At 66.4% G+C, this 109972-nt stretch carries 114 protein-coding genes, 1 tRNA gene and 2 pseudogenes; 59 read left to right on the top strand and 58 right to left on the bottom strand.

Annotated elements, in window-relative coordinates; genetic code table 11:
* Nucleotides 1-356: 356 nt before the first annotated feature.
* Complete coding sequence (locus AC0QC4_RS15965) at nt 357-1871, top strand: fumarate hydratase (protein ID WP_483661077.1); 1515 nt, start codon at nt 357-359, stop codon at nt 1869-1871.
* A complete protein-coding gene (locus AC0QC4_RS15960) occupies nt 1868-2575 on the top strand; it encodes a hypothetical protein (protein ID WP_483661075.1) in 708 nt (235 codons plus the stop codon). Before AC0QC4_RS15965 ends, AC0QC4_RS15960 begins: the two co-directional genes overlap by 4 nt.
* Before the next feature lie 197 nt (nt 2576-2772).
* On the opposite strand, the gene AC0QC4_RS15955 is transcribed toward AC0QC4_RS15960, so the two are convergent.
* Together AC0QC4_RS15955 and AC0QC4_RS15950 are read right to left on the bottom strand one after the other, a co-directional pair.
* Nucleotides 2773-3225: a PIN domain-containing protein gene (locus tag AC0QC4_RS15955; RefSeq protein WP_483661073.1), complete on the bottom strand. Its 453-nt coding sequence runs from the start codon at nt 3223-3225 to the stop codon at nt 2773-2775.
* Nucleotides 3222-3467 carry a type II toxin-antitoxin system Phd/YefM family antitoxin gene (locus AC0QC4_RS15950; protein ID WP_483661069.1) on the bottom strand — a complete coding sequence of 82 codons (246 nt, stop codon included), beginning with the start codon at nt 3465-3467 and terminating at the stop codon, nt 3222-3224. Before AC0QC4_RS15950 ends, AC0QC4_RS15955 begins: the two co-directional genes overlap by 4 nt.
* Before the next feature lie 142 nt (nt 3468-3609).
* Between AC0QC4_RS15950 and AC0QC4_RS15945 the strand changes: the two genes are divergently transcribed.
* Both AC0QC4_RS15945 and AC0QC4_RS15940 read left to right on the top strand, forming a co-directional pair.
* Nucleotides 3610-4512, top strand: a complete 903-nt coding sequence (locus tag AC0QC4_RS15945) for a hypothetical protein (protein ID WP_483661065.1) — start codon at nt 3610-3612, stop codon at nt 4510-4512.
* Nucleotides 4509-4991, top strand: coding sequence for an SAM-dependent methyltransferase (locus tag AC0QC4_RS15940; RefSeq protein ID WP_483661064.1), 483 nt, complete (start codon nt 4509-4511; stop codon nt 4989-4991). Before AC0QC4_RS15945 ends, AC0QC4_RS15940 begins: the two co-directional genes overlap by 4 nt.
* Before the next feature lie 44 nt (nt 4992-5035).
* Here the strand turns inward: AC0QC4_RS15940 and AC0QC4_RS15935 are convergent, their stop codons facing one another.
* From AC0QC4_RS15935 to uvrB, 4 genes are all read right to left on the bottom strand, one after another.
* Entirely contained in the window at nt 5036-5353 is a 318-nt protein-coding gene (locus tag AC0QC4_RS15935) for a HigA family addiction module antitoxin (protein WP_483661061.1), read from the bottom strand.
* A complete protein-coding gene (locus AC0QC4_RS15930; RefSeq protein WP_483661058.1) occupies nt 5328-5615 on the bottom strand; it encodes a type II toxin-antitoxin system RelE/ParE family toxin in 288 nt (95 codons plus the stop codon). The genes AC0QC4_RS15935 and AC0QC4_RS15930 overlap by 26 nt, the downstream gene beginning before the upstream one ends.
* Nucleotides 5612-6049 carry a hypothetical protein gene (locus AC0QC4_RS15925; protein ID WP_483661056.1) on the bottom strand — a complete coding sequence of 146 codons (438 nt, stop codon included), beginning with the start codon at nt 6047-6049 and terminating at the stop codon, nt 5612-5614. The genes AC0QC4_RS15930 and AC0QC4_RS15925 overlap by 4 nt, the downstream gene beginning before the upstream one ends.
* Nucleotides 6050-6117: 68 nt before the next feature.
* Nucleotides 6118-8307 (bottom strand): excinuclease ABC subunit UvrB, encoded by a 2190-nt coding sequence (uvrB, locus tag AC0QC4_RS15920; RefSeq protein WP_483661054.1) that lies wholly within the window; start codon nt 8305-8307, stop codon nt 6118-6120.
* A 126-nt stretch (nt 8308-8433) separates the two neighbouring features.
* On the opposite strand from uvrB, the gene AC0QC4_RS15915 reads away from it, so the two are divergent.
* The 5 genes from AC0QC4_RS15915 to AC0QC4_RS15895 all read left to right on the top strand — a co-directional run bounded on the left by AC0QC4_RS15915 (nt 8434) and on the right by AC0QC4_RS15895 (nt 11400).
* Entirely contained in the window at nt 8434-9027 is a 594-nt protein-coding gene (locus tag AC0QC4_RS15915; protein ID WP_483661052.1) for a DUF3617 domain-containing protein, read from the top strand.
* 74 nt (nt 9028-9101) lie between these two features.
* On the top strand, nt 9102-9629 hold the full coding sequence (locus AC0QC4_RS15910) for a DUF3617 family protein (protein ID WP_483661050.1): 528 nt from the start codon (nt 9102-9104) through the stop codon (nt 9627-9629).
* 110 nt (nt 9630-9739) lie between these two features.
* Complete coding sequence (locus AC0QC4_RS15905; protein ID WP_483661048.1) at nt 9740-10138, top strand: VOC family protein; 399 nt, start codon at nt 9740-9742, stop codon at nt 10136-10138.
* Nucleotides 10139-10141: 3 nt separating this feature from the next.
* Nucleotides 10142-11092, top strand: a complete 951-nt coding sequence (locus tag AC0QC4_RS15900; RefSeq protein ID WP_483661046.1) for a sodium-dependent bicarbonate transport family permease — start codon at nt 10142-10144, stop codon at nt 11090-11092.
* Nucleotides 11089-11400 (top strand): P-II family nitrogen regulator, encoded by a 312-nt coding sequence (locus tag AC0QC4_RS15895; RefSeq protein WP_483661045.1) that lies wholly within the window; start codon nt 11089-11091, stop codon nt 11398-11400. Before AC0QC4_RS15900 ends, AC0QC4_RS15895 begins: the two co-directional genes overlap by 4 nt.
* A gap of 58 nt (nt 11401-11458) precedes the next feature.
* On the opposite strand, the gene AC0QC4_RS15890 is transcribed toward AC0QC4_RS15895, so the two are convergent.
* The 3 genes from AC0QC4_RS15890 to AC0QC4_RS15880 form a co-directional block, all read right to left on the bottom strand.
* Nucleotides 11459-11950 carry an SgcJ/EcaC family oxidoreductase gene (locus AC0QC4_RS15890; protein ID WP_483661043.1) on the bottom strand — a complete coding sequence of 164 codons (492 nt, stop codon included), beginning with the start codon at nt 11948-11950 and terminating at the stop codon, nt 11459-11461.
* Between the two features lie 24 nt (nt 11951-11974).
* Complete coding sequence (locus AC0QC4_RS15885; RefSeq protein WP_483661042.1) at nt 11975-13003, bottom strand: TerC family protein; 1029 nt, start codon at nt 13001-13003, stop codon at nt 11975-11977.
* Nucleotides 13004-13098: 95 nt separating this feature from the next.
* Nucleotides 13099-13284 carry a DUF465 domain-containing protein gene (locus AC0QC4_RS15880; protein ID WP_483661040.1) on the bottom strand — a complete coding sequence of 62 codons (186 nt, stop codon included), beginning with the start codon at nt 13282-13284 and terminating at the stop codon, nt 13099-13101.
* A gap of 297 nt (nt 13285-13581) precedes the next feature.
* Between AC0QC4_RS15880 and AC0QC4_RS15875 the strand changes: the two genes are divergently transcribed.
* Nucleotides 13582-14805 carry a serine hydrolase domain-containing protein gene (locus AC0QC4_RS15875; RefSeq protein ID WP_483661038.1) on the top strand — a complete coding sequence of 408 codons (1224 nt, stop codon included), beginning with the start codon at nt 13582-13584 and terminating at the stop codon, nt 14803-14805.
* 425 nt (nt 14806-15230) lie between these two features.
* On the opposite strand, the gene AC0QC4_RS15870 is transcribed toward AC0QC4_RS15875, so the two are convergent.
* Nucleotides 15231-15509, bottom strand: coding sequence for a hypothetical protein (locus AC0QC4_RS15870; protein WP_483661037.1), 279 nt, complete (start codon nt 15507-15509; stop codon nt 15231-15233).
* A 416-nt stretch (nt 15510-15925) separates the two neighbouring features.
* Between AC0QC4_RS15870 and AC0QC4_RS15865 the strand changes: the two genes are divergently transcribed.
* The 4 genes from AC0QC4_RS15865 to AC0QC4_RS15850 are packed head-to-tail and all read left to right on the top strand — an operon-like array spanning nt 15926 to nt 20254.
* Nucleotides 15926-16849, top strand: coding sequence for a DUF459 domain-containing protein (locus AC0QC4_RS15865; protein WP_483661035.1), 924 nt, complete (start codon nt 15926-15928; stop codon nt 16847-16849).
* Nucleotides 16846-18057, top strand: coding sequence for a GDSL-type esterase/lipase family protein (locus tag AC0QC4_RS15860; protein ID WP_483661033.1), 1212 nt, complete (start codon nt 16846-16848; stop codon nt 18055-18057). Before AC0QC4_RS15865 ends, AC0QC4_RS15860 begins: the two co-directional genes overlap by 4 nt.
* A 12-nt stretch (nt 18058-18069) precedes the next feature.
* On the top strand, nt 18070-19479 hold the full coding sequence (locus AC0QC4_RS15855) for an MBOAT family O-acyltransferase (protein WP_483661031.1): 1410 nt from the start codon (nt 18070-18072) through the stop codon (nt 19477-19479).
* A 10-nt stretch (nt 19480-19489) separates the two neighbouring features.
* Nucleotides 19490-20254, top strand: coding sequence for a hypothetical protein (locus AC0QC4_RS15850; RefSeq protein WP_483661029.1), 765 nt, complete (start codon nt 19490-19492; stop codon nt 20252-20254).
* Nucleotides 20255-20314: 60 nt separating this feature from the next.
* On the opposite strand, the gene AC0QC4_RS15845 is transcribed toward AC0QC4_RS15850, so the two are convergent.
* Nucleotides 20315-20920, bottom strand: coding sequence for a cell wall hydrolase (locus tag AC0QC4_RS15845; protein ID WP_483661028.1), 606 nt, complete (start codon nt 20918-20920; stop codon nt 20315-20317).
* Nucleotides 20921-21286: 366 nt separating this feature from the next.
* On the opposite strand from AC0QC4_RS15845, the gene AC0QC4_RS15840 reads away from it, so the two are divergent.
* Entirely contained in the window at nt 21287-22429 is a 1143-nt protein-coding gene (locus AC0QC4_RS15840) for a CapA family protein (protein WP_483661026.1), read from the top strand.
* On the opposite strand, the gene AC0QC4_RS15835 is transcribed toward AC0QC4_RS15840, so the two are convergent.
* From AC0QC4_RS15835 to AC0QC4_RS15750, 18 genes are all read right to left on the bottom strand, one after another.
* On the bottom strand, nt 22413-23171 hold the full coding sequence (locus AC0QC4_RS15835; protein ID WP_483661086.1) for a prepilin peptidase: 759 nt from the start codon (nt 23169-23171) through the stop codon (nt 22413-22415). The two genes, AC0QC4_RS15840 and AC0QC4_RS15835, sit on opposite strands and share 17 nt — an antisense overlap.
* A 127-nt stretch (nt 23172-23298) precedes the next feature.
* Nucleotides 23299-24018 (bottom strand): type II secretion system protein N, encoded by a 720-nt coding sequence (gene gspN / locus AC0QC4_RS15830; RefSeq protein ID WP_483661024.1) that lies wholly within the window; start codon nt 24016-24018, stop codon nt 23299-23301.
* Complete coding sequence (gspM, locus tag AC0QC4_RS15825; protein WP_483661023.1) at nt 24015-24506, bottom strand: type II secretion system protein GspM; 492 nt, start codon at nt 24504-24506, stop codon at nt 24015-24017. Before gspM ends, gspN begins: the two co-directional genes overlap by 4 nt.
* Nucleotides 24503-25642: a type II secretion system protein GspL gene (gene gspL, locus AC0QC4_RS15820; protein WP_483661021.1), complete on the bottom strand. Its 1140-nt coding sequence runs from the start codon at nt 25640-25642 to the stop codon at nt 24503-24505. Before gspL ends, gspM begins: the two co-directional genes overlap by 4 nt.
* Nucleotides 25643-25772: 130 nt before the next feature.
* Nucleotides 25773-26771, bottom strand: a complete 999-nt coding sequence (gspK, locus tag AC0QC4_RS15815) for a type II secretion system minor pseudopilin GspK (protein ID WP_483661019.1) — start codon at nt 26769-26771, stop codon at nt 25773-25775.
* A 74-nt stretch (nt 26772-26845) separates the two neighbouring features.
* Nucleotides 26846-27460, bottom strand: coding sequence for a type II secretion system protein GspJ (locus tag AC0QC4_RS15810; RefSeq protein ID WP_483661017.1), 615 nt, complete (start codon nt 27458-27460; stop codon nt 26846-26848).
* Nucleotides 27461-27486: 26 nt separating this feature from the next.
* Complete coding sequence (gene gspI, locus AC0QC4_RS15805) at nt 27487-27906, bottom strand: type II secretion system minor pseudopilin GspI (protein WP_483661016.1); 420 nt, start codon at nt 27904-27906, stop codon at nt 27487-27489.
* Nucleotides 27903-28433, bottom strand: a complete 531-nt coding sequence (locus tag AC0QC4_RS15800; RefSeq protein ID WP_483661014.1) for a prepilin-type N-terminal cleavage/methylation domain-containing protein — start codon at nt 28431-28433, stop codon at nt 27903-27905. The genes gspI and AC0QC4_RS15800 overlap by 4 nt, the downstream gene beginning before the upstream one ends.
* A gap of 6 nt (nt 28434-28439) precedes the next feature.
* Entirely contained in the window at nt 28440-28934 is a 495-nt protein-coding gene (gene gspG, locus AC0QC4_RS15795; protein WP_483661012.1) for a type II secretion system major pseudopilin GspG, read from the bottom strand.
* Nucleotides 28935-28938: 4 nt separating this feature from the next.
* Nucleotides 28939-30153, bottom strand: a complete 1215-nt coding sequence (gene gspF, locus AC0QC4_RS15790) for a type II secretion system inner membrane protein GspF (protein ID WP_483661011.1) — start codon at nt 30151-30153, stop codon at nt 28939-28941.
* Between the two features lie 153 nt (nt 30154-30306).
* Nucleotides 30307-31821, bottom strand: a complete 1515-nt coding sequence (gene gspE / locus AC0QC4_RS15785) for a type II secretion system ATPase GspE (RefSeq protein ID WP_483661009.1) — start codon at nt 31819-31821, stop codon at nt 30307-30309.
* Between the two features lie 5 nt (nt 31822-31826).
* Complete coding sequence (gene gspD, locus AC0QC4_RS15780) at nt 31827-34049, bottom strand: type II secretion system secretin GspD (protein ID WP_483661007.1); 2223 nt, start codon at nt 34047-34049, stop codon at nt 31827-31829.
* Entirely contained in the window at nt 34046-34903 is an 858-nt protein-coding gene (locus AC0QC4_RS15775; protein ID WP_483661005.1) for a type II secretion system protein N, read from the bottom strand. Before AC0QC4_RS15775 ends, gspD begins: the two co-directional genes overlap by 4 nt.
* 173 nt (nt 34904-35076) lie before the next feature.
* Entirely contained in the window at nt 35077-37779 is a 2703-nt protein-coding gene (locus AC0QC4_RS15770; RefSeq protein WP_483661003.1) for a TonB-dependent receptor domain-containing protein, read from the bottom strand.
* A gap of 97 nt (nt 37780-37876) precedes the next feature.
* A complete protein-coding gene (locus AC0QC4_RS15765; protein WP_483661002.1) occupies nt 37877-39454 on the bottom strand; it encodes a hypothetical protein in 1578 nt (525 codons plus the stop codon).
* Nucleotides 39455-39773: 319 nt separating this feature from the next.
* On the bottom strand, nt 39774-40157 hold the full coding sequence (locus tag AC0QC4_RS15760; RefSeq protein WP_483661000.1) for a tetratricopeptide repeat protein: 384 nt from the start codon (nt 40155-40157) through the stop codon (nt 39774-39776).
* Nucleotides 40158-40257: 100 nt separating this feature from the next.
* A complete protein-coding gene (locus AC0QC4_RS15755; protein WP_483660998.1) occupies nt 40258-41901 on the bottom strand; it encodes an alkaline phosphatase D family protein in 1644 nt (547 codons plus the stop codon).
* A gap of 61 nt (nt 41902-41962) precedes the next feature.
* Nucleotides 41963-43048 carry a DUF3667 domain-containing protein gene (locus AC0QC4_RS15750; RefSeq protein ID WP_483660997.1) on the bottom strand — a complete coding sequence of 362 codons (1086 nt, stop codon included), beginning with the start codon at nt 43046-43048 and terminating at the stop codon, nt 41963-41965.
* A 67-nt stretch (nt 43049-43115) separates the two neighbouring features.
* Between AC0QC4_RS15750 and AC0QC4_RS15745 the strand changes: the two genes are divergently transcribed.
* From AC0QC4_RS15745 to AC0QC4_RS15715, 7 genes are all read left to right on the top strand, one after another.
* On the top strand, nt 43116-44399 hold the full coding sequence (locus AC0QC4_RS15745; RefSeq protein WP_483660995.1) for a glutamate-5-semialdehyde dehydrogenase: 1284 nt from the start codon (nt 43116-43118) through the stop codon (nt 44397-44399).
* A 41-nt stretch (nt 44400-44440) separates the two neighbouring features.
* Complete coding sequence (locus AC0QC4_RS15740) at nt 44441-44722, top strand: CopG family ribbon-helix-helix protein (protein ID WP_483660992.1); 282 nt, start codon at nt 44441-44443, stop codon at nt 44720-44722.
* Nucleotides 44719-45000 carry a type II toxin-antitoxin system RelE/ParE family toxin gene (locus tag AC0QC4_RS15735; protein ID WP_483660989.1) on the top strand — a complete coding sequence of 94 codons (282 nt, stop codon included), beginning with the start codon at nt 44719-44721 and terminating at the stop codon, nt 44998-45000. The genes AC0QC4_RS15740 and AC0QC4_RS15735 overlap by 4 nt, the downstream gene beginning before the upstream one ends.
* On the top strand, nt 44997-45638 hold the full coding sequence (locus AC0QC4_RS15730) for a nicotinate-nucleotide adenylyltransferase (RefSeq protein WP_483660985.1): 642 nt from the start codon (nt 44997-44999) through the stop codon (nt 45636-45638). The genes AC0QC4_RS15735 and AC0QC4_RS15730 overlap by 4 nt, the downstream gene beginning before the upstream one ends.
* Before the next feature lie 89 nt (nt 45639-45727).
* Nucleotides 45728-46051, top strand: a complete 324-nt coding sequence (gene rsfS, locus AC0QC4_RS15725) for a ribosome silencing factor (protein ID WP_483661083.1) — start codon at nt 45728-45730, stop codon at nt 46049-46051.
* Between the two features lie 16 nt (nt 46052-46067).
* The gene (locus AC0QC4_RS15720; protein WP_483660984.1) at nt 46068-46493 is read left to right on the top strand and encodes a 23S rRNA (pseudouridine(1915)-N(3))-methyltransferase RlmH; all 426 of its coding nucleotides are present in this window, start codon (nt 46068-46070) and stop codon (nt 46491-46493) included.
* Complete coding sequence (locus tag AC0QC4_RS15715; protein ID WP_483660980.1) at nt 46490-47716, top strand: murein hydrolase activator EnvC family protein; 1227 nt, start codon at nt 46490-46492, stop codon at nt 47714-47716. Before AC0QC4_RS15720 ends, AC0QC4_RS15715 begins: the two co-directional genes overlap by 4 nt.
* On the opposite strand, the gene AC0QC4_RS15710 is transcribed toward AC0QC4_RS15715, so the two are convergent.
* Nucleotides 47713-49065 carry a PQQ-dependent sugar dehydrogenase gene (locus AC0QC4_RS15710; RefSeq protein ID WP_483661080.1) on the bottom strand — a complete coding sequence of 451 codons (1353 nt, stop codon included), beginning with the start codon at nt 49063-49065 and terminating at the stop codon, nt 47713-47715. The two genes, AC0QC4_RS15715 and AC0QC4_RS15710, sit on opposite strands and share 4 nt — an antisense overlap.
* 129 nt (nt 49066-49194) lie before the next feature.
* Between AC0QC4_RS15710 and AC0QC4_RS15705 the strand changes: the two genes are divergently transcribed.
* Nucleotides 49195-49449 carry a hypothetical protein gene (locus AC0QC4_RS15705; RefSeq protein WP_483660977.1) on the top strand — a complete coding sequence of 85 codons (255 nt, stop codon included), beginning with the start codon at nt 49195-49197 and terminating at the stop codon, nt 49447-49449.
* Between the two features lie 44 nt (nt 49450-49493).
* Here the strand turns inward: AC0QC4_RS15705 and AC0QC4_RS15700 are convergent, their stop codons facing one another.
* On the bottom strand, nt 49494-50240 hold the full coding sequence (locus AC0QC4_RS15700; protein ID WP_483660975.1) for a hypothetical protein: 747 nt from the start codon (nt 50238-50240) through the stop codon (nt 49494-49496).
* A gap of 197 nt (nt 50241-50437) precedes the next feature.
* Between AC0QC4_RS15700 and AC0QC4_RS15695 the strand changes: the two genes are divergently transcribed.
* From AC0QC4_RS15695 to AC0QC4_RS15685, 3 genes are read left to right on the top strand one after another with little or no spacing between them, the layout of a single operon-like run.
* Entirely contained in the window at nt 50438-50659 is a 222-nt protein-coding gene (locus AC0QC4_RS15695; protein WP_483660974.1) for a hypothetical protein, read from the top strand.
* A 38-nt stretch (nt 50660-50697) separates the two neighbouring features.
* Complete coding sequence (rarD, locus tag AC0QC4_RS15690) at nt 50698-51594, top strand: EamA family transporter RarD (protein ID WP_483660972.1); 897 nt, start codon at nt 50698-50700, stop codon at nt 51592-51594.
* 37 nt (nt 51595-51631) lie between these two features.
* Nucleotides 51632-52150, top strand: coding sequence for a hypothetical protein (locus AC0QC4_RS15685; protein ID WP_483660970.1), 519 nt, complete (start codon nt 51632-51634; stop codon nt 52148-52150).
* On the opposite strand, the gene pyrC is transcribed toward AC0QC4_RS15685, so the two are convergent.
* Nucleotides 52147-53202, bottom strand: a complete 1056-nt coding sequence (gene pyrC, locus AC0QC4_RS15680) for a dihydroorotase (RefSeq protein WP_483660968.1) — start codon at nt 53200-53202, stop codon at nt 52147-52149. The two genes, AC0QC4_RS15685 and pyrC, sit on opposite strands and share 4 nt — an antisense overlap.
* A gap of 22 nt (nt 53203-53224) precedes the next feature.
* Here pyrC and ygfZ point away from each other — a divergent pair, with 22 nt between their 5' ends.
* The 4 genes from ygfZ (at nt 53225) to AC0QC4_RS15660 (ending at nt 56378) form a co-directional block, all read left to right on the top strand.
* Nucleotides 53225-54016, top strand: a complete 792-nt coding sequence (gene ygfZ / locus AC0QC4_RS15675) for a CAF17-like 4Fe-4S cluster assembly/insertion protein YgfZ (protein WP_483660966.1) — start codon at nt 53225-53227, stop codon at nt 54014-54016.
* A gap of 65 nt (nt 54017-54081) precedes the next feature.
* Nucleotides 54082-55080: a hypothetical protein gene (locus tag AC0QC4_RS15670; protein ID WP_483660964.1), complete on the top strand. Its 999-nt coding sequence runs from the start codon at nt 54082-54084 to the stop codon at nt 55078-55080.
* 43 nt (nt 55081-55123) lie between these two features.
* Nucleotides 55124-55648 (top strand): retropepsin-like aspartic protease family protein, encoded by a 525-nt coding sequence (locus AC0QC4_RS15665; protein WP_483660962.1) that lies wholly within the window; start codon nt 55124-55126, stop codon nt 55646-55648.
* Between the two features lie 64 nt (nt 55649-55712).
* Nucleotides 55713-56378 (top strand): MBL fold metallo-hydrolase, encoded by a 666-nt coding sequence (locus tag AC0QC4_RS15660; protein WP_483660960.1) that lies wholly within the window; start codon nt 55713-55715, stop codon nt 56376-56378.
* A 10-nt stretch (nt 56379-56388) separates the two neighbouring features.
* Here the strand turns inward: AC0QC4_RS15660 and AC0QC4_RS15655 are convergent, their stop codons facing one another.
* Entirely contained in the window at nt 56389-56820 is a 432-nt protein-coding gene (locus tag AC0QC4_RS15655) for an MAPEG family protein (protein ID WP_483660958.1), read from the bottom strand.
* 260 nt (nt 56821-57080) lie between these two features.
* Here AC0QC4_RS15655 and rpmF point away from each other — a divergent pair, with 260 nt between their 5' ends.
* The 5 genes from rpmF (at nt 57081) to AC0QC4_RS15630 (ending at nt 60083) form a co-directional block, all read left to right on the top strand.
* Entirely contained in the window at nt 57081-57260 is a 180-nt protein-coding gene (gene rpmF, locus AC0QC4_RS15650; RefSeq protein WP_483660956.1) for a 50S ribosomal protein L32, read from the top strand.
* A 32-nt stretch (nt 57261-57292) separates the two neighbouring features.
* The gene (gene plsX / locus AC0QC4_RS15645; protein WP_483660953.1) at nt 57293-58348 is read left to right on the top strand and encodes a phosphate acyltransferase PlsX; all 1056 of its coding nucleotides are present in this window, start codon (nt 57293-57295) and stop codon (nt 58346-58348) included.
* Complete coding sequence (locus AC0QC4_RS15640; protein ID WP_483660951.1) at nt 58345-59310, top strand: beta-ketoacyl-ACP synthase III; 966 nt, start codon at nt 58345-58347, stop codon at nt 59308-59310. Before plsX ends, AC0QC4_RS15640 begins: the two co-directional genes overlap by 4 nt.
* A gap of 108 nt (nt 59311-59418) precedes the next feature.
* A complete protein-coding gene (locus AC0QC4_RS15635; protein WP_483660949.1) occupies nt 59419-59715 on the top strand; it encodes an integration host factor subunit alpha in 297 nt (98 codons plus the stop codon).
* A 5-nt stretch (nt 59716-59720) separates the two neighbouring features.
* A complete protein-coding gene (locus AC0QC4_RS15630; protein ID WP_483660947.1) occupies nt 59721-60083 on the top strand; it encodes a MerR family transcriptional regulator in 363 nt (120 codons plus the stop codon).
* A gap of 27 nt (nt 60084-60110) precedes the next feature.
* Here AC0QC4_RS15630 and AC0QC4_RS15625 read toward each other — a convergent pair whose 3' ends face one another.
* Nucleotides 60111-60659 carry a SixA phosphatase family protein gene (locus AC0QC4_RS15625; RefSeq protein WP_483660944.1) on the bottom strand — a complete coding sequence of 183 codons (549 nt, stop codon included), beginning with the start codon at nt 60657-60659 and terminating at the stop codon, nt 60111-60113.
* A gap of 78 nt (nt 60660-60737) precedes the next feature.
* Entirely contained in the window at nt 60738-63503 is a 2766-nt protein-coding gene (locus tag AC0QC4_RS15620) for an ATP-dependent DNA helicase (protein ID WP_483660941.1), read from the bottom strand.
* Nucleotides 63504-63622: 119 nt separating this feature from the next.
* Between AC0QC4_RS15620 and AC0QC4_RS15615 the strand changes: the two genes are divergently transcribed.
* The 7 genes from AC0QC4_RS15615 to AC0QC4_RS15585 all read left to right on the top strand — a co-directional run bounded on the left by AC0QC4_RS15615 (nt 63623) and on the right by AC0QC4_RS15585 (nt 71215).
* On the top strand, nt 63623-64927 hold the full coding sequence (locus AC0QC4_RS15615; protein WP_483660939.1) for an NAD(P)/FAD-dependent oxidoreductase: 1305 nt from the start codon (nt 63623-63625) through the stop codon (nt 64925-64927).
* A 58-nt stretch (nt 64928-64985) separates the two neighbouring features.
* Nucleotides 64986-65339, top strand: coding sequence for a hypothetical protein (locus AC0QC4_RS15610; RefSeq protein WP_483660937.1), 354 nt, complete (start codon nt 64986-64988; stop codon nt 65337-65339).
* 168 nt (nt 65340-65507) lie between these two features.
* Entirely contained in the window at nt 65508-67148 is a 1641-nt protein-coding gene (locus tag AC0QC4_RS15605; protein WP_483660935.1) for a lysine--tRNA ligase, read from the top strand.
* 27 nt (nt 67149-67175) lie between these two features.
* A complete protein-coding gene (locus AC0QC4_RS15600) occupies nt 67176-67934 on the top strand; it encodes a hypothetical protein (protein ID WP_483660933.1) in 759 nt (252 codons plus the stop codon).
* A gap of 21 nt (nt 67935-67955) precedes the next feature.
* Entirely contained in the window at nt 67956-68450 is a 495-nt protein-coding gene (locus tag AC0QC4_RS15595) for a DUF3291 domain-containing protein (RefSeq protein ID WP_483660931.1), read from the top strand.
* A 163-nt stretch (nt 68451-68613) separates the two neighbouring features.
* Nucleotides 68614-70479, top strand: coding sequence for a DUF885 domain-containing protein (locus AC0QC4_RS15590; RefSeq protein ID WP_483660929.1), 1866 nt, complete (start codon nt 68614-68616; stop codon nt 70477-70479).
* A 79-nt stretch (nt 70480-70558) separates the two neighbouring features.
* Nucleotides 70559-71215, top strand: a complete 657-nt coding sequence (locus AC0QC4_RS15585) for a Crp/Fnr family transcriptional regulator (RefSeq protein ID WP_483660927.1) — start codon at nt 70559-70561, stop codon at nt 71213-71215.
* 9 nt (nt 71216-71224) lie between these two features.
* Here the strand turns inward: AC0QC4_RS15585 and AC0QC4_RS15580 are convergent, their stop codons facing one another.
* Genes AC0QC4_RS15580 through AC0QC4_RS15570 form a run of 3 tightly spaced genes read right to left on the bottom strand, consistent with a single transcriptional unit; the run spans nt 71225 to nt 74752 of the window.
* Nucleotides 71225-72592 (bottom strand): tetratricopeptide repeat-containing protein, encoded by a 1368-nt coding sequence (locus AC0QC4_RS15580; RefSeq protein ID WP_483660925.1) that lies wholly within the window; start codon nt 72590-72592, stop codon nt 71225-71227.
* 30 nt (nt 72593-72622) lie between these two features.
* Nucleotides 72623-73156, bottom strand: a complete 534-nt coding sequence (locus AC0QC4_RS15575) for a hypothetical protein (RefSeq protein WP_483660923.1) — start codon at nt 73154-73156, stop codon at nt 72623-72625.
* A 27-nt stretch (nt 73157-73183) separates the two neighbouring features.
* Entirely contained in the window at nt 73184-74752 is a 1569-nt protein-coding gene (locus AC0QC4_RS15570; protein WP_483660920.1) for a toll/interleukin-1 receptor domain-containing protein, read from the bottom strand.
* 131 nt (nt 74753-74883) lie between these two features.
* On the opposite strand from AC0QC4_RS15570, the gene AC0QC4_RS15565 reads away from it, so the two are divergent.
* Nucleotides 74884-75918: a fatty acid desaturase family protein gene (locus AC0QC4_RS15565; RefSeq protein ID WP_483660918.1), complete on the top strand. Its 1035-nt coding sequence runs from the start codon at nt 74884-74886 to the stop codon at nt 75916-75918.
* A gap of 4 nt (nt 75919-75922) precedes the next feature.
* Here AC0QC4_RS15565 and AC0QC4_RS15560 read toward each other — a convergent pair whose 3' ends face one another.
* The 6 genes from AC0QC4_RS15560 to AC0QC4_RS15535 form a co-directional block, all read right to left on the bottom strand.
* Entirely contained in the window at nt 75923-77257 is a 1335-nt protein-coding gene (locus AC0QC4_RS15560) for a metal-dependent hydrolase family protein (RefSeq protein ID WP_483660915.1), read from the bottom strand.
* A 137-nt stretch (nt 77258-77394) separates the two neighbouring features.
* Entirely contained in the window at nt 77395-78528 is a 1134-nt protein-coding gene (locus tag AC0QC4_RS15555) for an RcnB family protein (RefSeq protein ID WP_483660913.1), read from the bottom strand.
* A 147-nt stretch (nt 78529-78675) separates the two neighbouring features.
* Nucleotides 78676-79608 carry an N-acetyl-gamma-glutamyl-phosphate reductase gene (argC, locus tag AC0QC4_RS15550; protein ID WP_483660910.1) on the bottom strand — a complete coding sequence of 311 codons (933 nt, stop codon included), beginning with the start codon at nt 79606-79608 and terminating at the stop codon, nt 78676-78678.
* Entirely contained in the window at nt 79608-79982 is a 375-nt protein-coding gene (locus AC0QC4_RS15545) for a hypothetical protein (RefSeq protein ID WP_483660908.1), read from the bottom strand. Before AC0QC4_RS15545 ends, argC begins: the two co-directional genes overlap by 1 nt.
* The gene (locus AC0QC4_RS15540) at nt 79927-80256 is read right to left on the bottom strand and encodes a MarR family transcriptional regulator (protein ID WP_483660906.1); all 330 of its coding nucleotides are present in this window, start codon (nt 80254-80256) and stop codon (nt 79927-79929) included. The genes AC0QC4_RS15545 and AC0QC4_RS15540 overlap by 56 nt, the downstream gene beginning before the upstream one ends.
* A 146-nt stretch (nt 80257-80402) precedes the next feature.
* The gene (locus AC0QC4_RS15535; protein ID WP_483660903.1) at nt 80403-81794 is read right to left on the bottom strand and encodes a leucyl aminopeptidase family protein; all 1392 of its coding nucleotides are present in this window, start codon (nt 81792-81794) and stop codon (nt 80403-80405) included.
* Between the two features lie 111 nt (nt 81795-81905).
* Between AC0QC4_RS15535 and AC0QC4_RS15530 the strand changes: the two genes are divergently transcribed.
* Nucleotides 81906-82859, top strand: coding sequence for an SDR family oxidoreductase (locus AC0QC4_RS15530; protein WP_483660902.1), 954 nt, complete (start codon nt 81906-81908; stop codon nt 82857-82859).
* Nucleotides 82860-82862: 3 nt separating this feature from the next.
* On the opposite strand, the gene AC0QC4_RS15525 is transcribed toward AC0QC4_RS15530, so the two are convergent.
* The 3 genes from AC0QC4_RS15525 to AC0QC4_RS15515 all read right to left on the bottom strand — a co-directional run bounded on the left by AC0QC4_RS15525 (nt 82863) and on the right by AC0QC4_RS15515 (nt 86441).
* Complete coding sequence (locus AC0QC4_RS15525) at nt 82863-84434, bottom strand: flavin-containing monooxygenase (RefSeq protein ID WP_483660900.1); 1572 nt, start codon at nt 84432-84434, stop codon at nt 82863-82865.
* A gap of 62 nt (nt 84435-84496) precedes the next feature.
* Nucleotides 84497-85378, bottom strand: coding sequence for an ABC transporter six-transmembrane domain-containing protein (locus tag AC0QC4_RS15520; RefSeq protein WP_483660898.1), 882 nt, complete (start codon nt 85376-85378; stop codon nt 84497-84499).
* Between the two features lie 145 nt (nt 85379-85523).
* Entirely contained in the window at nt 85524-86441 is a 918-nt protein-coding gene (locus AC0QC4_RS15515; RefSeq protein ID WP_483660896.1) for a LysR family transcriptional regulator, read from the bottom strand.
* Between the two features lie 114 nt (nt 86442-86555).
* Here AC0QC4_RS15515 and AC0QC4_RS15510 point away from each other — a divergent pair, with 114 nt between their 5' ends.
* Both AC0QC4_RS15510 and AC0QC4_RS15505 read left to right on the top strand, forming a co-directional pair.
* Nucleotides 86556-87107 (top strand): carboxymuconolactone decarboxylase family protein, encoded by a 552-nt coding sequence (locus tag AC0QC4_RS15510; RefSeq protein ID WP_483660894.1) that lies wholly within the window; start codon nt 86556-86558, stop codon nt 87105-87107.
* Between the two features lie 96 nt (nt 87108-87203).
* Nucleotides 87204-88055, top strand: a complete 852-nt coding sequence (locus tag AC0QC4_RS15505; RefSeq protein WP_483660892.1) for an alpha/beta fold hydrolase — start codon at nt 87204-87206, stop codon at nt 88053-88055.
* 65 nt (nt 88056-88120) lie between these two features.
* Here AC0QC4_RS15505 and AC0QC4_RS15500 read toward each other — a convergent pair whose 3' ends face one another.
* On the bottom strand, nt 88121-89674 hold the full coding sequence (locus AC0QC4_RS15500; protein ID WP_483660890.1) for a hypothetical protein: 1554 nt from the start codon (nt 89672-89674) through the stop codon (nt 88121-88123).
* 127 nt (nt 89675-89801) lie between these two features.
* Nucleotides 89802-91190, bottom strand: a complete 1389-nt coding sequence (gene rimO, locus AC0QC4_RS15495) for a 30S ribosomal protein S12 methylthiotransferase RimO (RefSeq protein WP_483660888.1) — start codon at nt 91188-91190, stop codon at nt 89802-89804.
* A 98-nt stretch (nt 91191-91288) separates the two neighbouring features.
* Between rimO and AC0QC4_RS15490 the strand changes: the two genes are divergently transcribed.
* Nucleotides 91289-92104, top strand: a complete 816-nt coding sequence (locus AC0QC4_RS15490; RefSeq protein WP_483660886.1) for a GDSL-type esterase/lipase family protein — start codon at nt 91289-91291, stop codon at nt 92102-92104.
* Between the two features lie 9 nt (nt 92105-92113).
* Here the strand turns inward: AC0QC4_RS15490 and AC0QC4_RS15485 are convergent, their stop codons facing one another.
* Nucleotides 92114-93139, bottom strand: a complete 1026-nt coding sequence (locus AC0QC4_RS15485; RefSeq protein WP_483660884.1) for a potassium channel family protein — start codon at nt 93137-93139, stop codon at nt 92114-92116.
* A 115-nt stretch (nt 93140-93254) separates the two neighbouring features.
* Here AC0QC4_RS15485 and AC0QC4_RS15480 point away from each other — a divergent pair.
* The 3 genes from AC0QC4_RS15480 (at nt 93255) to AC0QC4_RS15470 (ending at nt 95659) form a co-directional block, all read left to right on the top strand.
* A tRNA-Ser gene (locus AC0QC4_RS15480) sits at nt 93255-93346 on the top strand.
* A 139-nt stretch (nt 93347-93485) separates the two neighbouring features.
* Nucleotides 93486-94637 carry a tyrosine-type recombinase/integrase gene (locus tag AC0QC4_RS15475; RefSeq protein ID WP_483660883.1) on the top strand — a complete coding sequence of 384 codons (1152 nt, stop codon included), beginning with the start codon at nt 93486-93488 and terminating at the stop codon, nt 94635-94637.
* 29 nt (nt 94638-94666) lie between these two features.
* Nucleotides 94667-95659, top strand: a complete 993-nt coding sequence (locus AC0QC4_RS15470; protein ID WP_483660881.1) for a hypothetical protein — start codon at nt 94667-94669, stop codon at nt 95657-95659.
* A gap of 1 nt (nt 95660) precedes the next feature.
* Here the strand turns inward: AC0QC4_RS15470 and AC0QC4_RS15465 are convergent, their stop codons facing one another.
* Together AC0QC4_RS15465 and parS are read right to left on the bottom strand one after the other, a co-directional pair.
* A complete protein-coding gene (locus AC0QC4_RS15465; RefSeq protein ID WP_483660878.1) occupies nt 95661-96146 on the bottom strand; it encodes an RES family NAD+ phosphorylase in 486 nt (161 codons plus the stop codon).
* Nucleotides 96143-96664 carry a type II RES/Xre toxin-antitoxin system antitoxin gene (parS, locus tag AC0QC4_RS15460; protein WP_483660875.1) on the bottom strand — a complete coding sequence of 174 codons (522 nt, stop codon included), beginning with the start codon at nt 96662-96664 and terminating at the stop codon, nt 96143-96145. Before parS ends, AC0QC4_RS15465 begins: the two co-directional genes overlap by 4 nt.
* A 185-nt stretch (nt 96665-96849) precedes the next feature.
* Here parS and AC0QC4_RS15455 point away from each other — a divergent pair, with 185 nt between their 5' ends.
* The 8 genes from AC0QC4_RS15455 (at nt 96850) to AC0QC4_RS15420 (ending at nt 103299) form a co-directional block, all read left to right on the top strand.
* Nucleotides 96850-97089 (top strand): helix-turn-helix transcriptional regulator, encoded by a 240-nt coding sequence (locus AC0QC4_RS15455; RefSeq protein ID WP_483660874.1) that lies wholly within the window; start codon nt 96850-96852, stop codon nt 97087-97089.
* Nucleotides 97089-97355 (top strand): hypothetical protein, encoded by a 267-nt coding sequence (locus tag AC0QC4_RS15450; RefSeq protein ID WP_483660872.1) that lies wholly within the window; start codon nt 97089-97091, stop codon nt 97353-97355. Before AC0QC4_RS15455 ends, AC0QC4_RS15450 begins: the two co-directional genes overlap by 1 nt.
* A gap of 343 nt (nt 97356-97698) precedes the next feature.
* Nucleotides 97699-98463, top strand: a complete 765-nt coding sequence (locus tag AC0QC4_RS15445; RefSeq protein ID WP_483660870.1) for a hypothetical protein — start codon at nt 97699-97701, stop codon at nt 98461-98463.
* Nucleotides 98460-101477 (top strand): MobF family relaxase, encoded by a 3018-nt coding sequence (gene mobF / locus AC0QC4_RS15440; RefSeq protein WP_483660868.1) that lies wholly within the window; start codon nt 98460-98462, stop codon nt 101475-101477. The genes AC0QC4_RS15445 and mobF overlap by 4 nt, the downstream gene beginning before the upstream one ends.
* A 124-nt stretch (nt 101478-101601) precedes the next feature.
* The gene (locus tag AC0QC4_RS15435) at nt 101602-101835 is read left to right on the top strand and encodes a type II toxin-antitoxin system Phd/YefM family antitoxin (RefSeq protein WP_483660865.1); all 234 of its coding nucleotides are present in this window, start codon (nt 101602-101604) and stop codon (nt 101833-101835) included.
* Nucleotides 101832-102218 (top strand): type II toxin-antitoxin system VapC family toxin, encoded by a 387-nt coding sequence (locus tag AC0QC4_RS15430; protein WP_483660863.1) that lies wholly within the window; start codon nt 101832-101834, stop codon nt 102216-102218. Before AC0QC4_RS15435 ends, AC0QC4_RS15430 begins: the two co-directional genes overlap by 4 nt.
* Before the next feature lie 131 nt (nt 102219-102349).
* Nucleotides 102350-102700, top strand: a complete 351-nt coding sequence (locus AC0QC4_RS15425; RefSeq protein ID WP_483660860.1) for a hypothetical protein — start codon at nt 102350-102352, stop codon at nt 102698-102700.
* A gap of 389 nt (nt 102701-103089) precedes the next feature.
* A complete protein-coding gene (locus AC0QC4_RS15420; protein WP_483660858.1) occupies nt 103090-103299 on the top strand; it encodes a hypothetical protein in 210 nt (69 codons plus the stop codon).
* Between the two features lie 153 nt (nt 103300-103452).
* On the opposite strand, the pseudogene AC0QC4_RS15415 reads toward AC0QC4_RS15420, so the two are convergent.
* Nucleotides 103453-103749 (bottom strand): annotated as a pseudogene (locus AC0QC4_RS15415) (transposase domain-containing protein); the annotation flags it as partial.
* A 45-nt stretch (nt 103750-103794) separates the two neighbouring features.
* The gene (locus AC0QC4_RS15410) at nt 103795-104178 is read right to left on the bottom strand and encodes a hypothetical protein (RefSeq protein ID WP_292632805.1); all 384 of its coding nucleotides are present in this window, start codon (nt 104176-104178) and stop codon (nt 103795-103797) included.
* 46 nt (nt 104179-104224) lie between these two features.
* Between AC0QC4_RS15410 and AC0QC4_RS15405 the strand changes: the two genes are divergently transcribed.
* A complete protein-coding gene (locus tag AC0QC4_RS15405; protein ID WP_483660856.1) occupies nt 104225-104716 on the top strand; it encodes an NADAR family protein in 492 nt (163 codons plus the stop codon).
* Here the strand turns inward: AC0QC4_RS15405 and AC0QC4_RS15400 are convergent.
* The 4 genes and pseudogenes from AC0QC4_RS15400 to AC0QC4_RS15385 form a co-directional block, all read right to left on the bottom strand.
* Nucleotides 104695-105660 carry a PfkB family carbohydrate kinase gene (locus AC0QC4_RS15400; RefSeq protein ID WP_483660854.1) on the bottom strand — a complete coding sequence of 322 codons (966 nt, stop codon included), beginning with the start codon at nt 105658-105660 and terminating at the stop codon, nt 104695-104697. The genes AC0QC4_RS15405 and AC0QC4_RS15400 overlap by 22 nt on opposite strands.
* A 25-nt stretch (nt 105661-105685) precedes the next feature.
* Nucleotides 105686-107623, bottom strand: a complete 1938-nt coding sequence (locus AC0QC4_RS15395; protein WP_483660851.1) for a hypothetical protein — start codon at nt 107621-107623, stop codon at nt 105686-105688.
* Nucleotides 107620-108720 carry a hypothetical protein gene (locus tag AC0QC4_RS15390; protein WP_483660850.1) on the bottom strand — a complete coding sequence of 367 codons (1101 nt, stop codon included), beginning with the start codon at nt 108718-108720 and terminating at the stop codon, nt 107620-107622. The genes AC0QC4_RS15395 and AC0QC4_RS15390 overlap by 4 nt, the downstream gene beginning before the upstream one ends.
* Nucleotides 108713-109972: pseudogene (locus tag AC0QC4_RS15385) on the bottom strand (hypothetical protein); the annotation flags it as partial. The gene AC0QC4_RS15390 and the pseudogene AC0QC4_RS15385, both read right to left, overlap by 8 nt.

The following is a 109972-nucleotide window of genomic DNA, read 5'->3' as shown; positions in this document are numbered from 1 at the left end:
GGAGGCGCGGAGAAGAGAAAGAATAGGGTTCGCGCAGAGGCGCAGAGGGCGCAGAGGGCGCAGAGGATTTGCGCTGAGCCGCAAAGCGGCTTGATTTTGCCTTGTCGGATTGGACTGCGAGGTTGCGGGATTGAGGCGGCTTCGCCGAATGGCTTCTCTGCGATCTCTGCGCCTCTGCGTGAACTATCTCTGCCCTATCGATTCGGGCGCAGAACGTGGGCCAAGTTTGGGCGTTGTCTTGTTTGCGCCGGCGCCTTCGGGGCCACGCTTCATCTTGGATGGGAGGGAGTTGGCGACTCACCCCTGCTGCGCTACCCCCTTGCGCAAATCCACGCCGCTGAGGGGACCGCCAAGCCATGACCGTGACCATCCGTGAGGACGATCTGATCGAGAGTGTGGCGGATGCGCTGCAGTTCATCTCCTACTTCCACCCGATGGATTATATCCGCGCGCTGGGGAAAGCATATGAACAGGAGCAGGGGCCGGCGGCGAAGGATGCCATCGCGCAGATACTGACCAACAGCCGCATGTGCGCGGAGGGGCATCGCCCGATCTGTCAGGATACCGGGATTGTCACGGTGTTCGTCCAGTGGGGGCAGGAGTGCCGGCTGGACTCGCCCCGGTCGCTGCAGCAGGTGATCGATGAAGGCGTGCGGCGCGCCTATCTGCATCCCGAAAACAAGCTGCGCGCCTCGATTTTGGCCGATCCTGCATTCAGCCGCGTCAACACCCGGGACAACACGCCCTCCGTCCTGCATGTCGAGATGGTGCCGGGCGCCAAGGTGCATATCGATGTCGCGGCCAAGGGCGGCGGCAGCGAGAACAAGTCCAAGTTCAAGATGATGAACCCGTCGGATTCCATCGTCGACTGGGTGCTGGAGATGGTGCCGCAGATGGGCGCGGGCTGGTGCCCGCCGGGGATGCTGGGCATCGGCATCGGCGGCACCGCGGAGAAAGCGATGCTGCTCGCCAAGCAGAGCCTGATGGGCAGCATCGATATGGCCGAGCTGAAGGCGCGCGGGCCGCAGAGCCCCATTGAAGAGCTGCGCATCGAGATCTTCGACAAGGTCAATGCGCTGGGCATCGGCGCGCAGGGGCTGGGCGGGCTGGCGACGATCCTCGACGTCAAGATCGCCGACTGGCCGACCCACGCAGCGTCGAAGCCGGTGGCGATGATCCCCAATTGCGCGGCGACGCGGCATGCGCATTTCACGCTCGACGGCAGCGGGCCGAGCTTCCTCGAGGCGCCGAAGCTGGACGAATGGCCTAAGGTGAACTGGACGCCGGACAAGGCGGCGATTCGCGTCGATCTCGATGCGCTGACGCCTGAGATGGTACGCGGCTGGAAGCAGGGCGACCGGCTGCTGCTCAACGGCAAGATGCTGACCGGGCGCGACGCGGCGCACAAGCGCATCGCCGACATGCTGGCCAAGGGCGAAGAGCTGCCGGTCAGCTTCCGCAATCGGGTGATCTATTATGTCGGGCCGGTCGATCCGGTGGGCGAGGAGATCGTCGGACCTGCCGGCCCCACCACGGCAACGCGCATGGACAAGTTCATGGACATGATGCTCGAGCAGGGTCTGCTCGCCTGCGTCGGCAAGGCCGAGCGCGGGCCGGCGGCGACACAGGCGATCGCCAAGCACCAGTCGGCCTATCTGATGGCGGTGGGTGGGGCGGCCTATCTGGTCGCCCGTGCCATCAAGGGCAGCAAGGTGGTCGGCTTTGCCGATCTGGGGATGGAGGCGATCTACGAGTTCGAGGTCAGCGATTTTCCGGTGACGGTGGCGGTGGATTCGAGCGGGGCCAATGTCCACAGCCTCGCCCCGCTGGTCTGGCAGAAGAAGATCGCCGAGGAGGGGTTGCTGGTATGAGCGCGGCGCCGCCGGCCGGGCGGACGCGGCATCGGCGCCTGCTGCGCATCGCCAACTGGACGTTCGGCCTGATCGGCCTGCTGCTCGGCAGCGTGGTCGCCGCGCCGCAACTGCTCGCCTTTCCGCACGTCGCCACCGTCGGGTCGACGCGGGTCTATGCCGAGACGCCGATCGATCGTGCGGCAGTGGCGCAGGTGCTGGCGCGCGCCGATGCGCGGCTGGCGACGTCCCCGCTGTATCGCGAGCCGGTCGGCACGCGCGTCTTTCTGACCGATGGCGGCTGGCGCTGGCGGCTGGTGGCGCTGACCAGCGGCGCGTCGCTGGGCTTCACGCGGCCGCTGTCCGATCTGGTCAGCGGCGCGGTGGTGCTCAACCGCAGCGATGTGGCGCGGGACCGGATCGCGACGCCGTTCGGCGGCCGCAGCCTCTCGGGCGTGATCGCGCATGAGCGCACCCACATCATGGTGCGCCGCCATCTGGGGCCGCTGGCCGGTATCGCCCTGCCAAGCTGGATCAGCGAAGGCTATGCCGATCATGTTGCGGGCGAGAGCACGCTCGATGCGGCAAAGGTGGCGGCATTGCGGGCGGCCGGGCGCGACCATCCGGCGATCTTCTATTTCGAGGCGCGCCGCCGGGTGGAAGCGGCGCTTGCGGCCAATGGCGGCGATGTCGACGCGGTGCTGCGCGGCGACGTGGCCGGATGATGTGAACCGCAGCCTGTCGGCTGCGGGCATGCGGGGGAGGAAACAGGCGATCCGCGCCGTATATTCAAGAAATTGATCGCCGTTCGGCTGTGCGAATATTTCCGCGCTCCATCGATGGAGCGTCCCAATGCCCGATACCCCGAACGACCCCGAATGGCTCCGCCGCCCTCCCCCTGAGGGCGAGGAGGCGCAATGGTTCAAGGAGCGGAGCCAAGCAAATCGGCGAGCAAGGTTTCGTTTGCGGCGTTGAACGGGTTGACGATGGTCAGGCCGTCGATCTGTTGGCCGTCCTGCATGTCCTCGCTCAGCAGCGCCGTTGCTCCGGCGCGGCGCGCTACAGCGATCAGGGTGGCATCGAAGAATTGCAGTTGGTACCGGGCAGCCAGGTCCGCTCCGACAAGCAGATCGTCGAGGCTGGTCGGGTATTCGCCAAAGGTGGCCGCGTAGAGCGATGCCTTTGCGGCGGCCTGGTCTAACGCAAGCATCTTCCTTTTGCGGCAGACATTGAGGAATTCGCCCAGGACCTGCAGCGAGACGATGGCTCCGACGACGGCCAGTCTGTCCATCAGGGCCATCGCGTCGTCGTGCCGACCATCGGTATCGTCACCATCCTCGGCATAAATGAGGATGTTGGTATCGAGCGCGATCAACGCCCGGTCCGTTCCTCATAGCTGGCACGTCCGCCCAGACCGGGAATGCCGGTTTTCATGCCCTCGCGCAGTTGTTCCCAGGCAGCGCGAACCTTCGGATCGTCGAGGCGGCTCGCGCGCTTCGGCCTGATTTCAGCGATTACCTTGCCGTTCTTGGTGACTTCTATCGTCTCGCCCGCCTCCACCTTGGCGAAGGCGGCGGAGGTGTTCGCGTTGAATTCGCGGATCGACATGACACCCATGGCGCGGCTCCAGTGTTGCAACTGTTGCAACATATTCTAGACTGGTGGCGTCAGCAAGATGGCACTGCAGGCCAAGCCCCACCGGCTTTCGGGCGCGATGCCGTCATCGGAGGCAATAACCATGTTTCGATCCCGGACAGCAATGATCCTGGCTGCCATCGGACTGCTGACCGCGTTGGCGGTGTTCCTGTTCATGCCGTTTTCGGACGGCACGGGGGCGGGCGCGAAGCTGTTTTTCTCGGTCGTGCTGGGCGGGTTTGCGGCTTTCGGGGCGTGGAGCCTTGCCGGCATTCCCGCGCTTGTCCGCGATCTCTTCGGGTGGGTTCAGGGGCAGGGCCGGGCGCGCGCGGGGTCTAGCCTGCACCATCTGGGTCCGCTGCCCGAACTTTCCGCGCACCGGCAGCGCGAGCTGCGGCGGCAGCTGCGGGTGATGGCGGCGCAGGGCCTGTTCGTGCCCGAGGTGCCGGATGCGGCGCTGCTGTTCGCCGGGGTGGCAGAGCGCGACGCGCCGGTGAAGCCGGATGTCATCCTCGATGCCATCGGCGAGGTGGACTATTATCACCCCGCTGCGGATGCGCGCCGCTGGCTGGGCAATCTCGTCATGCATGACAGCAAGGCCGAGCAGGACGAGGAAGCGCAGATCGCCGATATCGTGCGGCTGGCGGGCGGTGCGCTCGACGTACGCGATGTCACGGTGGGCTATAGCGCGGTGGCGGGCCATCCGCGCGTCCGCCAGGTCGATATCGCCATGACCGTGGAAGGCGCGGCGGTCACGCTGGGCTATGTCGGGCATGGCAAATATCTCTCCACCCACATCCACCATGCGCTGGCGGTGCGGCTGCGGGATGGCGGCAGCGGCAAGCGGCTGGCGGCGCTGTGGGTGGCCGATCAGGGGGTGTGGCTGAGCGTGCTCGCCGATGGCGCGGTGGCGGCGCTCAATGCCGAGCTCAAGCTGGGCGCACGCTCCGATCTGGCGTGGAGCTGGGTGGACGAGAGCGCGCCGTTTGCGGCGGGCGAGGATTTCATCAGGAGCGGGCTGGCATGAGCTATTCGATCGAGCCGATCGGGCATGTCGTGGGCGGGCGCGCCGCGGCGGACGATGATGGCTGGGGCGCGGAACGGGCAGCGGTGCTGATCGATGGCGCCGCGTTCGGGCCGGAGGCGCTGGCGGGACTCGACGGGTTCAGCCATGCCGAGATCATCTTCCTGTTCGACCGCGTGGGCGAGGACCAGATCGAACGCGGCAGCCGGCACCCGCGCGGGCGGACCGACTGGCCCAGGATCGGCATCTTTGCACAGCGCGGCAAGAACCGCCCCAACCGGCTGGGGGTGACGGTGGTGCGGATCGTCGCGGTCGATGGCCTGAGGCTCGAGGTCGAGGGGCTGGACGCGATCGCCGGCACGCCGGTGATCGACATCAAGCCGGTGATGGCCGGCTTCCTGCCGCGTGGGCAGGTGCGCGAGCCAGCTTGGGCGGCGGAGATTATGGCGGGTTATTGGGACGGGCCGGTGCAGGCGGGGTAGGGCGAGCGCTGCGCCATCACGCAGCTACCCCCATAGCGTGCGGTCTATGCGGCGCGTGGCAGAATGCGGTCGAGCTCGCCATTCAGCGCGCGCTTGGCTTCGAGCAGCTCATAATCGATCTGAAGGCCCAGGAAAAAGCCTTCGGACATGCGGAAATAGCGGGCGAGCCGCAGATCGAGTTCGCCATCCAGCCGCGCTTCGCCCGCGACTACCGCGTGGATGCGGCCCGCATCCACGGCTAACGCATCGGCTAATGCGGCTTCGCTCAGGCCCAGCGGATCCATGAATTCCGAACGCAGGATTTCACCCGCATGGCTATTGTGAATCCATTCCGGATCAGTGGTAATCTGTGATCTCGACATCGTAGGCGTTTCCGTCTTCCCAGCGGAAGCATATACGCCATTGGCTGTTAATGGAAATGGCATGTTGTCCGGCGCGCTCGCGCTTCAACTCATGCAAACGGTTGCTTGGTGGGTTGCGCAAATCGTCGAGGCTTCTTGCTCGATTGAGCAGCCTGAGCTTGTCCAACGCCCGCCGCTGCACATCGTCCGGCAATCGCGGGCTGCGCTGGCCGCTCCAGACACGCTCGGTCTTGACGGGGGTTTTGGCGAAGGAGCGAATCACTTCTTCAACTCATCCATCCGCCGCCATCGTGCTTCGTTAGGCAGCTGCACGTACCAGAATCTCCAGCCGTTTACATTTGTACCGGTGATTGCACTGGCTGCTGCTGACGGGCTGCTACGAACGACCCCATCCTCGCCAACCCATTGGCGGTCCCGTATCTCAGCAAAGTATGTTCGCCCCTTGTAGGTTGCTCGAAATTTCGTGCCGGGAGGGAAGTTTACGTTCTCAAACCATGCTCCAAAAATCGCCGAAGCGACAGCACCGATGGGTCGATGGGCATAGGCAGCACCGATGCCGAGAGCAGGCTCGACCGCGTCCGTGCCTTGGTCAGGAAGTTCCAAGAGGCGTCTAACCACCGAATTGTACGAATCTGCCTCGCTCTCGCGCAGTGCTGTAAGCGCCTTAAAAACCTCAAAATCTATCTCAATTTGCATTGCCGCGCCCTCCAAAGACGCAACTAAACTATCTTAGTAACTATCGATGTCAATCGGCATCTTTGGCCTCACCGCCCCCACTTCGTCTTGCTCGCCTTGCCGAACCGCCCCTTGCGCGTGCCCGGTTTGCCTTCGTTGCTGCGGCCCACCCGCGGGGCGGCGCTGGGGGCGGTGCCGATGCCGAGTTCGTCGGCTTCGAGGCGGCGGATTTCGTCGCGCAGGCGCCCGGCTTCCTCGAATTCGAGGTCGCCTGCCGCCTTGCGCATCCTGGCCTCCAGTTCCTGGATGTAGGCGCGCAGATTGTGGCCGACCATGTTGGTGCGGCCGCCCTCCAGGTCGAGATCGACCTGCACGCCGTCCTTCTGGCTGACATGCGCCATCACGTCGCTGATCTGGCGCTTGATGGTGGTGGGCGTGATGCCGTGCGCCTCGTTATAGGCGACCTGCTTGGCCCGCCTCCGGTCGGTCTCGGCGATGGCGCGTTCCATGCTGCCGGTGATGCGGTCGGCATAGAGGATGACGCGGCCATCGACGTTGCGCGCGGCGCGGCCGATGGTCTGGATCAGCGAGGTTTCCGAGCGCAGGAAGCCTTCCTTGTCAGCATCGAGGATCGCCACCAGCCCGCATTCTGGAATGTCGAGCCCTTCGCGCAGCAGGTTGATGCCGACGAGCACGTCATAGACGCCCATCCTGAGGTCGCGGATCAGCTCGATGCGCTCCAGCGTTTCGACGTCCGAGTGCATGTAGCGGACCTTGAGGCCGGCCTCGTGCAGATATTCGGTCAGATCCTCGGCCATGCGCTTGGTCAGCGTGGTCACCAGCGTGCGATAGCCCGCGGCCGCCGTCGCCTTGGCCTCGGCGATCAGATCGTCGACCTGCTCTTCGATCGGGCGAATGATCACCGGCGGGTCGATGAGGCCGGTCGGGCGGATGACCTGTTCGGCGAACACGCCCTGCGTCGCCTCCATCTCCCAGTTGCCGGGGGTGGCGGAGACGAAGGTGGTTTGCGGGCGCATCGCGTCCCACTCGTTGAAGCGCAACGGACGGTTGTCGATGCAGCTCGGCAGGCGGAAGCCATATTCGGCGAGCGTGATCTTGCGGCGGTGGTCGCCCTTGGCCATCGCGCCGATCTGCGGCACCGTCTGGTGGCTTTCGTCGACGAACAGCAGCGCGTTCTCCGGCAGATATTCGAACAGGGTCGGCGGCGGCTCACCGGGCAGGCGGCCGGTGAGGAAGCGGCTGTAATTTTCGATTCCCGCGCAGGAGCCGGTCGCCGCGATCATCTCCAGATCGAAATTGGTGCGCTGTTCCAGCCGCTGCGCCTCCAGCAGCTTGCCCTCGGCCTGCAGCTCCTTCAGCCGCTCGGCCAGTTCGTGGCGGATCGCCTCGCCGGCCTGTTTCAGCGTCGGCCCCGGCGTCACATAGTGCGAATTGGCATAGACGCGCACGCTGTTAAGACTGGCGGACTTCTTGCCGGTCAGCGGGTCGAACTCGGTGATCTCCTCCACCTCGTCGCCGAAGAAGGCGATGCGCCAGGCGCTGTCCTCATAGTGCGAGGGGAAGATTTCGAGGCTGTCGCCGCGCACGCGGAAATTGCCGCGCGCAAAGGCGGCATCGTTGCGCTTGTACTGCAGCGCCACCAGCTTGCGGACAATCTCCTGCCGGTCGGCGGTCTGGCCCTTCTTGAGATCGAAGATCATCGCCGAATAGGTTTCGACCGAGCCGATGCCATAGAGGCAGGAGACCGAGGCGACGATGATCACGTCATCGCGTTCGAGCAGCGAGCGGGTGGCGCTGTGCCGCATCCGGTCGATCGCCTCGTTCACGCTCGACTCTTTCTCGATGTAGGTGTCGCTGCGCGGCACATAGGCCTCGGGCTGGTAATAGTCGTAATAGCTGACGAAATATTCGACCGCATTGTCGGGGAAGAAGCTCTTGAACTCGCCATAGAGCTGGGCGGCGAGGATCTTGTTGGGCGCGAGGATCAGCGCCGGGCGCTGCATCGTCTCGATCACCTTGGCCATGGTGAAGGTCTTGCCCGATCCGGTGACGCCGAGCAGCACCTGGTCCCGCTCGCCCGCCTGCGCTGCGGCGACCAGTTCGGCAATGGCGGTCGGCTGATCGCCCGCCGGCGCGTAATCGGACGCGAGCACGAACTTCCTGCCGCCTTCCACCTTGTCCGGCCGGGCCGGGCGATGCGGAATGAAGGTCTCGCCGGTTTCGGGTTCGTCGAGCGTGGTGCGGATCTGGATGGCCATGCCGACAATATGGGGAACAAAACGGGGGCAGGCAATGACCCATCTGTTTGCGCGGCCAGTCCTTTGTGCTTGATTGCGCGCCCGCAAGCGCCGATGCAGAGGCCCGGTCATCAGGGAGGTTCGACGATGCGTTTTGCCATTTCAGCCGTCGCCATCGGCGCCTTCGCGCTTGCCGCCTGCTCGGGCGGGGATGCCGGCAGCAAGGGCGTGAGCGAGGACGATGTGCGCAGCGAGCTTGCCAGCGCAACCCAGCTCAACCCCGGCCAATATGCGGCCAACTTCGAGATCGTGCGCTTCGACGTGCCGGGCATGCCCGCCGATCAGCAGCGCATGATCCGCGAGATGATGGCCGGGGCGGCACAGGTGCAGAACAGCTATTGCCTGACCGACGAGCAGGCGCGGCGCGGCGGCCAAGACATGTTCCGCGAACTGGCCAATGGCAGCGGCGATTGCCGGTTCGACAGCTTCGAGGTCGACGGCACCAACGTATCGGGCGTGCTGTCCTGCACCCCGCAGGGCAGCGGCCGCGCGGTGATGCGCATGTCCGGCACCATGGCCAGCACCCGCACCGATCTGACGCTGACCACCGACATTACCGACAGCAGCCTGCCGCAGGGCCGGGCACAGATGGAAATGCGGGTTGCCAGTCGCCGCACCGGCGATTGCACGGCTGAATCGCGTGCGGCGGCAGAAGCGGCAAACAAAAGCGCTGCCGAATAGGCCGGACCGGTAATTAACCTTGCAGTAAAAATTGCCGATTAGCCTCCCCGTGTCTTTCGAGGGGGAGAATAGCTGTGCAGATAGGACTCAAGCCCGTCACGGCATTTCTGCTGATGCCGGTGGCCGTGGTGCTGGCAGGCTGCGGGCCGAAGGTCGACGATCCGGGCAATCCCGCGCTGCTCGGCAGCTGGACGGTCGAAACGCGGGTGACGTCGATCGGGCTCAACAACATGAACTTCAGCCGTGAGGGCTTCGTCGCCAATGGCGGGGAGGACATGTTGGAGACGATCGAGTCGAGCCGGGTCAGGGCCTGCTTCGAACCCGCGATCAAGCGCGATGCCGATGTCATCGACAGCGCCGAAAACTGGTTCGGGGACTGCGCGATCGTCGACAGCAGCGGCGATGCCGCCAGACGCCATGCCACCCTGACCTGCGAACGGGGCGGCAAGACGGTGGCGATGACCGTCGACGGCACGATGGGCGACCAGTCGGGACAGGCCAATTTTTCGGTGCGCCAGAGCGAGGTCAAGCCGACTGGCGCGACCGAATCGCTGTCGCTGCGCATCGCCCAGACCTGGACGCGCACCGGCGACTGCGCCTGACCGTTCCGGCCCCGATTCAAGCCTCTTGCACCCTCGCGGTTACGGTCTACTAGCCGAGCAATAGCGTCGGCGACATGGTCTGCGCCGGCCGGACAGGGGAGCAAATCGGCATGATCGGCTACGTCACTTTGGGCAGCGATGATCTGGAGCGCGCCCGCGGCTTTTTCGATGCGCTGCTGGCGCCGCTCGGCGCCAAGCGGATGATGCAGATGGGCGAGGAAGACGGCGGCTTCACCCTGTGGGGCATGGGCTTCGACAAGCCCGGCATCGCGGTGACCCGGCCCTATGACAAGAGCGCCGCCCATTGCGGCAATGGCAACATGGTCGCACTGGTGCTCGACGCCAGGGACAAGGTCGATGCGCTGCACGCCAGCGCGCTCGCGCTTGGCGGCAGCGACGAAGGCGCGCCCGGTTATCGCGGCAGCCCGGCGATGGGCTTTTACGCCGCCTATTTCCGCGATCCGGACGGGCACAAGTTCGCCGCCTACTGCCTCTCGCCGCAAGGCTGAGCCATGGACACGCTGCTGTCGCCGGTGATCCTCTTCTTTCTGTTGGGGGCGCTGGCTGCGCTGGCCCGGTCCGACCTCGCGGTGCCGGAGGCGATCGCCAAGGGCATGTCGCTCTATCTGATGGCGGCGATCGGCCTGAAAGGCGGCAAGGAAGTTGCCGCCGCCGGCTTCACCGCCGACATGGCCAGTGCGGCCGCAGCGGGGGTGGCGTTGAGCTTCCTGCTGCCGGTCCCGGCCTTCTGGCTGCTGCGCCGGATCGGCAGGCTATCGCCGACCGATGCCGCCGCTGCCGCCGCCCATTACGGATCGGTCAGCGTCGTCACCTTCGTCACCGGGGTGGAAGTGCTGACCCAGTCGGGCATGCCCCCGGCCGGCTATATGGTCGCGGTGCTGGCGCTGATGGAAACCCCCGGCATCCTGACCGGCCTGTTTCTCGCGCGCCGCAGCGGTGCCTCCACGTCCGGCAATGCCGGCAATCTGTGGCATGAGACATTGCTCAACGGATCGGTGGTGCTGCTGGTCGGCAGTTTCTGCATCGGCCTGATCGCGCCCAAGGATGCGCTGGCGCAGGTGACGCCCTTCTTCGACACGCTGTTCCGCGGCGTGCTGTGCCTGTTCCTGCTCGACATGGGGCTGATCGCAGCGCGGCGGTTCCGCGAGGCGCGGGCGCTGACGCTGCCGGTCGCAGCGCTGGCGATCGTCCTGCCGCTGGCCAATGGCACTCTTGGCGTGCTGCTCGGCGCAGCGCTCGGCCTTGATGTCGGGACAGCCGCGGCGCTCGGCATCCTTGCCGGCAGCGCTTCCTACATCGCTGCACCGGCGGTGATCCGCATGGCGCTGCCGCAGGCGGATCCGGGCCTGTATCTCGGCATGTCGCTGGCGGTGACCTTTCCCTTCAACATCCTCGCCGGCATTTCCATCTATGCCGCGCTTGCGCAGAGGCTGGTACCATGACCGAGACGATCCGCCGCCGCCGCATCGAGGTGCTGGTCGATGCCCCGCTCGCCCGCCGCGTGGTGGAGGCGGCGCGTGCTGCGGACATCGCCGGCTGGACGATGCTGCCGACGCTCGAGGGCGAGGGGCGCGGCGGTCACTGGAGCGACGATCAGCTCAGCGGGGCGCAGGCCAAGCGCCTGTTCCTCAGCGTCACCTCCGCGGAAAAGGCCGATGCCTTTACCGACGCGATCGCGCCGCTGCTCGACAGCCACGGCCTGGTGCTGCTGCTCAGCGATGTCGACGTGGTGCGCGGCGCACGCTTCTGAAACGCAAAAGGGGGCCGCATCGCTGCGACCCCCTTCCTTCCGGTGCGACCCGAAGCAGTTAGCCAGCCGGACGTACCGAGCTGTGCAGATGGGCGATCTTCCACGCGCCATCCTCATAGGTGTAGATGAAGGTGAACCGGGCAGCGACATCGCTGGTGACGCCGGTGGTCGGGTTGGTCAGACGCACCGTCCAGTTGCCGACGCGGGTCGCCATGTTGCAGCCCAGCACGGTTTCCGATTCGGTGACGGTGCCGAACGGCGCGTTGGGCAGGAAGTCGACGAAATAGGCGCGGATGCCGGCGGCATCGGTGCGCATCGTGCCCGACACGGTCGGCAGCAGCGTCGCGTTTTCGCTGAACAGCGGCAGCATCGCGTCGGGGTTGCGGGTCTGGAAGCCGGCGTTGAAGGCGGCGAACAGGCCGTTGACCTGATCCTCGGTCACCGCGACGCAGCGCTCGCGCTGGGCGTCCCGCGCCTCCGCCGCGCTGGCGCTGGTGGCGACGCCGATCGCGGCGGCAACGGTGAGCAGCTTGATGTTCAACTTGGTCATGTGGGTGGTCCCTTTTGTTGAGAATTAAGCGGGTTTGGTGGGGATGCCGATGTCCTGGCCGGACTGGCCGCGTGTCTTCCACAGCGACCAGCCGATACCGCCCAGGATCAGGCCGAAGGTGACGGCAAGGCTGAGCACCGGCGGGAACTTGTCGCCATCCAGCAGGAAGTCGGAGACGAAGATCTTCGAGCCGATGAACACCAGCACCAGCGCCAGCGCATATTTGAGATAGTGGAAGCGGTGGACCATCGCCGCGAGCGCGAAATAGAGCGCGCGCAGACCCAGGATCGCCATGATGTTGGAGGTGTAGACGATGAAGGTGTCGGTGGTGATCGCAAAGATCGCCGGCACCGAATCGACCGCGAACACCAGGTCGACGACGTTGATGACGACCAGCGCCAGGAACAGCGGGGTCGCCGCCAGCACCAGCTTGCCGGTCTTGCTGTCCGGCACCTTCACGAAGAAGCGCTGGTCATGCAGGTCGGGCGTGACGCGCATGATGCGGCTGATGAACTTGACCGCCGGGTTGTTCGCGACATCCATCGGCTTTTCGCTGGCGAACAGCATCTTCACGCCGGTCGCGATCAGGAACAGCGCGAAGAAGTAGAGGATCCAGTAGAACTGCTCGACCAGCGCCGCACCCAGCGCGATCATGATGCCGCGCAGCACGATGACACCGATGATGCCCCACAGCAGCGCGCGATACTGGTATTTCGGCGGGATCGAGAAAGTGGTGAAGATCAGGCCGATGACGAAGATATTGTCGATCGACAGCGCCTTCTCGATGAAGAAGCCGGTGTAATATTTCATCGTCAGGTCGAGGCCGGCGACGGCGCCATAAGAGGCGGTCTTCTCGAAATAGACGAACACCCCGAACAGCAGCGCGATCGAGATGTAGAAGGCGGAAAGCTTGAGCGATTCACCGATGCCCATTTCCCGGTCTTCCTTGTGCAGGATGCCGAGATCGAAGGCCGTCAGCGCGACGACGAGACCGAGAAAGCTGAGCCAGAACCAGATCGGCGTTCCCAGCCAGTCGATGAACAGAAAATCCACTTTGTCATTCCCTGGAATATGGTCCGCCCGGCCAGGCCTTCAGCGGACCTGTACCGGGCGGTGTCGGATGGGTTGGGGGAGAGCGGGGGGGGGCGTCAGCCGCGCTGCAGGGCTCCGACCCGGCCGGCGGTAAGCCGGTGGATCAGATCCTTGATGCGCAGCTTCAATTTCTTGAGTTCGACGACACGCTGCCAGTCGGCGGCACGGCGCGATTGTTCGTGGCGCAGAGCCTCATCGACGCGGGCATGCGTTTCGATCATGCGGTACAGACGGGGGTTCACCGATGCACTCCTCTAGAACAAAGTTCATCGGGTGCACCGGACCTGCCGGCTGCTGAGACCTCTAGACTGCGGAGTTCGCCAGTGGCGCGCGGCCCGCAAGTACCGGTGTCACCCGATACGATCCGACATCACGCGCATGGCTTTGGAGGGGGGGATGGTGCCATACGCGCCAGAGGGGCCCGGCTCGCACAACCAGAATAGGAAGCGCGAAAACCCCCTTCAAGGGGTAGCATGAAATTTTTTTGGGTTGGCCGGTGCGGCAATTGCTTTGCCGTGCCCACCCCCTACCATCGGGGCATGTTTGCCGCCCTGCTCCTGTCCGCCGCTGCGCAAACCGCGCCGGTCGATCCATCCGACATCGTCGTCACCGCATCGCCGTTGCAGCCTGCCGCAGTGCTGATGACCTTCGATCGCACCGGCGCCCAGCAGACGCGGGTGGTGCGGGGCGTCGCCAACCGCGCCACGCGGCGGCCGCTGACGGCCGACGATCCGGTTCGGGTCGCCTCGATTTCCAAGCTGGTGGTGGCACTGGGGGTGATGCGCCTCGTCGACCAGCGCCGGATCGATCTCGATGCCGATGTCTCGCGCTATCTGGGCTGGCGGCTGCGGCATCCCGCCTATCCCGGCCGGCCGATCACGCTGGCGATGCTGCTGTCGCACCGCTCGGGCCTGGCCGACGGTATCGACTATGTGCTGCCGCTCGACGCCGATCTGGAAAGCGCGCTCGCCGATCCGGCGGCATGGGACCGGTCCCGGCGGCCCGGCGGCGGCTTTGCCTATGCCAACATCAACTTCCCGGTGATCGCCGCGGCGATGGAAGGCGCGACCGGCGAGCGGTTCGACCGGCTGATGCGGCGGCTGGTGTTCGAGCCGCTGAGGATCGACGCCTGCTACAACTGGACGATGTGCAGCGATACCGCGGTGGCCAATGCCGTCACCCTCTATCGCCCCAACGGCGATGTCGCGCGCGACGATCTTGGCGGACAGCGCCCGGCCTGTCCGGTGGTGCCGGCGCGCGATGGCAGTTGCGATCTTTCGACCTACCGGCTCGCCCGCCATGGCGCCGCGTTCAGCCCGCAGGGCGGACTGCGCATATCGGCCCGCGGGCTTGCCACCATCGGCGAGATGCTGCTGCGCGATGGCGAGCGCTTCCTGAGCCAGCGCAGCTTCCGCCGCCTGATGCAGGTGCAATCGGTCGATGCCTTGCCGACCGCGTCGGTCGGCGAGGGCGGCGAGGGCAGTTTCTTCTGCCGCTATGGCCTGGCGATGCACCAGCTCGCCACCCGGCGCGCCGGATGCCGGGACGATCCGTTCGGCGACGGTCGTCCGCGCATCGGCCATTCGGGCGATGCCTATTCGCTGCGCTCGGGCCTGTTCGTGGATCGCGAGCGCGGCACCGGGGTGGTCTGGTTCGTCACCGAAAGCCCGGAGTTCAACGCGCCGCGCGGCAGCCGGTCGGATTTCACGGCAGCGGAGGAGGCGTTGATCGACGCAGCGGGCATGGGCCCGGGCCCGCGCTGACCCCGGGCCTTAGAGCCTGTCCTGGTCGGGTTGAATCGGAACCGTAGCCTGCGAGCTTGTCGAAGGGCGTTTATCGGCGAGGCGTGCTTCGACAAGCTCAGCACTACGGTTCAAACAAAACAGGACAACCTCTAGGTCGTAAACTCATAAAATGCGCGTTCGAGGTTCGAGGCCATTTTGTTCAGGGCGAGGCGGCAAGGCGCAGGAATAGTGGTTCTATTTCCAGCCTTGCCAACGCTGCCATGAACAAAATGGGTCGAACCCCTGCGGGGCGGTGAAATGGCTTCGATCTCGGCTCCACGCGGTCTTGCCAGTAGAACCACTATTGGCGGCGACCGCCTGAACCCGATATCTTCGCCATTTCACCGCCTCGAACGCGCATTTTATGAGTTTACGACCTAGTCGGGCGGCCATGCCAGCGACCGTCACTCCATATTGTGGCCCATCAGCCAGCCGACCGTGGCGGCGTTCATCATCGTATAGACGCCATACAGGCACATGGCGATGAACCAGCTGCTGTCGGCAAGCCACAGCGCACCAAGCAACAGCGCGAATTCCAGCACATAGGTGGAATGGCGCCCGAGCGTCCGCCGCATCGGGCCGGTCGCGGCCTCGACGAGCGGGTGCCCGCTTTCCAGCATCCAGCGATGCATGGCGAAATTGCCGGAGCCGGCGAGGAGGATGGCGATCAACGCGAACGTCATGCCTGACGCTATGCCGCGAAGCGTGCGTGCGGTCCATCCACCATCGCGCACGCGCGGGCGCGGCGGCCCCGAACGCCGGATTGACAGCCGGTGTGGCTGTGGCAATGCGACTGAAACGATTTCCCACCCATCGAGACTAGGTCGTAAACCCATAAAATGCGCGTTCGAGGCGGTGAAATGGCGAAGATATCGGGTTCAGGCGGCCGCCGCGGGTGGTGGTTCCACCTGCAAGGCCGCGTGGGCCCGAGATCGAAGCCATTTCACCGCCCCGCAGGGGTTCGACCCATTTTGTCCAGGGCCGCGTCGGCAAGTCTTGAAATATCGACATATTCCTTCGCCTTGCCTCCTCGCCCTGAACAAAATGGCCTCGAACCTCGAACGTGCATTTTATGAGTTTACGACCTGGACCTCGCCCCATGAAGCTCGCCAAACTGGCCGACCGTACGGCCGTCCTGTTCATCGGTATCGCGGTCGGCGCGGCGATCAGCCAGGCCTTTGCCAATGGCGGGCCGGTGTTCGGTGCGACGCAGAATGTCGCGGCGGCCTCCACACCGCTGCCGCCGATTGCGGACGTGCCGCGCAATTGTCCCAAGCGACTGGCGATCACCCCTGAACTGGCCGCCGCCATCCGCCGTGGCGATACCATCGATGTCGGCGTGTTCGGCGACAGTTTCGGCGACGGGCTGTGGGCGGCGGTGCATCAGCGGTTGCGCGGCAACGCGCGCTTTGCCGACCACCGCTTTGCCAAGAATTCGACCGGCTTCACCCGCTACCGCAGCCTCAACATCTATGACGATATCCGGGCCAAGCTCGACAGCCAGCCGGTCGATATCGCCATCATCTCGTTCGGGGCGAACGACACGCAGGGCCTGTGGGAAAATGGCCGGGCGGTCTCCTACATGTCGGATCCTTGGAAGGGCCGGACCAGCGAAAAGATCGACGCGGTTGTGGAACTGCTGCGGGATCGCGGCGCGACCATCGTCTGGGTCGGCCTGCCGGTGATGCGCGAGCCCAATTTCCAGGCGGAAATCGAACAGATGAACGCGTTCAACGCGCATCTGATGTGCAGCCTCAATGTCCCGTTCATCGACACCGTGCCACTGAGTGTCGATGCCGATGGCAAATACACCTCGCACATCACCCGGGCGGGCAGCAGCGAGCCGGTGCGGTTCCGCGCCGGTGACGGGGTGCACATGACCATGCAGGGCTATGGCGTGCTGATCGACGATCTGCTCGACGATATCCTGGCGCTTGCACCGGAGCCGGTGCCCGCGCCTGCTGCAGCCGCTGCCGCCCCAGCCGCGTCAAGCGCCGCAGCCCCAGGCGGGGCAGCGCGATGAGCCTGCTGCTCGCCGCCGCGCTCTCCATGCAGGGGACGATGGTCCGCGCCGAGTGCGGTGACCGGCTGTGCAATGCGCAGGCGATGGCGAGCTTTTTCGACAAGCTGGAGCGCGCCGACCGGGAGCCGGTGCGGGTGCTGCAGATCGGCGACAGCCACACCGCCGGCGATGCCATCACCCAGGGCTGGCGGGAAGCGTGGCAGGGCCGCTACCGCTATGGCGGCCGTGGCGTGCTGCCTGCGGGTCGACCCTATAACGGGTTTCTGAGCTGGGGCGTGACCAACGCCCAGAGCAGCGGCTGGACGGTCAACGGCATCTTCGGGCGGGTGTGGAACGCCAGCGGCCCGGCGGTGGGTCTGGCCGGCTTCACCCAGACGGCGCGGATGTCCGGCGCCAGCGTCGGCGTGACCGCGGACAGCGAGAGCCAGAATTTCGACATGGTCATCGTCTGCGGACTGACCGAGCCGGATCAGGGCGCGGTGCGCATCGACCTCGGCTATTCCACCGCCACCGTCACCTTCGCGTCGGACCGGACCGGCGCGCGCTGCGAAACGCTTGAGAGCCCGTCGCTGGTCGGATCGGCGAGCGTGACGACGCTGACCGACCAGCCGGTAAGCATCACGTCGCTCGGCACCTTCCGCAAGGCGGGCGGCATCTCCATTTCCAACCTCGGCGTGTCAGGCTCGCAGTGGCAGCATCAGTTGCGCAGCAGCGATGCGGTGATCGAGGCGGAACTGCGCGCCTATCGGCCCGATCTGGTGGTGATCGCCTTTGGCACCAACGAAGGTTTTTCGCCGTCGTTCGACATGCAGTTCCATGAGCGGAACGCGCGCAACCAGGTGGAGCGCATCCGCCGGCTGGCCGGGTGGAATGTACCGATCCTGCTGATCGGCGCGCCCGATGCCGCGACCCGCTCGATGGCGGTGGCCAGCAACGGCCTGTCGCCGCCGGTGCCGTGCGATGGCGGCTGGGCGACGCCCGGTCTGCTGGCCGACGTACGCGAACAGCAGCGGCGGCTGGCGTTCCAGCTCGGGCTGGGCTTCTGGGACTGGAATGCGGCGATGGGCGGGGCGTGCACCATCGGCACATGGCAGCAGAACGGCCTGGCGCGCGGAGACCGTGTCCATTTCACCCGCGCAGGGGGCGCGCAAATCGGAGGACGTCTTGCCGACGACCTGACGACGGCAGCCCGCACCGCGCGTCGCTGACGCCGCTGCGCGATGCTGTTTCCGACCTTCACGTTTCACCTCTTCTTCCTGTGCGTCTTCGCAGGCGTGTGGGCGGTGCGGCGTGACAATGAGTGGCGCAAGCTCATCATCCTCGTCGCCAGCTGGTTCTTCTACGGCTGGTGGGACTGGCGCTTCGTCGCGCTGCTGATCGCGTCCGGTTTCCTCAACTGGGGCGCAGCGCAGCTCATCCTGCGCAGCGAGGGCGATGATCGCGCGCGCAAGGGCTGGCTGTGGGTCGGCGTGATCGCCAACCTCGCCATCCTCGCCTTCTTCAAATATTTCGGCTTCTTTGCCGAGCAGCTGGCGACGCTGCTGAATTCGCTCGGCTGGGGTCGCGACATGACGATCCTCGAGATCATCCTGCCGGTCGGCGTGTCCTTCTTCACCTTTCAGGGGATGAGCTATCTCATCGACATCTACCGGCGCGAGACCGACCGGGCATCGCTGCTCGACCTGACGTTGCTGATGAGCTTCTTTCCGCATCTGGTGGCGGGGCCGATCGTGCGCGCCAGCCATCTGGTGCCGCAGTTCCAGAAGATACCGTCGCTGACCCGTTCGATGGTGGCAGGCGGCATCGCGCTGATCCTGTGGGGTCTGGTCAAGAAGACGCTGATCGCCTCCGAACTGGCGATCACCTATGTCGATCCGATCTTCCTCGATCCCGCCGCCCATTCCAGCCTCGATCTGCTGATCGGCGCCTATGCCTATGGCGTGCAGATCTATTGCGATTTTTCCGCCTACAGCGACATGGCGGTGGGGCTTGCCGCACTGCTGGGCTATCGCTTTCCGTGGAACTTCAACCAGCCCTATCGCGCCGCATCGTTGCAGGATTTCTGGCGGCGCTGGCACATCAGCCTGTCGAGCTGGCTGCGCGACTATCTCTACATTTCGCTCGGCGGCTCGCGCCACGGCATCGTGCGGCTGTGCTTCGCGCTGATGACGACGATGCTGCTCGGCGGGCTGTGGCACGGGGCGAGCTGGAATTTCGTGATCTGGGGCGCGATCCATGGCGTCGTGCTGGCGGCCGAGCGGCTGTGGCGCGAGTATCGCCCCAAGGGCACGCCGACCCTGCCCGCATGGGCGGGGGTACTGATCACCTTCCACATCGTCACCGCCGCGTGGATATTCTTCCGCAGCGCCAGCTTCGACGATTCGATCGCCTATCTCGGCGGTATCTTCTCGTTCACCGGCACCGCGCTGACCGCGACGCCGCTGGCGTTGGTGCTGATCGCCATCGGCCTGTCACTGCATGCCTTCCCGCGTGACGGGGTGCAGCGGGTGGCGGTGGCGGTGCGCGATCTGAGCGCATGGAAGGTGGCGGGGCTGGGCGTGGTGGCGCTGCTGCTGCTCGAGATCGTGCGGCCGGACGGCGTCGCACCCTTCATCTACTATCAGTTCTAAAGGGGCGAGGATGAGCGACGACACGCCGGCCGAACCACCCAAGCCCGCACCGCCCAAGCGTGCGCCGCGTCGGCGCACCACACCCGCCAAGGCCGCGGCCGCCCCCAAGCGGGCACGTACGCGCAAGCCGGTCGATGGCGACACCGCCGGCGCCGCTTCCGAAGCGACGTCACCGGCGCAGGCGGCCGCCGCACCCGCCACCCGGCGGCGCAAGGCGGCCGCCCCCAAAGCCAAGGCGGCGGTGCCCAAGCGGGCAGCCGCACCCAAGTCGGCAACAGTGGCGGCTGCGCCGGCGGATGGCACCAGGCCACGCCGGGCGCGGGCCAAGCCCGCAACCCCGGCGGTCGCGCCACCTGATCCGGTAGCGGCCGAGCCACAGGTCGAAGATGTTGCTGCCGAGACGCCGCCCGTCGAGCCGCCCGTCGCGCCGACGCCTGCGCCACCCGCCGCCGACGCTGCGCGCCACGCGGCGCATGCCGACGGCCTGGCGTTCGGGGAATCGCCGGTCGACCTGCCGGGCGCGGCGCATGACGAGGGCAGCGGGCTGCGCTGGGCGAGCGGCATCCTTGCCATCGCCTCTCCCCTGCTGCTGCTGTTCAATTCGCACGCCATCGACAATTGGGCGCGGCAATTGCCGGTCAACGGCTGGACCGGACCGGTGATCGATGCCGCCACCCAGTGGCACGCGACGATGCAGCGCATCGGCTTTGCCGCACCGGTCGACGCCGGGCGCGCCGGGTGGAAGCGGCTGAAGGGCCAGCAGGACGACCGCTGATTGGAGCCTGTCATTGCTTCGCTACGCTCGCAATGACGACGGGATATGTTGGCGGCAGTCTCAGCGGTAGAAGACGTGGTGCCCGATCTGCGTGACGCGCGTGCGCGAACGGTGGAAGCTCGGGCTGGCGTGTGCGGCGTGGAAGAACAGCGCCTCGCCCACCACCGGCGGGCTGACGCCGTTGCGCGCATCAAGCGCGACTTCGACCGCGCGGTCCCAGCGGCTGTCCTGCCGCGGATTATAGGCGTGGACGTTGAAGAACTGGCCGGGCTGCATCGCAATCGCGCAGATCGAGCGCGGGAAGCGCGGCGAGGCGAGGCGGTTCATCACCACCTGCGCGACAGCGAGCTGACCCTCGCGCGGCTGGTTGGCCGACTCATGGTGCACGATCTTGGCGAGGCAGATGGTTTCCTCGTCCATGCCATAGCGCATTTCCGGCGTTGCTGCGTCTTCCGGCGCTTCCGGGGTTTCAGCCTCAACGGCTTCGGCGATGACGGGTGCGGAAACCGCTGCGACCGGGGCCGCGGCGGTGACCGCTTCGGCAGCCGGGGCATCGGTGCCGGTCAGCGCGGCAAAGGCCGCGTCCGGGCGCGGCTGCATGACAACCAGGCCGACGGCGCCGGCTACGGCGACCATCCTGGCAATTGCCACGGGTGAAACAGACATGAAAACTCCAGTGTCCTGCGTCGGGGGCCGCTCTCTTGGGGCTCTCCCGAATGCGCCAAATGCGGCGCGAAACGTGCACGTATCTCCATCGGCACAGTCGTGACGCTGCCGGTACAGCCTGGCCCGTGCGATGCAAGCAGGATGGGACCAACGGTTCGACTGGCACGATGAAATGCAACTGGATCGGTAGTAAATTCCGCATCGAAAATGCGGCATATTATCCGCCCGAGCGACGAAAAGCCGCCGGTTCCCGTCCGTTCGACGACGATTGCGGGCGAGGATGGTTGGCCGCTATAGCCGCGGGGGACGACCCGCCCTCCAGCCATGCGCATCTGGCCGATTCGGCGCGTCGACGGGAGAATGCCAGTGCGATCCTCGACCCTTCTTTCCTCCGGACCGCTGTTCGCGATGCTTGCCGCCATCGTCTCGGTCGGCTGCACCGAACGGGTGGCGGCGGAGGCGAGCAATGCCCAGACGGAAAGCAGCGTCGCGCCGAGCCAGCCGGCACCCGCCACCTATCGCATCATCGGCGTCGGCGACACGATGATGGGCAGCGACTGGCCGACGCCGATCATGGACCCGCGCGTCACCCCGGACGGCGACCCGGCGGCGGTGATCGGCGCGGACATGAAGGCGCTGTTCGCGCAAGGCGACGTGGTGTTCGCCAATTTCGAAGGGACAATCCACGAAAGCAGCGAAGGGGCCAAGCAATGCGCCAACCCGGCGGTCTGCTTTGTCTTCCGCAGCCCGCCGTGGCACGCCGCCTATCTGCGCAGCGCCGGCTTCACCATGCTGTCCAACGCCAACAACCATGCCCGCGATTTCGGCGAGCCGGGGCGGACGCGCACCATCGAGGCGCTGACCGCCGCCGGCTTCGTGCTTTCGGCCAGCGATCAGGACGGACGGCGATTCGGCATCCAGACGCTGGCGGATGGCACGCGTGTGGCGCTGGTCGCCTTCGGCCATAATCCGGGGCTGATGTCGGTGCAGAATCTGCCGCGCGTTGCCGAGCTGGTGCGCGAGGCGCAGGGGCAGGCGGACATGGTGATCGTCTCCTGCCACATCGGTGCGGAAGGGCGCGCTGCCGACCGCATCACCCGCGATACCGAGATGTTCCTGGGCGAAAACCGGGGCAATCCCTATGCCTTCGCCCGCACCGCGGTGGATGCCGGTGCGGATGTGGTGTTCTGCCACGGGCCGCACATCCCGCGTGCGGTGGAGGTCTATCAGGGGCGGTTCATCGCCTACAGCCTCGGCAATTTCTGGACCTATGGCCGTTTCAACCTCAGCGATGCGGCGGGCCTGTCGCCGATTGCCGATCTGCAGGTGGCGCGCGACGGATCGCTGGTTTCGGCGCGCATCGTCTCGGCGCGGCAGGACCGGCCGGGCGGACCCTATCTCGACCCGGCGGGTGGCGCGGCACGGCAGATCGCGATGCTGACCGCACGCGACATGGCCGATACCGGCACCACCGTGGCGGAGGATGGCACGGTCAACTGGCCGCGCTGAGCATCCACAGGGCCGGCGGCACGGCCAGCGCGAGCAGGGTGCCGAGCGGCAGGCGCAGCGGCCCGGCGGTGTCACGCCGCCCGGCCAGCCGCACCGCAGCGACGGCGAGCCCGGCGAGGCTGGCGAGCAGCAGAATGAAGGGCAGCGCCATCCAGCCGGTCCACAGGCCGATGCCTGCGAGCATCGGCGCATCGCCGCCGCCCAGCCCGTCGCGCCGGCGAAGGAGGCGATAGGCCGCGCCGACCAGCCACAGCCCGCCGCCGCCCGCGAGGCCGCCGATCAGCCGATCGGTGAGCGGGACATCGAGCCCCAGTGCGGCCATCGCGATACCGCCGAGCGCGAGGCCGGTAGCGCCGAGGATCAGGCTGAGGATATGCGGCAGCCAGTAGTGGCGCGCATCGAGCAGGCCCAGCGTCAGCAACTGCCAGCCGAGCAGCGCGAGCGCGAAGCCGGCCGGTGCCGGTGTCATCGCCAGCGCCAGCGCCACGCCGCCGATGACCGCGCAGCCGACCTCCACCGCCGGGTGCAGCAGGCCGATGCGCGCGCCGCAGTGGAGGCATTTGCCGCGCAGCATCAGCCAGCTCAGCACCGGCACCAGCTCCAGCGGCCCGAGCGGGGTGTGGCAGGTATCGCAGGCCGAGCGTCCGCTGGCGATGCTCCGCCCTTGCGGCCAGCGCAGGATCAGCGTGGCGAGGAAGCTGCCGAGGATCAGGCCGGCAAGCGTGCCCACCGCGATCCACAGCCAGTTGCCTTCCGATCCGTAGCCCTGAGCTTGTCGAAGGGCGTCTGGCAGCGATGCGAAGCGCCCTTCGACAAGCTCTGGGCTACGGATCGATGCGAACTTGATCAGCGCGAGCAGAAGGCCCAACTCACAACCGCCCCCGGGCCGTGCGCACATAGCCTTCCGCGGTCGGGCCGAAGCCGGCGGTGGTCAGCGCCGCGCCCAGCACCGGATCGGTCGACTGCACCAGCAGCCGTGCAACATAATTGCCCTGCGGATCGATGGTGAGGCGCAGCCGCTCGAGCCCGGATTGGCCGACCAGCGTCGTCACCAGATCGCGCCCTTCGCAATTGAGGCCGCCGGTCATGCCGTTGCGCAATTGCAGCCCGGCGATGGAGAGGCCGACGGTCAAGGTCACCCGCCCCGATGCCTCGACGCAGCGGCCGTCGGCAAAGACGATGGTCGCGGAATCGAACGCGATGCTCTCGATCGGCAGGCTGCCGATATCGCCGCCGCTGATCGTGCCGCTCAACCCCTCGACCGCGCGGCGGCCGATGCCGAGCGAGGCGGTGCCTGCAAGCGGCGGCGCGCCATCGGCAACCGGCCGTTCTATGGCCATGCTGGCGCGGCCGAGCAGCAGCGGCAGCGGTTTCAGGCCGACGTCGAGCGTGCCGAGGTCGAAGCCGCCAAGCCGCGCCTGTTCGAGCCGGCCGCTCCACACCGTGCCCCCGGCGCTGCGTGCGCTGAGGCCGACATCGCCGAACCCGATCAGCCCGGCGGCGAGGCGCAAGGGCAGGAACAGGATTAGTGCTGCGAGCAGGGCAAAGGCGACGAGGAGGCGGGCGCGTGTGGTGGAGAACATGGTCATGACGGTCTGCGCAGCGTGGCGGTGAGCGCGACGGTGCCGTCGGCGTTGGGGCGCAGCGACAGGTCGGCGGCGAGCACATGCGCTTCCTCGAGCGCAGTGAGCCAGGCGAGCGCGTCCGGCGCGCGGACATTGGAGATGGCAATATTGGTCGACGCAGCCCCTTGCGGGTCGTTGCGCGCCAGCGTGAGGCCGCGCTCGGCGGCCGATTGCGCGACATAGAGATCGAGCGTTGCCGCGCTGGCGGTGGCCCCGGAGGCGTCACGGCTGCCCGCGGCCTCCAGCGCCTTGATCGCATCGACGCGCGCGTCGATTGCCGCTGCGCGGTCCACCGCCGCGCCATGCGCAGCCCGCGCGTCGCTGAGCGCTGCCCACACGCCGAAAGTGCCCAGCCACAGCAGCACCCCTGCGGCCAGCGCGGCGGCGATGCCGACCAACACGCGCTCGCGGTCGGACAGCCCTGTCCACCAGTTGCGGATCGCCGTCATCATCGTCCCGCCCTCAAGGTGATGTCCGCCAGCGCCCGCCCATCGGTTCCGGCGCGCGGCTGGGCGGTGATGGTATAGCCCTGCGTCTGCAACGTCAGCAGCACCGGGTTGATCGCCTCATTGCTGGGCGCGCCCAGCGTGACGCGCAGCAGCCCGTCCCCGCTCCACGCCACGCTGTCGAGCCCGACGGTGGTCGCCGGTTCCATCGCCGCGACCAGCGCAGCCATAGGTGTCGTCACCCGCGCCGGGCCACCGCCGAGTGCGCCGAGCCGGGCGTCGAGCTGCGCCACCGCCTGGTCGAGCGGCGGGGGGGAGGCCAGGGCCTCGGCAACCCGTGCCTCTGCGGCGGCATCGATGCTGGCGATTTCAGCATAGAGCCGCCCAATACGGGCGACCGCGATCGACAGGCTGACGATGAGGATGGCGCCGACCAGCATCGCGACCCGCCGGGCCAGCGCAAGGTCGAACCAGCCGGCCGGCTTGCGCGCAAACCGCCCGCTGCGCAGATCGACGGCGGCGGCATCGCAGGCGGCGATCAGCTCCGCCTCCACCGTCTCGGGCGCGGCATCGACGATGCGCGCCTCACCGCCGGCGATGTGGGTGACCAGCACCGGATCGGCGATGAAGGCGCTGGCCTCCGTGCGCAGCAGCTCCTCCCCGCCGATGCGGGCGCGGACCAGCGTATCGGGATCGGACGAGGGCGCAATCAGCAGGCCGGCGGGGACAACCGCCGTCAGATCCAGCCCGTGCACCTGCCCGAAGGCGAGCCAGCGCGCCATGGTTCCGGCGTCCACCGCCGCAATGTCCCGCGTGCCATCGGCATCGGGCGCGCCGATGGCGACGTGCAGGCTGTCCGCACCGGTCAGGCTCTGTTCGGCAACCAGCAGTTTGGCGGCGGCCTCTGCCTGCTTGGTGGTGAGGCCGGTGAAGCTGGCGCGGTGCAGCACGACATCGGCGGCGGGGGCGATGGCGAGCACATGGGTCTCTGCGGCCAGCGGGCCTTCGGCGGACGGGTGCAGCCAGTCGAGCGCATCCCCCGCCTGAGTGATCTGGCCGTCGATGACGCGCCACCATGGGGCACGGTCCGCATCCGCGCCGCCAGCCGGCAGGGCGATGATCAGGGCGTCGCGGCCGCTCATGCGGCGTGCCTTGCCAGACGGCACATGATTGCACAGCCCTGAGCCTGCCGAAGGGCGTTTCTCGTCACTGAGAAACGCCCTTCGACACGCTCAGGGCCAGGGGTGTGCGGCGTGGGCAACGTATCGAAACTCAAAACTCCGGTCCCCATTTGCGCCGCACCACCCGGGCCGGCGGCTCTCCGGCATCGATCAGCGATTCGCTCGCCAGCGTGACGTCGCCCAGCCTTACCGTGGTGCGCAATCGAAACCAGCGCGTCGTCAGCTTGACCTGGCTCGCGGCATCGCCGGACGGGACCAGCCCGCCGAGCGTGGGCGCGCTCCAGAAGCGATTGACGCTGCCATAGCCGCCCGCCGGACGCGCGGCCAGATGCGCACGTGCCTGTGCGGGCGAGAGCTGGGCAGGGACCAGCATCTGCAGCAGCGGTGCCTGTTCGGGCAGCAGCGTGTTGACGTTGATCGGCGACAGATCGTTGACCGGCAGCGCGCACACCCAGGGTTTCAGCCGCTGCGCCAGCGCGGGCGTGACGCCGGCGACCGCGGCAAGTTCGCTGGCGTCGACCATCGCGCGGTTGGCGCTGCGATAGGCCGTGGGCCCGCGCGCATAGGTCGAATCTTCCGCGCCGAGCGGCGATTCGATCTGGTCGGCATCGATCCAGTCGCCGCTCGCCGCCGCGATGCGGTCTGCCGTGCCGCGCTCGATGCCGAGCGCCTGCATCAGCGCGACATATTGCTCGATGGCCAGCGGGCGGATGGTGTTGCCGCCAACCGTCGCCTCGGCCACCAGGCTGTTGAGGTTGAAGCAGTTGGCGCCGTCGCCGACCGTCATCGTCGCGCTGCCACCGGGCAGCGGCAGGGTGAAGGGCTTGTCGATCCAGCCGCCGTCCGCCGTCACCTGCCCGTTGGCGCGGGCGAGCTGGCTTTCGATGCGGCGCAGTGCCAGCGCTTCCGCCGCCAGCGTGAAATGACGCGCCTGCTCGACCGCGGCGGCACTGCCGGCCAGCCGGGTGGCAAGGGTGAGGCGCTCGACTGCTGCTGCGGAAATGACGGCCATCACCGCGACGAGGAGCAGCACGGTGAGCAGGGCCGCGCCTTGTTCGTTCCTGTCGTCATTGCGAGCGGAGCGAAGCAATCCAGGGCGGTTTGCGCGGCACTGGATTGCTTCGCGTCGCTCGCAATGACGACTGGCTTTGTACGGAGGGGCGTTCACGGCGCATCCCCTTGCGGTTCCTGGCCCGGCGGTGGCAGGCCGTCGGGACCGACCAGGAAACGCAGCACCAGCGGTGCGGCGCCGCGGCGCTCAAGCGTCAGTTCGACAGCGCGGGGCAGGCGGGCGGGATCATCGGGCTGCCAGGCCTCGCTCCAGCCGCCGTCGAGGCTGCGGAACCGCCAGCGTGCGGCGGTGACCTCGCGGACCAGCGGTGCCGGGTCGCCGGGGTTGGCACCATCGACTTGCGGGCTGGCCTGGCGGATCAGCGCGCCGCCTTCGAGCGCATAGCGCGACCGCCCGAGCGCACCTTCCACCCCGCCACTGTCTGCCGCATGGACGAAAGCGATGCTGCCGCTTTCGCCGACGAAGGCCGGCAGCGGATTGCCGCTCTGGTCCCGCACCGGGCGAGGCTGCGCGCTGGCCAGTTCGCTGCCGATGATGGCGCGCAACCGGTTGACGCCGCCGCCTTCGGACAGGCGCTTGGAGACCGCCATCTGCGTATCGATGCTCGAGCGCAGCAGCATCACGCCGGCGGCAGAGACCATCGCGAAGATGGTCAGCGCGACCAGCAGTTCGACGAGGGTGAAGCCGCGCTCTTTGCAGAGCTGCATCCCCGACGGAAGGGCGAGCGCTTGCCTCATCCTGCGGGCCTGATGATGGTCAGGTTGGCACGGCCACCGTTGCCGGTGACCGCGATGTCGATGCGCAGCAGGCTGGGGTCGGCGGTGGCGGCGATGCGGCTGGTGATGCGCCAGCTCTGCCCGCCGTTGCTGACCACGTCCTGCGCGACCCCGATGGTCGGCGCGGCGGGATCGGTGGCGAAATCGACCGCCTTGTTGCTCGCGACAATCTGCGCAGCGGTGCTGGCCGAAAGATCGGCGGTGGAGCGCAGCGTGAAGGCATCGAGCCGCACCAGCGCCAACGCCGCGATGCTGAGCACCGAGATGGCGACGAGCATTTCGAGCAGGGTGAAGCCGGATTGGTTCCCGACGTCGCGCCCGCTTCTCTTTCCCTCGGGATACTCGGGCTTGGGGATAGGGAGGCGTGCGAATCTCATCGCACCGCCACCTCTCCGGCGGCGTCGATGACCACGGCCGCCGCGGTCTCTCCGCTGCGGAAGTCGACCCGCATCGGCCGGTCGGGCAGGCCGACGCGGCTGAAACTCAACCGGCCCTGCGCGCTGCCGTCGACGGTGATGGCGGTGCCGTTGCGCCAGTCGGCGCGGGACAGGCGGCCGTCGTCGAGCGGCTGCCAGGCATCCGCGGTGCGGCGCTCGAAGCCATAGCCCGATGCGGTCACCCACAGCCCGTGCGTGCGCCCTTCGATCACCGAGCGGTCGCGCAGCGCGGCGACGCGGGCGGCAAAGCGCGTCGCCTCATCGCGCGCGTTGCCGCCGGCGGGCGGCAAGGTCAGGATGACCGCAGCGGCTGCAAGGCCGATCAGGGCCAGCACCACCATCAGTTCGACCAAAGTGAAGCCAGCCTCTTTGCCCTCATTGCGAGCGCGGCGAAGCAATCCGGTGTGGCGTAGAGCCGCTCTGGATGGCTTCGCTGCGCTCGCAAAGACGAGCTGGGGGGCAAGCATCCGACCCTACCCCTCGCCACCATAGATATCGGCATTCTCCTCGGTGCCCCCCGGCGCGCCATCGGCGCCGAGCGAGTAGATGTCGAACGGCGCGCCGTTCCGGCCGGGCACGCCCAACTGATAGGGCCGACCCCACGGATCGCTGGGCAGGTTGCGGATGTAACCGCCCGGCCGATAACGGCTCGGGTCGGCAAGGCTGGCGGGGGCGGCGCGCAGCGCGTTGAGGCCGTCGCCCGCCGACGGATAGGTCAGATTGTCGAGCCGATACTGTTCCATGGCATTTTCGAGCGTGCTGATGTCGGCGCGCGCCTTGGTCACCATCGCCCGGTCCTGGCTGGGCAGCACATTGATCAGCACGACGGTGGCGAGCAGCCCGATGATGAAAATCACGACCATCAGTTCGGTGAGCGTGAAGCCGCGTTCGTAGCGTTTGCGGCGCGCGGGTGTCGCGTCGCGATTGCGGCTGAAATCGGCGAACAGGGCGAGGAAGAGCAGGCGCATGACTTTAGGGACCCGTCAGTTGCTGGAGCTGCAGGATGGGCAGCAGGATGGAAAGGATGATGAGCGCGACGATCACGCCCATGACGACGATGATCAGCGGTTCGAGCAGCGCCATCGCGGTGGAGGTGAAGCGGTCGAACTCCTTTTCGAGATAGTCGGCGGCTTTCTCCAGCATCACCTCGAGCCGGCCTGACGCCTCGCCGCTGGCGGCCAGATAGACGAGCAGCGGCGGGAAGACCGCGGCGCTGCGCATCGCGGCGGACAGCGATCCACCGCCGCGCACCGCCTCGACGATGCTCTCGGTCGCGGCGCGCAGCACGCGGTTGCGGATGGTGGGAATGGTCAGGCGCAGCCCTTCGACCAGCGGCAGGCGGCTTGAGACCATCGTGCCGAGCGTGCGGGCAAAGCGGGCCGCATGCAGGTCGCGCAGCAGCCGGCCGAGCAAGGGCAGCCGCAGCAGCCAGCCATCGAAGGCCAGCCGCGGTCCGGGCTGGCGCAGGATCGATGCCGCCCCGGCGACGATCACGCCGATGACGAGCAGGATCGCCCACCACCAGCCCGCCATCGCATCGGACACGCCGATGACGATGCGGGTCAGCAGCGGCAACTGCTGGCCGACGGTATCGAACTGCTCGACCACGCGCGGCACCACCCAGATCATCAAGGCGGCGATGACGCACAGCGCGACGATGGTGAGCACGATGGGATAGGCGAGCGTCGCCATCAGCTTGCCGCGCACCTCCGCCTGTCGTTCGAGCAGGACCGAAAGCCGGTCGAGGATGGTCGGAAGCGAGCCCGAGGATTCGCCGGCGGAGACCATCGCGCGATAGAGCGGCGGAAAGCTTTTGGGCTCGCGCGCCATGGCGTCGGCGAGGCGGCGGCCTTCGGTGATGCCGGCATGGACGGTACCGACGATGCGGCGGACATGCTCCGCCTCAGACTGGCGCGCGGCGGTGCGCAGCGCTTCCTCGAGCGGGCTGACCTGGGTCAGCGTCGCCACCTGGCGGGTGAACAGCGATAGTTCGCGCTGGCTGAGCTTGCCGCGATCGAGCTTGAGCAGCGGCGCGCGCGCCTCTGGCGGGGGGCCGGGGGCGCATTCGACGACATAGAGTTTGGACCGGGCCAGCGCCGCGCGGGCGGCTGCGTCATCGGGCGCGGCGATATGGCCGCGCTTTTCGCGCCCGGCGGGGTCGATTGCGAGGTAGCGGAAGTCAGCCACAACCGGTCCTCCCCGGCACGGGGAGGGGGACCATCCGGAGGATGGTGGAGGGGCGGTTCATTGGGCAAGGGGGGTTGCGGCGCGACCGCCTGCCCCTCCACCAGCTTCGCTGGTCCCCCTCCCCGTGCCGGGGAGGACCTGACAGCGCCACCCTCACGCCTCGCTCACCGCAACCGGCGCAGCCTCCGGCTCCGCCTCGCGCCGCGAAATGCGGATCGCTTCCTCGGGCGTGGTTTCGCCGGCGCGGACCAGCGCCCGGGCGGCGGAGCCGAGTGTCGGTGCGTGGAGGAAGGCATGGCGGGCGATGATCGCCTCATCGCCGCCGTCGTTGATCAGGCGGCGGATGGAATCGTCGACCGCCAGCGCCTCGAACACGCCGATGCGGCCCTTGTAGCCGCTGCCGTTGCAGGCCGGGCAGCCGGTGGCGCGATAGACGACCGTGCCAGGATCGAAACCGAGCAGGCTGGCGACGCTGCCTTCGGCCTGTACCGGGGTGCGGCATTCGGGGCACAGCCGCCGCACCAGCCGCTGCGCCACGACCGCGCGCAGCGAGGATGCGATCAGGAACGGCTCGATCTTCATGTCGCGCAGGCGGGTGATCGCGCCGATGGCGTCGTTGGTGTGGACGGTCGAGAGCACGAGATGCCCGGTCAGCGAGGCCTGGACGGCGATGTCCGCCGTTTCCCGGTCACGGATTTCGCCGACCATCACCACGTCGGGGTCCTGGCGCAGGATGGCGCGCAGGCCGGCGGCAAAGGTCAGCCCGACCTTGGGATTGACCTGGGTCTGGCCGACGCCGTCGACCGCATATTCGACCGGGTCCTCGACGGTCAGGATATTGCGGCTGCCGTCGTTGAGCTGGCGCAGTGCGGCATAGAGGGTGGTCGTCTTGCCCGATCCGGTCGGCCCGGTGACGAGGATGATGCCATTGGGTTCGGCGAGCGCCGCGCGCAGGATGCGGTCGGCCTCGCCCGACAGGCCGAGCAGATCGAAGTCGATCCCGGCATTGTCCTTGTCGAGCAGACGCAGCACCACCCGCTCCCCGGCGCGGCTGGGCAGGGTGGAGACGCGCACGTCGAGGCTCTTGCCGCCGAGCGTCAGGCCGATGCGTCCGTCCTGCGGCACGCGCCGCTCGGCGATGTCGAGCCGCGCCATCACCTTGATGCGGCTGACGACGACAGGCGCGACATGCGGCGGCATCTTCAGCACCTCGCGCAGCACGCCGTCGATGCGCATGCGCACGACGAGGCCGCTCTCATAGGGTTCGATATGGATGTCGCTGACCCCCTGCCGCACTGCATCGGCGATGATCCCGTTGATCAGGCGGATGGCGGGGGCGTCGTCTGCGCTGTCGAGCAGGTCGTCGGCGGTGGGCAGGTCGGTGGCGAGAATGTCGAGACTGTCCTGCCCGACCGCAATCGCGCCGGCCATGGCGGCCTGCGAATCCATGGCGTAATGATCGGACAGCAGTTCGTCGAAGCGGGTCGAGGAGACGAACTCCACGTCGAAGCCGCGGGCCAGGTAGCGCCGCACCTCGATGAGAATGCGGGGGTCTGCACCTTCGCGCAAGCTGACCTTGGGCGCGGCGTCGGCCGGTTGCTCCAGCACCACGCCATGCTTGCGCGCGAAGGCGTAGGGGATGTCGACGGGGAGGCGGTCGATGTCCATCGCGGTCAGCCTTGCGGGGGAGGGGGCGGGGCGGCGCTGCTGGGAGGGATGTCGGCGTCTTCGACCGGCGCATCGGGCGCGCGCAGATCGCTGATCGGCGCGGCGGAAATGATGACATCGTCGCCGCGCGGGGCGATGCCCGGCGGGGTGGTGCCCAGATAGTCGCGGACCAGCAGGTCGATTTCCGGCTCGGCTTCGGGGTTTCGGGCCAGCTGTTCGGCGCGCAGATAGCCGAAGCGGCGCGCGGTCAGCTCGGCATTGTCGGCGCGGTCGCGCAGGATGGTGGGGCGGATGAACACCATCAGGTTGGTCTTGGAGCGAGAGCGGCTGCGGCTGCGGAACAGCTCGCCGATCAGCGGGATGTCCGACAGCAGCGGGATGCGTTCGATGGTGCGGCGCTCGTCATCGTTGAGCAGGCCGCCGATGGCGAGGATTTCGCCGTCATCGACGGTCAGCACGGTCTCGAACAGGCGCTTGTTGAGGATGAGATCGCTCGAGCGGCTGGAGACGGGTCCGGCCACGCTCGATACTTCCTGCGCGATGTAGAGCTTGACCTCTCCCGAGGCATTGATCTGCGGCGTGACCGTCAGCTTGATGCCGACTTCCTCGCGCTGGACGGTGCGGAAGGCATTGTCGAAATTGTCGGACAGCGCCTCGCCGGTGGTGATCGGCACTTCCTGACCGACCAGGAAACGCGCCTCGCTGTTGTCGAGCGTGACGATGTGCGGGGTGGCGAGCAGGTTGGATTCGGTGTCGGACTGCACGGCATTGATGATTGCGCCGAACACGGTGTTGCGGCCGATGTCGCCGGCGAAACCGGCAAAGCCCCCGGTCGCGCCGAGCAGTTGCGCGGCGGCGGCTTCGGTCACCGACGAGCCGAGCGGGTTGTTCGAGCTGGTGGTGACGACATTGCCGTCGATCGTCGTCGTCTCGCGCGACAGCTCATAGCCGGCATAGGCCGCACCCAGGGTCAGGATATTGGGATTGGCGTTGGAATAGTTGGTGGCGAGGAAGGGGACATTCTCTCCGCCGAGCAGGAACTGCGCGCCGAGCTGGCGTGCTGCATTGTCACCGATCTCGACGATGATCGCTTCGACCAGCACCTGCTGGCGGCGCGAATCGAGCTGGCGGATCAGCTCACCGATCATGCGCTGCACATCGGGATTGGCGGCCACGATAATCGCGTTGACGCCCTCGTAGCGGGTGATGATCGCCGGGCCGCGGGTGGCGATGCTGTTGCCGTTGCCCGAAACCGAGGTGGGCGCAGCGGCCGGAGCAGGGGCCGCGCCCCCGCCATTGCCGCCGCCGCTGCCGTTGCCGCCGCTGCTGCCGCCATCGGTGCGCGGCGTCGCGCTGGGCAGGGTCGGGTCGCTGCCGCCGCCGACCAGTTGCTGCAGTGTCGGCAGCAGCCGCGCCGCATCGGCGTGCTGCAGCGTATAGACCCGGATTTCCGCGGCCGAGGCAGCGCGTTCGTCGAGCTCGTTGGCGAGCGCGGCAAAACGCTCGACCTGCGCCGCGTCACCGCGGATGGCGATGCTGTTCGACGAATCGAACGCGGCGACCGTCACCCCGCCGGTGGCAGGTGCGCCGTTGGCTCCGCCCTGGCCGGCGCCGAGTTGCTGCAGCGACGCGGCAATCTCCCGCGCTCCGGCGTTGCGCAGGTGGACGAGGCGGGTGGCGCTGGCGTCCCGGTCGATCGACTGGATCAGCGCGCGGACACGGCGGACATTGTCGGCGAAATCGACGACCACCAGGCTATTGGCGTTGCGGTTGGCGGTGACCGATCCCTGCGGGCTGACCAGCGGGCGCAGCGTCTCGATCGCCTGGGTGGCGTCGACATAGCGCAGCCGGATCACTTCGGTGACATATTGGTTGGCGCTGGCGCCGCCGGTGCCGAGGCGGCTGGGCTGGCTGGCGGCATTGTCGGTCGGCTGGATGCGGTAGCTGCCGTTGGGCAGCGGAATGGCGATCAGCCCGTTGGCGCGCAGCGTCGACAGGAAAATCTCGAAATATTCGGCGCGGTTGAGCGGCCGTTCGGTGACCACGGTGACCTTGCCCTGCACGCGCCCGTCGACGACGAAGGTGCGGCCCGTCACCCGCGCCGCATCGGCGATGAAGGCGCGGATGTCAGCATCGCGCACGTTGAGCACATGCTGCGCCAGCACCGGCTGGGCATAGGCGATCAACGCGGCAGGCGCGATGAGGAGCGAGGCGAAGCGAGCGTTCATGGGTTTCCGTTCGGGATGATGATGGCGATGGGCACGGTGCCGGCACCGCGTTCGACTTCGAGAGACAGGCGCGCGCCAGGCTGGACTTGGCTGAGCAGGCTGGCGGCATCGCCGGCGGCGTTGACCGGGCGGCCATTGATGCTGCGGATCACGTCGCCGTTGCGAAAGCCGGCGGCCTGAAAGGCGCTGCCGTCCCCCTGCTGGCCGACGGCGATGCCGGTGACCCGCCCGCCTTCGCTGCGCGGCGAGAAGGAGATGCCGGCGCGGATCGACATCGGGCTGATCGGGATGGTGCCGCTGATCTCTGCATTGGGCTGCATCGGCGCGCTCAGCGTCGGGCCCGGCGCGGTACCGGCGGCGACCGCCGCGCCCTGCGCCTGATCGAGGTAGAGCAGCTCGCGCTTGCCGGCATTGTCGATCTCGACATGGTCGAACCGCACCGCGACCAGCTTGACGCCGGGCTGGATGTCCTCGCCCACGCCGATGCTGTTCTGGATGCCGTCGGCGCCGGCGATGATCGCCGAGCCGAGGTCGGTGCCATAGTTCATGCGGATGCCGAACAGCTGGATCTGCAGGCCGGTGACCTGGCTGGTCGATTCCGAGGCGGTCTGCATGCTGCGATAGAAGGGATCGACGCGGCCGAACAATTCGGCGCGAGCGGCCGGTGCCATGTCCTGCGGCATCTTTGGCTGCCAGTCGCCGAGCGGCGTGGCCGGGCTGATCAGCGCGAACAGGAGGCGCACGAGCTGCACGACCAGGATCAGCACCAGCGCGCCCAGCAGCAACCGGCGCGGCCAATCGACCGGCAGGGCCTTGAAGCGTCGGCGCAGGCGCGGATCGATGGTCAGGTTCATGACAGGCGGCGGAGTCCCCGAAGTCCGATGACGGCGCTAGTTACTGCGCATGACTCTGAAGTGACAGTCAAGCGACGAGTTTGTGACAGCCGCTACCGGCTGAGTGCCAAAACGAAACCCCTCCCCGCCGAGCGGGCGGAGAGGGGTCGGTTTTTTTGGCATGCTGACCCGGTTCAGAACTTCAGGCTGGCGCCAAGCGAGAAGGTCGTGCCGACGTCGTAACGGTTGAAGAAGATGCGGTTCTGGCCGTTCGATTCGACTTCGGTGTAGCGACGATTGGTGATGTTGCGCGCCTCGAACTTCACTTCCAGCGTCTGCCCGAAGACCTGCACGCCCTGACGCGCGACGAAGTCGAGCGTGAAGCCGGGGCGCTCCTCGAGGTCAGGCAGGCCTGACGGGCCGCGCTGGGTGACGCGCGGGCTTGCATAGTTGAGCAGGAAGGTCTGCTGCGACAGTGAGTCGGTGTCTTCGAGGCCGAGCTGCAGGTTGGCGAGATGGTCCGACTGTCCGGTCAGCGGCACGCCGTCGAAGAACAGGTCGGACGCCGGGGTGGAGACCCCGTCGACCAGCGTCGTATCGTTGGCACCCACCGAGATTTCGGAATTGGTGTAGGTGTAGTTGGCGATGACGACGAAGCGGCGGTTGGCCCAGAAGGCGCCATCCCATGTGTCGGTGTAGAAATATTTCTGCAGTTCGAGCTCGACCCCCCACAGCGTCGCCGACGGCGCGTTGGCGAAGCGGGTGTTGATGTCATTGTCCGAGAAGGCGGTGTAGGCCTCGATCGGATTGTCGATCTTCTTGTAGAAGACCGCAGCCGTGGCCCGCTGTTCGCGCGCGAAATACCATTCGTAGCGCAGCTCGGCGTTGGTCAGCTGGCTGTCGACCAGCGACGGGTTGCCGCGATAGTTGCGGTTGGTTTCGGGATCGAGATAGATTTGCGCGACCAGCTCGCGGAACTGCGGGCGGGCGATGGTGCGCGACAGGTTGGCCCGCACCTGCATGTCTGCGGCGGGTTCCCAGGTCACGGTGATCGCGGGCAGCCAGTAGCTGTTCTCGAGATCGGTCTGCACGATCGCGTTCGACCCGGTGTTGAACAGGTCGACCGGAACCACCGTCTGGGTGGCGTCTTCATAACGCACGCCGGCGTTGACGCTGACGCCTTCGATGATGTTTGCCTTGACCTGGGCATAGCCGGCGTGGGTTTCGAGCGCGGCATCGAAGGCGGCGGTGCCGTCCTGCGCGGAGGTTTCCTGCAGGATGATGTCGTAGAGCTGGATGGTCGCATCCGACACCAGGAAGTCGGGGCGCAACTGCTGCACGGCGAGCGGCAGGTTGTTGGCGCGATAGACGAAGGCGCGCCGCACCGAGGTGCGCTCGGTATCGCTATAGGCGTAGCCGACGGTCAGATCGATGTCGGAGGTGACTTCGTAGGAGAGGTCGGCGCCGCCCGAATAGAGATCCTCGTTGAGGTCAGAGAAGGCGATCGAGGCCTCACCTCGGTTGCCGCCGAGGTCGTTGACGAACTCGTTGCCGACCGGGTCCTGCGTCAGCGGCAGGTTGGAGCGGATGTAGGTGAAGCTGCGCTCATAGGGCGCCTCGCGCTGCGAATTGGAGTAGCCGACGCGGAAATCGAGATCGATGGTGTCGAAATCGAACTCGCCGACCAGATGGGTGTCGAACAGCTGCCGTTCATACCAGGCGGTGTCCTGCTCCATGATGTCGCGGCCCTGCTGGTTGGTATCGGTACCGAGGCCGAGCCGCGCCTGCTTGAGCGAGTCGCGGATGTAGAGGTTGGTCCAGCGCAGCTGATGCTCGCCGAACTCGTAGCCGAGGCCGAGCAGGCCGTTGACGACGATGCGGTTGTCGGTGATTACCCGCTGGAAATCGGTCTGCGCCTGCGACAGGTCGGCGGTGCCGGGGGTTTGCTGCAGCACGTCGCGCACGCGCCACGAGTTGCTGATGCCGGCGGTGGCGATGATGCCGAGCCGGTCCGAACCGACGTCGATGGCGGTGCCGCCGACGAAATTGGCCGACCAGTTGATCGGAATATCGTCATTGCGCTGCAGCACCGTGGTGCGCGCGTTGCTGAGCGAACTGGCGATCAGGCCGAGGTCGCGGCGGCTGTAGTCCGCGCCTTCGAGGATCGGGTTGCCGCTGGCGAGCGCTGCCGCGAGCGGGCCGGGGATGTCGCGCTCGCCGTTGTCGAAGCCGGTGAAATCGGTCGGGCTGCCGAAATAGGTATAGCCCAGCTGGAAGGTCGATTCGGTATCGCCGGAGATGCTGCCGCCGATTTCGAAAAAGGTTTCGCTGGGGATGGCGCGGGTGGTGAGGTTGACGACGCCGCCGCCGAATTCGCCAGGGAAATTGACCGAAAAGCTCTTCTGCACCAGCGTCGAGGAAATGACGTTGGTGGGGAACAGGTCGAGCGGGACGACGCGGCGCAGCGGTTCCGGGCTGGGCAGCGGCGAGCCGTTGAGCAGGGCGAGCGAATAGCGGTCGCCAAGGCCGCGAACATAGACGAAGCCGTTGCCGACGACGCTGAGGCCGGTGACGCGGGTCAGCGCGCCGGCGATGTCGCCTTCACCGGTACGGGCGATGTCGGCCGCCGACAGCACCGAGACCACTTCCGGGGTCGCGCGGATCGGGTTGGGAGTGAAGCGGCCGCGAACGATGATGTCCTCGCCCGTGTCGCCACCGCCGCCGGGGATCGAGATATCCACCTGTTCCTCGGCAGGCTGCTCGCCCGCATCGGTGGTTTCCGCCGCGACCGGCGGCTCGGCCGCGTCCTGGCTCGGCGCGGTTTGCGCATAGGCGGCTGGCGATACCAGCGCTGTCGACAACAGAAGCAGGCGCAGCACGGATTGCGGCTTCATCATTCGTCCCCTTGAAGGCTTAGGCCCTTGAAGCATTAGGCAAATGGGGCGGAGCGCGGACTTGCCGACACTCCGCCCCGTCAATCGGTCACTGATCGGCTCAGGTGGTCGGGATCGCCGTGCACGCGCCGCTGGTCGAACCGAAGCTCGCCGTCGCCGAGTTGCAGGTCCAGCCAGCGTACCAGGTGTCCGCCGCATCACGCACCGCGCCGACGAAGTTCAGGTTCGTGAAGAAACTGCCCAGGGTCGACGCGTTGAAGGCGGTGACCGCGGTCTCGTTGGCACCGTTGATGAAGAGGCTGGTGAGCGACGGCGTGAAGGCCGAGTTGTTGTTGTTGGTGCCGGTGCCGAAGATGGAGGCAACGGCCGCCTCGGTCACGCTGTTCGCGCCCTGGAAGGCCGGCGTGCCGCACTGCATCACCACCGAACGGAACACCGGCGCGCCGGCTTCGTCGATGGTGGCATCGGCGGTGGTCGATGCGGTCTGCGCACGGCTGATGCGCAGGCAGGGGAGGTTGGGGCTGACGACGACGCCATTGACCATGGTGTAGTCGGTGCCGCCGCGCAGCAGCATGGCGACCGCATTGCCACCGGCCGAGGTGCGCTGCACGAAGGTGAAGTTGGCGAGGCGGGTGTTCTGACGCGGGGTCTGGCCGTCGAGCGCGTTGTCGGAGTCGGCTTCGATCATCGAGTCGCCGACAGCACCGCCGGCACGCTGCACCGCGATCACGCGCTGGATGAAGCCCTTGTAGCCGACATCGGTGTCGAGATTGTCGTCCTCGTTGCCGGTCAGCACCAGGTTGCGCATGTTGACGCGGCCGCCGAACACCTCGATGCCGTCGTCAGAGCTGTTGTGGATCTGGATATTGTCGAGCTGGGTGCCCGAACCGGTGCCAGACGGGGTCAGGCCCTGCAGTTCGCTGTTCGCCGACAGGATGAAGCCCGAATAGCGGATCTGGACGAAGCTCATGCGGCCCGAATTGTCGGCGGGCTGGGCGCCCCCGTACAGCGCATTGGAGGTGCCTTCGGTATCGCGCTCGCACGCGGCGGTGCCGGGGGTGGCGGCGGTGGCAAGGCAGTCGGTGATCGGCGCGCGGCCGAGCAGGACGACGCCGCCCCACAGCTGGCTGGTCTGGTCATCGGCGGAGCCGACGACATTGCCGCGGCCGGTGAAGACGATCGGCTGGGTGGCGGTGCCGACCGCATCGATGCGGTTGCCACGGTTGACCGCGAGGAAGGAGACGCCGGTGGCGCCGAAAATGGTCACGCCCGGGTCGATGGTCAGCGTCACGTCATTGTTGGTGCTGGTCGCACCCTGATCGGTGCCGACATCGACACGGCCGGGCAGCGAGTAGATGACGCCGGCAACGCGCGGAATGGCGGTGGTGGCGGTGAAACGGGCCGGGAAGCCGCAGTTGCGCCAGGTGCCCTGCGGGCCGGAGATGGTGCCGAGGTCGGACAGCTGGTTCGGACCGGCAATGGTCGGGCAGGCAGCGGCCGGAGTCACCGTGGTCGGCGTGGGGGTCGGGGTCGGCGTGGGCGTCGGCGCCGGGGTCGGGGCCGGCAGGACGATCACGCCTTCGCCGGGCGAAGCAATGTCGTCAGCGCCGCAAGCGGCCAGGGTCAGCGAAGCCACACCGGCGAGCAGGGCCGTGCGGAGGTGGGCGGAAGGTGCCATGGAATCGATGCTCCGGGGTTAAGGACAAATGCTGCGCGCACGCCCCGGAGACTGCTGAATGCGACCGTTCCCCGGGCGACCGCCGAGGGGGTCACTAGGCCGCGTTGATGACTCGATGATGCCAGTTCAGTGACGCTTCGATTGCGATACTGTGACGGCCAAAAGGCTTATCGGTGACGATAATGTTACACGGCCAGGCAGGGCGTGCGCGGACTTCAACGGCAAAGCCCGGAGTACAGGGCCGCTCGGCGCGCGCGGTGCTGGGCCGCCAGCAAAGCAGCGGCCCGGCATCGTTCCTGAAATACTGCCGAAGTCCGGTTCAGCGACCGGCGAGAATGGGGGCGAGGCGCGCGAGGGCGCGCCGGGCGACATCGCGCGACGACATCGCTTCGCCATTGGCCAGTTCCAGCATCACCGGCTGGCGGCTGTCGCGCGCGGCCTCGAACAGGCGCTGCGCGGTCTGGATGCGGCCGGTGCGCATGTGGATGTAACCCAGATTGATGAGGCGGGCCGGATCGGCGGCATCGACGCCCTGGGCCGATTCGATCTGCAATTCCGCGGTGCGCAGGTCGCCCGCACGCAGCGCGTCATAGCCAAGCGCGCCCTGTGCATAACCGATTTCGCCTGCCGGCTGCTCCTGGGCGACAGCAGCGCTGCCGACGAGGCCTGCCGACAGGGCAAGAACAAGGTGGATACGGGTCATTGTCTCTCTCCTGAACGGGGTCAGGAGCGAAAGGTGACACTAATGTGACATCACTGCAATAGAAATGTCACGTATCTGTCATTTTCTTGAAACTAGAATGTCATGGAACGAGGCGATTGGTGTCGTGAATGGCAGAAAGGCTAGACTCCGCGTCGTGGCGGGTGCCCGAACTGCGCACCGAATCCCACATGCGCCACGTGGAAGTGGCACGCTCCGGAGTCAGTTCCACGGCCATATAGCCGCGCCGTGCGGTATCGGCCCATCGCAGGCCGGGATTGGCGCGCAGCAGCGCGGTGGCGACATCGGCCGGGGGCGCAGGGACATAGGCTTCGAAGCCGGCGGAGGTGACGCTCATCCCGCCGAATTCTATTCCGGCCGGTCGGCCGTCATGATCGTGATCGAACGCCCAGCCGTTGTGGCTGTCCCCCGACAATACCACCAGATTGGCCCCGGCCGATTGCGCCGCGCCAAGCAGGCGGGCGCGCGCCGCCGGATAGCCGTCCCATGCGTCGAGATTGAGCGGCAGTCCGGCCGCCGCTGCCGCCTGGCCCACCGCGAAGCGGGCGCGGACATAGTCGGGCGCGCCGGCCGGCACCCAGCGCGCCGCCTCGGGCGGCGAGCGGAGTGTGCCCATCACCAGCTGCTGCGCCAGCACCTGCCATTTCGTGCCGCGCCGGACCGACTGGCCGAGCAGCGCGGTCAGCCATGCCTCCTGCTGCGCACCCATCAACGTCCGCGCGCTGTCCTGCCAGGCGCCGTCACGGAAGGCGGCGAGGCGTGCGGAGACGTCGGCACCACCCCGCGCACCGTCGACGATCTCGGCATAGTCGAACTGCTTCATCCGGCCCGAAATGCGGGTTTCGGGGAGCGCGATGGTCGCCAGATCGCCGATCTCATAGCTGCGCCAGTTGGTATCGCTGACCGGCATCCATTCGCGATAGACACGCAGCGCAATCGCCTTGCGCATCGCCCAGTCGCCTTCGCTGTCCGGTTGATGGTTCTGCGCGCCGTCCATCCAGGCATCGTTGGCCAGCTCGTGATCGTCCCACTGCGAGATCATCGGCACCACTTGATGCAGACGCTGCAACGCCGCGTCGGCGCGGTAGCTGGCGTAGCGCAGGCGATAGTCGGCGAGCGCCACTATTTCCCGCGTCGGCAGAAAGTCACGCCCGGCGATGGTCGCATTGCGGGCGGGATATTCGCCCGGTGCATATTCGTAGATATAGTCGCCGAGGTGGACGGCGAGGTCGATGTCGCCGCGTTCGGCCGCATCGGCATAGGCATTGAACCAGCCGAAACCCATGTTGGAGCAGGAAAAGACCGCGAGCTTGAACCGCGGCGTCGGCCCTTCGGGCAGGGTGCGGGTGCGGCCGGTGCAGCTGCGCGCGCCATCGGGCGCGACGAAGCGGTAGAAATACCAGCGACCTGCGGCGAGCCCGTCGACCGTGTATTTGGCGGTGCCGTCGCGCTCCGCGCTCGCCGTCGCCGTGCCACCGGCAACGATCCGGGCAAAGTCCGCGCTGTCCGATACCTCCACCGTCAACCGCGTCTCTGCGCTGCTGCCGACATAGCGCGTCCACAGCAGGACGCTGCTCGCCGACGGCTCGCCGCTGGCGACGCCATGGGTGAAACCGCGCGCGCCGATCGTCTGTGCCGCGCCGGGCAGCGACAAGGCGCCGACCCCCAATGTGCCAAGGCGCAGCAACAGGCGGCGGTCGGGGCACCAGGCGGTGGTCATGCGCATCGGATCGTCCCTCCAGTTTCGCTCCACCCATGCCATCCGTCGATGACAGGCCGGTGTCGGCTCAGCCCAGCGCCCCCAGCGCCAGCAGTCCGGCGAGGAACAGGGTGAGCACGACAAGCGTGAAATTGATCAGCAGGAACGTGCGCAGCAGCGCGCCCAACCGCGACCCGCGATAGGTGCCGCGGAGCTGCTTGTACATGTGCAGCGGCGGATAGAAGACGAAGATGAAGCCGATCCAGCCACCCCCGATCCCCGCCGCGCCGGCCAGCCGCAGCAGGATGGCGAGCAGCAGCATGAAGCTGATCGAGTAGGTCACGAACACCAGATGGTCGTAGATCGCGAAGCGGCGGCTGAAGGGGTAGAGCAGCCACAGGAAGGGGGCGGAGAGCGGGATCAGCGCCCAGGCGAACTTATAGGCATTGCCCTGGATCTTGTAGAGCATCAGCGCCGGATTATTGTTGGCCTTGTCGATCAGATGGTCGATCGCCGCGTTACCTGTCTTGAAGCCGAAAAAGCTGAAGTTGCGTGCCATCTCGCCCGTCTCGGTCCGCTCGATGCCGATCACCCGCTCGGCCGCATCGCGGGTGCTGCGCTGGGCGGCAAGCTCGCGTTCGAGCTCGGCCACCGGCGCGCCGCTGGCGCGCGCCGCAGCAATGCGGCGTTCGGTCTGGGCGATGGCGGCGCCGAATTGCTGGTCGATTTGGAATGCCGCGGTCTGCCGGTCGGCGGCCTCGCCGGGTTTGAAATCGCCCGGTTCGAGCCCCGTGCCCATCACGCTGAACACGGCAAAGGTCAGGAACACCGCGAACAGGAACAGCGCGAGCGGGGAGAAGAAGCGCGCGCGTTCCCCGTTGATGTAGCGCCGGGTCAGTTCGCCGGGGCGGGTGAACAGCATGGGCAGCGTGCGCCACGCCTTGCCTTCGAAGTGCAGCACGCTGTGCAGGATGTCGTGGCCGAAGGCACCGATCGAGCGATGGACATGCGCAGTCTGTCCGCAGCGGTCGCAATAGGGGCCGGTCAGGAAATGCCCGCAGTTGAGGCAGCGGCCATGCGCGGTGCCATGGCCCTCGCCATGGCCCGGCTCAAGCGCCCGGGCCGTAAGACCGCCGGTCATCAACTCGCCGATGGCTTCGATTTCGCCGCTCACAAAATCCCCCCTGTGATCGCGCCCAGTGATACCAGCGCGGCCAAGCGCGGCAAGCGCTTTGCGGCAGATGCGTTGCGATGCTAACGGCGGGACCGCAATGACCGACACTATCGCCCTGATTACCGGCATGGCGCACGCCGCCCGCGCTGCGGCGCGGACGTTGGCGCGCACCTCGACCGCGGCCAAGGCCGCTGCGCTCGACGCTGCGGCCGCGCAATTGCGCGCCGACGCGCCGGCCATCCTCGCCGCCAACGCAATCGACATGGCGGCGGGCGCCGAGCGTGGCCTGTCGTCTGCGATGCTCGACCGGCTGCGGCTGGATGAGGCGCGGCTGGAGGGTGTCGCGGCGGCGGTCGAGGCGGTGGCGCGCCTTCCCGATCCGGTCGGCGCCGTGATCGACACCCTCAGGCCGCCCAACGGGCTGGCGCTGAGCCGGGTCCGCGTGCCGCTCGGCGTCATCGGCATCGTCTATGAAAGCCGACCCAATGTGACGGCCGATGCTGCGGCGCTGGCGCTGATGGCTGGGAATGCCGTTATCCTGCGCGGCGGCAGCGAGGCGGTGAACAGCAATCGCGCGATTCACGCCGCGCTGGTCGCCGGCATCTCCGCCTCCGGTCTGCCGGTCGATGCGGTGCAACTGGTGCCGACGCAGGATCGCGCCGCCGTTGGCGCCATGCTCGCCGCGCAGGGGCTGATCGACATCATCATCCCGCGCGGTGGCAAGAGCCTGGTCGAGCGCGTCCAGAACGACGCCCGCGTGCCTGTGCTCGCGCATCTCGACGGTATCGTCCACGTCTATATCGACCGCGCCGCCGATCCGGCGATGGCCGAGGCGATCGCGGTCAACGCCAAGCTGCGCCGCACCGGCATCTGCGGCGCGGCGGAGACGATATTGATCGACCGCGGCTTTGCCGAGCCGGGGCGCATCGTCGGTGCTCTGCTCGACGCGGGCTGCGAGGTGCGCGGCGACGCGGCCATCGCTGCGCTCGACCCGCGTGTCGCGGCCGCCAGCGACGCCGATTGGGGCACCGAATATCTCGACGCGATCGTCTCCATCGCGCGGGTCGACGGCGTCGACGCCGCGCTCGACCATATCGCTACCCACGGCAGCGGCCATACCGAGGCGATCATCACGGCGGACGCCGCCACTGCCGAGCATTTCCTGTCAGCCTGCGACAGCGCCATCACCCTGTGGAACGCCTCCACCCAGTTCGCCGACGGCGGCGAATTCGGCCTCGGCGCAGAAATCGGCATCTCGACCGGGCGCCTGCACGCGCGCGGCCCGGTCGCGCTGGAAGGGCTGACGACCTACAAATGGGTGGGGCGGGGGACGGGGCAAGTGCGTCCGTGAATCGCTTTGCACCATTTGTATACAAGTGATACATTGCGCGCATGAGCAAGCCTGTCGTCATCTCCGCCCGCATCGATGCGGAAACCGCCGCCCTTCTCGACAAGGTCGCCGCCGCCCGCCAGCGCAGCCGCGCCTGGCTGGTCGCCGATGCGGTGAAACGGATGGCGCAGGAGGAGGCGGAGTATCTGGAGTTCATCCAGGAGGGCGTCGATGCTGCTGATCGTGGCGATGTCATCTCGCACGCCGAGATGATGGACTGGCTGCATGACCGCTACGCCGATGCAATTGCGCGCGTCAGTGAACAAGGCCGCGAGGCTGCGTGAGGCAAGTCATCTGGGCGACGCCATCAAAGGCCGATTTGGCCGCGCTGTTCGACCCGTATGTCACTGCGCGCCCCGAGTTTATCTTTAACGCGTTGACCAAAATCGCGCATATCGAACGGCTGCTGGCCGACAATCCCGCACTCGGCGCACCTCTCGAGAACAGTGCGTGGCGCAAGATACGCGTCGGTCGAACTCCGCTCAATCTGGTCTATCGCTACGATGACCAGTCGGTGACCATATTGCGCGTCCACCACGCCGCTAGCGACTGGCGCAAATGATCCCCACCGGCCTCCTCGGCGGCAGCTTCAATCCGGCGCATGGCGGGCATCGCTCGATCAGCCTGCTGGCGATGCAGGCATTGGGGCTGGACGAGCTGTGGTGGCTGGTTTCGCCGGGCAATCCGCTGAAGCTGCGCGAGGGGATGGCGCCGCTGCCGGCGCGGCTGGCCTCGGCGCAGCGTATGGCGCGGGGCACCCGCATCCGTGCGACGGCGATCGAGCGCACGTTGGGCACGCGCTATACCGTCGATACGCTGACCAAGATCGTCCGCCGATACCCCGACCGGCGGTTTGTGTGGCTGATGGGGGCGGATAATCTCGCCCAGTTGCACCGGTGGCGCGAGTGGCGGAGGATTGCGCGGTTGATGCCGATTGCGGTGATCGCCAGACCCGGCTATGATGGTGCGGCCCGTAGCGCTCCCGCGATGGGCTGGCTGCGGGCTTTCGTCCGACCGCCGAGCCAGAGATTGCAGTGGACGAGCTGGAGTCCGCCGGCCCTCGTGTTCTTGCGCTTTCCGCCAGATCCGCGATCCGCGACCCGCCTGCGCGCAGCAGACCCCGACTGGTTCCGTTCGATCGGCACGCGTGGATTGCGCGATGCCGTTACCCGTCAGCTTTTGCCAGAGGATATCGCTTGACCCCCCAACCTACCGCCGTTCCGGCCCGTCCCACCGATCATGTCGCCGCGCCGACCGCGCCAGAGAGCGACGCGATCCACGCCTTGATCATGCACCAGCTCGATGAGGATCAGGCCGCAGAGACGGTCTCGATCCCGCTTGCCGGCGTGTCGAGCATTGCCGACCATATGGTCATCGCCTCGGGCCGCTCGTCGCGCCACGTGGCGGCGATGGCGGACAAGATCGCCCAGCGGGTCAAGACCGAGCTGCATCGCACCGTGCGCATCGAAGGCCTGCCGACCGCCGACTGGGTGCTGATCGATGCAGGCGACGTCATCGTCCACCTGTTCCGCCCCGAAGTGCGCAGCTTCTACAATCTCGAGCGGATGTGGGGCGGGGATACGCTGTCGACCGCGACGCCCGCGCAGCACTGATCTTCCGCCTGCCGTCATGCGCATCCGCATTTTCGCGCGCGGGCGCATCGGGCGCGACCCTGAGGGCGAGATCGTCCAGCGCTATCTCAAGCGGGTGCCGTGGGATGTCGACATCGTCGAATGGCCGGACCGGGGCGGGCCCGGCCTGCCGCCCGCTGATGGCGCCACCCGCACCATATTGCTCGACGAGCGCGGCAAGGACCTCGACAGCGCCGCCTTTGCCGCGCGCATCGGCAACTGGCGCGACGATGGCGTGCGCGAACTGCGTTTCTGCATCGGTGCCGCCGACGGCTTCGACGATGCCGATCGCGCCGCCGCCGATCTGTTGATCTGCTTTGGCCGCATGACCTGGCCGCACATGTTGGCGCGGGCGATGCTCGCCGAGCAATTGTGGCGGGCGCATAGCATTTTGAGCGGCCATCCCTATCATCGCGCCGGATGACGCCGTCTCGCCTCGCCTTGTTGTCCGGTCCGGTGGCGCTCGCTTTTGCGACGACCGCCAGCCTGTCCGCTGCACCGTCGCGCGCGCCCGTCAGCGATGCGCTGGCGATGGAGGCGCGCGAGGAACGCGCTGCGCTGGTCGAGGCGCGGCGTGCGGCGCAGGAGGCGGCGCAGCGGTCCCGCGCGATGCGCGCGCAGGCGGCCACGCTGACCGACCGCGCCGACCGGGACCGCGCCGAGCGCGCCGCGCTGGGGCTGGCGGTGCAGGCGGCGGAGGCCGAACTGGCGGCATTGCAGGCGCAATCGGCGTTGATCGGCACCGCACAGGCGCGGCAGCGGGCACGGCTGGCGGCACAGCAACAGCCGGTCGCCGAACTGCTCGCGTCCCTGCAGATGCTCTCCCGCCGCCCAGCGGTGGCGATGCTGTTCGAGCCGGGGTCGGCCCGGCGCATGGTCCACAACCGCGCGATGATCGAGGCCGTACTGCCGGTCATCCGCCAGCGCACGGCGGCGCTGCGCAGCGAGCTCGATCGCAACGAGCGGCTGGCGGCAGCGCAGGCTGCGGCACAGCGCGCGGCGCGCGCGGGTGCCGAGCGGCTGGCCAACCGGCGTGCCGAGCTGGCGCGCAGCGAAGCCGCACGCCGCGCCGAGGCCACCCGCATCGCCAGCGGCGCGGCGCTGGAGAATGACCGGGCGGCGGTGCTCGCCGAAGATGCCGACAGCATCGGCGGGCTGATCGAGCGGCTGGAGGATGACGGGGTGCGGCGCGACCGTCTGGCCCGTCTGGCCGGGCCGGTGGCGCGGCCGGGCAGCGTCGGCAATGATGGCGTGCGCAGCCTGTGGCGGGATCTGGGCGGCCGCCAGCCGGCCTATCGCCTGCCGGTGGTTGGCCGTGTCGTCACCGGCTTCGGCGAAGCGGCGCCCGATGGCATCCGCTCGCGCGGCCTGACCATCGCGGCGCCCGGGGGCGCGCAGGTGCTGGCGCCGGCGGCTGGGCGGATTGCCTATGCCGCCACCTTCCGCAGCTATGGCCGCATCGTCATCATCGACCATGGCGGCGGCTGGACCAGCCTGATCACCGGCTTAATCACCGTGTCGGTGCGGCCGGGTGACCGGGTCGAGCAGGGCAGCCCGCTCGGGCGCGTCGGCCCGGCATCGCCGCGTGTCGGGGTGGAGCTGCGTCGCGCCGGACAGCCGGTCGATCTGGCCGCTCTCGCCGGTTAGCGGGCGGGTGCAGCGGCGGCGGCCGGTGCGGCCCGCGATACCCGCCAGATGATGTTGCCGACATCGTCCGCCACCAGCAGTGCGCCGTCGCGGCCCTGCCGTGCGTCGGCCGGACGGCCCCACGCCTTGCCGTCGGGGCTGACGAAGTTCGACAGGACGTCGAGCGGCAGCGTGTCGGTCGGCTTGCCATCGGCATCGAAGGCGACGAACACCACCTTGTAGCCGGCCGCGGGCGAGCGGTTCCATGAGCCATGCAGCGCAATGAAGGCGCCGGCGCCCCACGGCGATCCGAGCGCCGGATCGGTGACGAAGCTGAAGCCGAGCGGGGCGACGTGCACACCCAGCGCATAGTCCGGGCGGCGGACATATTGCGCGCGGTTGAGTTCCTCCGGCGGCACGCGCGTGTCGACGAAGCCACCCCAATAATACCAGGGCCAGCCATAGAAGCTGCCTGCCGACACCTGGGTCAGATAGTCGGGCACCATGTCCGAGCCGAGCATGTCGCGCTCATTGACCGTGGCCCACAATTCCCCGGTGACAGGATGGATGGCCAGCCCCGCCGGGTTGCGCAGGCCGTTGGCGAAGGAACGCTTGTAGCCGCTGTCCGGACGCACTTCGAGGATTAGCGCCCGGCCGCGCTCCCATTCGAGGCCACCATCGGCGATATTGCTGTTCGAGCCGACGCCGACATAGAGAAAGCCGTTGGGCCCGGCGACAAGGCTCTTGGTCCAGTGCGAGTTGCTGCCATAGGCGGGCAGATCGACGATCTTGCGACCGGCGGCGGTGATCCGGGTCGCGGCGGGATCATAATCGAAGGCGAGCAGCGCGTCGGTGTTGGCGACGTAAAGGGTCGAGCCGATCAGCGCCATGCCATAGGGCGAGTTGAGCCCGGTTATGTAGGGCGTCTTCACCTCGGCCACGCCGTCGCCATTGGCGTCGCGCAGCAGGGTGATGCGGTTGGCGCTGGGCACGCCGGCACCGGCGCGGCCCATGATCTGGCGGGCCGCCCAGCCTTCGATCCCGCCGCCCTCGCGCGGCGGCGAATTGCTCTCTGCCACCAGCACATCGCCATTGGGCAGCACCAGCATCTGGCGGGGATGGTCCAGCCCCTCGGCAAAGCGGTTGACCGCCAGCCCCGGCGCGGCGGTGGGTGCGGCGCCAGCGCTCCAGCCCACGGCATCCGCCACCCGCACCGTCGGAATGCTCTGCTCGCGCACGGCGGACAATACCGGCACGCGCCCGGTGAGTTCCGCGTTGGACAGGCGGGCCGGGTCCGGCTGCATGGCGAACCACAAGGCAGCGGCACCGATGACGATCAGGGCCAGCAGGCCGAGCAGGATCTTTTTCAGCATGACCCCAAATTACGCGGGAGCGCTGGCCGGTGCAAGCGATGCCGGCAGGGGTGGCCAACAGGGTAAACCGGCTGTTGACCCAATCCGGTGCGGGTTCGCTCAACTGCGTCTGCTATCCGGCACAGCATGTTCTCCGATCTTCTGATTCCCGCTGCTGTGCGAGCCGCAGCAGAGCCGCCCTTTCTTGCCGGAAATGGCGCGGTGGACGATGCGCTGGCGCTGGTCAGCGAATTCGGCAGCGAAGCGGCGCTGGCGGCGCAACTGCGCGCCGCTGCGGCCCGGGCGCGGGACAATGCCGCCCATTTCTGCCGCTGGCGCGAAGTGGAACGGCTGATCGGCTGGATGGATAAGGAGTCGGGGCGCGTCGGCACCCGGCACTGAGCGGCTCGCGGCAAGCCCTGCGACCGGGCTGTGGCGCAGGCGGATCAGCGCCCGCCGCTGGCGATCAGGTCGACGTCGACGAGGCCGCCGGCCATCGGGCGCAGCATCACGACATAGGCAAGGTCGCCGCGCGTGCCGCCGAGCAGATGTTCTTCGCCGCGCACGACATGTTCGGCATCATAACCGGCGCGGCGGGCCTGGGTGTAATAGAAGTCGAGCACCGCCTGCATGCCGGCGCGGCTGCGGAAGTTGACGACGCGGACGTTGCACCGCCCGTTCATCACCCCGGCAGCCTCGACCAGCTCGGCGCGGGGATAGACCGGGAAGGCGGCCGGCAGGCGCTGCGCCCAGCCCGCACCATATTGGATATCGGCAGCACAGGCTTCTCCGCCCTGCTGGCGGGCAAGGCCGCCCAGCGTCGCCGGGCGGGTGACTTCGCAATTGGAATCGCAGGTATCGGACCACGCCACGGCCTCGGGCGCGCGCATCAGAGTGCCGCCGGCAATGCGGCGGGCATCGCCCGTCGCCTCGGTGACCGTGCCGCCGCCCTGTACCGTGGGCACCCCGCCTTCGACCGGGCGCGCGCCGCTGGTCGCGGCATTGGCATTGGATTGGCCGGCAAGATCGCGATCGACCATGATCGGCGTGCCGAGCGCGCCGTTGACAGCGGGGTCGCTGCCGGTGGCGGCGTCCCCTTCGGCAGCCACTTCGGCCTGGCGCCCCTGACAGGCGGCAAGCGACAGGCTCATGCAGACGGCGGCTCCGGCGAGCATCAGGCTGCGGGCGGACATGGCGGCATTCTCCATCGACGACAGGTGCGGCTGCCCGCACTTTCTATGGCGGCACCATGCGGGCGATGGCGGTTAATCGCAAGTTAGCAACAAGGTTAAGCCGTGCCGCGGCTGTGCGCATATGGGACGACCCGACGCCAAGTGTATTATTTTGATGGCACACTTGCGTGCAGGGGTGCGGGGCCTATCTATCGTCCATGCTCAACATCCTTTCCCTGCTCATTGGCGTCGTGGCCCTGTTTCTGGGGATCTTCGCTTTCTTTCCCTTCCTTGGCTGGGCGTACTGGCTGATCGTGCCGCTGGCGCTGGTCGGTCTGGCGTTCGGGCAGCTGTCGAGCAGCCGCAGCGGGCGCAACCTCAACCTGGTGGTGATCATCATCGGCATCGTGCGCCTGTCACTGGGTGGCGGCATCATCTGAGGCTTGCGGCGGTCGTGCGCGGCGCGTAGCGCGCCGCTGTGACCTCTCCCCCATCCACCGCCCGCACCGGGCTGCTGCAGGCGCTCGGCGCGGCCTTCGTCTGGGGCATCATTCCGCTCTACTTCAAGGCGCTGGCGTCGGTCGACGCGGGGGAGGTGGTCGCGCACCGCATTCTCTGGTCGCTGCCGCTGCTGCTGGCGATCCTGTGGTGGCGCAGCGAGCTGCCCGCCATCCGTGCCGCGCTGGCGGTGCCGCGCACCCGGCTGCTGCTGTTTCTCACCAGCCTGTTTATCGCCGGCAACTGGATCGTCTATGTGCTGGCGGTCAATGGCGGGCATGTGCTGGCGGCCAGCCTCGGCTACTTCATCAGCCCGCTGCTGACAGTGATGCTCGGCGCGCTGGTGCTGGGGGAACGGCTGCAACGCCTGCAATGGATTGCCGTTGCCGTCGCGGCGGCGGGCGTTGCGGTGCTCGGCGCCGGGGCATGGCAGACATTGTGGATCAGCCTGGCGCTGGCCGGGCTGTGGGCGCTGTACAGCCTTGCCCGGCGGGTCGCGGTGGTCGACGCCATCCCCGGCCTTGCCATAGAGACGGGGCTGCTGCTGCCGGTGGCGCTCGGCTGGATCGCCTGGCAGGCGGCGCAGGGGCAGGCGCATGGCCTGGGCAGCGATGGCTGGACGGATGTGTTGCTGGTCGGTGCGGGCGCGGTCACCGCCCTGCCGCTGCTGCTGTTCAATCTGGCGGTGAAGAAGATCAGCTTCGCGACCATCGGGCTCATTCAATATGTCGCCCCCTCGATCCAGTTCGTGCTGGCGGTCTTCCTGTTCCGCGAACCGCTGACCATGGCGCACCTCATCGCCTTCCCGCTGATCTGGACCGGGCTTGCGCTCTATAGTTGGTCGGCGTGGAGAACCTTTTCGCAAGTCGCGCGTTGAGGGCGGTTGGCTGACGTCCAGCGAGCGGGAGAATGACATGGCAAGCAGGCACGAAGCGGTAGCGATTCCCTTTGGCATGCGCGGGCAGCGGATGCATGCCTTCCTGGTTGCAGCCGCGCTATTCTGGCTGTTCGCCTATGCCGTGCTGACCGTGAACGCGACTTTGGACCCCACCAGCAGCGGGCGATTGTTCAGCGAGGCGCGGCTGATCGCGACAGCGGCGGGCACGGCCCTGCTGCTCGGCGTGCTGCTGTTCTGGGAATGGACCGGTGCGCTCGACCTGATGGTCCGGCTGCGGATGGCGGCGCTGGCCATCGGCGCGGCATGCACGGCGATGTATGCGGTGCGCCTGTTCGTTGCGCACGAGTTCGGCAACTACGGCGCGACCGAGCTTGCCGATGGCGGACGCTGGGTCATCGCCTGGGCGGGCTATTTCCTCGCCACCGTCAGCATCTGGGTGGCGTGGCGCGCGATGCGCGAAGCGGACGCCCTGCGCGCGCAGCTTGGCAGGGCAGGCCGCTATGAATGCGCCGACGACCCGTTCGGGCTCGGCTAGGTCGTAAACTCTTCAATCAGGCGCCACGCCAGCGTCTCGCCGGCGTGGAACGGAACCACCTGTGTCCCGGCCGCATCGAGTGCCTGCGGCACGGCGTGGGCGGTGCGTTCGAGCGTCACCATGGTCTGGTTGAGCGGCAGGCGGTAGAAGGCGGGACCATTTTCCGAGGCAAAGGCCTCCAGCCGGTCGAGCGCGCCTTCTTCCTCGAACACGGCGGCATAGCTTTCGATGGCGAAGGGGGCGTTGAAGATGCCGGCGCAGCCGCAGGCCGCTTCCTTGGCGCCGATCGCGTGCGGTGCGCTGTCTGTCCCCAGAAAATATTTGGCGGAGCCTGACGTGGCCGCGCGGCGCAGCGCCAGCCGATGCTTCTCGCGCTTGGCAACCGGCAGGCAATAGGCATGCGGGCGGATGCCGCCGGCGAACATGGCGTTGCGGTTGATGTGCAGATGCTGCGGAGTGATGGTCGCCGCGATCTGTGGCCCGCTCGCATCGACGAAATCGACCGCTTCGGCGGTGGTGATATGTTCGAAGACGATGCGCAGACCCGGGAAATCGCGGACGATGCCCGACAGGGTACGCTCGATGAAGACAGCCTCCCGGTCGAAGATGTCGACGTGCGAGTCAGTCACTTCGCCATGGATCAGCAGCGGCATGTCGATCGCCTGCATCCGCTCGAGCACGCCATGGATGTGCCGCACATCGGTAACGCCATGCGCGCTGCCGGTGGTGGCATGGGCCGGGTAGAGCTTGGCGGCGGTGAAGACACCCTCGGCATGGCCGCGCGCGATCTCGTCGGGGTCGAGCCCGTCGGTCAGGTAACAGGTGATCAGCGGGGTGAAATCATGCCCTGCCGTGGCGGCAAGGATGCGGTCCCTGTAGGCGGCTCCGCTCTCGACCGTGGTCACCGGCGGCGAGAGGTTCGGCATCACGATGGCGCGGGCGAACTGGCGCGCGGTGTAGGGCGCGACGCTCGCGAGCATGGCGCCGTCGCGCAGATGGACATGCCAGTCGTCGGGGCGGCGGATGGTGATGCGGTCGGGTGACATTTGCATGGCCCGCTCCTACCTAAGCCCCATGCCCGCAACAACCCTCACCGACCGTGCCCTGATCCGTCTTTCGGGAGAGGATGTGCGCGGATTCCTGCAAGGGCTGGTGACCAACGACGTCGCCGGCACGCTGCCGGTGTGGGCGGCGCTGCTGACGCCGCAGGGCAAGTGCCTGTTCGATTTCCTGGTGTGGGCAGATGGCGACGACCTGCTGATCGATTGCGAGCGTGCTGCGGCGGGCGATCTTGCCAAGCGGCTGACGCTGTATCGCCTGCGCCGCAAGATCAGCATCGAACGTGAGCCAGAACTGTGCGTCCATTGGTGTCCCCCTGCGAAGGCAGGGGCCCATCACCGGGACGCGCCGGAAACACCAGCGTCGGAGGAAAGCGCAACCTCCGGTGATGGACCCCTGCCTTCGCAGGGGAGCACCATGATTGACCCCCGCCTTCCCGCCTTGGGCGACCGCTGGTTGGCCCCGGCGACCGAGGACGCTGCAGACGATGCCTGGCGCGCGCACCGCCTGTCGCTCGGTGTGACCGAAGGGCAGGCTGAATTGGGCAGCGGCGAGACATTGTGGCTCGAATGCAATGCGGCAGAGCTCAATGGCGTCAGCTTCACCAAGGGCTGCTATGTCGGCCAGGAAAATACCGCGCGGATGAACTGGCGCTCGACGGTCAACCGGCGGATGGCGGTGGTGCCGCTGGCCGATGCCAAGCGCCAGCGCATCGCCTATCCCGCGCTGGGCCTGTCGGTCGAGCATCGCCGGGTCGAGGACATGGCGGGACAAGGCTGGCGCGACTGGATGGGGGAGCGCGGCTGAACCGCAGCCAGTCCCGCCGGGCTCGTTCATCGACGCGCCAGCGTCCCGCGCCTAGGCTGGCGCACATGATAGTGCGATTCGCCCTTGCCGCCCTCGCTTTCGCCGCGACCGCTGCCCCTGTTGCTGCGCAGGAATGCCAGCGCTCGCGTGCGCCCGACATCGACTTTGCCGAGGCGACCAGCGGGCGGCCGAGCCTGCCCTGCGTGTCGATGACCGGCATTGTCGTCGGGCGACTGTTCGTCGAGGACGAGCGCGCGCGCTATCGGCAGGAGCAGCGCGAAAACGATCCTTCGAGCAGCGGTGCGGTGCTGGGGTTCTACGCGAGCGAGACGTTCGACCGGCCGACCCGTGTCCGGGTGATCGGGCGGCTCAGCGATTGTGACGCGCTGCGCACCGATGCCGAAGCCGCAGCCCGCGAGGGAAGTGGCCAGGACGCGATCGTGATGATGACCGGTTTCTGCCATTATTTCTCCGGTCGGGTGATGCGTGCGGTGCATGTCGATGTGCTGGGCGAGGCGGTGCCGACCCGCCTGACCCGTGCCGAAGCGGGGCCCGATCTCGGCAATCTTGCGCCGCTGGCGGCGGGGGACACCCGCACCCGCATGCTGGCGGCGGCGGCGCGCTTTGCCGATGCGGTGCGCGCCGGCGATCGGACGGTGCTGGCCGCGATGCACGGAGGCGGCCCGGGCGCCCGGCGCAGCCCGCGCGAGATCGACGAGGTGCTGGCGCTGCTGACCGGCGACGCTGCGACCACGCCCTTTGCCTGGTTGCGCAGCGGCGCACCCGTCAGCATCGAAATCTTCGGCTGGAAGCCGCCCTTGTGGGCCGATGAAGCCTGGCAACGCAATGCGCGGGCGAGCGGCGCGGAAGAAGCCATCGCCTGCTTTGCGGGCGAAGGGGACGCTGCAGCGCAGCTATGGCCGATCGACAGCAAGGATGCGGACAATCTGGCGCAGCGCCCCTATGCCTGTACCCGCATCCGTCTGACCGGGCAGGGTGTCGATGCTCCCGCGCAGTTCGACACGATGCAGGCGCGCACCGGCGTTGCCGAACCGGCGCGCTGAGCATTCACCGCGTTTAAACCTGCTGCCGCTAAGCCCTGTCCCCATGCAATGGCGCACCCTGTCCGTCGTGTTTCTGGTCGCCTTCGCGCTGGCCTTGGCCACGCTGCAGTTCGACCGGATCGCTGGCGACGATGCGCCGCGGGCGACGGCGGTCGAATCAACCCGGACAGGGCCGGAAGCGCTGCCGCCGCCACGCTATGGCGCGACGGTGGAGTTGCAGCGGGACATGGACGGCCATTTCCGCGCGGACGTGCTGCTCAACGGTCGGCGGGTGCGGATGCTGGTCGATTCGGGCGCAAGTTTCATCGTCATCGACGAGGCGCTGGCGCAACAGCTGGGCATTGCGCCGCCGGACAACGCCTACACCGGTCGGGCATTGACCGCGAACGGCGAGGTCGAGTTCGCACCGGTGCGGCTGGCGAGCGTGCGGATCGGCGATGTCGAGCGCGTCGACATTCCCGCCGGGGTGATGCGCGGCAGTGCATTGTCCACCCCGCTGCTTGGCCAATCCTTTCTGGGCACCCTGTCCGAGGTGACGATCAGCGGCGACACGATGAAGCTGAAGTGACGGCGATACTCACGGTCGCGACCCCAGGTTGCAACGCCGCGTTCCCCGCGCCATCTTGGGCGCCATGACCGATCAGACCCTGCCGCCGCTGCGTGCGGCCATCATTCCCGTCACCCCGCTGCAGCAGAATTGCACGCTGCTGTGGTGCACCGCCACCAACAAGGCGGCGTTCGTCGATCCGGGCGGCGACCTGCCCAAGCTGCGCGCGGCGCTGGCGCAGACCGGGCTGACGCTAGAAAAAATCCTGATCACCCACGGCCATATCGACCATTGCGGAGAGGCGGGTACGTTCGCCAGGGAATTGGGCGTGCCGATCGAAGGGCCGCACGAGGACGACCGCTTCTGGATCAGCCGACTCGACGAGGACGGCCGCAAATATGGCGTCAACGGCGCCGTGTTCGAGCCCGATCGCTGGCTGGAGCATGGCGATACCGTGACTGTCGGCAACTGCACGCTCGACGTCATCCACTGCCCCGGCCATACGCCGGGCCATGTGGTCTTCCATCATGCGCCGTCCAAGATCGCGATTGTCGGCGACGTGCTGTTCAAGGGGTCGATCGGCCGCACCGATTTCCCGATGGGCAATCATGCCGATCTGATCGAGGCGATTACCACCCGGCTGTGGCCGCTTGGCGGGGAGACCATCTTCGTCCCCGGCCATGGCCCCACCAGCAGTTTTGCGCATGAGCGCAAGACCAACGCCTATGTCAGCGACTATATCCTGAGCTGAGCCGTCGCGGTCAGGCGTCGGCGCCGATGCTGGACGGCACCGGCGGCATCGACAGCGCCGCATAGCCCCACCACACGGCGAGGCCGGCCAGCGTCAATGTCACCAGCATGGTCAGCAGCACGCCGGCCATCCGGGCCTTGCTGTCGCTTTCCGCGTCCATGCCCACCGCATGCGCGATCCGCGCGACAATATAGACGGGGGCGATGATCGCCAGCCACAGCCGGTCGATACCGCCGAGCTCGAGCGCGAGGAACAGCACCAGGATCACCGGCGTGTTTTCGGCGAAGTTGAGCTGCGCGCGCATCCGCCGCGCGAGCAGGGGATTGCCGCCGTCGCCATGGCTGATCTTGGCGCTGGCGCGCACCCGGCCGCAGCGGATGGACAGCCACAGATTGACCAGTGCGGCGGCTGCGGCGAAGATCAGCGTCACTGCCGGTGTCATGATTTTTCCCCCGATATTGCTCCCATGCGCGGTGTAGTGGGGCAGGCACGCAAGACATTCAACCGGCAATGCTTGCCTTTTGACGGCATTTCGCTATGGCCCGCCAACGATCGGCTAGTGCGATTCCCTCTCTCTGCGCCCGTTGCCCTGGTGCCGCATGCTTGTCTGCGTGGCGGTGCAGGGGCGATTTGCCAATGGCAGGGGGAAAGCGTAAGGGCCGCCCGAACAGACAATGACATCAGAATCGAACAGGTAGTCCCATGGCCGTCCCCAAGCGAAAGACCTCTCCGTCGAAGCGCGGCATGCGCCGCAGCCATGACGCGCTGAGCGTCGAAGCATTCCAGGAATGCTCGAACTGCGGTGAGCTGAAGCGCCCGCATCACATCTGCAATGCCTGCGGCCACTACAACGGCCGCGAAGTGGTGGCAGTCGGCGCCTGAGCCGCAAGCTGGTCGGCGAGAGGATGAGCCTGGTGGGACCAAAGCCGCGGATCGCGATCGATGCGATGGGCGGCGATACCGGTCCCGAGGTCATGCTTGCCGGCGCTGCCCTTGCGCTGGAGCGCCATCCCGATCTCAGCTTCCTGCTGGTCGGCGACGCAACGCGGATAGAGGCGACGCTGGTCGCCCATCCGTCCCTGCGCGCTTGCTCCACGGTCGTGCATACCGATCAGGTCGTGTCCGGCGATGACAAGCCCGGCCAGGCGCTGCGCAAGGCGCGCGGCTCCTCGATGGGCCTCGCCATCGATGCAGTGAAGCAGGGCACGGCCGGTGGCGCGGTTTCGGCCGGCAATACCGGCGCGCTGATGGCGATGGCCAAAGTCGCGTTGCGGACCATGCCGGGCATCGACCGGCCCGCGCTTGCCGCGCTGCTGCCGACGCTCGGCGACAATGACGTGGTGATGCTCGATCTGGGCGCCAACACCGAATGCGACGCCAACAATCTCGTCGAATTCGCGCTGATGGGCGCCGCCTATTCGCGCACTGCGCTCGGCGTCGAGCGGCCGCGCGTGGCCCTGCTCAACATCGGCACCGAAGAACTGAAGGGCATCGATTCGGTGCGAGAGGCAGCAGCGACGTTGCGCGCGGCCGAGGGGCTGGGTTTCGAATTCTGTGGCTATGTCGAAGGTGACAAGCTGTCGCGCGGCAATGTCGATGTGGTGGTGCACGACGGATTTTCCGGCAACATCGCCCTCAAGACCATCGAGGGCACGGCGCGGTTCGTGACCGATCTGCTGCGTCGGGCCTTCACCAGCTCGCTGCGCTCCAAGCTCGGTTTCCTCATCTCCCGCCCGGCCACCGAACTGCTGCGGCACCACCTCGACCCCAACAATCATAATGGTGCGGTCTTCCTCGGCCTCAACGGCGTGGTGCTGAAAAGCCACGGCAGCGCCAACGACAAGGGCGTGGCCAATGCCATCCATGTCTGCGCCGAGCTGCTCGCCAAGGATATCGTCGGACAGGTGCAGACCGACCTTGCCGGGCTGAAAGCGTCGGGACAGCCCGCGCGAGCTACAGCGGCGCAATGATCCGGCGCAGCCTCATTGCCGGAACGGGCAGCGCCCTGCCGGTTCGCTGCGTTACCAATGCCGAACTTGCCGAGAAGGTCGATACCACCGACGCATGGATCGTCGAGCGCACCGGCATCCGCCAGCGCCATATAGCCGGGCAGGGCGAGACAACCGCGACGCTGGCTACCGCGGCGGCGCGGCAGGCACTGGCGGCCGCAGGCCTTCCGACCAGCGCCATCGGCATGATCGTGCTGGCGACGACGACTCCCGACAGCACGTTTCCGGCAACCGCCACCAAGGTGCAGGCCTCGCTGGGCATCGACGATTGCGTCGCCTTCGATGTGCAGGCGGTCTGCTCGGGGTTCCTCTATGCGCTCAGCGTGGCTGACGCGATGCTGCAAGCGGGTGCTGCCGAGCATGCGCTGGTGATCGGCGCCGAGACGATGAGCCGCATTCTCGACTGGGAAGACCGCGCCACCTGCGTATTGTTCGGGGACGGGGCCGGCGCGGTCGTGCTGAGCCGCAGCGATGATGCGGGGGATCGCGGCATTCTGGCGAGCCGGTTGCACGCCGACGGGCGGCATGGCCCGATGCTCTATGTCGACGGCGGGCCATCGACGACGCAGACCGTCGGGCATCTCAGGATGCAGGGGCGCGAGGTGTTCCGCCATGCGGTGACCAACCTGGCATCGGTGCTGGGCGAGGTGCTGGCGGCTGGCGGGCATCGGCCCGAGGACGTCGACTGGGTGGTGCCGCATCAGGCCAATGCCCGGATAATCGACGCGACGGCGAAAAAGCTGGGGCTCGATCCCGAACGGGTGGTGCGCACCGTCGATCGTCACGCCAATACCTCTGCCGCCTCAGTGCCGCTGGCGCTGGATGAGGCGGTGCGCGATGGCCGCATCAGGCCGGGCCAACTGGTCGTGCTGGAGGCAATGGGCGGCGGCTTTACTTGGGGTGCCAGCCTGCTGCGGATGTAGTGCCGCAGCGCTCCGGAATCGTCATGCAAGTGTAATCAGCTTGCGCCTGTCCAGTCATCGCGCTACCTTTCTCAAGCGCTAGATTTTCGGATGGGGAGCCGGCAGCGTATGACTGTTTCTACTTTGACCCGAGCCGACATTGCCGAGGCCATCTACACGAAATTCGGGCTGTTACGGGCGGAGAGCGCTCGGATGGTCGAAGCGGTACTGACCCGCATCGTCGCCAGTCTGGAGCGCGGCGAGGAAGTGAAGCTGAGCGGCTTTGGCACCTTCACGCTGTCGGACAAGCGCGAGCGGGTCGGTCGCAATCCCAAGACCGGAATCGAAGCCCGCATCACGCCGCGCCGAGTGGTCGGATTTCGGCCAAGTCAGGCGCTGCGCGGCCGCGTTTCGAATAGCGGCTGAACAATATGGCCAAATCCGACGATGCGTTGAAGACCATCGGAGAGTTGGCAGCCGAGACCGGAATTGCCCCGCACATCCTGCGCTATTGGGAGCGCAATGTTGCAGCCTTGAGGCCCCTGCGCCGCGCCGGCGGGCGCCGCTACTATCGCACCGGGGACATCGCCATCGTGCGCCAGTTGCACCGCTTGGTCACCGAGCAGGGCTATACGCTGGAAGGCGCGGCGCGCGCGGTCGGCGTTGGCGGAGCGGCGCAATCGCCCTCGGCCGAAGCACCCGCCCCACCCGCGCGCGATGACCGGGGTGGCGGCATCTCGCTGGCCCGGCTGACCCTGCTGCGGGATCGGTTGCAGGCCGCGCTGGACCGCTGATCCCTTCGTCTTTCGCCGTTGCGGCGGTCAATCGTCGTCCGGGCCAAGCGACGCATCAAGGTCACGCGGGCGCTTGAAATGGGTCAGCGCGGCCGTGCGCACATCGGCGTCCGCCCAGCTGTCGATCGCCAGGTCGAGCATCGCCAGCGCCGCTGTCGGATATTTTTCCTCGATCTGGTCGCGCAGCGGCGAGCTGCCGTCGTCGGGCACCAGTTCGAGAATCAAATCCTCCATGCCGGGATTATGGCCGGACATCAGCACATGCTGCACATCGTCGGGCAGATCGCGCAGACAGTCGAACAGCGTCGCCGAGGACGCCAGGTAGATGCGCCGGTCCCAATGCGGTTCGATATCGTCCAGCCCGGCGGCGGGCAGGAACAGGTCGAGCGTTTCGGTCACCCGGACCGCTGGAGAGGCGATGATGTAATCGATGTCGAGCAACCCCTCACGGCGGGCATAGTTGCCGATCGCTTCGGCCCCGCTGCGCCCGCGCGGGTTGAGCGGCCGGTCGAAATCGCGGGCGACCGGATCGTCCCAGCCCGACTTGGCATGGCGCAACATGCTCAGCTTCTTCATGCCCGCACTCTCCCCGGCGTGATGGCGATTCTCGTGTTCGGCACCCTAGTCGGAGCCGACCGCAGGTAAAGCCTTTCGTCATCCCCGCGACGGCAGGGATCCGGCTGGCAGGGCATCGATTGGACCCCCGCGCCCGTGGGCATGACGAGTTTGCCGATGCGGTGCTCCTGCCGCTGCGACGCGCACGATCGCCTCTTCCAGGCTCACCCGTCGCACCGGCGTCGCCGCTGGAAAGGCACTGAGCAGGCGGGACGGCACCGCGCCCGACAACAGCACGAACTGCCCGCGGTCGCCGGCGCGGCGGATCAGCCGGCCGAAGGCCTGCGCCAGCCGGGTGCGGATGATCTCGTCGTCATAGGCGCTGCCACCATTCGCCATCCGTCGCGCGGCGTGCAGCACCGACGGTTTGACCCATGGCACCCCCTCCATCACCACCAGCCTCAGGGATTCGCCGGGCACGTCGACGCCGTCGCGCAGCGCATCGGTGCCGAGCAGCGAGGCGCGCGGGTCATCGCGGAAAATGTCGATCAGCGTGCCGGTGTCGATCGGGTCGACATGCTGGGCGTAGACGGGCAGGCCGCTGCGCGCGAGATGATCGGCGATGCGCGCATGCACGCTGCGCAACCGGCGGATGGCGGTGAACAGGCCGAGCGTGCCGCCGCCCGCCGCTGCGATGAGCCGGGCATAGGCATTGGCCAGCGCCGGCATGTCGCCGCGCTTGATGTCGGTGACGATCAGCACCTCGCTGGCTTGCCCATAATCGAACGGGCTTTCAGCGGCGAAATGCAGCGGCGGCTTGGCCAGATGCAGCGCGCCGGAGCGGCGGTCGGCGCGGTCCCAGTCGCCCAGCGCCAGCGTCGCCGAGGTCACCAGCACGCCATGCGCGGGCGCCAAAACTGTCTCTGCAAGCGGTCTGGTCGGGTCGAGCCAGCGGCGGTGCAGCCCGATGTCGATCTCTCGCCCGTCGATGCGGTCGACCGCCAGCCAGTCGACGAAACCCGGGTCGGCCGGGCCGCCGATCCGCGCCACCAGCCCGGCCCAGGCCCGCAGGGTATCGCGACGCCAGCCCAGTGCCGACAGCGCCCCGTCGATGCGCGCGCGTGCCTGCCCGTCCATCCAGTCGGGCGGTTCCTCCAGAAGTGCCTCCAGCCGCTGGCCGAGCAGGGTCAGCGGGCGCAGCAGCGCATCGAGCGCCAGCATCGCCTCTCCGGCCATTGCCACGGTGGTGCCGTCGGGCTCGGCCAGTTCGGCCTCCAGCCCATAGCCGGCGTCGCCCTCGCGCCGTTCGCCCTGCGCGTCGCGGGCATAGACCAGCGCGCGCACTGCCGCGAGCAGTTGCTCGATCGGGCCATCAGGGAAACCTTCGTTGATGCGCGTCAGCCAGCCGTCGCCGGGCAGTGCCAGCGCGGCGAGGCGCGCGGCCTCGATGGCTTCTCCCCCGGCATCGTCATAGCTGGCGACGTCGGCGAGGCGCGCGGCGAGACCGCGCCGGCGCCCCCGGCTCTTGCCCTCGGGGCCGATCACCCAGCGGCGCAATTCTATGGCTTCCTGCCCGGTCAGCGCGGCCGCGAAAATCGAGTCCGCCGCATCGAACAGATGATGGCCTTCGTCGAAGATCATCCGTGTCGGCGGGCTTTCCCCTTCCCGCCCGCGCGCGGCGTTGACCATCATCAGCGCATGGTTGGCGATGACGATGTCCGCGTCCCGCGCCGCGCGCGCCGAACGTTCGATGAAGCATTTGCGCCAGTGCGGGCAGCCGGCATAGATGCACTCGCCGCGCCGGTCGGTCAGCGCGGTGGCGCCAGCGCGGCGGAACAGGGTCGGCAACCAGCCGGGCAGATCGCCGCCGACCATGTCACCATCGCGGGTATAGGCTGCCCAGCGCGCCGCGAGTTGCGCGAAGATCGCTGCCCGCCCGGAAAAGCCGCCCTGCAGCGCATCTTCCAGATTGAGCAGGCAGAGATAATTTTCCCGCCCCTTGCGCACCGCCACCTTGGCCCGGTGGGTGACCTCGTCGGGGTAGAGCCGACGCGTTTCGCGCGCCAATTGCCGTTGCAGGTTCTTGGTGAAGGTGGAGATATGGACGGTGCCGCCGGACGCGGCGCTCCATTCGCTGGCCGGGGCGAGATAGGCGAGCGTCTTGCCGATGCCGGTGCCGGCCTCCGCCAGCAGCATCACCGGCCCGCCCTTGCGGTCGCGCGGTGCGAACATTCCCGCCGTCGCCTCGGCCATGGCGCGCTGGCCGGCGCGCTGCTCGGCACCATGACCGGTCAGTTCGGCCAGCCTGAGCGCGGCGGCCTCGGGCGGGACGGAAACGGGGCGCGGCTGCGGGCGCGGGTTGCTCTCTTCCCATTCGGGCAGGCGCGCGAACAGGCTGGGCTCGCCCTTGGCGGGGGTCTTGAGCCGCGGGGTGACCGCCGGGGCCCAGGGCCAGCGTGCTCTGGCGAGGCCTTGCGCCATGTCCCACGCTCCTTCGCGCTCGGCCCAGTCCCTGGCCTCCAGCGTGGCGAGCAGCTTGCCCGCGCAGGCGAGCAGCAGGCGTGGCACGTCGGGGTCAGCCGCATCCGCGCCGCCGATGCCCAGCGCACTTGCCAGGCCCTTAGGTGTCGGCACGGCAAAGCGGGCCGGATGGACGAAGGCGAACAGTTCGAGCAGGTCGAGCCCCGACAGGTCGGGATAGCCCAGCCGCTGTCCCACAATCGGCGCGCCGAGCAGGATGACCGGCGTGTCAGCCGCGATCCGCACCGCCTCCCCGCGCCCCAGCGCCCGCGTCTCGCCGGTCGGCGCGGCCAGCCAGATACCGGCGTGACTGGCATGCAGCGCAGGGAAGGGCAGGGGGGGCATGCCCCAGCATTAGAGGGTGAGGAACAGAAGTGAAACACAAAAGCCGATTGCGCTTTCGCGTAACCTGTTTTGCTGCATGTGCGAAACAAGGCTATGAAAACGCGTTCGGAGGGGATCGCATGACGGAGAACAACCGGCCCAAGGTGGTCATCATTGGCGGCGGATTCGGCGGCCTTGCCGCAGCGCGCGGGCTGGCCCATGCCGCCGTCGATGTCACGTTGATCGACAAGCGCAACCACCACCTGTTCCAGCCCCTGCTCTATCAGGTAGCGACCGCCGGGCTCTCGCCCGCCGACATCTCTGGCTCGATCCGCTCGATCTTCGCCCGCCAGGCCAATTGCCGCGTGATCCTCGACCGGGTCTACGGCATCGATCGCGCGCGCCGCCTTGTCATCTGCGGCGAGAATGCGCCGATTCCCTATGATCATCTGGTCATCGCCACCGGCGCGCGGCACAGCTATTTCGGCCGTGACGAGTGGGAACCGTTTGCGCCGGGCATCAAGACCATCGAGGATGCGACCGCGGTGCGCCGCAACATCCTGCTCGCGCTCGAACGCGCCGAGACCGAAACCGACGAGGAGCGGCGCAAGGCGCTGCTGACCTTCGTGGTCATCGGCGGCGGGCCGACCGGTGTCGAGATGGCCGGCGCGATTGCCGAACTGTCGCGTCAATCGGTGTCGATGGATTTCCGCCACATCACCCCGCATTGCTCCAAAATCTATCTGGTGCAGCGCCCCAACCGGCTGCTCCCTGCCTTTCCCGAGGAACTGTCGGCCAAGGCAAAGGCCGCGATCGAGTCGCTGGGGGTTGAGGTGCTGTGCGGTACCGGTGTCGATGCGGTCGATGCGACAGGCGTGCACGCCGGCGGCATGTTCATCCCCGCGCACACGGTCATCTGGGCCGCCGGCGTCACCGCCTCGCGCGCTGCCGAATGGCTCGAGTGCGATCGCGACAGTTCGGGCCGGGTGAAAGTCGACGCGATGCTCAACGCCTGCGGCGACGCATCCGTCTATGTCATCGGCGATACCGCCGCCTGCACCGACGCCAGCGGGCGGATGCTGCCGGGCGTCGCGCCGGTCGCCAAGCAGCAGGGCAAATATGTGGCGCGCGCCATCCGGGCGGCGCTGCACGGGCGGACGGTCGAGCCGTTCCGCTACCGCGACTATGGCAATCTCGCGACCATCGGCCGCAGCCGCGCGGTCGCCGATTTCGGGCGGGTGCGATTGTCGGGCTTCAGCGCCTGGCTGACATGGAGCATCGCCCACATCCTGTTCCTCAGCAGCTACCGCAACCGCGTGGTGGTCGCGCTGAGCTGGGTGTGGAGCTACATCACCTTCGACCGCAGCGCGCGGCTGATAACGGGAGACGTCGCGCCGGATTTGCCGGCGACGCGGGTGGCGGAGCCGGTGCTGCGGGGGCGGTAGGGGGGAAGCGCGGGACGGCTGGAATGGGTTGGAAAATGGACATAGACACTGACGAGCTATGCAGGCAAAAGTCAGAGTCATGGAGTGGCTTGAGCCGTGGGTGGCAATCGCAGATTTGGACTGGCCTGAACAGAAAAAGGCCGAATATCGGGCTGGTTGGGAGCGCCAGCTTGTTCGTGAAGTCGGTCCCAAGCACATCTTAAAAGGCTTGGCTGGTGAGCTTATAGCTCGGCGTTTTGACAGCGATGATGCGCTTTTCATATTGCAAGACGGCAGAGTAGCGGAGGTCCATCTGACTTGGGCACGTGGCGAAGAGGCCGATCCGGCGTGGCCCGCAACTGGCCTGTTCAGTTCGCTTCACGAATGGGCAAGGGAAAGCATGATCGAGCAGCATAAGGAGTGGATTGCCTAACTGGCATTTTTCAGAGGGAGGTCCACAAGTGGGCGCTTTCCGCCACAGGACTGACGGCGACATTGGGGTCGTTAGCCGACGGGCAAGTTTCTCTTTCGACCGCCCCCCTACAATCGCCCCCATCCCCCGCTTGCCTCTCGCCGCACAAAGCCGCAATGGGCGCAGGCTATGATCGAACTCACCGTTGACATGCTGCAGGAGGCAGCGACCCGTTCCAAGGCCTGGCCGTTCGAGGAGGCGCGGCGGATCGTCAAGCGCTGGCCGCAGGGCAAGCCGGCGGCATTGGGGCCGGTGCTGTTCGAGACCGGCTACGGGCCGTCCGGGCTGCCGCACATCGGTACCTTCCAGGAAGTGCTGCGCACGACGATGGTGCGCCGCGCCTATGAGGCGCTGGTGCCTGGCGCGGCGACGCGGCTGGTGGCGTTCAGTGACGATATGGACGGCTTGCGCAAGGTGCCGGACAATGTCCCCAATGCGGACATGCTGCGCGAGCATCTCGGCAAGCCGCTGACGGTGGTGCCCAATCCCTTCGGCACCGGGCATGACAGTTTTGCCGCGCACAACAATGCCATGCTGCGCGCCTTCCTCGATCGCTTCGGCTTCGATTACGAGTTCGTCAGCTCGACCGAGCAATATCGTTCGGGCGCGTTCGACGAGGCGCTGCGCAACGTGCTGCGCAACTATGACGCGATCATGGGCGTGATGCTGCCGACGCTGCGCGCCGAGCGCGCCGCGACCTATTCCCCCGTGCTGCCGGTCAGCCCCACCACCGGCCATGTGCTGCAGGTGCCGATCACTGTCGTCGATGCCGAAGCCGGGCTGGTGCGGTTCGAGGAGGACGGCCGCACCATCGAGCACTGCATCCTGTCCGGCGGCTCCAAGCTGCAGTGGAAGCCCGACTGGGGCATGCGCTGGGCGGCGCTGGGCGTCGATTACGAGATGTGCGGCAAGGACCTGACGGACAGCGTCACGCTGGGCGGCAAGATCGCGCAGATCCTCGGCGGACGGAAGCCCGAGGGCATGATCTACGAGCTGTTCCTCGACGAAAATGGCGAGAAGATTTCCAAGTCCAAGGGCAATGGCCTGACCATCGAACAGTGGCTGACCTATGGCACCGAGGAGAGTCTGGCCTTCTATCTCTATCGCGAGCCCAAGTCCGCCAAGTCGCTGCACCCCGGCGTCATCCCCCGCGCTGTCGATGAATATGAGCAGTTCCGGGCGAGCTATGCCGCGCAGGATGTGGACAAGCGGCTGGGCAATCCGGTGCATCATATCCATGGCGGAGCGGTGCCTGCGGATGGCCCGCCGGTGACCTTCGGCCTGCTGCTCAATCTGGTCGGTGTGCTCGGTCCCTCTGCAACGGAGCTTAATGTCACACAGTATCTAAAGAAATACCTTGGCGTTGCTGGGGTCATTGACCGACCTTCAGGTAACATGGTGGAAGCATACAAAAGGCGCGATCCAGACGAGGATTTCTCCAAATTTGTGGGTGCTGCACTGGCGTACAACCGCGATTTCGTCGCGCCGACGCTGGCGCGGCGCAAGCCGACTGCGAGCGAGGCGGGTGCGCTGGCGGCGCTCGATGCGGCGCTCGACACGCTGGGCGAAAGCGCCAGCGCCGAGGATATCCAGACCGCCGTCTACGAGATCGGCAAGGACGAAGCGCATGGCTTCGCGTCCTTACGCGACTGGTTCAAGGCGCTCTACGAAATCCTGCTGGGCAGCGAGCAGGGCCCGCGCATGGGCAGCTTCATCGCGCTCTATGGCGTCGCCAACACCCGCGCACTGATTGCGGAGGCGCTGGCCTGAATGGCGCGCGACCGGCGCCGGTGCCGGATGGCGGGTGTCGCTGCGGTCGCGGCGTTGCTGCTGGTCGGGGCAGCTCCGCCGCCGGCGAACGGCATCGGACCGGTCCCCGACGCGGTCCGGGCCGAATTCGGCATCGCCAGCCGCTGGTATGCCAAATATCTGGACGCCGACGGGATTCCTGTCCTGGGCTCGGCCGGGGTATCGGATGCCGCGCTGTACAAGGCGCAACGGCAGGCGATGCTGCTGATGCGCACCATGCCGCGCTCGGTTGCGGCACAGCTGAGAACGCAGCGCAACCGCATTGTCATTCTGGCCGCCGATGAGGGCGTTGGCGACATCCCGGAATTTGCCGCCGCCTTTCCCGACCGGTCGATCGACCAGCGCTTCTGGGCCGGGTTCGGCGCCACGCTTACGCTGCCGATCACCGCGGGCACGGAGGACAATCTGCTCCGCAACAGCAATCAGGAGAATATATTCGTCCATGAGCTTGCGCACACCATTGGCGAGCTTGGCCTGGCCAGCATCGACCTGGCGTTCGTAGAGCAACTGCAGCAGGCCTATGCGGCGGCGCAGGCGGCAGGTTTATGGAACAACAGCTATGCCGGCAGCAGCCTGAACGAATATTGGGCAGAAGGCGTACAGACCTATTTCGACGTCAATCGTGAGGGCGTTGCCGGCGGGGATGGCGTGCATAATCACGTCAACACCCGGGCCGAGCTGGCCGATCATGACCGGCTGCTGTTTGCCTTGCTCAGACGGGTCTATGGCGATGCCGAACTTCGGTGAGCTGGCGGACGGAGCGCAGTCATGAGTCCCTTTCACATTGCCCAGATCAACATCGCGCGCTTCGCGCTGCCCAAGGACGATCCGGCCAACGCGCCCTTCATGACCGCGCTGGACCCGGTCAACGCCGAAGCGGATGGGGCGCCCGGCTTTGTCTGGCGGCTGGTGGGGGAAGGCAATGATGCGATCGATATCGATGCCGTGCCCGATGATCCGCGGCTGGCGGTCAACATGTCGGTGTGGACCGGCATCGATGCGCTTGCCGACTTCGTCTACCGCAACGCCAGCCATCTTGCCATCATGCGGCGGCGGCGCGAGTGGCTGGAGCATATCGCCGTCTATCAGGCGCTGTGGTGGGTGCCCGCCGGGCATATCCCCAGCGTTGCCGAGGGCCTCGCCAAAATCGCACATCTCGCCGAGCACGGCCCGACCAGCGAAGCCTTTACCTTCGCCCGGGCTTTCCCCGCGCCAGACGGCACGACCGCGGCGCCGGTGGCGGATCGCTGCGACGCCGTGTGACGTGGCGCGGTCCGGCGACCCAGCGGCGCAGTTCAGGTCATGCGCCTTTGCCCTTGCCTTGCTTTTGTCGCTTGGCGCTGGTGGCAATTAAGCACCTCGCCGCTTGCCAGCGCCTGCCCATCCTGTATTGATACGGCAATACACATAGTCAGAGGATCGTTCGATGTCCCGCCTTCGCATAGCCTTGCTCGCCAGTCTGTCCCTGCCTTTCGCCAGCGTTGCCATGGCAGCGGAGAGCGCGCCGGAAACGGTTGTTGCCTCGGCCGCGGCGGCCGCCACCGTGCAGGCCGAAGGCGCCAGCAGCGCACAGAGCGCGGCGCATGAGGCGCTGTGGCAGCTGTTCCGTGACAGCGATGAAGACCAGTTGCGGCGCAACCCCCTGTTCGCGCTGTTCCGTGGCGACAATCGCTATGCCGACCAGCTCGGCGACGGCATCACCGATGCCTATTTCGCGGCCGAGCGGGCGGCCAATGAATCCGAGCTGGCGCGATTGAGCGCCATCGACCGGGCAGCGCTCAACCCGACCGACCAGCTCGCCTATGACGTCTTTGCCTATCAGCTGCGGGACAATTTGCGCGGACTGACGCCGGAAATCCTGGCACTGACCACGGTGCGGCCGATCAACCATTTCTTCGGCGTGCACACTTTCTATCCCAATTTCGCCAGCGGGCAGGGCGGTGCGCCGTTCCGCACGATCGAGGATTATGAGAATAATCTGAAGCGCCACACCCAGTTCGCGACGCTGATCGACCGGTCGATCGGCCGCTTCCGCGAGGGCATGGCGTCGGGCGTCGTCGAAACGCAGCTGACCATCCGCAACGTCATCGCCCAGCTCGACACGCAATTGGCCCAGCCGCTCGAGGAATCGCCCTACTACGGGCCGGCGACGCGCTTTCCGGAAGGCTTTACCGATGCGCAGAAGGCCGAACAGACCGCCAAGCTGCGCGCATCGCTGACCGGAGAGGTGTTCCCGGCACTGACCCGGCTGCGCGACTTCCTGCGCGATGAATATCTGCCGGTGGCGCGCGAAGGCGTCGGCCTGCTGCACATGCGCGGCGGCCCCGAGCTCTATCGCCAGCTGGTCGAGCAGACCACCACCCTGCCGCTCGATCCCGAAGAGATCCACAATCTCGGCCTGTCGGAGGTGGCGCGCATTCGTGGCGAGATGGAAGCTATCAAGACGCAGGTCGGCTTTACCGGCAGCCTGACCGATTTCTTCAACTTCATCCGCACCGATCCGCAATTCAAGGAAGCGACGCGGGAGTCGCTGACCCAGCGTTATTATGCGGTCGGCCGTCAGGTCGACCAGGTGATCGGGCGCTTCTTCTCCACCATCCCGCGCGCGCCGCTGGAAATCCGCCCCTATGAGGAGTTCCGCGAGCGGTTCGAAGCGGGCGGCAGCTATCAGCAGGGCACGCCGGACGGCTCGCGCCCAGGCATCTTCTATTTCAACGCCTATGATCTGCCGAGCCGCACGACGCCGGGCATCACCACCCTCTATCTGCACGAGGGCGCGCCGGGGCACCATTTCCAGATCAGCCTCGCGCAGGAAAATGATGCGCTGCCCCCGTTCATGCGCTTTGGCGGCAATACCGCCTATGTCGAGGGCTGGGCGCTCTATGCGGAGACGCTGGGCACCGAAATGGGGCTGTACGACGATCCTTATCAGCGCTTCGGCACGCTCTCCGACGAGATGCTGCGCGCGATGCGTCTGGTGGTCGATACCGGCATCCACGCCAAGGGTTGGACCCGCGACCAGGCGATCGACTATATGCTCGCCAACAGCGACATGGGTCGCACCGACGCCACCGCCGAGGTCGAGCGATACATCGCCATCCCGAGCCAGGCGCTGGCCTACAAGATCGGCGCGCTGACCATCCAGCGGCTGCGTGCCAAGGCACAGAGCGAGCTCGGCGACCGCTTCGACATCCGCGATTTCCACGCGCAGATCCTGATGACCGGCGCACTGCCGCTGCCGATCCTCGAACAGAAGATCGACGCCTGGATCGCCCGGGTGAAAGCAGGGTAAAGGCTTGATTGACAGTGCAGGCTTGCAACTTGCCGCGGATGCCCGATAGCATGGCGGCGAGCGGAACAGGGCTGCACCAGTGGATCATCAGGACGACATCGCGGCAATCGCTGCGGCGCTGGGCTGCGATGCCGAGGCCGCGATGGAATTGCTTGCCTCGAGTCGCCTGACCGACCTGCCCGGCGGCACCTATCTGGTCCATCAGAGCGAGTCGGCGCCCCTTACCTGGCTGGTGCTGGACGGGACCTTGCGCTGCGAAGTCCTGTCCAGCGACGGCCGGATGACGGTGGCGGCTACCCACCCGCCTGGCGACATCGTCGGCGAATTCGGGATGGGCGGCGCGCCCATGGCGGGGGCGCTGGTGACGGTGGGGAGGGTGAGCCTGCTGGCCTGCACCGCGCAGGCGATCGAACGGTTGGCGCTGGCGCGCCCCGGATTCGCGCTCGCGCTCGCGCGCGCCTATGCCCGGCAGGCCGGCACCATGACCCAGCGGCTGGCGACTCGCATCAGCCTGACTGCAGCGGGCCGCATCTATGCACGCCTCCTCGAACTCGCCGGGCCGGACAATGTCATCGCCCCGCCGCCGGTGGTGTCGGCGCTGGCGGTCAGCGTTCAGACCACGCGCGAGACGACGTCGCGCACCATTTCCGCGCTGGAGAGACGCGGCATCATTGCCCGTGACGACAAGCGGCTGATCATCCAGTCGCCGCGCATGCTCGAAGACATGATCGTCTGACGGGCTGGCTTAGCGCCCGTCGAAATCATAGACTTCCAGCGGCCCTGTCGGCCCGTCGATGACACCGGCCAGTGTCGGTCGCGCGCCTTCGCACTGCGCGATCACCAGCAAAGCTGCAGGGCGGGACAGCAGGATGTGATCGGGATCCGCCACCTGCCGCAGCCCGGTCAGGCGCGGGCTGATGCTGTCGGGTTCGGTCGCGACATGGATGTCGACCACGTCGCCGGGGCTCACCCGGCCCGGCAAGCCGGAGATGGCCGACAACGCAATGTGTTCATGGTCCGATTCGCCGCAATGATCGACAGTGCAACAGGGCGCCTCCGGCCCCGAAAGCGGTGCGGCCCGGGCATCGCTGCGCTGGTCCAGCGCCACGGTAAGCAGCCGGTGCGGTGCGGCGAGCAGCGGCACGTCGTCGGCACCCGACCAGCGCGCCCGCAGCATGACAGGTTCGCTGTCGCAGGCGATGGCCTCGGCGACGGCGAGACCCATCGCCATGTCATCGGCAAGGCGGACCGCGGCAGGGGTCAGCCCCCCTTCTTCTTCAAGGATCTCCAGCCCGTCGGCACGCTCCAGCAGCCGGTCGAACCGGGCCGCCCAGTCGCCACCCAGCGGCTCGACGGAGCCGGCGCGAAAGCTCTCGGTATCGCTCGGCAACACCACATGCAGTTCTGCGCCGCCCGCTACCGCTGCTTCTGCCGCAACGATGTCGGTCCCCGCGGCCAGCGCGCCATAGGCCATGGCCGGCCCGATTTTCTGTACAGCCTCGACGATCGCCTGTTCGGCCGCATCGCCGACAATGCCCATCGGGCCCCGGAAGTGCATGACCGGCGGTAGCGCGAAATCGGCCAGCCAGCTGCTGTCGGCATCACCGTGGCTGAGGATGCGGCGGAACTGGCGCAATGTCGCTGCGCGGTCCTCCCGCGCCTTCGGGGCCAGCGCCACCGCCTGGGCCAGCGCCTCGCGCGCGTCGGCGATACGCCCCATCAGCAGCAGTGCTTCGGCGCGGGTTGCCCCGCGCCAATAGGGTGTCTCAGCCCCATGCCGTCCCTGGTCGAGCAGTTCCAGCAGGTCGGCTGCCAGCCGCGCGGCGGTCGGGCGGTCGCCGCGCAGATAAACCAGCGTCGCCGCGTTGATGCGCGGATAGCTGTCCTCGGTAAGAACCGACGCTGCCGAATAGGCTTCGGCGGCACGGCGCAACAGCGCGATGCGCTCGTCTCCCGACGCGCGCATCGCCAGATCCTTGAGCAATCGTCCCTTGAGCGTCAGCAAGCCCGCGTTGGCACCGGCCGTGTCGAAGCCTGCGGCGCAAAAGGCTTCCCATGCCCGTGTTGCTGATCCCGACCGGGCCAGTCTTCTGATAATGGCTCGCTCGGTCATCGTGCTGGTGCGTTGGTTCCCGCCATGGTCTCAAGGTTCTCCGCCATCCGGAATGCGCGTATCTGGATCGAGGATGATCGGCGTGACATAGCTTACACCATCCGCGAAAGTGCCCGTGGCCACAAGATGGATGTTGAACGGGTAGCAGCAGCCGCCTTTGGGAAACTGCGAACCGCGCACCATCATGTAGGCGCGGCGCTCGTCGACACGGGTCACTTCGAAATAGGCGGTGGCTGCTTCGGCGCTGCCACCGCTGAACGGCACAGCAGCAAATTCGACGTCCATGCTCTTGGCCAGGATGAAGCCAAGATACAGGTCTTGATCGACCCTTAAGCTTAGCGCAGTTGGCGTCGGATTCGTGTTGGGTGCCTTGCGGAAGCTGGTTTTTCCGCCCGGATTGATGGCCAGCAGGGCCGGCATGTCGATCTTGCCGGTATAGGTAGCGGCGGCAACATAGCGCACGTTCAATGCCTTGCCTGCTGTCTCGCCAATCTTGAGCACCCATGCCAGTTCCGGCGTCGCGGCTGGCCATTGGCCACCCATGGGAAATCTGTTCTCACTCATTGCACCAACCCCTCTGTTGTACCGGGCCTATTGCGACCGGATTTCGTCAAGTTGCCGTGCCATGCGCCGCCAGCGATCGTTCGTCGGATCGACCGCCTGCAACTCGGCAACGATCGACGCGGCTTCGGTCAGCGGTGGCTCTGCTTCGGCACGCAGTCCTGCCCGAACCAGAAACTTGCCGCGACCATAGAGGACGGCAAACAGAAGATCCTGCGTGTCCTTGTTGGCGCTGTCGCGTTGCAGCAGCGACCGCACCATCGCCTCGGCTTCGGCAGAATGCTGGAGCGCACTGCGGATGTCCCCAGTGCGCGCTTCGGCATCTGCCAGCCAGCTCAGGCGGTTGGCGACGTCGACGCTGGCATTGCGGTCGCCCGGCAGCATTGCCAGCACGCGGCGCTGGGCGGTGAGCGCCAGCTGGCAATGGCGCACCGCCTCGTTGAGACGGGCATCGTCGCTCAACGTCAGGCTGCACAAATTGCCCTCGGCATAGCCTGTTTCGCGCAGCGCCCGCAGGCCGGGTTCCACTGCGGACAAGCGAGCGGCAAGTGCGGCATAGGCCCGCATGCCGCGCTCGTGCGCGGCATCATCGTCGCGCACGCGCGCCGCTTCGGCCAACCAGAACTCGCTCTGGGCATGCGCGAAAATCCGGTCGGGGTTCTCGGGCTGCCGTTGCAGGGCGGCATTGGTGCTGGCGTATGCGCTGGCAAAAAGCCGCGCCGCCTGTTCGGCATTGGCGCGTTTGAACTCGTCCTCGCCCATCGCCAGCAGTACCCGCGCCCGCTGTTCCAGACTTTCGTCCGGCAGATCGGCGACGCTGCCCTGATTCTCGTAATAGGCATAGGCCCGGTCATTGACCGCGCTCATCAAATCGATCCGCCCCACCCCGCGCAAACCGTCGCGCAGATCGGTCAGCATATATTCGATCAAGCCCTCGGCCTCAGCCCGCTGGCGTTCGGCTTCACGCTGGGCTGAAAAGGCAAAGGCGGTCATCGCCGCCATGGCTATCACCAGCACAAAAGCGAAAGCCGTGATCGCCGTCACGCGCCACAGCCGCCGTTGCGCGTCGCGCTGGATCAGCGAGTCGAGCGGGACCTCAGCCAGCGCCGCAACAATCTTGAGGAAACCGAGCTTTCCGCCATCGCCGTCCTTGCGGAAATCGGCGGCGAGCGGCTCGCGGCCGTCCTCGATAAGCGCTGCCGGCATGACCTGCGCCGGGTCGCCCCGCAGGATGATGGGCAGGATCGGCGCATCGGGATGCAGCGACTGGAACAGCCGGATTTCCTGATCGACCCAATGCGATGCGCGCGATTCCGGTGAACATAGCACCAGCAGCGCAGCAGACTGCTCCAAGGCGGAGCGGATTGCATCCGAGAGGCTCGAGGCGGCCGCCAGTTCGGCGCGGTCACGGAAGATCGTCCCCAGCCGCGCGCCGGCCGTCCCCTGCCGGACGTGGGCCGGCAGGCGATAGCTTTCCAGCCGCCGGTGCAACTTGCCAGCGGTTGCCTCATCGGCATGCGAATAGCTCAAGAAGGCCGTGTAGCGGCGGGCTGCCGCATTGAGCGCAGCATCCGGTGCCGGATCGGTATTATTGGTCATGCGCCCGCCCTGGTGCCGGTGCTGGGTCGGGGGGCACCGGCTGTGGCCCATCGATGCCACAGTCGGCGCATTCGCAAAAGCATGCATTCCAACCGGCTTGCACCGGTGCCTCAGCCTGCTAGCCTTGGCGCGTGCCCGCCGTAGCCGCCTTGCGCCCGTCCGATGTGTTCGCGCCCGATGAATGGCAGCGGCTAACGGGTGTGTCGCGCTGGCGCGGCATCGCGCTGGTCTCGCATGCGTGGGCGATGGTCGGCCTGATCATCGCCGGCGCATTGTGGATCGATCATTGGCTGGCGTGGGTGCCGGCGGTGATGCTGCTCGGCGGCCGTCAGCTCGGCCTCGCCATCCTGATGCACGATGCGGCACACGGCTTGCTCCATCCCAACCGGCGGCTCAACAACTGGCTAGGGGAATGGGCCACCGGCGCAGCCGTGGGCAGCGACCTCAAGGGCTATCGCACTTACCACCTCACCCATCACCGCTTCACCCAGCAGGCCGAAGACCCCGACCTCGGCCTCTCCAAACCATTTCCGACCAGCCGCGCCAGCCTGGTGCGCAAGATGGTGCGGGACATGACCGGGCAGACATTCTTCAAGCAGCGTCTGTCGCAATTCACGCTGGCGTGGCGCGGCGTGAAGGCCTTGCTGGCAGGACGGAATGGTGCCGCCGATGCCCAGGCGGCGACCGCGGCCGGCACTCCGTTCAACCGGCAGGGCGCGGCTGGCATCAATGGTCCGGCTGCGGACGGCGAGGCAGGTACGATCGCGGTGGCCCGGACGGTCGGCAGGTTCCTGACCGTGCAGGCCATACTGCTCGCGCTATCCTTGCTGCTCCATGGCTGGACGCCGTTCCTGCTCTGGCTGGTCGCGCTCGCGACATCGTTCCAACTGGCGCTGCGCATCCGCAACATCGCCGAACATGCCTGCACCGCGACAGGGCCCGGCGATCCGTTCAGCCACGCCCGCACCACCAGCGCCAGCCTGATCGAGCGTGCGCTGCTTGCGCCTTACTGGGTCAATTTCCACGCCGAACATCATCTGTTCATGGGCGTGCCCTGCTATCGGCTGGAAACGGTGCACCGCCTGTTGATCGCACGCGGCTTTGGTCCGCGCATGACGCTGGCGGACGGCTATGCCAGCGTCATGCGTCAGGTAACGGCGCGCTGACGGGTCACTCGACCACGCGGCCGCGCGCCATCACCCAGCGGACTGCCTCCAGCGTGCGCACGTCGCTCAGCGGATCGCCATCGACTGCGATTATGTCCGCCGAGTAGCCGACCGCGATCCGGCCGATCTCATTGTCCATGCCCAGTGCGCGCGCCGCAACGGTGGTGGCGCTGGCCACCGCGTCGCGCGGGGACATGCCGGCGTCGATCAGTAGCTGGAACTCCTCGGCATTGCGGCCGTGGGCGAACACGCCGGCATCGGTGCCGAAGGCCACCGGAATGTTGAAGCGGCGCGCCAGCCGGACATTGTTGCCCAGCACGTTCAGCGTTTCACGGATCTTGGCTTCGACCACCGGCGTGTAGATGCCGCGCCCCAGCCCGTCGCGCACGCCGGTCAGCGCCCGCAGCGTGGGGACCAGATAGGTGCCGCGCTCGGCCATCACCCGCGCGGCTGCCTCGTCCATGAAGGTGCCATGGTCGATGGTGTCGATGCCTGCGCGCGCCGCCGCCTCGATGCCGCGCGCGCCATGCGCATGCGCCATGACCTCAAGGCCCAGGCTGTGCGCCGTATTGGCGATGCTGGTCATCTCTTCGGCCGTGAAATGCGCTTCCAGGCCGCGCCCCTGCTGGGACAGTACGCCGCCGGTTGCGGTAATCTTGATGACATTGCTGCCCGCCGCCGATGCCTGACGCACCCGCAGGGCGCATTCGACCGGGCCGGTGCAGGTGAAGCCGGTCGGCAGCGCGTCGATCACCTCGCGGCGGAAGCCGCTGATGTCGCCATGCCCGCCGACGATCGACAGCGCCGGGCCGGCGGCAATGATCCGCGGACCCTGGATGATGCCCTCGTCGGTGCCGCGCCGCAGCACGAACGCCGTCTGCCGCGCGGATCCGGCCTCGCGCACCGTGGTGAAGCCGGCGCGCACCGTCGTCTCGGCGTTCCTGACGCCGATGATCACCCCCCATTCCTCGGGGTCGACCGCTTCGCGCCAGAAATCGCCGCCGGGGTCGCTGGTCAGGTGGACATGCATGTCGATCAGGCCCGGCATTACCGTGCGGGTCGACAGGTCGATCAGCGTCGCGCCCTCTGGCGCAGGCTGCAGGCCTTGCGCAATGGCCGTTATGCGGCCGTCGGTGACGGTGATCGTGGCAGGACCGCCGATGCCGTCCGACGCCTGGGTGATCAGCCGCCCCGCGTGAATCACCTGCACGGCCGGGGTGGCAGCGGCGACAGGTTGCTGCGCCGCGGCCATGCCGAACATGTCGTCATGCGCCGATGCGGCAGCAGGAGTCAGCGCGATGGCTGCGGCAAGGACAAGCGAGCGGACGACTGGACGCATGAATTTTCTCTCCCCGGTTGGACCGGGGCGATGGTGCGCCGAGCTTGACCGGCGTGCAAGTCCATGTTGGACGATCCATTAAAAAGGGCGGGTCCCCCCGAACCCGCCCTTTCGCAACCCTGATTATTGCCCTGTTGTCACCAGAAGACGTCGTAGATCACATCGACCACTTCGCCCGTCTCGACATCGACCAGCAGCGCGTCGTCATAATAGCGGACCCAGCGATAGGGCCCATAGACGTCGGGCAGGCGATAGCTCCACGGATCGTTGATCCAATATTGATTGGAATAGAACAGCGGCCACAGCGAGAAGCCGATGCTCAGGCGACGGTAGTTCCAGTTGCGGTAGGGCGAATAATAGCGCCCCAGCCGGTAGTGGCTGCCATAGCGGGCCCGGTGGCCGCGCCAGTCATAGCGCCGGTCGTCGCGCCAGCGCTGGTCCCAGCGCCGATGGCCGTAGCGATTGTCGTAGCGGTCGTTTCGATCATAGCGTCCGTCCCGATCCCGATCGTACCTCCGATCGAGCCGCCCATCGCGATTTCCGTCCCACCGCCGGTCGAGCCGGCCATTGTCGTTGCGGTCCCAGCGCCGGTCGAGGTCGCCGTCGCGATTCCGATCCCACTGGCGGTCGGTCCGGCCATTGCCATTGCGATCCCAGCGCCGGTCGACGCGGCCATCGCCATTTCGGTCGAAATCGCCGGCCGTGCGGCCATCGGTCCGGCCCTGCCAGCCACCGCGGCCCTCGCCGCGCCGTTCGGCCGCACGCTGGGCTTCGCGAATCTGTTCGCTGGCGACCCCGCCACCGCGTCGCGCCTGCCACTGGCCGCGTTCACCGCCGCGCTGGCGCTCGTCGCCCTGCCAGCGCTGCTCGCCTTCACCGCGACCCTGCCAGCGCTGCTGGCCATCGCCACGGCCCTGCCAGCGGGTACCATCGCCGCCGCCGCGCCGGCCTTCGACCGGGGCGGGGGCCGGAGCGGGCGCGGCCGTCTGTCCGCCGCCACGACGACCCTGCCAGCCGCCGCCGTTACCGTCGCCACGCTGGCGGGCGCCATCGTCCCCGCCGCGCCGTTGGCCGCCATCGCCACCGCGACGACCTTCGCCGCGCTGATATTGCGCACGTTGCGGTGCTGGAGCGTTCGATTGCTGCGCGTCGCCGCCGCGTTGCGCGTCACGGATTATGCGGCTTGCGAAACCGCCATCCTGAGCGGATGCGGCGATCGGGGTAAGGGCTGTGGCGGCTATCAACAGCGCGCCGATCCAGGTTCGGGTCATGGTCTGCTTCCTCCGCACCGGGCATCTGGCGGCACTGCCAGCGGTCCCGGGCTTTGTCGCAGAATTATGACAGCCAAGCTGAGTGCAGGGTGAATGGTGTTGACAGCTTTGGTGCAGCGCAACGCTGCACCGGGGCCCGACGGGCGCCTAGATCCTGAGGCCCGCGGTCTCGGGCAGCCCGGCCATAATGTTCAGATTCTGCACGCAGGCGCCGCCCGCGCCCTTGCCGAGATTGTCGAGCGCCGCGACGAGTCGCAGCTGGCTGCCATCGGCGGACGCGAACAGATCGAGCGTCAGCCGGTCGCTGGCCGCCGCGCCGTCGCGCAGCAGCAGTTCGCCATCCTGTTCGAGCCCGCCGACCGTGACCAGCGGCGATCCGGCAAAATGGGCCTGCCATGCTGCGCGCATCTCGTCAGCCGGCGCGATTCGTGCGTCGGTGGCGCGCTGCAACGGCACCTCCACCACCATGCCGCGATAGGCTGGGACTACGGCAGGGGAAAACAGCGGTGCGTGCGCAAGGCCTGCATGGGCCTGCATCTCCGGCACATGCTTGTGCCCCAGCGACAGGCCATAACCGCGCCACGCAATGCTGCGGTCATCCTCGAACCGGGCAATGAGCGCCTTGCCGCCACCCGAATAGCCGGAGACGGCATGGACGACATAACCATGGTCCCGCGGCAGCAGGCCAGCGGCGATCAGCGGAGCGACCAGCGCCAGAAAGCCGGTGGGATAGCAGCCGGGATTGCTGACCAGCCGGGCCGCAGCAATCGCTTCGCGCTGGCCTTTTGCCAGTTCGGCAAAGCCGTATGTCCAGCCCGGTGCCGTGCGGTGCGCGGTCGAGGCGTCGATGATGCGCACCTTGCTGTCTGCAGCCAGTGCCACGGCTTCCTTGGCCGCGTCGTCGGGCAGGCAGAGGATGGCGATGTCTGCTTCGTGGAGTGCTTCAGCGCGCGCGGCCGCATCCTTGCGCCGGTCCTCGGGCAGGGTCAGCAGCGCGACGTCAGCGCGCGCGGAGAGCCGCTCGGCGATGTCGAGGCCGGTGGTGCCGACCCCGCCGTCGATGAACACCTGCGTCGGCATCAGGCGAGATCGAGACACTCGCGGCGGACATATCCGACCACATGTCCAGCCTCTGCATAGCCCCACGCCCACCCACCGCTGAGATCGAGCAGCGCATAGCCGGCGCCCGGCTGCAGTTCGATCAGCGGGACAGAAGCATCGTCTGCCGCCTCGCGAACCGCGACGGTCCGGTTGGCGATGCAGGCGACGGGTGCCGCATAATGCGGCGCGAAATGATGCGCGGCTTCGGCGATGTCGGCGAGGTCGGCACGGATCGCCTGGTGCCGCTCATCGAACGGCCGGGACGGTCCCGTCAGTGTGAAACGGACCGGTGCAGCGTCATCCGGTCTTGCTGGTGCTGCCTGCCTCGCTGAGGAGCTTGTTGAACCGTTCAAGAAAATTAGCCCCTGCGCCCGTCATTTCGATAAAGATGTTGCGGCCGTCGTTCCGGTCGCGCTTTCGCGCCAGATAGCCGAGCGCGGTGAGTTTGTTAAGGGCGCGTGTCACGACCGGTTTGGACACGTCCAGTCGCTCGGCCAGACCGCGGACAGTGTGGGGCCCGGGTGCCAGCGCCACGGTGAGCATGATGCCCATCTGGCGGTTGGTCAGGTCCGGCATGTCAGAGCGGATGATGTCGATGAGGCAGGTCATCCAGGCGGCGCTGTTCATTATGCTTCTTTCCGTCGCAGACATGGTTGGGCGCGGTGGAGGCAATCCTCCAATCGTGACCGTCAACGCACGCAGGCGAAACGGGTTGCACGGCAATTGTCACATCACAGAAATTTTCTTGTGCCCGCGCATCGGCGCGCCGGGGCTCAGCCGCGATAGCGTTCCCGCAGCATACCCCAGGCGGCGCGCAGGCCCAGCGCTGCGCCGCCCTTGGCGCGACCCGGCTTGGCGACGGGGCGCCATGCGAATGTGTCGAGATGCGCCCAGGGCAGATCTGCGGCAACGAACCGGCGCAGGAACAGCGCCGCGGTAATCGAGCCGGCAAATCCGCCGGACGGCGAATTGGTGATGTCGGCGCTGTCGCCCTTCAGCATCTCGTCATAGCCATCCCACAGCGGCAGGCGCCACAGCGGATCGTCGCGCTCGCGCCCATGTGCCAGCAGCGCGTCGGCCAACGCATCGTCATTGGCGAACAGCGCCGGCAGGTCCGGGCCCAGCGCAACCCGGGCCGCGCCGGTCAGGGTCGCGAAATCGAGCATCAGTTCGGGCCGTTCCTCGGCAGCGCGGGTCAGCGCGTCGGCCAGGATCAGGCGGCCTTCCGCGTCGGTATTGTCGACCTCCACGCTCAGCCCCTTGCGGCTGGTCAATATGTCGCCGGGGCGCATCGCGCTGCCCGAGATGCTGTTTTCCACCGCGGGGATCAGCAGGTGCAGCCGCACCGGCAGCGCATCCTCCATCACCAGCCTTGCCAGCGCCAGCGCGTGGGCTGCGCCGCCCATATCCTTCTTCATCAGCGCCATCCCGCTCGCCGGCTTGATGTCCAGCCCGCCCGAATCGAAGGTCACGCCCTTACCGATGATGGCGATGCGCGGATGATCGGCATGGCCCCAGACCAGTTCGATCAGGCGCGGCTCACGATCGCGGCTGGCCGCCCGGCCGACCGCGGCGATCATCGGATAGCCCTGTTCGAGCGCGTCGCCGCGCGTGACGGTGAGGGTCGCCTTGTGCGCCTTGGCCAGCGCGGCAGCGGCGGCCTCGAGATCCGCCGGGCCCATGTCGCTGGCCGGGGTGTTGACCAGATCGCGGACCATGCACACCGCCGTTGCCTCGGCAACCGCGGCGGCGATCCGGCCAGGCTCGCCCGACAGCAGCACCCGCGCGGCGTCCGCATCGGGCTTCTGCTTGTAGCGGGTGAAGCTGTGCTGCGCGGTCAGCCAGCCGACCATTGCCGGGCCGGGCTCGCCCTCGGCCAGCCGATAGGTGCCAGGAGGCAGGGTAGTGGCAAGCTTGGCGAGGCACCAGCTCGACAGGCTGGCGACGTTCGCGACCACCGTCACCACCGACCATTCGTCCGCCGCATCGCCGGGCAGGATGGCGTGGGCATAGCCTTCCGGCTTCAGCCGCTGCGCCGCTACCGCCGTGCGCGCCCGTTCGGGCTGGGCATTCAGCCATGCGTCGAACCCGGCCTTGTCGACAATGTGGATGGCGTGTGCGGGCTGGCCCTTGTCGGGATGCAGCATGGAGGAGAAGTCGGTCATCCCCCCGATGTAGGCACGCCCGCCCGAAATCGCCAGCGTAACGGCGGAACCCGCAGGATGATCGTGCGCTTGAAGCCCCGAAACCCCATCGACCCGCGACAGGATGACGCCATGCCTCCCCACGATCATGATAGCCGCACCATCGACCCCGTTGCCGGAAAGGTCGGCGAAAACGAAGCCGAGCGTCAGGGCAAGCAGCGTGCCGCCGACCAGCTTGAAGCCGACGGCGAAACCAGCGGGCTAGCCAGCGGACGCGGCCCTGAAAGCGCGCTCGACCGCGCGCCGCGCTGGCAGCCGCGCTATCCCGGTTCGGGCCGGCTGGCAGGCAAGGTGGCGCTGGTGACCGGGGGCGACAGCGGCATCGGCCGCGCCGTCGCCGCGCTGTTCGCCCGCGAAGGCGCGGATGTCGCCATCTTCTACAACAGTTCCGACGACGATGCGCATGAAACAGTGCGCATCGTCGAAGCCGAGGGCCGCAACGGCATGGCGATCAAGGGCGACGTCGGCGTCAAGGCCGACTGCGACGACTGCATTACGCAGATCGTCGAAGAGCTCGGCGGGGTGGACATCGTCATCAACAATGCCGGCGAGCAACACCCCGCCGAGGACATTGTCGACATCAGCGAAGAGCAGCTGCAGCGCACCTTCCAGACCAACATCTTCGGCATGTTCTATATGGTGCAGGCCGCGCTGCCGCACCTCAGCGCCGGATCGGCGATCGTCAACTGCACCAGCGTCACCATGTATCAGGGCGCCGGGCAATTGCTCGATTACAGCGCGACCAAGGGGGCGATCACCGCCTTCACCCGCAGCCTCAGCGAAAGCTTGGTCGAAAAGGGCATCAGGGTGAACGGTGTCGCGCCTGGCCCGATCTGGACCCCGCTCAACCCGCTGGGCGGCGCAGATCCGGACAAGGTGCGCAGCTTCGGCGAATCGACACCGATGAAGCGGCCGGGCGAGCCGAACGAGGTGGCGCCCGCCTTCCTGTTCCTCGCTTGCGAGGATTCAAGCTACATGTCGGGGCAGGTGCTGCACCCCAATGGCGGGACCATCGTCAACGGCTGACGCTCACTCGGCTGCGTCGAGCAGAGGTTCCAGCCTGGCCGTCCCGGCGCCCTTGCTGCGGAAAGCCAGCACACCATCGGCGATCGGGCCATCGCGCATGTCCTTGCGGTCGGCGAGATAATCCTGGTTGAGCCGCCATGGCATCGCCTTGGCGTTGCGCGGCATCATGTGCAGCGCGCGCTGGATATAGCCTGACGAGAAATCGAAGACATTATCTTCTTCGAGGCGCGCCGGATCGTCTAGCACCGGCACGGCGATGTCGCTGCCGGTCGCGGCCATGTGGTTGAGGACTCGGCAGACATAATCGGAGACGATGTCGGCTCGCAGCGTCCAGCTGGCATTGAGATAGCCGAACACCGCCGCATAGTTGGGCACGTTCGAGAACATGCATGCCTTGTAGTAGAAATGCTCGTTCCACTGCACGGGCGCGCCGTCGACGCTGACCGCGACCTTGCCGGCGAGGGCGAGATTGAGGCCGGTCGCCGTGACGATGATGTCGGCATCGAGATGCTTGCCGGACTTGAGCAGGATGCCGGTCTCGTCGAACCGCTCGATATGGTCGGTGACAACATCGGCCTTGCCGGCGACAATCGCGTTGAAGAAATCGCCGTCGGGCACCAGGCACAGCCGCTGGTCCCACGGGTCATAGGGAGGCGTGAAGGCGGCCGCGTCATATCGGTCGCCCAGCGCCTCCCGGATCTTGGTGGTCAGCGCTTCCTTGACCTTCTCGGGCTTGTTGCGCGCCATCTTGAATGCGAAATTCTGCAGACGGACATTCTTGAAGCGGGTGATGGCATAGGCCCAGCTTTCCGGCAGCAGCTTGCGCAGCGTGTTGGCAAAGCCATCCTTGGCCGGGCGGATGAAATACCAGGTCGGCGTTCGCTGCAGCATGGTGACATGCGCGGCTGCACCGGGATCGCCAGGCCTGACCATCGACGGGGTGATGGTGACAGCGGTGGCACCGGAGCCGACCACGACGACGCGCTTGCCCGCGAAGTCGAAATTCTCCGGCCAGAATTGCGGGTGGACGATCTGGCCCTTGAACGTCTCGCGCCCCGGGAACTGGGCATCATAGGGCTGATCATAGTCATAATAGCCCGAGCCCTGATAGAGGAAGCGCGCGCGCATCGTGCCGCGGCTGCCGTCAGCGGCTTCGGTGGTCACCGTCCACAGCGCTGTCGCGCTGTCCCAGTCGGCGCTAACAACCTTGTTGTCGAAGCGGATGCGGTCGCGGATGCCGCGCTCATCGACGATGCGGTTGAGATAGTCGAGGATCGAGGGCCCGTCGGCGATCGATTTCTCATGCTTCCAAGGCTCGAAGACGAAACCGAGCGTGTGCATGTCGCTGTCCGACCGGATGCCGGGATAGCGGAACAGATCCCATGTGCCGCCCAGATTGGCGCGCCGTTCGACCAGCGCAAAGCTGCGGTCCGGGCATTGCTGCTGCAGGTGCACTGCCATGCCGATGCCGGAGATGCCCGCGCCCACGATGAGCACGTCGACGTCTGCATGATGCTGCTCCGCCCCGGCCGCTCGACCCGCGTCAGGCCGCGCTATCTGACTGACAGCATTCATTTGCCGACTCTCCCTTACTGTATCGGGGGAAAGCCTAATGACACAGTTGTAAATTGCAACCTTTACCCCGCCTGCATCCGGCGGCGGATGTCGAGCAGGCGCCCGATCTGCTGCACCGCTTCCGGCACATGGTCGAGCGCGTCGATCACCTGCAGCAGATAGGCGACCCCGGCAAAGATGCCGCCAGCGCTGGCATCCGGCAGGCCGGCAAGCCGCCATAGCACCAGCAGCACCGCGCCCAGCGTGATCGTCTCGGCCAGCGACCAGCTCGCGGCATCGGCATTGGACAGGCGGATGCGCCAGCGCGCGATGCGGCCGAAATGGCGCTTGAGCGGGCGCGCGGCTGCGTGCGCGATGACATCGACCTGCTGTTCCTGCTGGTCGTTGATCGCGCGGTTGAGCCTTAGCGCGCGCCGCGCCAGCCACAGGTTGATCGCCGCCACCGGTAGCAGCAGCGCGGCGACGATGCCGCCCGAGACCCAATCGACATGGGTAATCAGCACCACGCCGCCGATCAGGCTGATGGCAACCGCGCCGAGCCGGGGCACATCGCTTTCGAAGAATTGCACATAGTCGCGCGCCATCTCTACCCGCGCCGCGACTTCCCCTGTCGGCTGCCCGGCCCCGCGCTGCGCGTGCGCCATGTCGACCGCGAGCCCGGCATACAGCGGTGCGAACAGCCGCGTGTCATAGAGTTGACGGGCCGCCGCGAGCAGGATGTGGCCGAACCACAGCGCGGCCAGAGCCAGCAGATCGGTCGGGCGGTCTGCAAGCAGGCCATTGATGCCGAAGCCGATCGCCAGCGGGTAGAGCAGCTCGAGGATATTCTCGGCTGCGGTCAGCGCATAGGTGAAGCCGATGCGCCAGCGCGCGCAGCCGATGTGCGCGGTGGCGAAATTGCTGCTATCCTCCAGACAGGCGGCGCGCGCAGGGGCGGTTGCCATGGGTGGTCTCGGGTTGCGTTGCTGTCGCGGCGGCACTGATTGCGGGAGGCCACCTGCCCGACCTTGCATGGACGGGTTCGGCCGCGAGGGGAGGGCGGTTACAACAGATAGTCACTGTCCGTCAGCAGCGGGAGCAAGCGCTACGCTACGCGCTGACGGTGTGTTCGATTGTCCCGAGTGCCTGCATCAGGCGTGGGGCGACGAAATCGAGAAATGCGCGGCGCTTGAGAGGTTGAATGGCCTGCGGCTGGTGCACCAACGAGACAGTGACCGGATCAGAGTCCCACGCCCGCAGCAACGGTTTCAATCTGCCGTCGGCGATAGCGTCGGCTGCCTGGTAGGACATCAGCCGCGCCAGCCCCACTCCAGCCGATGCAGCCTCTACCGCCGCGTCGGCCGTATTGACCGAAAAGCGCGGACGGATGAGTATGGCTTGACCGTTGGCCGCGCTCCCGATCGGCCAGCTGCGATATGGTTGCAGGCCTTCAAAAGCGATGCAGTGATGATCGGCCAGGTCGGCCGGTTCCGCAGGCGAACCATGATGGCGCAGATAATCGGGGCTGGCGCAGATAAGCCAACGCACCGTACCGACCTGCTTGGCGATCAGTTGGCTATCCGGCAGTCGCCCGATCCTCACCGCGACATCGACATGCGCTTCGACCAGGTCGATCACGCCGTCGGACAGCACCAGACGAACCGAAACCTTGGGGTATGCGGCGAGGAAGGCGTGCACGATCGGCGCAACGTGTAGCTTACCAAACATGATCGGCGCGGTGACGATCAATTCGCCGCGCGGTTCGCGATATTCGCCGCTCGCGGCGCGCTCCGCATCGTGCAGATCGTCAAGCAGGCGGCGCGCGACAGCGATATAGGCCTCACCCACTTCGGTCAGCACCAGCCGGCGACTGGTCCGCACCAGAAGCTGCGCGCCGAGATGCGCCTCCAGATCGGAAATCCGGCGGCTGACCGTCGGCAAGGGCATGGTCAGCGCCCGTGATGCCGCCGACAGGCTGCCGCCATCGACCGCCGCCAGCAATGTCCGCATCGCCTCGAACCGGTCCATGTATCATTCCACATTATGGAAGGTTGACTATCGAAAATAGCGTCTGCTGCGGAAAATTGGAAGCGCCTATCTGCACTGCACGGCCAACACGGCCGCACCAGAAAGGTCCCCACCATGACTCGTCTCACCATCCCCGCCACCATCGCTGATGCCCCCGAAGCATCGCGTCCGCTGCTCGAGGCCGTTGTCAAGCAACTGGGCAGCGCGCCCAACATGTTCCGCGCCATCGCCACCAGCCCGCACGCGCTCGACGGCTATCTCGGCCTCTCCGGCGCGCTCGCCAAGGGCAGCCTGCCCGCCGCCACCCGCGAGCGGATCGCGCTCGCCGTCGCTGAAATCAACGGCTGCGACTATTGCCTGTCGGCGCACACCTATCTCGGTCGCAATCTCGCCAAGCTCGACGATGCGGAAATCACCGCCAACCGCAATGGTGCTTCCAATGACCCCAAGGCCGATGCGGCTGTCCGCTTCGCGGCCAAGGTTGCCAAGGATCGCGGCCATGTCACCGATGCCGATGTCGCCGCGGTGAAACTGGCTGGCTACAGCGACGCGCAATTGATCGAGATTGTCCAGCATGTCGCGCTCAACAGCTGGACCAACTTCTTCAACTCGGTGTTCCAGACCGCCATCGACTTCCCTGTCGTCGAGGCCCGCAAGGCCGCCTGACCCGTAGGCAGACGATGGACTGGCGGGCGCCGTCCTCCCCTCTTTCTCAGCGGCGCCGGCCCCTTTCTCCTCTCCCCAGACTCAAGGACATTCCCAATGACCCTCCACAAATTCGCCACCATCAACGGCCGCCAGATATTCTATCGCGAAGCCGGCGACCCGGCGCTGCCGACCATCATCCTGCTGCACGGCTTCCCGACCAGCAGCTTCATGTTCCGCACCCTCATTCCGCTGCTCGCCGATCGCTTCCACGTCATCGCGCCCGACTATGTCGGCTTCGGTCAGTCGGAGGCGCCCTCGGCCCAGGATTTCGACTATAGCTTCGAAAACCTGACCGACCATGTCGCAGGCCTGATCGATCAGCTGGGGCTGACCTCCTACATCCTTTACATGCAGGATTTCGGCGGCCCGATCGGCTTCCGCCTGTTCACCCGAAATCCGCAGGCGGTGACCGGCTTCGTTATCCAGAACACCAATGCCTACATGGCCGGTGTCGGTGAAATGCCGGCACAGATCTTCCTGCCTCTGTGGGACAAGCGCGATGAGGCGAGCGAGGCCGGCGCCCGCGCCTTCCTCGCTGCTGAAACCACCAAGTTCCAGTATCAGGTCGGTGCCCGGAACGTCGAAGCGATCAGCCCCGACAACTGGACCCACGATCAGGCCCTGCTCGACCGCCCCGGCCATGATGCGGCGCATCTTGACCTGCTCGAAAACTACAAGACCAACGTCGCCGCTTATGACAGCTGGCATGCGGCCTTCCGTCAGTATCAGCCCAGGACGCTGATCGTGTGGGGCAAGAACGATCCCTTCTTCGTGCCCGCTGGTGCCGAGGCGTTCCTGACGGACCTGCCGCAGGCTTGGCTGGTCTGGCTCGACGCAGGCCACTTCGTTCTCGACGAAAATGCCGCAACAGTCGCTGCCGAGATCAAGGCCAGCTTCGCCGGATAATCGTGGTTACGGTGACAGGTGCGTTATTCCCCGTCACCGTAATTCACCGTAGTTCCGCTCCCCCTTCAACCTGCCATGATCGCCTTGAACTCGTCGACCGCTTTGTGCAGCGCCGCTGACGTGGCGGCTATGGTGGCGCGCTGGTCCGCGGTGGCGTTGTATTTCTGTTCTAGCTGCGTGTTCAGCTGGGCGACATAACTGTTGCGCCACTGCGTGCCGTTAGCGATCAGCGGCGCGGGGTCGGTGCTGGCGTTGCAGCCGGTCGGCATGTCCTGATACCAGACGGTGGTGCTGCTCATCGAATAGGTGTGGCCACCGAAGCCGTTCGGAACAGCGCTCGATTGCTGCGGGAAATTGTTCAGCGCGGGATCGAGAATATAGACATAATTATAGTCGGTATAGGTCATCCCGGTGCGCGAGGCCGTGCCATAGCTGTAGGTGCCGTAGGTCGGCTGGCCGATGCCGTCGAGCCGGTCGGCGAAGGCTTGGTTGATGGTCGCCAGCGTCGAATCGATAAAGGCGAGATAATCGCTGGCGACGTTGATGATGTAATTCATCTGCTCGGCCTTGAAGGTCGTCGCGTCGGTGAGGAACAGCAATTTGGTGCGTTCGAAAGTAAGGTGCAGTGTCGCGCCGAACAGGAAGGCGGGCAGCGCGATGACCGCGTAGGGCGGGTCCGACGTGTAGGTGCCGTTCTGCAAGTTGGAGATCGCCTGCAGCAGTGGCGAGCTGGGGTCGCAGGCGTTGAAGACATAGTCGCTCCACGCGCCCTTGGCGTTCTCGAACGCGGCATGATCATCGGCAGGGGGCTGGGTGCCGTCCGCTGGGCGCATCGCATCGGACAGCCATTGGCTAAAGGTGACGATAGTCGTCAGGTCTGTGACGACATGGTCGTTGGCCAGATCCTGCTCGACCAGCTGGTTGATTTCCTCGGGCAGCGGACTGCGGTCGTCGCCGCCGAACAGCAGCTCAAGCAGCCCGAGCGCGGCAGCGACGACCTCGCCTTCGGGGCCGACGGCGGTGAGCAACCCTTCGGCGAGTGACAGTCCCGCCTGGGCAGCGGACAAGCTGCCTCCATCGTCAGCGCCCAGCGAAAGAGGGGGCGGCGCGACAGCGTCCGCAGCACAAGCGGATGATGCCACGATCAGCGGCGGGGCTGCGGCATGCTTCAGCACCCCGGTCGCCGCATCGACACGGATCGTTGCAGCGACCACTGTCAGCCCGCCCAGATCGGTGCTGCGGACATAGACCGGCGATCCGACGGGTGCGGTGCCGAAGCCGTCCGAAAGCAGCGTGACGGATTCGGCGGTGGTTAGTTCTCCATCAAGCAGAGGGTAGAGCGTGCGCATCGCGTCGATGAACAACTGCTCGCGCTCAAGCAGGGCGGCACGCCCTGAAGGTGCCATGGCGGCAAGCCCGGCCTCGCGATTGACCAGCGGTACATCCCGCCCGGTCCGCGCCACCACCTGCTCGGCCAGCACCGCTGCGGACCAATGCCCGTAGAGCAGATCACCCTGCGCGCCCCTGACTTCGGCCAAATAGCGCCGCGCATAATCCTCGCCCGTATGGAACAGAAGCTGGTAGCCACCTTGAGGCTGTGCAGTATCGCTATTGGTCATGTCCTGCCCCTCCGCAACCGGGCGGTGTTGCGATCACGCTGCTGCGTCAGCAGGTGAGCCGTTCCGGCAGCGGCAGTTGAACAGCAAAGCGCCGCAGGCACAATGGCTGATCGGCCGCAGTATGTATTTACTGCGCAATTACCCCGAACAGATCATGCTCGTCGGCATCCTCGATCACCACATCGACGATATCGCCCGGCTTCAGCGCCGCCGACACATCGCGCAGATAGACATGGCCATCGATTTCGGGTGCATCCGCCTGTGACCGGCCGGTCGCACCGATGCTGCCGTCTTCCTCGTCCGGCTCGCCCACTTCGTCGATGATCACCGGCAGCGTGCGGCCGACTTTGGCGGCGAGTTTCGCCGCGCTGATCGCGGCGGTCTTTTCCATGATGCGCTGGAAGCGTTCTTCCTTGACCGCCTCCGGCACAGGATCGGGCAGGGCGTTGGCGGCAGCGCCTTCGACCGGCTCGAAGCGGAAGGCGCCGACGCGGTCGAGCTGGGCTTCGTCGAGCCAGTCGAGCAGATACTGGAAATCGGCCTCGGTCTCGCCGGGAAAGCCGACGACGAAGCTCGAGCGGATGGCGATGTCCGGGCAGATGGCCCGCCATTCGCGCAGCCGCTCCAGCACTTTCGCCTCATTGGCGGGACGGCGCATGCGCTTGAGCACGCCGGGCGCGGCATGCTGGAACGGGATGTCGAGGTAGGGGGTGAGCAGCCCTTCGGCCATCAGCGGGATCACCTCGCTGACATGTGGATAGGGATAGACATAGTGGAGACGCACCCACGGCGCGCGGCCCTGCGCGGTCCTGAGGCCGCCGAGTTCGCGTGCCAGATCGGTCATGTGCGTGCGGACCTCACGATCCTTCCAGTTGCGCGGTTCGTGTCGCACATCGACGCCATAGGCCGAGGTGTCCTGGCTGATCACCAGCAGCTCCTGCGTACCCGCCGCGACCAGTTTTTCCGCTTCGCGCAACACCGCGTCGATGCGGCGGCTGGCCAGCTTTCCGCGCAAGCTGGGGATGATGCAGAAGGCGCAGGCATGGTTGCAGCCTTCGGAAATCTTGAGATAGCTGTAGTGGCGCGGGGTGAGTTTGAGACCCGCGTCGTCATAGGCCTGCGGGATCAGATCGAGATAGGGGCTCTGGCCCGGCGGTGCAGCCGCATGCACCGCGTTGACCACATCCTCATATTGATGCGCGCCGGTGACCGCGAGCACATCCGGGAAGCGCGCGCGGATAACGTCCGCTTCATTGCCCATGCAGCCGGTGACGATGACCCGGCCATTCTCGGCGATGGCCTCGCCGATCGCCTCGAGGCTCTCTTCCTTGGCGCTGTCGAGAAAGCCGCAGGTGTTGACCAGCACCACATCCGCGCCGGCATAGTCCGCCGACATGGCATAGCCATCGGCGCGCAGCCGGGTGAGGATGCGTTCGCTGTCGACCAGCGCCTTTGGGCAGCCAAGGCTGACCATGCCGACCTTGCGCGGCTCGGGGAGGGTGATGGTATCGCTCATGGATGCGCGGGCGCTTAGCGCGGTTTGTCCTGCTTGTCACCTCGATGCCGGTCCTCCATGCTCGGCCCGCAGAATGGCACTTCGGGTGGAGACAAGGGATGCGCAGAGCAACGGGCCTGGCCCTGACGATGGCCTTTGCGCTGCTCGGGCCGTCGGTCGCCTGCGCGCAGACACCATTCCGCTCGACCGTGCCGACACAGCGCATCGATTACTGGCAGCAGCGTCAAGCGGACATCGAAGCGCAACTGGCCGACCCTGCCGACCTGTCTCCGGTGCGGTTGCTGTTCCTTGGCGATTCGATCACCGATTTCTGGATGCTGGGCGACAATCCCTGGATGCCGGGCAAGCGCTGTGGCCGTGCGGTGTGGGACGAGAGTTTCGGTGAGGCTACGCCAGCCAATCGCGCGATCAACCTCGGCATTTCGGGAGACCGGCTGGAGCATGTGCTGTTCAGGCTGCGGCCGCGTGCCGAAGGCGGACTCGGCCAGCTCGACCGTGCCGATCTGTCGCCCGAATTCGTAGTGCTGATGATCGGCATCAACAATAGCTGGGATGCAGAAGCGCCCGCTGCCTACAGCATCTTTGCCGGCATCCGCGAGGTCGTGCGCAGCGTGCATGCGCGCAAACCCGATGCGGTGATCGTGCTGCAATCGCTTTTGCCGACGCAGGAAGTCGATCGCGATCGCGATGTCGTCCGGCCGGTCAATGCGCGCATCGCGGCTCTGGCCGCTGACCCCGAATTCTCGACCTACGTGCGTCACCTCGATCTCTATCCGGCGTTCACCGACGCGGGCGGCGTACAGCGCAGCGAGCTGTTCAACGACGGTCTGCATCCCAGCGAGGCTGGCTATCGGGTGTGGCGCGACCGGCTGGTACCGTTCCTGGACCGATTGCGGCGGGATCGGGCGCGCTAGCCGTGACGCCTACCGCCCGGCCCCCCGCACGATCTCGACGATCATGTCGCCTGCTTCGATCGCCGCGCTCTCCTCATCCCACATGCCATGCGGCCGCCCGCCGCGATAGAGGCGGACGCCGATGCCGGTGGCGATGTCCCTGAGCGGCTTGCCGATGTCGGCGGGGGTCGCCTCGCGCTCCTGCAACGATACCCGCCCGTCGACCGACGCCAGATCGGCGATATAGTCGGCGACATGCGCGCCGTGGGTCGACCCCGCGAGCAGCAGGCCAGTGAAGCTGACCGGGTTGATGACGGTGCTGGCCCCGGCAGCATGAGCGATCGATTCATTGTCCGAATTGCGGATGACGACACTGATCGGCACGCTCTTGCTCAAGGCGCGCGCCGTCAGCACCATCAGGATCGAGCTGTCGTCGCGCCCGGCCGAAACCAGCACCGCGCGCGCGGAATCGATGCGCGCATCGAGCAATATCTGGTCGCGGGTCGCGTCGCCCAGCATGACGTTGCAGCCGATCGCTTCCGCCTCGGCCAGCGCCTCGCCATCGCAGTCGATGACGACGATGGCGCTGCAGTCGCAGCCGCGCAGCATCAACTCCTGCACCGCCTGGCGGTTGGACACGCCATAGCCGCAGACGATGGTGTGACCGGTCAGTTGTTGCTGGATACGGCGCATCTGCCAGCGCTCCCATGTGCGTTTGAAGACGAAATCATAAGCGGTGCCGAGGAAGATCAGCACCACGAAAATGCGGATCGGCGTCACGATCAGCGCATCGAACATCCGCGCTTCGGTGGTGACGGGCACGATGTCGCCATAGCCGGTGGTCGAAATCGAGATGGAGGTGAAATAGACGATGTCGAGAAAGCTGACATGCCCGTCATGATTGTCCTTCAGCCCGGCGCGGTCGAACCAGTGGACGGCGATGGCCAGCCCGATCAGCAGGATGACGGCCAGGATCCGCCACAGCAGTTGCTGCCATTCGGGCGTCTGCGACTTGCGGCGAAGGACCTGATGGCGTTCGGGAACGGGGCGGCTCACGCACCGACAGTCGGGTGGCGGGACGCGCCTGTCAACCGGGCTCGGCCAAAGCTGACTGCCCATGCGAACGGCGCGTTGACAGCCATCCGGCCCATGTCTAGGGACTTCGGCGCGCGGAGACGTGGGTGAGTGGCTGAAACCAACGGTTTGCTAAACCGTCGTGCTGGGAATCCGGCACCGAGGGTTCGAATCCCTCCGTCTCCGCCAACAGCCGCTTTCTGGCTGTTTCTTCCCGCTTCAAAATCACACAAAAACAGCGCCTTAGGGCGCTCTCTGTGTTTCCCGCTATTGCATTCCGAGACGATCCGTTGCAATGTCGTGTGGGTAAGGATGTGGGGAAGGAAAAATGGGCAATCTCACCGCCAACATGCTCCGGGGATCGCTTGAGCCGGGGCGCCATCACGACGGCGATGGGCTGTTCCTGAACGTCACCCCGACCGGTGCCCGTTCATGGATCTGCCGAGTCCAGAAAAATGGCCGCCGCAGGGATATCGGACTCGGCAGCGCGAAGAAAGTGAGTCTCGCGCAGGCCCGGCAGCGGTCAGCCGAAGTCCGCTCGCAGGTAGAGGCAGGAATCGACCCCGTGCTTCAGCGGAAGAAGGCCGAAGGCATCCCGACCTTCCGGGAGGCTGCCGCCGCCGTCTATGCTGAGAACAAAAAGAGCTGGAAGAACAAGAAGCACCGGGGTCAGTGGCTGACATCGCTTCAGACCTACGCTTTTCCGAAGATTGGCGACGTCGCTGTCAGCGACATCGAGAGTTCGCACGTCCGCGATGTGCTGATCGCAATATGGCTCGAAAAGAACGAGACCGCGCGTCGGGTGCGTCAGCGGATAGGGATGGTGATCGATTGGGCGATCGCGAAGAACTATCGCGCGCACCCCTTGCCGATGAATGCGATCAATAAATCGCTTCCAAAAGTGCGCAATCGCCAGAATCACCTCGCGGCCTTGCACTATTCCAAGGTGGCAGCTTTCGTCGGGAAACTGCGCGAACGCGAGAGCATCGGGCGCCTCGCTTTCGAGTTCCTGATCCTAACAGCGGCCCGCTCCGGCGAGGTGCGCGGAGCGCTCTGGTCGGAGATCGATCTCACGGAGCGCACGTGGACGATCCCTGCCGAACGCATGAAAGCCGACGTGGAACACATCGTGCCCTTGTCCGACGCCGCGCTGGACGTGTTAAAGCGAGCGCGCGTTCACAAGCAAGATGGCAATGACCTTGTGTTTCCAGGCACCCGCCATGGCAAACCAATGTCTGACATGACCTTGACGAAGATCTGCCGCGACGCCGAGATCGACGCTGTCCCGCACGGTTTCCGCAGCAGCTTTCGTGACTGGGTATCGGAAGAGACCGATTTTGACCGCGACGTTGCCGAGATGGCTCTGGCGCACACAATAGCGAACCCGGTTGAAGCGGCTTATCGGCGCGGAAAACTCTTGCAAAAGCGGCGCAAGCTGATGAATCTTTGGGCTGATTATTGCGCTGTAACGAGGACCTGAAGCAGGAGGGGCCTGTGGATCAGTCATCAATGGCCACGTTCGATTTGAGGACTGGCGAGGAGCGCTTCCCCACGCTCTGGTCCGCTCTCCTGCAAGAGCACGGAGAAGATCCCCAGAAGCCCCCGGAAGCGGTGTTCGGCATCGCATTTCTTGAGCGGCTCGACCCGGAGCAAGGCGAGTGGACGTGGCTCTATGTGGGCAAGTGGGCCAGTGCTGGTCTGTCGGTAGTAGGTGCCGCGCTCACGATTTTGACGATGATCGGAGACGGCAATCCCGTCTCGTGGCTCTGTCTGGCGGCCCTGAGTGGTGCGGCCGCGTGGGAATGTGACCGGCGGCTGCGCAAACCGAGCCACCGGGAGCTTCAGGCACGCCTACGGACGTCTGAGCAGCATAAGTGGTTCGTCCGCCTCGAAACCTGCCGGGCAAAGTTCGAAGCGGGCAAAAGCAGCGCCATGCGCCAGCGTGGTGACGGCGCGTCCGTCATCGCTAGGCAAGAATTTGCAGGATTGAACGGCCTGCGATTGATCGTCCGCAGCGGGGCGATTGACGCCCGTGCGAAGGCGCAGGAATTGTTCGTCGAGGTGCCGAGGGCGGTCTTGAACGAGCGGGTGAAATCTCGAGACACCGCCCCCGCGCCGATGCCACAGCCTCACGCTGACGAGCATGACTTGGGCCTCGGCATTGTCCCTGTTTCACCGGTTCGCGAAACTGATCACCCCTTTACCGGCATCGCGGAAGGCGCATTCACCAGAGCTCTGAATACGTACCTCGAGGCCGCGCCAAAATCACTGAGCGAGAAGGACCAGTTCCGCTATGTGAACATGGAAACCTGGAAAATCGTTCAGAGGGATCCTTGCCTCCAGACCGGTCAGATCGCCGCCAGGGTCAGGGAAGATGCCGAGAAGCGCGGTCGTCACATAGACTACACCGACGACGTGCTCGGGAAAATCGTCGGCAGGTCAGCCAGTGGCACCTATGGAGCGTTCAAAGCCTTCCTGATCAAGCAGGGTCTGGTCCGCTAGGTCACATGCTCCGCACGATCCTCGGATCATAGATCCACTTGCGCACCTTGCGGGCGTTGATTGCCGCGATGTCGGGATGGCGCGGGTTGATCAGCACATTGCTCTCCTCGGGCACGATCACCGAGGGGACGCGCAGCAGCAGACTGGTCGCAGCTCTGGCCCAGCGGGTGCCATAGTCAGATGATGTGCGGCTCGCCGGTTCGGCGTCCCACCCCACCGGCGCGGTCGTGTGGTCGATCTCTTCCGCCGCGTTCCAGACATCATCCGGGATGACGATCTCGACGAGATAGCGGTTGAGCGGCAGGCCGCCCGAGTTGAGGTGCACGATGGTCTCAAGCGCGGCGAGCGCGCGGTTTGTCGAGGTGTAGACCAGCGGCGCGCCCTTGTCGTTCCAGCGCCCGCCGGTGATTTCCGCTCCCTTGCCGCTGAGATCGTCCGCTTCGTAGTCCTTTGTGTCAGTCGCGATCCGCCAGACCGATACGCTCACGCATAGGCTCCGCTCTGGATGCGGGCGAGCGCCTCGGCGACCATGGCCTGACCCTCCATAGTATCGAGCAGAGCCATCGGCGGGGTCCCGCCAAGCGCGGGCAACGGCTCACGCAGCCAGCGCGACAGCCATTCGGGCGCATCAAAGCCCTTGGGATCGCCAGACTCCGCCACGATCGCCTCGACCTGCCCGATCAGCCGCGCAACGCCGAGCAGGCGCTCACTTTCATCACTGGCGAGCTGCTCGCTCTGGGTGATCTTGCGATTGACCGTCGCGGTCTTCAGCCCGAGCGCCTGATAGAACACCTTCTGCTCGACCCCGAGCGCCTGCACCAGCCGCTTGGCCTCGATGGCGGGAACGCCTTGCCGGATCATCGCAATCCGCGCCTGCGGTGACGCGGCGAAGAGCTCGCGATAGCCGCCGCCTGCCTTGGGCTTTGCAAGTATGCTGCCGCGCGAGGTTCCAGCCTTGGGACGCGCTGTTCTGACGTTGTCGCTATAGGTCGCAGAGGTGGCCATGGTTGCTCCTTTGAGCATTCAGATAGCGCATTTGAGCGCAGAATTCAATGTGCGGACATCACCTAAATGCTGCCCCATGAGCCCCGTCTGAATTCCCAGAAATTCTGAGGAATCCCCAGAAACGGCTTCGTCCACCCCCCGCCCTGTGAAAGCCTCTGCACGCATTGCGACGTGGAGGAACGGCGATGGAACGCGAGGAAACAAGCACTCTGATGACCACGGACGATCTCGTCCGGCACCTGCGGATGAGCAGGGTCACAATCTGGCGCAAGCGGGCGGCGGGGGGCTTCCCCAAGCCTTGTGCGCTTGGCGGACAGTTGCGCTGGAAGCGGCGCGACATCGACGACTGGGTAGCAAAGCTCCCGACGCGTGACCCTGTCGCTCCGCTGCCGCCAAGCCCGCGCGATTTCGGGAGGCTCCTGTGATGACCGAGCCAGTCGCCCGGTTGCCGCTTTTCAGCGTCCCGACGCATTCGATCGTCTTGATCGGGAACGTCGCTTCACTCACGGTTATCTGTGATCGTCAGATCGCCTGCCCGGCTGACTGCCGTGGTGGAATCTTGCGGATCGGTGATGTGTCGGTCACGCTCAGCTGCACCCATGCGCAGAACCTGGCCGAAAGGATCCGTGAGGCCATCGATGCGACCGTTCTGGGGACGCTCCCCCTGCCCGTGAAGCCGACAATCCAATGAGCGGGCCTCGCAGTACAGGGGTCTGGCCTCGTGGCAGTATGTTGCGGCGTAACAGCCGCCTTGGCCCCCACGGGAAATCCAGACGCTCCCAAGACCCCCAAAGACCAACTTCACATGACTTGGGTGAGCTAAGCGAATTGCACGCACCACGCTACTGGCTAGCTGCCCCGAGGGTAGCAAAAAGTCCCGGAATTCTGCGGTTCTACGGCCTAGGTAGAGCTCTAGGTTACCCACAAAAGCTCTGCGGTTTGCGGCAGCGGCGTAGAGCTTGCGCCCACTTCCCTCGTAGAAGCCGGGATTTCCGCCATCTCTCGCCTATTTCAGTGATCTGGGAGCGCGTGCGGTGGCACAGGTAAATGTCGCCTACGAGGACCGGTTGCTCGCCCACCTCGACGCGGTCGCGGAAGGTCGCGGCCTGTCTCGTCCCGACTTGCTGCGCGCCATTGCAGAGGAAGCCGTGCGAGCCGGTGAACAAGGCAGGGCGATGTTCGAGCCGCCGAAGCTGCCGATCGACCCGGGCACAGCCGTAACCCTCGCCTTGAAAGTTGAGCAAATCAGCATCGACCTCGACCGCATCCTGCGCGCAGCGGAACGGCGTGAGAAGAGGCTGGTGGAAGCTTTCAGCGCGACCGACGAAGCGAACCGGGAGGCCATGAACAGGCTCGGCGAAATGCTGGCAGCCCGGTTCGCGCAAGGCGCAACGCCCTTTTCAGAGTTGTTGGATGGGCATCTGGAAGCGGTCGAAGACCTGTACAAACAGGTCATGTCGGCGGCAATCTCGCCGGATTGGATCGCCGGGTTCAACGCAAGGCTCGACGTCATCGAAGCCGCTGCGAAGGCGCCGCGCACCGTCAACAGATATGAGATTGCACCAGATTGGCGCATGCCTGCCTGGCAACTCTGCGTCGGCGCCATCACTGCGCTTTTCGCGGCAGCCGTTGTCATCACAACGCTCGGGCGTCTCACCCCAGATGCCTGGATCGCCAATCCGATGGCCCGCGCCATGTATGGCAGCGCTGATCAGGCCATGTGCGAACTCTGGAAGGCCAAGCATGGTGCCAAAGCCTGCCCTGTGCTCGTGCCCATGATGGACAAACCGAAGCCATGATGTCGCTCGGACCCGTCGCTTCTGCTGGCGCCGCCGAATACTACGCCTCGGACAATTATTATTCGCTGGATAATGGCACCGAACAGAGCCTTTGGCAGGGCAGCGGCGCGCAGGCGTTGGGCCTTGAGGGCAAGGTTGAAACCGCCACCTTCGAGCGCATTCTGGAAGGCAAATTGCCTGACGGCAGTGAAATCAATGCCAGTCGCGGCGAGCACCGCGCCGGACTCGACCTGACCTTCAGCGCGCCAAAATCGGTCAGCCTCGTCGCGCTCGTCGGCAAGGATCACCGGGTGGTGGAAGCGCTTCGGGCATCCGTCGCCCAGACGCTCGTGTGGGCGGAAAAGAACCTCGCGCAGGCCCGCGTCTGGCGGGACGGTCGGCAGGTGACCGAAAACACCGGCAACCTTCTCGTCGCCACCTTCACCCATGACGTCAGCCGCCAACTGGACCCGCAACTGCACGTCCACGCGGTGGTGGCCGGTGCAACGCTGGCCAGCGACGGAAAGTGGCATGCGCTCAAGAATGACGGAATCTATCAGCATCAGCGCACCCTCGGTGCCGTGCACAACGCCTATCTGCGAGAGGGCTTGGAGAAACTCGGCTACGAACTCGTGCCGGGCAACAATCCCGTGTTGGGAGAGTTCGAGATCGCAGGCATCTCGCGCGCCCAGATCGAGGCCTTCTCCGAGCGCCGCGCGCAGATCCTCGCCGCGCTGGATAAGGATGGCCGTTCGTCCCCGCGAGAGCGGGAAATTGCCGCTCTGGCGACGCGGCGGGACAAGGAACCCGCGATGGATCGTGAAGAGCGCGGAAAGGTGTGGGCGGAGAAGGCGGCGCAGGTGGGGCTCAATCTGCAGCCCATCATTGCGGCGGCGATGGAGCGGTCGGCGCGCGGAGAAACGTTCTGGTCGCGGATAGTTGAGGGGGTTCGCGGCATCCATGCAAAAGGGCTGGAGGTGGCCGCGGCAATGGGACTGACCCCGCGTTCCAGGGATGCGCTGGTGCCGGACCGCAAGGGGGCCCTGGCTCCGCAGGCCTTCGCGGCGGCGCAAGCCGTGGCCTCTGCCGTCCGCGATCTCGGCGAGAACGAAGCCGGGTTCAGCCGCCTCGATCTTGTGCGCGCAGCCCTCGAGCGCCGCGGGCCGATCAATGCCGATGTCGTGGAAGCGCGCATCGCGCAATTGCAGGATAAAGGCCTGCTGCTCGGCAATGACCGGATGGTGACGCCCGCCAGTATGTTGGCACTGGAGCAACGCGCCGCGCATGAGGTTGCGGCAGGGCGTGGAGCGGTTGGAGCATTCGCCGACCGACCGACTGCAGCATTGCGTGCTCAACAAGCGGCGGCTAACCTCGGCATGCGGCCGCTCAACACCGGCCAGCTGCGCGCCGCTGTTGACGTTCTTGCGACCAATGACCGGGTCCATCTGGTGCAAGGCGGGGCTGGCACAGGCAAATCGGCGGCGCTGGTACCGGTCGCGGCGCTCCTGCGCGAAGAGGGCAAACAGGTGCATGCGCTGGCGATCGCCACCCGCACGGCGCGTGATTTCGGCGAAAAGCTTGGCGTCGAAGGCAAATCGGTCGCCGCATTCCTCGCACGGCACCGTCCGGTGCTGGATGGCACCGCCAGTCCGGAGCAAGCCGCGAACACGGCAAGGGAGCTGCGCGGCGCTTGGATCATGGTCGACGAAACCTCGCTGGTCGGCACCGAGCAATTCGAAAAGCTGGTCCGCCTCGCCAATCTGGCCGGAGCCGAGCGGCTGGTGATGATCGGCGACACGAAGCAATTGCAAGCCATTGCGGCTGGCAAGCCCTTCGAACAGGCGCAGGAGCGCGGCACTCCGACCTCGCCCGTTACCGAAAACCTTCGCGCTGCCTCACCTCAGATGAAGGAAGTTGCGGCGGCGCTCGAACGCGAAGATCTGCCAGGCGCCTTCGCCGCCCTCAAGGATCGCACGCTCGAACTGCCGCGCCTTGAAGGTGTTGAAACCGCTGCAGCGATCTGGGTCAGCCGGTCACCGGAGGAGCGCGGGCAGACGCTACTTCTCACCTTGAGCCGCGCTATGCGCAGTGCGCTCAACACCGCGGCTCAGGAACAGCGCGCCGACAAAGGCGAGCTGGGCAAGCAGGCGCATGTGCAGACTGTCCTCGATCGGGTGACGATCACCAAGGAAGGTGCCCGCCAGATGCGGGCCTACCGTGAGGGGCATATCGTCACCTTCAACAGCCACCTGCGCTCCCAGAATATTGCACGAGGCGAGCGCGGCCGCGTGGTGGGCCATGATGGCGAGCAGGTCAGGCTCGAGATGCAGGATGGCCGGGTGCAGATTTTCACCCCGGGCCGTCTACCCCATAACCTGCGGCACGATGCCGTGTCGGTCTTTGCCGAAAAGCGCATTGCACTGCACGCGGGCGATCCGATCCGCTGGACGACCAATGATCATGCGCGCGGCCTCGCCAATAGTGATGTGGCCAAGGTCGAAAGCGTCGGCCAACACGGCATTACCGTATCCACCAAGGGTGGTGAGGCGATCGACCTCAAGCACGGCGACCCGATGCTGGAGCGGCTCGACCTCGCCTACGCGGTCAACGCCCATATCGCGCAGGGCATGACCGCGAAGGACGGCATCATGGTGCTGAGCGAGAGCGAGCGGCTGCTGAACAGCACGCGCTCCTTCCTCGTCGCAGCGACGCGGTTCACAGGCGACGCCGTCCTGATCGTCGATGATGCGCACAAGATCGAGCGCGATGTGGCGCGCAACCCCGGCGACAAGACCAGCGCCATCGAGATTGCGCGCGGGCAAGCGGTTGAGAACGAACCGGATAAGCGCGATCCCGCTATGACGGACGAGCTGCGGCGACTTGGTGCTGCGCTCGGGCCCGAATTTGTTTGGGCGGTCCTGACCAACAAGGAGCGCGAACTCACGCTGGAAAAAGGTCTGGACCGCAGCGAACCCGGGCGCGGATCGGGCGGGCGCGAGTTGGACCGCGAGCGCGATATGGAGCGTGGGCGGTGAGGATGTCTTTCCTATGATCCCACATGCTTTGAGCAGCAGGAACGCGGACCATTCCCGTGCCTGCCCGCACCCTTCTTGCTTCGAGAGGCTAGCTTAGCTATATATTTAGCCAAGGAGTTACCCCATGGCTCAGTTCTCGGTTCACGAGGCCAAGACAAACCTGTCACGCCTGATCGCCGATGCTCTCGCTGGCGGTGAAGTCGTGATCGCGCGGGGCAATGTGCCTGCTGTGCGTCTGGTGCCGGTGAATCCGCGCGGTAAGCGCCGCTTCGGCGCGCTCAAGGGCAAGATCACGATCGATACCCGGTTCGATGAGCCGCTGCCCGACGATGAGCTTGAAGGGTGGGGCCTCGCTTGAGGCTTCTGCTCGATACCCATGCGCTGATCTGGTGGCTGGCGGGTGACGAAGCTCTCAGCCGCCGCGCCCAGGATGCCATCGCCGATGAGGCCAACGAGATCATCATCAGCGCCGCCTCGGCGATGGAGATCGCCACCAAATTCCGGATCGGCAAACTGCCCGGCGCGGCGGTGCTGGCGCAGGATTTTGAAGCGATTATCGCAGAGCAGGGCTTCGGCGAACTGCCAATCAGCGTCCACCACGCGAAGCGCGCTGGTGAGATGAACATCGCCCACAAGGACCCGTTCGACCGCCTGCTGATCGCTCAGGCGCAGGCCGAAGACCTGGTCCTGGTATCGAATGAGGCGCTGTTTGACGGGTTTGCGATCAAGCGGCTGTGGTGACTTCCGCACTAGGATCTGGCCCTTATTGGCTTGGCCGGGTGCGGGGCGGTGAACGCCACGCTCAGGTCTTCTGCAGCTTGGTTCGTGTTAGCTGCGGCACTATATTGAGCGTGAAGTAGCGGAGCATTGCGATGTCGATCCAAGCCTATGCAGAGAATGGCACCTTTGCCCCGCGGGAGATTGCCGCAACGCTGCGCACCACCAGCGATGAACTCGCCCGCACGCTCGGCCTCGGCAAAGACGCCATCCAGCGCAAGGACCGGATCACCTCGCCCCGCACCCAGCGCCGCATCCGCCACATGGTCGAGGTGCTTGGCAAGGTCGAGCCCCGCCTCGGCTCGCCCCTTCTGGCCTATGCCTGGTACCGCTCGGAACCGCTGCCGGGCTTCTCCGGCCAGACGGCAATGCATCTGGTCCAGAGCAACCGGGCGGGCGAGGTGTTGATCTATATCGACGCGATCGACGCTGGTATTCACGCCTAGCATCCAGCCATCGGGTTTGATGATCGTCTGTGAACACCAAGGCAGTTTGATGTAGGCAAAACCTTGTTCCATGATCATCAATCGCAGCACGCGGATCGCCCACCTGCCTATGATGAGCTACTGGGCTGCTGCGCGAATTAGTTCCAGCATCGGGACGCGCGCCGGCAACGTTTGTCTTTTCCGAACTGCTCAACACTGCCTAAGGGCGGGAGGTTTTTTTGACTGCCAGCGCTGATCCGGAAATCTTGCCAATCTGGCAGATATCGCCATTCTTGGCTGCGAAAGGAGAATGCGCCATGCCAGCGGCTCCAAGCGAACACCCTAGGATTCCCATAACCCGATTTCACAGCGACATTGAGGAGTGCCTCAAGCTTGCAAAGACGCAGCCCGTGATCCTGACCAGCCACGGCCGCGAGCAGTATGTGATCGCAGATCGCGACTATTTCCGCCATCTTGAACGGGCGGCGCACAAGATGATCACGGCGCAAATGGATATCGAAGCAGTCGCCTCATTCAACGTGACCGTCGCTGACAAAAAGGCTTTCGCCCATGCACGGCCTTCTATCAGCGAACTTGCGAAAGACCGCTGGGAAGACTGAGAGTCTTCTTCGACATACTCACAGCTTTCACCGAGTTTGAGAACGACTTATCCGGGTCCACACCCGAGAAGGGGCGAAGATCGCTCCGAATAGGGACGAGCGTATGCATCTGGTGAAGACCGCGGTGTGATGCTGGTCGGCGCGTAGACCGGGTCAGGCGGCGATGGCTGTGGTGCGCGGCGCCCAGTTCCACGGCAGGAGCTTGTCGAGCTTGGTTGCCGGGTGATCGGCGATGCGGGCGAGGACATCGGCGAGCCAGGCCTGCGGATCGATATCGTTGAGCTTCGCGGTCTGGATCAGGGTGTAGATGATCGCACCGCGCTGCCCGCCGCGGTCGGAGCCGCAGAACAGCCACGCCTTGCGGCCGAGCGGGATGCAGCGGAGCGCGCGCTCGGCGGCATTGTTGGTGAGGCAGATCCGGCCATCGTCGAGGAAGCGTGTGAACGCGTCAGCGTCTCCACCTCCTCATCCTGCAGATAGTTCTTGGCGATCCGCTCACGCGTCCTGCTTCTCCGAACGGGTGCTATCGGCGTGCATTTCCGGAACGTGCAAATCTGCAATGGCGTCCAGCACCCTGCATATCGTCGCCGCGCCCTGAGGCGTCTGGTCCCAGATCCGACGCAGGCTGGCATTCGCCTTCGCCCACTCTGGATCCATCCGCGAGGATTCCCCCATTTTCGGCACCTTGACCCCCAGAACGCGGCACACCTGCACCACATTGGCGCTGACGGTCTTGAAGTTCCCGGAGCAGATGCGCCCGACCTGGCTCGGATGCACGGACGCGAGCCGCCCGATCTCGGCATTGCTGCGCCCGCTGGCCGAATACCTGTCCGCAATTCTCCTCTGGAGCGAACTTAACTGCTTGCTTGTTGGCTTCATGCAAATTAGCATGATTAAAGTGATGCAAATTTGCAAGGAGTGATCGATGGACGAGATCCGATTTTATCGGGCTAGCGAGAAGCCCTTCGGCGCCTTCAGCAATCTCTACCGCCGCGAAATAGAGTTTGAGGGCGAGCTCTACCCGACGAGCGAGCACGCCTATCAGGCCGGGAAAGCACGGAAGGCCGAGGTCAAGAAGTGGCTTATGGAGGCTCCGTCGCCTTCGCTCCTAGCGATGGCGGCCCATGGCCTATACTACTGGGACGTCGCCCCCGGCTGGTCGACGAGCAAGTTCGACCGCATGCGGGCGGTGCTGCGCGCCAAGTTCACCCAGCACGCGGACCTGCGCGACCTTCTCCTCTCGACCGGCGATGCGCAGCTCATCGAGACGGCCACGGTTGACAACGAGGTCAACCGCCTCTGGGGGGAGGTCAACGGCGTCGGGCGCAACATGCTGGGCGTAATGCTGATGGAACTTCGCGCGGAACTGCGCAACGCGGCTCCGGGATTCGACGCCTACCTCGTGGTAGCCGCGTGATCCCCTGACAACGGCCTCGCACTGGCGCCGAGTATCCCGCGGACGTATTCGGCGCCTCGTGTCCTGAACAGCCCGCGCGCACCGGCGTAGGCGCAGTTCTCCGCTGCTAGCCGCTGCCCGGCCACGATGCCTCCAAGGAGCGCCCCGGCCGTGAGCCGCGCCGTACCGAAGCCGTTCGCGAGCACCCAGTCGATCACTCCGACGCTGACCATGTCGCCTGAACCGCAGGTGTCCAGAACCTCCGGTGCGTCGATCGCGTCGCACCAGATCGTCTGCTCGCCATCCCGCACCTCGAGGCCATCGGATCCGTGGGTGACGATCATGATGCAGTTGTAGACACGGTCCGCAAGCCGTCCGCCTAGGCGATCCTCCGAGAACTTGAGGATCGTCGCGATCCGAAGCGCCTCGTCGAACAAATCATCGTACTCGATGTCCGAAGGTTCGAAGAATACCACCGCGCCGGCCGCTCCCGCCGTCCTCATGGCCACCAGTATGCTCTCCGACAGCCGGTCCGCATAGAAGACGGCACATTGGGCGAGCATCGATTTGGCCAACGAGACTTCCTCGACACCGATGGGCTCGTACCGCGGGAAATCCTCGCTCGTCTCCGGGCATACGAAGCTGAAGTCATGCTGGCCCAGGTCGGTGTCCAGCGTCTGCGCCAGGACCGGCGAGCGCAGATCGGCGCGACGCCTAATGAAGTCCGTGATGGCACCGGCCTCCATAAACTCATCTACGAGCCGCCCGCCCTCATCGTCGTCGCCCAGCAGCAGGACGGGTGCGACCTGGCGGTGGAGCATGGCGAGCGAAAGCAGGACGTTGCCGCAGGATCCCCCCAACGCCTCACCGGCGAAGTCCCCATCTGCGTAGACCCGGTCGAGCACCGTGAAACCGGTTCCGGCGACGTCGATCCGATTCTCGTTCAAATATTTCGCAGCGCTCATGTTCACTTTTTGTACTCGTTTGGTGTCACCTGTCGAGACCCAGTGACGCGAGGTCGAGGCGAATCCCCCCAGCGTCCGATGCTACCAGACTCCTCAGGATTCGGAGAAGGGCTTCGGGGCCGACGGGATGGAAGCCGAACATGGACCAGCAACCGTCCGCCGCAGCGCAAACGTCCCCTACGCTGATGCCGAATGAATGGGATAGCAATGCGTGGTCGTTGCCCGGCCGGGAGCCGCTATCCCCGAAGCACAGCACCTCGGCATCCGCCGGCATGCCGTTCCTGAGCTCCCGAACCACAGCGAGCTTTGACGAAGACGCCGGCACGATGTCGTAGCTGTGGCCGGAACCGGTCACGCGGACCCTGCCGTCGGCGAACGCCGGGCAGTCGCGCAGATCGGCGGCGAAGCGATAGGGGTGCCGCAGGCGATCCATATCAACGGTGATCTGGATGGCGCGATGCTTGAAGCGGTGCTCCGCAAAAAGGTCGCCGCGTTCCTCCAGCCAGCCCGCCGTCGCCGCAATCGCATCGTCGGCTGACGCCGGGTCGGCATCAATGTCCACGTGAGCCGCGCGCAAATGTCCGCCGTTGTAGTATCCGATTGGCACGGCGGTCAGCATCTCCTGTGGGAGGGCCTTCCGCAGCTCCTCGCCGGCGGAGCCGCCCCTGCCGGTCGCAAAGCCGATGCGCAAACCTAGACCATGAAGACGGACGAGCTCCTCCACTATCTGAGGGTCCGGAGGTCCGTAGCGGCCGTCCGTCGTCACGACGGTGCCGTCGTAGTCCATGACTATGCCACCGATACTGGCGTCCGCTAGGGCCCTCAGGCGCGCATCGCCCACCATATGGAGGGGATCGCCGCCGCCGTCCCAGCTGTCCGCCTTCGCCATGGCCGCCCGCTTGTGGCGGACATTCGCGGGCAAAGTCTCAGCCAGTTCCACAAGCGACCGGCTCTCATAGATCGGACGACCGAACTCACCAATCCCTGGCTTCCCCGGATCAATCCCGACGGAGTTGCCGATCGCCTCGACAAGCCCGAGGCCATCGATGACCGCAATGACGTTCTCGAGCCGGCCGCAGGCGCCATAATCCATAGCGATCCGCCTCAGTGACAGTGGGAGCAGTCCGTCGATGGCCGACCAAGCGCCAGCGCTGTCACCTCCGGTCAACGCCACCAGTACCGTCTCATTGCCCCGATGGTGCAGCCAGCCGTGCCGACCATGCGCGAAGTTCCGAAAGTCAGTACTCTGCACATGGCATAGGCACGCTTCCCAGATGGACGTGTCGAGGAGCACCGAAGCAGCGGCCAGCCGCGTATCGGAGACAACCACCACGGTGTCACCGCGCCGGACGCCCGAGAGGGCGGCAAAGCGTGAGTCCCTCAACCCGGCATCCCGCATTTCGACAAGATGCGCAGCCACGACGTCCAGCAGCGCCGATGCGCCTGTGGGTTCGCCCGAGACTAGGTCGCACGAGAGCAGCAGCCCCACCATCATGGCGAGGATGGAATGAGTGGCGAGGTAGCCGTCCTTGCGATCCGAGACCGGCACCAGATGGATAGTGCCTCCCGATCTTCGGATAAGATCGGCCGCGGCGCCGTCCGTGCTTCGCGTGACCAGGTGCACTGCGCTCGCCTTCCGGTCGAAGGCGGCGCGGCAGGCCGCGACTGCGTCCGGATTGTCGCCGCCGGCGCTGAACAGCCATACATCGCTTCCGGTGAGCGCGCTCTCGTCCAGGACCGCACCCATGGGGGTCTGGACCGTCGTGGGCCCCAAGCCCAGCGTCTCCCTGCAGCGAGCAAGATATTCGACGGCGATCGCGGAGCCGCCGGAGCCGATCGCCACCGCATGCCGCCTCCCGCCACCCGCGAGCGCGTTCGCCATCCCGCTCGCGTCAAACGACCTGAGCTCGTCGAGTGTGCCGGGAAGCGAGTCCAACTTCTCGCTGAAGACCGGAGTGATCATGACTTCGCTGTCGACTTGTCGAAACTCGCGTAGAGCGGCCCCGAGAGGATCAGATGGACAGTCATGTCCGGAGGATCGCCCGGTGCCGGCCCCGCGTCCTCGAATAGATAGCTCTCCGTCTCGAGGTAGTGGACCGCCATGTCATGCTCGATTGCCGCCATCAGCGCTCCCGCAGCGAGAACCTTGCTGCCGACCGGTGAGAGGACCATTCGAGGTTCGTAGGTCCCCTTCATGGTGCGATCGAAGCGCGTCTTGAGCGTGGACAGGGTCCGATAGCAGTCGAGCGGGTTGCGTTCCGATGCGTAGACCACGTCCCTCGGGTCCACCGCCCATTCGTTCACGAGCTCGGTCTGGTACTCGGCGAGCAGATCGTCGGCCCGGCGCGGGTTGCGCGCTGGAAAGGGAAGCAGCGGGCATATCTTGTAGCGCCTCGGGATGTTCGCCCCGATCTGGGTGAGTGCGAGCCCGCGCCCCTTGGCGAGTTGGGGTATCCAGACCTGCGCTAGTCCCTGCCCCTCGGCCTCGATAGCGGGCGAGAAGCCCCTAACGGACCCCGGCCTGCTGGACGGTACGTTGGATATGCGGTCGTCCATCTCGGGGTTCGAGACGATCATGAGGTGGAACGCGCGATGGCTTGTCGCCTCGCAATCCTCGAGCAGCATGCGCGCCGCGGGAAAGCCAACGCCGATCGAGAGGGCACTGAGGTCTAGGATCACGTCGGTGACCGCGTCGGGCACGGGATGCTGACTCAGCCGCGCCGCGATGCGGGCTCCGCCCACCGGCGCTCCATCGTCGGCGAACACGTCGATCCTGACGAACTCGCTGTCCGGCACGATCACCTTCAGCGCCGCCTCGTTCTCGTCCGCTCTGGTGACGAGCGCATCGGAGGCCCCATGCCTCTCCTCGCGGATGTAAAAAGCAGAGAGGCGATCCCCGAGCGTAGTCGCAAGCATTCGTGATATGCGCTGGGACCGCGGATCGAAACCGGCGGCCGCCACGAGCAGCACGCGACGATCAGGATCCGAGAAGTAGTCGGCGACGAATCCGTCAACGTCATCGTCAAAGTTGGTGATGCAGTTCTCCCAATGCCTACGCATCGATCAGGCCCGACGCTCTGCGGAGGTAATCCAGCTTCTGAGGCAGGAAACCTCCCCTATTGAAGGTGAGCCCATACACGAGAGCGACCGTGCCGGTCACCTCGATGAGCGCCCATAGCTTGCTCCCCTGGCCGTAGTTGCGCTCAATCGTGATCGCGCCGTTGGCGATGGCATACTTGAGTACGCTTGCCAGCTCGTCCTCCTGCGAGAGGCTCTCCATCTCTTCCTCGGTGATGGCAACCGCGTTTGCACCCGCGCCAAGCGGCGCGTTCGGCAGGAGGGATTCCTCGCGGCAGTCCCGACCGATCGCATCGACGAGGTCACGAACGCGCTGGGCATGGGGAAACGACCAAGCGTCCATGATCGATTTCGCCTTCGTGATCAGGATCGACTGCTGTTCCCGCGCTGGGAGAGCGAGGGCATTGTTCCTGATCGCTCTCGTCTCCACATTCGCGACGAGATCTCCGGCGAACTGCAAGAAGACCTCAGCGTTCTCGTTGCTTGCATCGCAGACGTCGTCGATCCCGTAGTGGAGGGGCCGGCCGAATTCGTGATGGAGATGGAGTCGGGCACCGTGGGCGACATCCGAGTCGGCCTTCAGGGGAGTCTTCGGCTCGGGATCCATGTCCTCGAAAAGGGAGGGCGTAGACCGGGCGATGCGGACGGCGTAGCGATGGAGCAGTATCCGCTTCATCGCAAGCGCCACCTCGGGACCGTCGTCATAGGATTTCGTGCGCCTTATGTAGTCCTCCACGATCGCGTCGATCTCCTTGCGGCGGCTGGGACCGATCTTCAGCTTGTTCTGGTCCTTCGCCACGCGGTCCTCCAGCTCCCTGAGCTGGCCCAGCGTCATGCTGGGCGGTTGGCCGGGGACGAGACGATCAATGTCCGTGGCGTTGCGGTTCCGCAGACCCTCGACCATCGGTAGGTAGCGCTTGGCCATGTCCCGCGCCATCGTTCGAAACTGCTTGCGCGAATTGTCCTTCTTCTCGGCGCCGTCGCCCTGCATCCGGATGTCGCGGAAGTCTCGACCAGTCGCACGATTGTGGGTCGGTTGCCTGGCGGGCGAGCGCATGACCATTCCCGGGCTGAGAGCGTCGAGCCGCATCATCATCCAACGACCGAACTTCATCTCGCGGTGGGACAGCATGCCGAACATCGCCTCGAGCTGGTCGTTGTCCCCCGTCAGCACCAATGGCACAGATTTGAGGTTGTGATTTAAGGAGGGTTGGGGCTTCGTCGTAGTGACGAA

It is taken from the genome of Sphingomonas sp. jy18, from assembly GCF_056931895.1.
The sequence above is the reverse complement of the archived record's forward strand: the minus strand, read 5'-3'. Positions and strand labels throughout refer to the sequence as shown.

What these genes read in the sequence shown, in the direction of transcription:
- AC0QC4_RS15965 (WP_483661077.1), top strand. Translation starts at nt 357, where the DNA reads ATGACCGTGACCATCCGTGAGGACGATCTGATCGAGAGTGTGGCGGAT.
- AC0QC4_RS15960 (WP_483661075.1), top strand. Translation starts at nt 1,868, where the DNA reads ATGAGCGCGGCGCCGCCGGCCGGGCGGACGCGGCATCGGCGCCTGCTG.
- AC0QC4_RS15950 (WP_483661069.1), bottom strand. Translation starts at nt 3,467, where the DNA reads ATGGGTGTCATGTCGATCCGCGAATTCAACGCGAACACCTCCGCCGCC.
- AC0QC4_RS15945 (WP_483661065.1), top strand. Translation starts at nt 3,610, where the DNA reads ATGATCCTGGCTGCCATCGGACTGCTGACCGCGTTGGCGGTGTTCCTG.
- AC0QC4_RS15940 (WP_483661064.1), top strand. Translation starts at nt 4,509, where the DNA reads ATGAGCTATTCGATCGAGCCGATCGGGCATGTCGTGGGCGGGCGCGCC.
- AC0QC4_RS15935 (WP_483661061.1), bottom strand. Translation starts at nt 5,353, where the DNA reads ATGTCGAGATCACAGATTACCACTGATCCGGAATGGATTCACAATAGC.
- AC0QC4_RS15925 (WP_483661056.1), bottom strand. Translation starts at nt 6,049, where the DNA reads ATGCAAATTGAGATAGATTTTGAGGTTTTTAAGGCGCTTACAGCACTG.
- uvrB (WP_483661054.1), bottom strand. Translation starts at nt 8,307, where the DNA reads ATGGCCATCCAGATCCGCACCACGCTCGACGAACCCGAAACCGGCGAG.
- AC0QC4_RS15915 (WP_483661052.1), top strand. Translation starts at nt 8,434, where the DNA reads ATGCGTTTTGCCATTTCAGCCGTCGCCATCGGCGCCTTCGCGCTTGCC.
- AC0QC4_RS15905 (WP_483661048.1), top strand. Translation starts at nt 9,740, where the DNA reads ATGATCGGCTACGTCACTTTGGGCAGCGATGATCTGGAGCGCGCCCGC.
- AC0QC4_RS15900 (WP_483661046.1), top strand. Translation starts at nt 10,142, where the DNA reads ATGGACACGCTGCTGTCGCCGGTGATCCTCTTCTTTCTGTTGGGGGCG.
- AC0QC4_RS15895 (WP_483661045.1), top strand. Translation starts at nt 11,089, where the DNA reads ATGACCGAGACGATCCGCCGCCGCCGCATCGAGGTGCTGGTCGATGCC.
- AC0QC4_RS15890 (WP_483661043.1), bottom strand. Translation starts at nt 11,950, where the DNA reads ATGACCAAGTTGAACATCAAGCTGCTCACCGTTGCCGCCGCGATCGGC.
- AC0QC4_RS15875 (WP_483661038.1), top strand. Translation starts at nt 13,582, where the DNA reads ATGTTTGCCGCCCTGCTCCTGTCCGCCGCTGCGCAAACCGCGCCGGTC.
- AC0QC4_RS15870 (WP_483661037.1), bottom strand. Translation starts at nt 15,509, where the DNA reads ATGACGTTCGCGTTGATCGCCATCCTCCTCGCCGGCTCCGGCAATTTC.
- AC0QC4_RS15865 (WP_483661035.1), top strand. Translation starts at nt 15,926, where the DNA reads ATGAAGCTCGCCAAACTGGCCGACCGTACGGCCGTCCTGTTCATCGGT.
- AC0QC4_RS15860 (WP_483661033.1), top strand. Translation starts at nt 16,846, where the DNA reads ATGAGCCTGCTGCTCGCCGCCGCGCTCTCCATGCAGGGGACGATGGTC.
- AC0QC4_RS15855 (WP_483661031.1), top strand. Translation starts at nt 18,070, where the DNA reads ATGCTGTTTCCGACCTTCACGTTTCACCTCTTCTTCCTGTGCGTCTTC.
- AC0QC4_RS15850 (WP_483661029.1), top strand. Translation starts at nt 19,490, where the DNA reads ATGAGCGACGACACGCCGGCCGAACCACCCAAGCCCGCACCGCCCAAG.
- AC0QC4_RS15845 (WP_483661028.1), bottom strand. Translation starts at nt 20,920, where the DNA reads ATGTCTGTTTCACCCGTGGCAATTGCCAGGATGGTCGCCGTAGCCGGC.
- gspN (WP_483661024.1), bottom strand. Translation starts at nt 24,018, where the DNA reads ATGACCATGTTCTCCACCACACGCGCCCGCCTCCTCGTCGCCTTTGCC.
- gspM (WP_483661023.1), bottom strand. Translation starts at nt 24,506, where the DNA reads ATGATGACGGCGATCCGCAACTGGTGGACAGGGCTGTCCGACCGCGAG.
- gspL (WP_483661021.1), bottom strand. Translation starts at nt 25,642, where the DNA reads ATGAGCGGCCGCGACGCCCTGATCATCGCCCTGCCGGCTGGCGGCGCG.
- AC0QC4_RS15810 (WP_483661017.1), bottom strand. Translation starts at nt 27,460, where the DNA reads ATGCAGCTCTGCAAAGAGCGCGGCTTCACCCTCGTCGAACTGCTGGTC.
- gspI (WP_483661016.1), bottom strand. Translation starts at nt 27,906, where the DNA reads ATGAGATTCGCACGCCTCCCTATCCCCAAGCCCGAGTATCCCGAGGGA.
- AC0QC4_RS15800 (WP_483661014.1), bottom strand. Translation starts at nt 28,433, where the DNA reads ATGCTTGCCCCCCAGCTCGTCTTTGCGAGCGCAGCGAAGCCATCCAGA.
- gspG (WP_483661012.1), bottom strand. Translation starts at nt 28,934, where the DNA reads ATGCGCCTGCTCTTCCTCGCCCTGTTCGCCGATTTCAGCCGCAATCGC.
- gspE (WP_483661009.1), bottom strand. Translation starts at nt 31,821, where the DNA reads ATGGACATCGACCGCCTCCCCGTCGACATCCCCTACGCCTTCGCGCGC.
- gspD (WP_483661007.1), bottom strand. Translation starts at nt 34,049, where the DNA reads ATGAACGCTCGCTTCGCCTCGCTCCTCATCGCGCCTGCCGCGTTGATC.
- AC0QC4_RS15775 (WP_483661005.1), bottom strand. Translation starts at nt 34,903, where the DNA reads ATGAACCTGACCATCGATCCGCGCCTGCGCCGACGCTTCAAGGCCCTG.
- AC0QC4_RS15770 (WP_483661003.1), bottom strand. Translation starts at nt 37,779, where the DNA reads ATGATGAAGCCGCAATCCGTGCTGCGCCTGCTTCTGTTGTCGACAGCG.
- AC0QC4_RS15765 (WP_483661002.1), bottom strand. Translation starts at nt 39,454, where the DNA reads ATGGCACCTTCCGCCCACCTCCGCACGGCCCTGCTCGCCGGTGTGGCT.
- AC0QC4_RS15760 (WP_483661000.1), bottom strand. Translation starts at nt 40,157, where the DNA reads ATGACCCGTATCCACCTTGTTCTTGCCCTGTCGGCAGGCCTCGTCGGC.
- AC0QC4_RS15755 (WP_483660998.1), bottom strand. Translation starts at nt 41,901, where the DNA reads ATGCGCATGACCACCGCCTGGTGCCCCGACCGCCGCCTGTTGCTGCGC.
- AC0QC4_RS15745 (WP_483660995.1), top strand. Translation starts at nt 43,116, where the DNA reads ATGCGTTGCGATGCTAACGGCGGGACCGCAATGACCGACACTATCGCC.
- AC0QC4_RS15740 (WP_483660992.1), top strand. Translation starts at nt 44,441, where the DNA reads ATGAGCAAGCCTGTCGTCATCTCCGCCCGCATCGATGCGGAAACCGCC.
- AC0QC4_RS15730 (WP_483660985.1), top strand. Translation starts at nt 44,997, where the DNA reads ATGATCCCCACCGGCCTCCTCGGCGGCAGCTTCAATCCGGCGCATGGC.
- rsfS (WP_483661083.1), top strand. Translation starts at nt 45,728, where the DNA reads ATGCACCAGCTCGATGAGGATCAGGCCGCAGAGACGGTCTCGATCCCG.
- AC0QC4_RS15720 (WP_483660984.1), top strand. Translation starts at nt 46,068, where the DNA reads ATGCGCATCCGCATTTTCGCGCGCGGGCGCATCGGGCGCGACCCTGAG.
- AC0QC4_RS15715 (WP_483660980.1), top strand. Translation starts at nt 46,490, where the DNA reads ATGACGCCGTCTCGCCTCGCCTTGTTGTCCGGTCCGGTGGCGCTCGCT.
- AC0QC4_RS15705 (WP_483660977.1), top strand. Translation starts at nt 49,195, where the DNA reads ATGTTCTCCGATCTTCTGATTCCCGCTGCTGTGCGAGCCGCAGCAGAG.
- AC0QC4_RS15700 (WP_483660975.1), bottom strand. Translation starts at nt 50,240, where the DNA reads ATGTCCGCCCGCAGCCTGATGCTCGCCGGAGCCGCCGTCTGCATGAGC.
- AC0QC4_RS15695 (WP_483660974.1), top strand. Translation starts at nt 50,438, where the DNA reads ATGCTCAACATCCTTTCCCTGCTCATTGGCGTCGTGGCCCTGTTTCTG.
- AC0QC4_RS15685 (WP_483660970.1), top strand. Translation starts at nt 51,632, where the DNA reads ATGGCAAGCAGGCACGAAGCGGTAGCGATTCCCTTTGGCATGCGCGGG.
- pyrC (WP_483660968.1), bottom strand. Translation starts at nt 53,202, where the DNA reads ATGCAAATGTCACCCGACCGCATCACCATCCGCCGCCCCGACGACTGG.
- ygfZ (WP_483660966.1), top strand. Translation starts at nt 53,225, where the DNA reads ATGCCCGCAACAACCCTCACCGACCGTGCCCTGATCCGTCTTTCGGGA.
- AC0QC4_RS15670 (WP_483660964.1), top strand. Translation starts at nt 54,082, where the DNA reads ATGATAGTGCGATTCGCCCTTGCCGCCCTCGCTTTCGCCGCGACCGCT.
- AC0QC4_RS15665 (WP_483660962.1), top strand. Translation starts at nt 55,124, where the DNA reads ATGCAATGGCGCACCCTGTCCGTCGTGTTTCTGGTCGCCTTCGCGCTG.
- AC0QC4_RS15660 (WP_483660960.1), top strand. Translation starts at nt 55,713, where the DNA reads ATGACCGATCAGACCCTGCCGCCGCTGCGTGCGGCCATCATTCCCGTC.
- AC0QC4_RS15655 (WP_483660958.1), bottom strand. Translation starts at nt 56,820, where the DNA reads ATGACACCGGCAGTGACGCTGATCTTCGCCGCAGCCGCCGCACTGGTC.
- rpmF (WP_483660956.1), top strand. Translation starts at nt 57,081, where the DNA reads ATGGCCGTCCCCAAGCGAAAGACCTCTCCGTCGAAGCGCGGCATGCGC.
- AC0QC4_RS15640 (WP_483660951.1), top strand. Translation starts at nt 58,345, where the DNA reads ATGATCCGGCGCAGCCTCATTGCCGGAACGGGCAGCGCCCTGCCGGTT.
- AC0QC4_RS15635 (WP_483660949.1), top strand. Translation starts at nt 59,419, where the DNA reads ATGACTGTTTCTACTTTGACCCGAGCCGACATTGCCGAGGCCATCTAC.
- AC0QC4_RS15630 (WP_483660947.1), top strand. Translation starts at nt 59,721, where the DNA reads ATGGCCAAATCCGACGATGCGTTGAAGACCATCGGAGAGTTGGCAGCC.
- AC0QC4_RS15625 (WP_483660944.1), bottom strand. Translation starts at nt 60,659, where the DNA reads ATGAAGAAGCTGAGCATGTTGCGCCATGCCAAGTCGGGCTGGGACGAT.
- AC0QC4_RS15620 (WP_483660941.1), bottom strand. Translation starts at nt 63,503, where the DNA reads ATGCCCCCCCTGCCCTTCCCTGCGCTGCATGCCAGTCACGCCGGTATC.
- AC0QC4_RS15615 (WP_483660939.1), top strand. Translation starts at nt 63,623, where the DNA reads ATGACGGAGAACAACCGGCCCAAGGTGGTCATCATTGGCGGCGGATTC.
- AC0QC4_RS15610 (WP_483660937.1), top strand. Translation starts at nt 64,986, where the DNA reads ATGCAGGCAAAAGTCAGAGTCATGGAGTGGCTTGAGCCGTGGGTGGCA.
- AC0QC4_RS15605 (WP_483660935.1), top strand. Translation starts at nt 65,508, where the DNA reads ATGATCGAACTCACCGTTGACATGCTGCAGGAGGCAGCGACCCGTTCC.
- AC0QC4_RS15600 (WP_483660933.1), top strand. Translation starts at nt 67,176, where the DNA reads ATGGCGGGTGTCGCTGCGGTCGCGGCGTTGCTGCTGGTCGGGGCAGCT.
- AC0QC4_RS15595 (WP_483660931.1), top strand. Translation starts at nt 67,956, where the DNA reads ATGAGTCCCTTTCACATTGCCCAGATCAACATCGCGCGCTTCGCGCTG.
- AC0QC4_RS15590 (WP_483660929.1), top strand. Translation starts at nt 68,614, where the DNA reads ATGTCCCGCCTTCGCATAGCCTTGCTCGCCAGTCTGTCCCTGCCTTTC.
- AC0QC4_RS15580 (WP_483660925.1), bottom strand. Translation starts at nt 72,592, where the DNA reads ATGACCGAGCGAGCCATTATCAGAAGACTGGCCCGGTCGGGATCAGCA.
- AC0QC4_RS15575 (WP_483660923.1), bottom strand. Translation starts at nt 73,156, where the DNA reads ATGAGTGAGAACAGATTTCCCATGGGTGGCCAATGGCCAGCCGCGACG.
- AC0QC4_RS15570 (WP_483660920.1), bottom strand. Translation starts at nt 74,752, where the DNA reads ATGACCAATAATACCGATCCGGCACCGGATGCTGCGCTCAATGCGGCA.
- AC0QC4_RS15560 (WP_483660915.1), bottom strand. Translation starts at nt 77,257, where the DNA reads ATGCGTCCAGTCGTCCGCTCGCTTGTCCTTGCCGCAGCCATCGCGCTG.
- AC0QC4_RS15555 (WP_483660913.1), bottom strand. Translation starts at nt 78,528, where the DNA reads ATGACCCGAACCTGGATCGGCGCGCTGTTGATAGCCGCCACAGCCCTT.
- argC (WP_483660910.1), bottom strand. Translation starts at nt 79,608, where the DNA reads ATGCCGACGCAGGTGTTCATCGACGGCGGGGTCGGCACCACCGGCCTC.
- AC0QC4_RS15540 (WP_483660906.1), bottom strand. Translation starts at nt 80,256, where the DNA reads ATGAACAGCGCCGCCTGGATGACCTGCCTCATCGACATCATCCGCTCT.
- AC0QC4_RS15535 (WP_483660903.1), bottom strand. Translation starts at nt 81,794, where the DNA reads ATGACCGACTTCTCCTCCATGCTGCATCCCGACAAGGGCCAGCCCGCA.
- AC0QC4_RS15530 (WP_483660902.1), top strand. Translation starts at nt 81,906, where the DNA reads ATGCCTCCCCACGATCATGATAGCCGCACCATCGACCCCGTTGCCGGA.
- AC0QC4_RS15525 (WP_483660900.1), bottom strand. Translation starts at nt 84,434, where the DNA reads ATGAATGCTGTCAGTCAGATAGCGCGGCCTGACGCGGGTCGAGCGGCC.
- AC0QC4_RS15520 (WP_483660898.1), bottom strand. Translation starts at nt 85,378, where the DNA reads ATGGCAACCGCCCCTGCGCGCGCCGCCTGTCTGGAGGATAGCAGCAAT.
- AC0QC4_RS15515 (WP_483660896.1), bottom strand. Translation starts at nt 86,441, where the DNA reads ATGGACCGGTTCGAGGCGATGCGGACATTGCTGGCGGCGGTCGATGGC.
- AC0QC4_RS15510 (WP_483660894.1), top strand. Translation starts at nt 86,556, where the DNA reads ATGACTCGTCTCACCATCCCCGCCACCATCGCTGATGCCCCCGAAGCA.
- AC0QC4_RS15505 (WP_483660892.1), top strand. Translation starts at nt 87,204, where the DNA reads ATGACCCTCCACAAATTCGCCACCATCAACGGCCGCCAGATATTCTAT.
- AC0QC4_RS15500 (WP_483660890.1), bottom strand. Translation starts at nt 89,674, where the DNA reads ATGACCAATAGCGATACTGCACAGCCTCAAGGTGGCTACCAGCTTCTG.
- rimO (WP_483660888.1), bottom strand. Translation starts at nt 91,190, where the DNA reads ATGAGCGATACCATCACCCTCCCCGAGCCGCGCAAGGTCGGCATGGTC.
- AC0QC4_RS15490 (WP_483660886.1), top strand. Translation starts at nt 91,289, where the DNA reads ATGCGCAGAGCAACGGGCCTGGCCCTGACGATGGCCTTTGCGCTGCTC.
- AC0QC4_RS15475 (WP_483660883.1), top strand. Translation starts at nt 93,486, where the DNA reads ATGGGCAATCTCACCGCCAACATGCTCCGGGGATCGCTTGAGCCGGGG.
- AC0QC4_RS15470 (WP_483660881.1), top strand. Translation starts at nt 94,667, where the DNA reads ATGGCCACGTTCGATTTGAGGACTGGCGAGGAGCGCTTCCCCACGCTC.
- parS (WP_483660875.1), bottom strand. Translation starts at nt 96,664, where the DNA reads ATGGCCACCTCTGCGACCTATAGCGACAACGTCAGAACAGCGCGTCCC.
- AC0QC4_RS15455 (WP_483660874.1), top strand. Translation starts at nt 96,850, where the DNA reads ATGGAACGCGAGGAAACAAGCACTCTGATGACCACGGACGATCTCGTC.
- AC0QC4_RS15450 (WP_483660872.1), top strand. Translation starts at nt 97,089, where the DNA reads ATGACCGAGCCAGTCGCCCGGTTGCCGCTTTTCAGCGTCCCGACGCAT.
- mobF (WP_483660868.1), top strand. Translation starts at nt 98,460, where the DNA reads ATGATGTCGCTCGGACCCGTCGCTTCTGCTGGCGCCGCCGAATACTAC.
- AC0QC4_RS15435 (WP_483660865.1), top strand. Translation starts at nt 101,602, where the DNA reads ATGGCTCAGTTCTCGGTTCACGAGGCCAAGACAAACCTGTCACGCCTG.
- AC0QC4_RS15425 (WP_483660860.1), top strand. Translation starts at nt 102,350, where the DNA reads ATGTCGATCCAAGCCTATGCAGAGAATGGCACCTTTGCCCCGCGGGAG.
- AC0QC4_RS15410 (WP_292632805.1), bottom strand. Translation starts at nt 104,178, where the DNA reads ATGAAGCCAACAAGCAAGCAGTTAAGTTCGCTCCAGAGGAGAATTGCG.
- AC0QC4_RS15405 (WP_483660856.1), top strand. Translation starts at nt 104,225, where the DNA reads ATGGACGAGATCCGATTTTATCGGGCTAGCGAGAAGCCCTTCGGCGCC.
- AC0QC4_RS15400 (WP_483660854.1), bottom strand. Translation starts at nt 105,660, where the DNA reads ATGAGCGCTGCGAAATATTTGAACGAGAATCGGATCGACGTCGCCGGA.
- AC0QC4_RS15395 (WP_483660851.1), bottom strand. Translation starts at nt 107,623, where the DNA reads ATGATCACTCCGGTCTTCAGCGAGAAGTTGGACTCGCTTCCCGGCACA.
- AC0QC4_RS15390 (WP_483660850.1), bottom strand. Translation starts at nt 108,720, where the DNA reads ATGCGTAGGCATTGGGAGAACTGCATCACCAACTTTGACGATGACGTT.